The organism is Micromonospora sp. WMMB482, from assembly GCF_019038635.1.
GTDB classification, from domain to species: domain Bacteria; phylum Actinomycetota; class Actinomycetes; order Mycobacteriales; family Micromonosporaceae; genus Micromonospora; species Micromonospora marina.
Genome location: NZ_JAHOPD010000020.1, coordinates 2,889,550 through 3,000,163, shown reverse-complemented (window position 1 = coordinate 3,000,163; position 110,614 = coordinate 2,889,550). Strand labels below are relative to the sequence as shown.

The 110,614-nt window shown below is 73.0% G+C and carries 117 protein-coding genes, 3 pseudogenes and 1 riboswitch (2 of these 121 running past the window's edge); of the genes and pseudogenes, 52 read left to right on the top strand and 68 right to left on the bottom strand.

Features of this window, described 5'->3' with window-relative positions; all coding sequences use genetic code 11:
- Nucleotides 1–1,168, bottom strand: partial view of an ABC transporter substrate-binding protein gene (locus KSK32_RS15220; RefSeq protein WP_216931811.1) — the 5' portion only. Its footprint begins 431 nt before the window's first position; 1,168 of the gene's 1,599 nt are visible here — the first part of the coding sequence; it begins with the start codon at nt 1,166–1,168; its stop codon lies beyond the left edge, outside the window.
- A 204-nt stretch (nt 1,169–1,372) separates the two neighbouring features.
- Between KSK32_RS15220 and KSK32_RS15215 the strand changes: the two genes are divergently transcribed.
- Nucleotides 1,373–2,641, top strand: a complete 1,269-nt coding sequence (locus KSK32_RS15215) for a PP2C family protein-serine/threonine phosphatase (protein WP_216931810.1) — start codon at nt 1,373–1,375, stop codon at nt 2,639–2,641.
- Here the strand turns inward: KSK32_RS15215 and KSK32_RS15210 are convergent.
- A complete protein-coding gene (locus tag KSK32_RS15210) occupies nt 2,621–2,962 on the bottom strand; it encodes an STAS domain-containing protein (RefSeq protein WP_289256605.1) in 342 nt (113 codons plus the stop codon). The genes KSK32_RS15215 and KSK32_RS15210 overlap by 21 nt on opposite strands.
- A 163-nt stretch (nt 2,963–3,125) precedes the next feature.
- Between KSK32_RS15210 and KSK32_RS15205 the strand changes: the two genes are divergently transcribed.
- Nucleotides 3,126–4,709 (top strand): DUF4139 domain-containing protein, encoded by a 1,584-nt coding sequence (locus tag KSK32_RS15205; protein ID WP_216931808.1) that lies wholly within the window; start codon nt 3,126–3,128, stop codon nt 4,707–4,709.
- Between the two features lie 67 nt (nt 4,710–4,776).
- Here the strand turns inward: KSK32_RS15205 and KSK32_RS15200 are convergent, their stop codons facing one another.
- From KSK32_RS15200 to KSK32_RS15155, 10 genes are all read right to left on the bottom strand, one after another.
- Entirely contained in the window at nt 4,777–5,046 is a 270-nt protein-coding gene (locus KSK32_RS15200) for a GlsB/YeaQ/YmgE family stress response membrane protein (protein WP_216931807.1), read from the bottom strand.
- A 256-nt stretch (nt 5,047–5,302) separates the two neighbouring features.
- Nucleotides 5,303–6,409 carry a magnesium and cobalt transport protein CorA gene (locus KSK32_RS15195; protein ID WP_216931806.1) on the bottom strand — a complete coding sequence of 369 codons (1,107 nt, stop codon included), beginning with the start codon at nt 6,407–6,409 and terminating at the stop codon, nt 5,303–5,305.
- A 57-nt stretch (nt 6,410–6,466) separates the two neighbouring features.
- Nucleotides 6,467–7,147 carry a response regulator gene (locus KSK32_RS15190; protein ID WP_216931805.1) on the bottom strand — a complete coding sequence of 227 codons (681 nt, stop codon included), beginning with the start codon at nt 7,145–7,147 and terminating at the stop codon, nt 6,467–6,469.
- Complete coding sequence (locus KSK32_RS15185) at nt 7,144–9,690, bottom strand: DUF4118 domain-containing protein (protein ID WP_216931804.1); 2,547 nt, start codon at nt 9,688–9,690, stop codon at nt 7,144–7,146. The genes KSK32_RS15190 and KSK32_RS15185 overlap by 4 nt, the downstream gene beginning before the upstream one ends.
- 81 nt (nt 9,691–9,771) lie before the next feature.
- A complete protein-coding gene (locus KSK32_RS15180) occupies nt 9,772–10,653 on the bottom strand; it encodes a potassium-transporting ATPase subunit C (protein WP_216931803.1) in 882 nt (293 codons plus the stop codon).
- Nucleotides 10,653–12,827, bottom strand: coding sequence for a potassium-transporting ATPase subunit KdpB (gene kdpB / locus KSK32_RS15175; RefSeq protein WP_216931802.1), 2,175 nt, complete (start codon nt 12,825–12,827; stop codon nt 10,653–10,655). Before kdpB ends, KSK32_RS15180 begins: the two co-directional genes overlap by 1 nt.
- 20 nt (nt 12,828–12,847) lie before the next feature.
- Complete coding sequence (kdpA, locus tag KSK32_RS15170) at nt 12,848–14,503, bottom strand: potassium-transporting ATPase subunit KdpA (protein WP_216931801.1); 1,656 nt, start codon at nt 14,501–14,503, stop codon at nt 12,848–12,850.
- Nucleotides 14,503–14,592 (bottom strand): K(+)-transporting ATPase subunit F, encoded by a 90-nt coding sequence (gene kdpF / locus KSK32_RS15165; RefSeq protein WP_036343797.1) that lies wholly within the window; start codon nt 14,590–14,592, stop codon nt 14,503–14,505. The genes kdpA and kdpF overlap by 1 nt, the downstream gene beginning before the upstream one ends.
- A 184-nt stretch (nt 14,593–14,776) precedes the next feature.
- Nucleotides 14,777–14,995: a hypothetical protein gene (locus KSK32_RS15160; protein WP_216931800.1), complete on the bottom strand. Its 219-nt coding sequence runs from the start codon at nt 14,993–14,995 to the stop codon at nt 14,777–14,779.
- 102 nt (nt 14,996–15,097) lie between these two features.
- The gene (locus tag KSK32_RS15155) at nt 15,098–15,802 is read right to left on the bottom strand and encodes a GAF and ANTAR domain-containing protein (protein WP_216931799.1); all 705 of its coding nucleotides are present in this window, start codon (nt 15,800–15,802) and stop codon (nt 15,098–15,100) included.
- A 193-nt stretch (nt 15,803–15,995) separates the two neighbouring features.
- On the opposite strand from KSK32_RS15155, the gene KSK32_RS15150 reads away from it, so the two are divergent.
- Nucleotides 15,996–16,388 carry an STAS domain-containing protein gene (locus KSK32_RS15150; RefSeq protein WP_289256604.1) on the top strand — a complete coding sequence of 131 codons (393 nt, stop codon included), beginning with the start codon at nt 15,996–15,998 and terminating at the stop codon, nt 16,386–16,388.
- Between the two features lie 180 nt (nt 16,389–16,568).
- Entirely contained in the window at nt 16,569–17,279 is a 711-nt protein-coding gene (locus tag KSK32_RS15145) for a GAF and ANTAR domain-containing protein (protein ID WP_216931798.1), read from the top strand.
- Nucleotides 17,280–17,287: 8 nt separating this feature from the next.
- Here the strand turns inward: KSK32_RS15145 and KSK32_RS15140 are convergent, their stop codons facing one another.
- Nucleotides 17,288–17,506 (bottom strand): hypothetical protein, encoded by a 219-nt coding sequence (locus tag KSK32_RS15140; RefSeq protein WP_026267975.1) that lies wholly within the window; start codon nt 17,504–17,506, stop codon nt 17,288–17,290.
- An 85-nt stretch (nt 17,507–17,591) separates the two neighbouring features.
- On the opposite strand from KSK32_RS15140, the gene KSK32_RS15135 reads away from it, so the two are divergent.
- The 5 genes from KSK32_RS15135 (at nt 17,592) to KSK32_RS15115 (ending at nt 21,902) form a co-directional block, all read left to right on the top strand.
- Nucleotides 17,592–18,347: a cyclopropane-fatty-acyl-phospholipid synthase family protein gene (locus KSK32_RS15135; RefSeq protein WP_216931797.1), complete on the top strand. Its 756-nt coding sequence runs from the start codon at nt 17,592–17,594 to the stop codon at nt 18,345–18,347.
- Nucleotides 18,348–18,385: 38 nt separating this feature from the next.
- Nucleotides 18,386–18,811, top strand: coding sequence for an ATP-binding protein (locus KSK32_RS15130; protein ID WP_216931796.1), 426 nt, complete (start codon nt 18,386–18,388; stop codon nt 18,809–18,811).
- Between the two features lie 192 nt (nt 18,812–19,003).
- On the top strand, nt 19,004–20,194 hold the full coding sequence (locus KSK32_RS15125; protein ID WP_216931795.1) for a DUF2786 domain-containing protein: 1,191 nt from the start codon (nt 19,004–19,006) through the stop codon (nt 20,192–20,194).
- 101 nt (nt 20,195–20,295) lie between these two features.
- Complete coding sequence (locus KSK32_RS15120; RefSeq protein ID WP_254187995.1) at nt 20,296–20,658, top strand: YciI family protein; 363 nt, start codon at nt 20,296–20,298, stop codon at nt 20,656–20,658.
- A complete protein-coding gene (locus tag KSK32_RS15115) occupies nt 20,655–21,902 on the top strand; it encodes an RNA polymerase sigma factor (RefSeq protein ID WP_216931793.1) in 1,248 nt (415 codons plus the stop codon). Before KSK32_RS15120 ends, KSK32_RS15115 begins: the two co-directional genes overlap by 4 nt.
- A 62-nt stretch (nt 21,903–21,964) precedes the next feature.
- On the opposite strand, the gene KSK32_RS15110 is transcribed toward KSK32_RS15115, so the two are convergent.
- From KSK32_RS15110 to KSK32_RS15095, 4 genes are all read right to left on the bottom strand, one after another.
- A complete protein-coding gene (locus KSK32_RS15110; protein WP_036345575.1) occupies nt 21,965–22,138 on the bottom strand; it encodes a CsbD family protein in 174 nt (57 codons plus the stop codon).
- A 67-nt stretch (nt 22,139–22,205) separates the two neighbouring features.
- Complete coding sequence (locus tag KSK32_RS15105; RefSeq protein WP_216931792.1) at nt 22,206–24,461, bottom strand: cation-translocating P-type ATPase; 2,256 nt, start codon at nt 24,459–24,461, stop codon at nt 22,206–22,208.
- A gap of 17 nt (nt 24,462–24,478) precedes the next feature.
- Nucleotides 24,479–25,450, bottom strand: a complete 972-nt coding sequence (locus KSK32_RS15100) for a hypothetical protein (RefSeq protein ID WP_216931791.1) — start codon at nt 25,448–25,450, stop codon at nt 24,479–24,481.
- Between the two features lie 36 nt (nt 25,451–25,486).
- Nucleotides 25,487–25,693: a heavy-metal-associated domain-containing protein gene (locus KSK32_RS15095; RefSeq protein WP_216931790.1), complete on the bottom strand. Its 207-nt coding sequence runs from the start codon at nt 25,691–25,693 to the stop codon at nt 25,487–25,489.
- 80 nt (nt 25,694–25,773) lie between these two features.
- On the opposite strand from KSK32_RS15095, the gene KSK32_RS15090 reads away from it, so the two are divergent.
- The 3 genes from KSK32_RS15090 to KSK32_RS15080 all read left to right on the top strand — a co-directional run bounded on the left by KSK32_RS15090 (nt 25,774) and on the right by KSK32_RS15080 (nt 28,847).
- Nucleotides 25,774–26,073, top strand: coding sequence for a metal-sensitive transcriptional regulator (locus KSK32_RS15090; RefSeq protein WP_216931789.1), 300 nt, complete (start codon nt 25,774–25,776; stop codon nt 26,071–26,073).
- Nucleotides 26,074–26,236: 163 nt separating this feature from the next.
- A complete protein-coding gene (locus tag KSK32_RS15085) occupies nt 26,237–27,529 on the top strand; it encodes a YibE/F family protein (RefSeq protein ID WP_216931788.1) in 1,293 nt (430 codons plus the stop codon).
- A 154-nt stretch (nt 27,530–27,683) separates the two neighbouring features.
- Nucleotides 27,684–27,815: riboswitch (cyclic di-AMP (ydaO/yuaA leader) on the top strand.
- Nucleotides 27,816–27,818: 3 nt separating this feature from the next.
- Nucleotides 27,819–28,847 (top strand): hypothetical protein, encoded by a 1,029-nt coding sequence (locus tag KSK32_RS15080; protein WP_216931787.1) that lies wholly within the window; start codon nt 27,819–27,821, stop codon nt 28,845–28,847.
- Between the two features lie 55 nt (nt 28,848–28,902).
- On the opposite strand, the gene KSK32_RS15075 is transcribed toward KSK32_RS15080, so the two are convergent.
- Nucleotides 28,903–29,556, bottom strand: coding sequence for a carbonic anhydrase (locus KSK32_RS15075; protein ID WP_216931786.1), 654 nt, complete (start codon nt 29,554–29,556; stop codon nt 28,903–28,905).
- 156 nt (nt 29,557–29,712) lie between these two features.
- Here KSK32_RS15075 and KSK32_RS15070 point away from each other — a divergent pair, with 156 nt between their 5' ends.
- Both KSK32_RS15070 and mycP read left to right on the top strand, forming a co-directional pair.
- Nucleotides 29,713–30,051: a helix-turn-helix domain-containing protein gene (locus KSK32_RS15070; RefSeq protein WP_216931785.1), complete on the top strand. Its 339-nt coding sequence runs from the start codon at nt 29,713–29,715 to the stop codon at nt 30,049–30,051.
- Nucleotides 30,052–30,107: 56 nt separating this feature from the next.
- Nucleotides 30,108–31,346, top strand: a complete 1,239-nt coding sequence (gene mycP, locus KSK32_RS15065) for a type VII secretion-associated serine protease mycosin (protein WP_289256603.1) — start codon at nt 30,108–30,110, stop codon at nt 31,344–31,346.
- Nucleotides 31,347–31,405: 59 nt separating this feature from the next.
- Here the strand turns inward: mycP and KSK32_RS15060 are convergent, their stop codons facing one another.
- From KSK32_RS15060 to eccCa, 7 genes are all read right to left on the bottom strand, one after another.
- Entirely contained in the window at nt 31,406–31,687 is a 282-nt protein-coding gene (locus KSK32_RS15060) for a WXG100 family type VII secretion target (RefSeq protein WP_018785753.1), read from the bottom strand.
- Nucleotides 31,688–31,715: 28 nt separating this feature from the next.
- Nucleotides 31,716–32,024, bottom strand: coding sequence for a WXG100 family type VII secretion target (locus tag KSK32_RS15055; RefSeq protein WP_216931784.1), 309 nt, complete (start codon nt 32,022–32,024; stop codon nt 31,716–31,718).
- A 214-nt stretch (nt 32,025–32,238) separates the two neighbouring features.
- A complete protein-coding gene (locus KSK32_RS15050; RefSeq protein WP_216931783.1) occupies nt 32,239–32,508 on the bottom strand; it encodes a hypothetical protein in 270 nt (89 codons plus the stop codon).
- Between the two features lie 12 nt (nt 32,509–32,520).
- Nucleotides 32,521–33,249, bottom strand: a complete 729-nt coding sequence (locus KSK32_RS15045) for a hypothetical protein (RefSeq protein WP_216931782.1) — start codon at nt 33,247–33,249, stop codon at nt 32,521–32,523.
- A 31-nt stretch (nt 33,250–33,280) separates the two neighbouring features.
- Entirely contained in the window at nt 33,281–33,574 is a 294-nt protein-coding gene (locus tag KSK32_RS15040; RefSeq protein ID WP_216931781.1) for a hypothetical protein, read from the bottom strand.
- Nucleotides 33,575–33,592: 18 nt separating this feature from the next.
- On the bottom strand, nt 33,593–34,003 hold the full coding sequence (locus KSK32_RS15035; RefSeq protein WP_216931780.1) for a YbaB/EbfC family nucleoid-associated protein: 411 nt from the start codon (nt 34,001–34,003) through the stop codon (nt 33,593–33,595).
- A gap of 76 nt (nt 34,004–34,079) precedes the next feature.
- Nucleotides 34,080–38,045 carry a type VII secretion protein EccCa gene (gene eccCa / locus KSK32_RS15030; protein WP_216931779.1) on the bottom strand — a complete coding sequence of 1,322 codons (3,966 nt, stop codon included), beginning with the start codon at nt 38,043–38,045 and terminating at the stop codon, nt 34,080–34,082.
- Between the two features lie 168 nt (nt 38,046–38,213).
- Here eccCa and eccD point away from each other — a divergent pair, with 168 nt between their 5' ends.
- On the top strand, nt 38,214–39,611 hold the full coding sequence (eccD, locus tag KSK32_RS15025; protein ID WP_216931778.1) for a type VII secretion integral membrane protein EccD: 1,398 nt from the start codon (nt 38,214–38,216) through the stop codon (nt 39,609–39,611).
- Here eccD and KSK32_RS15020 read toward each other — a convergent pair.
- Nucleotides 39,595–40,764 (bottom strand): type VII secretion protein EccE, encoded by a 1,170-nt coding sequence (locus tag KSK32_RS15020; RefSeq protein ID WP_216931777.1) that lies wholly within the window; start codon nt 40,762–40,764, stop codon nt 39,595–39,597. The two genes, eccD and KSK32_RS15020, sit on opposite strands and share 17 nt — an antisense overlap.
- Before the next feature lie 162 nt (nt 40,765–40,926).
- Here KSK32_RS15020 and eccB point away from each other — a divergent pair, with 162 nt between their 5' ends.
- The 8 genes from eccB (at nt 40,927) to KSK32_RS14980 (ending at nt 47,433) form a co-directional block, all read left to right on the top strand.
- Complete coding sequence (gene eccB / locus KSK32_RS15015; RefSeq protein WP_216931776.1) at nt 40,927–42,396, top strand: type VII secretion protein EccB; 1,470 nt, start codon at nt 40,927–40,929, stop codon at nt 42,394–42,396.
- Nucleotides 42,397–42,545: 149 nt separating this feature from the next.
- On the top strand, nt 42,546–42,884 hold the full coding sequence (locus tag KSK32_RS15010; RefSeq protein ID WP_254187061.1) for a hypothetical protein: 339 nt from the start codon (nt 42,546–42,548) through the stop codon (nt 42,882–42,884).
- Complete coding sequence (locus tag KSK32_RS15005; RefSeq protein ID WP_216931774.1) at nt 42,877–44,163, top strand: WXG100 family type VII secretion target; 1,287 nt, start codon at nt 42,877–42,879, stop codon at nt 44,161–44,163. The genes KSK32_RS15010 and KSK32_RS15005 overlap by 8 nt, the downstream gene beginning before the upstream one ends.
- A 107-nt stretch (nt 44,164–44,270) precedes the next feature.
- On the top strand, nt 44,271–44,708 hold the full coding sequence (locus KSK32_RS15000) for a hypothetical protein (RefSeq protein WP_216931773.1): 438 nt from the start codon (nt 44,271–44,273) through the stop codon (nt 44,706–44,708).
- Nucleotides 44,709–44,863: 155 nt separating this feature from the next.
- Nucleotides 44,864–45,694, top strand: a complete 831-nt coding sequence (locus KSK32_RS14995) for a hypothetical protein (protein WP_216931772.1) — start codon at nt 44,864–44,866, stop codon at nt 45,692–45,694.
- 201 nt (nt 45,695–45,895) lie between these two features.
- Complete coding sequence (locus KSK32_RS14990) at nt 45,896–46,231, top strand: YkvA family protein (protein ID WP_216931771.1); 336 nt, start codon at nt 45,896–45,898, stop codon at nt 46,229–46,231.
- A gap of 30 nt (nt 46,232–46,261) precedes the next feature.
- Nucleotides 46,262–46,675 (top strand): pyridoxamine 5'-phosphate oxidase family protein, encoded by a 414-nt coding sequence (locus KSK32_RS14985; protein WP_216931770.1) that lies wholly within the window; start codon nt 46,262–46,264, stop codon nt 46,673–46,675.
- Between the two features lie 146 nt (nt 46,676–46,821).
- Nucleotides 46,822–47,433, top strand: coding sequence for a C39 family peptidase (locus KSK32_RS14980; protein WP_216931769.1), 612 nt, complete (start codon nt 46,822–46,824; stop codon nt 47,431–47,433).
- 120 nt (nt 47,434–47,553) lie between these two features.
- Here KSK32_RS14980 and KSK32_RS14975 read toward each other — a convergent pair whose 3' ends face one another.
- Entirely contained in the window at nt 47,554–47,736 is a 183-nt protein-coding gene (locus KSK32_RS14975) for an antitoxin (protein WP_216931768.1), read from the bottom strand.
- Nucleotides 47,737–47,865: 129 nt separating this feature from the next.
- Here KSK32_RS14975 and KSK32_RS14970 point away from each other — a divergent pair, with 129 nt between their 5' ends.
- Nucleotides 47,866–48,963, top strand: a complete 1,098-nt coding sequence (locus KSK32_RS14970) for an AI-2E family transporter (protein ID WP_216931767.1) — start codon at nt 47,866–47,868, stop codon at nt 48,961–48,963.
- Nucleotides 48,964–48,975: 12 nt separating this feature from the next.
- On the opposite strand, the gene KSK32_RS14965 is transcribed toward KSK32_RS14970, so the two are convergent.
- Nucleotides 48,976–49,629 carry a dienelactone hydrolase family protein gene (locus KSK32_RS14965; RefSeq protein ID WP_216931766.1) on the bottom strand — a complete coding sequence of 218 codons (654 nt, stop codon included), beginning with the start codon at nt 49,627–49,629 and terminating at the stop codon, nt 48,976–48,978.
- A 197-nt stretch (nt 49,630–49,826) separates the two neighbouring features.
- On the opposite strand from KSK32_RS14965, the gene KSK32_RS14960 reads away from it, so the two are divergent.
- From KSK32_RS14960 to KSK32_RS14950, 3 genes are all read left to right on the top strand, one after another.
- The gene (locus KSK32_RS14960) at nt 49,827–50,219 is read left to right on the top strand and encodes a MerR family transcriptional regulator (protein WP_216931765.1); all 393 of its coding nucleotides are present in this window, start codon (nt 49,827–49,829) and stop codon (nt 50,217–50,219) included.
- Nucleotides 50,189–50,536 (top strand): co-chaperone YbbN, encoded by a 348-nt coding sequence (locus KSK32_RS14955; RefSeq protein WP_289256602.1) that lies wholly within the window; start codon nt 50,189–50,191, stop codon nt 50,534–50,536. Before KSK32_RS14960 ends, KSK32_RS14955 begins: the two co-directional genes overlap by 31 nt.
- Before the next feature lie 61 nt (nt 50,537–50,597).
- On the top strand, nt 50,598–50,777 hold the full coding sequence (locus KSK32_RS14950; protein WP_071097001.1) for a hypothetical protein: 180 nt from the start codon (nt 50,598–50,600) through the stop codon (nt 50,775–50,777).
- Between the two features lie 42 nt (nt 50,778–50,819).
- On the opposite strand, the gene KSK32_RS14945 is transcribed toward KSK32_RS14950, so the two are convergent.
- Genes KSK32_RS14945 through KSK32_RS14935 form a run of 3 tightly spaced genes read right to left on the bottom strand, consistent with a single transcriptional unit; the run spans nt 50,820 to nt 54,456 of the window.
- Nucleotides 50,820–53,192, bottom strand: coding sequence for a glycoside hydrolase family 65 protein (locus KSK32_RS14945; RefSeq protein ID WP_216931764.1), 2,373 nt, complete (start codon nt 53,190–53,192; stop codon nt 50,820–50,822).
- On the bottom strand, nt 53,189–53,941 hold the full coding sequence (locus KSK32_RS14940; protein WP_216931763.1) for an HAD family phosphatase: 753 nt from the start codon (nt 53,939–53,941) through the stop codon (nt 53,189–53,191). Before KSK32_RS14940 ends, KSK32_RS14945 begins: the two co-directional genes overlap by 4 nt.
- A 47-nt stretch (nt 53,942–53,988) precedes the next feature.
- The gene (locus KSK32_RS14935) at nt 53,989–54,456 is read right to left on the bottom strand and encodes a DUF4442 domain-containing protein (protein WP_216931762.1); all 468 of its coding nucleotides are present in this window, start codon (nt 54,454–54,456) and stop codon (nt 53,989–53,991) included.
- 160 nt (nt 54,457–54,616) lie between these two features.
- On the opposite strand from KSK32_RS14935, the gene KSK32_RS14930 reads away from it, so the two are divergent.
- On the top strand, nt 54,617–55,141 hold the full coding sequence (locus KSK32_RS14930) for a hypothetical protein (RefSeq protein WP_216931761.1): 525 nt from the start codon (nt 54,617–54,619) through the stop codon (nt 55,139–55,141).
- A 21-nt stretch (nt 55,142–55,162) separates the two neighbouring features.
- Here KSK32_RS14930 and KSK32_RS14925 read toward each other — a convergent pair whose 3' ends face one another.
- Complete coding sequence (locus KSK32_RS14925; RefSeq protein WP_216931760.1) at nt 55,163–56,119, bottom strand: sulfotransferase; 957 nt, start codon at nt 56,117–56,119, stop codon at nt 55,163–55,165.
- On the opposite strand from KSK32_RS14925, the pseudogene KSK32_RS33425 reads away from it, so the two are divergent.
- Together KSK32_RS33425 and KSK32_RS33420 are read left to right on the top strand one after the other, a co-directional pair.
- Nucleotides 56,118–56,822 (top strand): annotated as a pseudogene (locus KSK32_RS33425) (AAA family ATPase); the annotation flags it as partial. The gene KSK32_RS14925 and the pseudogene KSK32_RS33425 overlap by 2 nt on opposite strands.
- A gap of 27 nt (nt 56,823–56,849) precedes the next feature.
- Complete coding sequence (locus tag KSK32_RS33420) at nt 56,850–57,233, top strand: nuclear transport factor 2 family protein (RefSeq protein WP_254187983.1); 384 nt, start codon at nt 56,850–56,852, stop codon at nt 57,231–57,233.
- Between the two features lie 12 nt (nt 57,234–57,245).
- Here the strand turns inward: KSK32_RS33420 and KSK32_RS14915 are convergent, their stop codons facing one another.
- The 4 genes from KSK32_RS14915 to KSK32_RS14900 all read right to left on the bottom strand — a co-directional run bounded on the left by KSK32_RS14915 (nt 57,246) and on the right by KSK32_RS14900 (nt 59,402).
- Entirely contained in the window at nt 57,246–58,157 is a 912-nt protein-coding gene (locus KSK32_RS14915) for an aminoglycoside phosphotransferase family protein (RefSeq protein ID WP_216931758.1), read from the bottom strand.
- A complete protein-coding gene (locus tag KSK32_RS14910) occupies nt 58,154–58,342 on the bottom strand; it encodes a DUF397 domain-containing protein (RefSeq protein WP_216931757.1) in 189 nt (62 codons plus the stop codon). The genes KSK32_RS14915 and KSK32_RS14910 overlap by 4 nt, the downstream gene beginning before the upstream one ends.
- Before the next feature lie 80 nt (nt 58,343–58,422).
- Entirely contained in the window at nt 58,423–58,611 is a 189-nt protein-coding gene (locus KSK32_RS14905; RefSeq protein WP_194798872.1) for a DUF397 domain-containing protein, read from the bottom strand.
- The gene (locus KSK32_RS14900) at nt 58,602–59,402 is read right to left on the bottom strand and encodes a helix-turn-helix transcriptional regulator (protein ID WP_216931756.1); all 801 of its coding nucleotides are present in this window, start codon (nt 59,400–59,402) and stop codon (nt 58,602–58,604) included. The genes KSK32_RS14905 and KSK32_RS14900 overlap by 10 nt, the downstream gene beginning before the upstream one ends.
- A gap of 157 nt (nt 59,403–59,559) precedes the next feature.
- Here KSK32_RS14900 and KSK32_RS14895 point away from each other — a divergent pair, with 157 nt between their 5' ends.
- Together KSK32_RS14895 and KSK32_RS14890 are read left to right on the top strand one after the other, a co-directional pair.
- Nucleotides 59,560–59,829, top strand: a complete 270-nt coding sequence (locus KSK32_RS14895; RefSeq protein ID WP_013473758.1) for a hypothetical protein — start codon at nt 59,560–59,562, stop codon at nt 59,827–59,829.
- On the top strand, nt 59,826–60,173 hold the full coding sequence (locus KSK32_RS14890) for a hypothetical protein (protein ID WP_216931755.1): 348 nt from the start codon (nt 59,826–59,828) through the stop codon (nt 60,171–60,173). The genes KSK32_RS14895 and KSK32_RS14890 overlap by 4 nt, the downstream gene beginning before the upstream one ends.
- A gap of 47 nt (nt 60,174–60,220) precedes the next feature.
- Here the strand turns inward: KSK32_RS14890 and KSK32_RS14885 are convergent, their stop codons facing one another.
- The 6 genes from KSK32_RS14885 to KSK32_RS14860 form a co-directional block, all read right to left on the bottom strand.
- Nucleotides 60,221–61,534, bottom strand: coding sequence for an ABC transporter ATP-binding protein (locus KSK32_RS14885; protein ID WP_216936099.1), 1,314 nt, complete (start codon nt 61,532–61,534; stop codon nt 60,221–60,223).
- Nucleotides 61,535–61,691: 157 nt separating this feature from the next.
- Nucleotides 61,692–63,875 carry a bifunctional glycosyltransferase family 2 protein/CDP-glycerol:glycerophosphate glycerophosphotransferase gene (locus tag KSK32_RS14880; RefSeq protein WP_216931754.1) on the bottom strand — a complete coding sequence of 728 codons (2,184 nt, stop codon included), beginning with the start codon at nt 63,873–63,875 and terminating at the stop codon, nt 61,692–61,694.
- Nucleotides 63,876–63,891: 16 nt separating this feature from the next.
- Nucleotides 63,892–65,874 (bottom strand): DUF5941 domain-containing protein, encoded by a 1,983-nt coding sequence (locus KSK32_RS14875; RefSeq protein ID WP_216936097.1) that lies wholly within the window; start codon nt 65,872–65,874, stop codon nt 63,892–63,894.
- Between the two features lie 185 nt (nt 65,875–66,059).
- The gene (locus KSK32_RS14870) at nt 66,060–66,803 is read right to left on the bottom strand and encodes an ABC transporter ATP-binding protein (protein ID WP_216931753.1); all 744 of its coding nucleotides are present in this window, start codon (nt 66,801–66,803) and stop codon (nt 66,060–66,062) included.
- Nucleotides 66,804–67,631 carry an ABC transporter permease gene (locus KSK32_RS14865; protein ID WP_216931752.1) on the bottom strand — a complete coding sequence of 276 codons (828 nt, stop codon included), beginning with the start codon at nt 67,629–67,631 and terminating at the stop codon, nt 66,804–66,806.
- 65 nt (nt 67,632–67,696) lie between these two features.
- Nucleotides 67,697–69,067: an L-serine ammonia-lyase gene (locus KSK32_RS14860; protein WP_216931751.1), complete on the bottom strand. Its 1,371-nt coding sequence runs from the start codon at nt 69,065–69,067 to the stop codon at nt 67,697–67,699.
- A gap of 795 nt (nt 69,068–69,862) precedes the next feature.
- Between KSK32_RS14860 and KSK32_RS14855 the strand changes: the two genes are divergently transcribed.
- Nucleotides 69,863–70,066 carry a PspC domain-containing protein gene (locus tag KSK32_RS14855; protein ID WP_026267959.1) on the top strand — a complete coding sequence of 68 codons (204 nt, stop codon included), beginning with the start codon at nt 69,863–69,865 and terminating at the stop codon, nt 70,064–70,066.
- Between the two features lie 81 nt (nt 70,067–70,147).
- Here the strand turns inward: KSK32_RS14855 and KSK32_RS14850 are convergent, their stop codons facing one another.
- The 7 genes from KSK32_RS14850 to pdxH all read right to left on the bottom strand — a co-directional run bounded on the left by KSK32_RS14850 (nt 70,148) and on the right by pdxH (nt 76,057).
- Complete coding sequence (locus tag KSK32_RS14850; protein WP_216931750.1) at nt 70,148–70,924, bottom strand: DUF4230 domain-containing protein; 777 nt, start codon at nt 70,922–70,924, stop codon at nt 70,148–70,150.
- 115 nt (nt 70,925–71,039) lie between these two features.
- Nucleotides 71,040–72,200, bottom strand: coding sequence for an acyl-CoA dehydrogenase family protein (locus KSK32_RS14845; protein ID WP_216931749.1), 1,161 nt, complete (start codon nt 72,198–72,200; stop codon nt 71,040–71,042).
- A gap of 31 nt (nt 72,201–72,231) precedes the next feature.
- Nucleotides 72,232–72,537 (bottom strand): type II toxin-antitoxin system VapB family antitoxin, encoded by a 306-nt coding sequence (locus tag KSK32_RS14840; RefSeq protein ID WP_013283726.1) that lies wholly within the window; start codon nt 72,535–72,537, stop codon nt 72,232–72,234.
- Nucleotides 72,538–72,590: 53 nt separating this feature from the next.
- A complete protein-coding gene (locus tag KSK32_RS14835) occupies nt 72,591–73,193 on the bottom strand; it encodes a nitroreductase family protein (RefSeq protein WP_216931748.1) in 603 nt (200 codons plus the stop codon).
- 2 nt (nt 73,194–73,195) lie between these two features.
- A complete protein-coding gene (locus tag KSK32_RS14830; protein ID WP_216931747.1) occupies nt 73,196–74,122 on the bottom strand; it encodes an aldose 1-epimerase family protein in 927 nt (308 codons plus the stop codon).
- Nucleotides 74,123–74,138: 16 nt separating this feature from the next.
- Nucleotides 74,139–75,431 carry an MFS transporter gene (locus KSK32_RS14825; RefSeq protein ID WP_216931746.1) on the bottom strand — a complete coding sequence of 431 codons (1,293 nt, stop codon included), beginning with the start codon at nt 75,429–75,431 and terminating at the stop codon, nt 74,139–74,141.
- A complete protein-coding gene (gene pdxH, locus KSK32_RS14820) occupies nt 75,428–76,057 on the bottom strand; it encodes a pyridoxamine 5'-phosphate oxidase (RefSeq protein WP_216936095.1) in 630 nt (209 codons plus the stop codon). Before pdxH ends, KSK32_RS14825 begins: the two co-directional genes overlap by 4 nt.
- A 272-nt stretch (nt 76,058–76,329) precedes the next feature.
- Here pdxH and KSK32_RS14815 point away from each other — a divergent pair, with 272 nt between their 5' ends.
- The 4 genes from KSK32_RS14815 (at nt 76,330) to KSK32_RS14800 (ending at nt 81,177) form a co-directional block, all read left to right on the top strand.
- Nucleotides 76,330–77,436 (top strand): citrate synthase 2, encoded by a 1,107-nt coding sequence (locus KSK32_RS14815; protein WP_013283721.1) that lies wholly within the window; start codon nt 76,330–76,332, stop codon nt 77,434–77,436.
- Between the two features lie 283 nt (nt 77,437–77,719).
- Nucleotides 77,720–78,847 carry a phosphoserine transaminase gene (gene serC, locus KSK32_RS14810; protein ID WP_216931745.1) on the top strand — a complete coding sequence of 376 codons (1,128 nt, stop codon included), beginning with the start codon at nt 77,720–77,722 and terminating at the stop codon, nt 78,845–78,847.
- Nucleotides 78,848–79,038: 191 nt separating this feature from the next.
- Entirely contained in the window at nt 79,039–80,127 is a 1,089-nt protein-coding gene (sepH, locus tag KSK32_RS14805) for a septation protein SepH (protein WP_216931744.1), read from the top strand.
- 63 nt (nt 80,128–80,190) lie between these two features.
- Nucleotides 80,191–81,177 carry an aldo/keto reductase gene (locus KSK32_RS14800; protein ID WP_216931743.1) on the top strand — a complete coding sequence of 329 codons (987 nt, stop codon included), beginning with the start codon at nt 80,191–80,193 and terminating at the stop codon, nt 81,175–81,177.
- A gap of 51 nt (nt 81,178–81,228) precedes the next feature.
- Here KSK32_RS14800 and thpR read toward each other — a convergent pair whose 3' ends face one another.
- The 5 genes from thpR to KSK32_RS14775 all read right to left on the bottom strand — a co-directional run bounded on the left by thpR (nt 81,229) and on the right by KSK32_RS14775 (nt 85,756).
- Nucleotides 81,229–81,819 carry an RNA 2',3'-cyclic phosphodiesterase gene (gene thpR, locus KSK32_RS14795; RefSeq protein ID WP_216931742.1) on the bottom strand — a complete coding sequence of 197 codons (591 nt, stop codon included), beginning with the start codon at nt 81,817–81,819 and terminating at the stop codon, nt 81,229–81,231.
- Nucleotides 81,820–81,823: 4 nt separating this feature from the next.
- Nucleotides 81,824–82,333: a hypothetical protein gene (locus KSK32_RS14790; protein WP_216931741.1), complete on the bottom strand. Its 510-nt coding sequence runs from the start codon at nt 82,331–82,333 to the stop codon at nt 81,824–81,826.
- 75 nt (nt 82,334–82,408) lie between these two features.
- Complete coding sequence (locus KSK32_RS14785; RefSeq protein ID WP_216931740.1) at nt 82,409–83,695, bottom strand: MFS transporter; 1,287 nt, start codon at nt 83,693–83,695, stop codon at nt 82,409–82,411.
- 68 nt (nt 83,696–83,763) lie between these two features.
- Nucleotides 83,764–84,213: a MarR family winged helix-turn-helix transcriptional regulator gene (locus KSK32_RS14780; protein ID WP_216931739.1), complete on the bottom strand. Its 450-nt coding sequence runs from the start codon at nt 84,211–84,213 to the stop codon at nt 83,764–83,766.
- A gap of 61 nt (nt 84,214–84,274) precedes the next feature.
- On the bottom strand, nt 84,275–85,756 hold the full coding sequence (locus KSK32_RS14775; RefSeq protein ID WP_216931738.1) for an NCS2 family permease: 1,482 nt from the start codon (nt 85,754–85,756) through the stop codon (nt 84,275–84,277).
- Between the two features lie 138 nt (nt 85,757–85,894).
- Between KSK32_RS14775 and KSK32_RS14770 the strand changes: the two genes are divergently transcribed.
- The gene (locus tag KSK32_RS14770; RefSeq protein ID WP_254187972.1) at nt 85,895–86,113 is read left to right on the top strand and encodes a DUF2530 domain-containing protein; all 219 of its coding nucleotides are present in this window, start codon (nt 85,895–85,897) and stop codon (nt 86,111–86,113) included.
- Between the two features lie 4 nt (nt 86,114–86,117).
- Here KSK32_RS14770 and KSK32_RS14765 read toward each other — a convergent pair whose 3' ends face one another.
- Complete coding sequence (locus KSK32_RS14765; protein WP_216931737.1) at nt 86,118–86,957, bottom strand: DUF3027 domain-containing protein; 840 nt, start codon at nt 86,955–86,957, stop codon at nt 86,118–86,120.
- Between the two features lie 87 nt (nt 86,958–87,044).
- Here KSK32_RS14765 and KSK32_RS14760 point away from each other — a divergent pair, with 87 nt between their 5' ends.
- Both KSK32_RS14760 and KSK32_RS14755 read left to right on the top strand, forming a co-directional pair.
- Nucleotides 87,045–88,661: an MFS transporter gene (locus KSK32_RS14760; RefSeq protein ID WP_216931736.1), complete on the top strand. Its 1,617-nt coding sequence runs from the start codon at nt 87,045–87,047 to the stop codon at nt 88,659–88,661.
- Nucleotides 88,658–89,362 (top strand): futalosine hydrolase, encoded by a 705-nt coding sequence (locus KSK32_RS14755; protein WP_216931735.1) that lies wholly within the window; start codon nt 88,658–88,660, stop codon nt 89,360–89,362. Before KSK32_RS14760 ends, KSK32_RS14755 begins: the two co-directional genes overlap by 4 nt.
- Before the next feature lie 54 nt (nt 89,363–89,416).
- On the opposite strand, the pseudogene KSK32_RS14750 reads toward KSK32_RS14755, so the two are convergent.
- Nucleotides 89,417–90,049, bottom strand: a pseudogene (locus KSK32_RS14750) (NAD(P)-dependent alcohol dehydrogenase); the annotation flags it as partial.
- Here KSK32_RS14750 and KSK32_RS14745 point away from each other — a divergent pair.
- Together KSK32_RS14745 and KSK32_RS14740 are read left to right on the top strand one after the other, a co-directional pair.
- Nucleotides 90,041–90,502: pseudogene (locus KSK32_RS14745) on the top strand (TetR/AcrR family transcriptional regulator C-terminal domain-containing protein); the annotation flags it as partial. The pseudogenes KSK32_RS14750 and KSK32_RS14745 sit on opposite strands and share 9 nt — an antisense overlap.
- A gap of 34 nt (nt 90,503–90,536) precedes the next feature.
- Entirely contained in the window at nt 90,537–91,367 is an 831-nt protein-coding gene (locus KSK32_RS14740; RefSeq protein ID WP_216931734.1) for a 1,4-dihydroxy-6-naphthoate synthase, read from the top strand.
- Here KSK32_RS14740 and KSK32_RS14735 read toward each other — a convergent pair.
- Together KSK32_RS14735 and KSK32_RS14730 are read right to left on the bottom strand one after the other, a co-directional pair.
- Nucleotides 91,328–91,714: a cold-shock protein gene (locus KSK32_RS14735; RefSeq protein WP_026267952.1), complete on the bottom strand. Its 387-nt coding sequence runs from the start codon at nt 91,712–91,714 to the stop codon at nt 91,328–91,330. The two genes, KSK32_RS14740 and KSK32_RS14735, sit on opposite strands and share 40 nt — an antisense overlap.
- Before the next feature lie 28 nt (nt 91,715–91,742).
- Nucleotides 91,743–92,366 (bottom strand): HAD family hydrolase, encoded by a 624-nt coding sequence (locus KSK32_RS14730; protein WP_216931733.1) that lies wholly within the window; start codon nt 92,364–92,366, stop codon nt 91,743–91,745.
- 37 nt (nt 92,367–92,403) lie between these two features.
- Between KSK32_RS14730 and KSK32_RS14725 the strand changes: the two genes are divergently transcribed.
- A complete protein-coding gene (locus KSK32_RS14725) occupies nt 92,404–94,866 on the top strand; it encodes a helicase-associated domain-containing protein (protein WP_216931732.1) in 2,463 nt (820 codons plus the stop codon).
- Between the two features lies 1 nt (nt 94,867).
- Here the strand turns inward: KSK32_RS14725 and KSK32_RS14720 are convergent, their stop codons facing one another.
- Complete coding sequence (locus KSK32_RS14720; RefSeq protein ID WP_216931731.1) at nt 94,868–95,104, bottom strand: hypothetical protein; 237 nt, start codon at nt 95,102–95,104, stop codon at nt 94,868–94,870.
- A gap of 145 nt (nt 95,105–95,249) precedes the next feature.
- Nucleotides 95,250–96,125 (bottom strand): L,D-transpeptidase family protein, encoded by an 876-nt coding sequence (locus KSK32_RS14715; protein WP_216931730.1) that lies wholly within the window; start codon nt 96,123–96,125, stop codon nt 95,250–95,252.
- Between the two features lie 187 nt (nt 96,126–96,312).
- Between KSK32_RS14715 and KSK32_RS14710 the strand changes: the two genes are divergently transcribed.
- The 3 genes from KSK32_RS14710 to KSK32_RS14700 all read left to right on the top strand — a co-directional run bounded on the left by KSK32_RS14710 (nt 96,313) and on the right by KSK32_RS14700 (nt 98,844).
- The gene (locus tag KSK32_RS14710; protein WP_216931729.1) at nt 96,313–97,992 is read left to right on the top strand and encodes a DNA repair helicase XPB; all 1,680 of its coding nucleotides are present in this window, start codon (nt 96,313–96,315) and stop codon (nt 97,990–97,992) included.
- 199 nt (nt 97,993–98,191) lie between these two features.
- Nucleotides 98,192–98,383 carry a type II toxin-antitoxin system HicA family toxin gene (locus tag KSK32_RS14705; RefSeq protein WP_216931728.1) on the top strand — a complete coding sequence of 64 codons (192 nt, stop codon included), beginning with the start codon at nt 98,192–98,194 and terminating at the stop codon, nt 98,381–98,383.
- Between the two features lie 14 nt (nt 98,384–98,397).
- Complete coding sequence (locus KSK32_RS14700; protein WP_216931727.1) at nt 98,398–98,844, top strand: type II toxin-antitoxin system HicB family antitoxin; 447 nt, start codon at nt 98,398–98,400, stop codon at nt 98,842–98,844.
- Nucleotides 98,845–98,966: 122 nt separating this feature from the next.
- Here the strand turns inward: KSK32_RS14700 and KSK32_RS14695 are convergent, their stop codons facing one another.
- The 5 genes from KSK32_RS14695 to KSK32_RS14675 all read right to left on the bottom strand — a co-directional run bounded on the left by KSK32_RS14695 (nt 98,967) and on the right by KSK32_RS14675 (nt 103,178).
- A complete protein-coding gene (locus KSK32_RS14695) occupies nt 98,967–99,911 on the bottom strand; it encodes a zinc metalloprotease (RefSeq protein ID WP_216931726.1) in 945 nt (314 codons plus the stop codon).
- Between the two features lie 94 nt (nt 99,912–100,005).
- Complete coding sequence (locus KSK32_RS14690) at nt 100,006–100,329, bottom strand: hypothetical protein (RefSeq protein WP_216931725.1); 324 nt, start codon at nt 100,327–100,329, stop codon at nt 100,006–100,008.
- Complete coding sequence (locus KSK32_RS14685) at nt 100,322–101,170, bottom strand: GNAT family N-acetyltransferase (RefSeq protein ID WP_216931724.1); 849 nt, start codon at nt 101,168–101,170, stop codon at nt 100,322–100,324. Before KSK32_RS14685 ends, KSK32_RS14690 begins: the two co-directional genes overlap by 8 nt.
- 305 nt (nt 101,171–101,475) lie before the next feature.
- Complete coding sequence (locus tag KSK32_RS14680; protein ID WP_216931723.1) at nt 101,476–102,372, bottom strand: alpha/beta fold hydrolase; 897 nt, start codon at nt 102,370–102,372, stop codon at nt 101,476–101,478.
- Nucleotides 102,373–102,482: 110 nt separating this feature from the next.
- A complete protein-coding gene (locus KSK32_RS14675; protein ID WP_216931722.1) occupies nt 102,483–103,178 on the bottom strand; it encodes a TIGR03089 family protein in 696 nt (231 codons plus the stop codon).
- A gap of 194 nt (nt 103,179–103,372) precedes the next feature.
- Here KSK32_RS14675 and KSK32_RS14670 point away from each other — a divergent pair, with 194 nt between their 5' ends.
- Nucleotides 103,373–104,449, top strand: coding sequence for a hypothetical protein (locus tag KSK32_RS14670; RefSeq protein WP_216931721.1), 1,077 nt, complete (start codon nt 103,373–103,375; stop codon nt 104,447–104,449).
- Here KSK32_RS14670 and ligD (KSK32_RS14665) read toward each other — a convergent pair.
- Together ligD (KSK32_RS14665) and ligD (KSK32_RS14660) are read right to left on the bottom strand one after the other, a co-directional pair.
- Entirely contained in the window at nt 104,376–105,290 is a 915-nt protein-coding gene (gene ligD / locus KSK32_RS14665) for a non-homologous end-joining DNA ligase (RefSeq protein ID WP_216931720.1), read from the bottom strand. The two genes, KSK32_RS14670 and ligD (KSK32_RS14665), sit on opposite strands and share 74 nt — an antisense overlap.
- Nucleotides 105,280–106,218: a non-homologous end-joining DNA ligase gene (gene ligD / locus KSK32_RS14660; RefSeq protein WP_216936093.1), complete on the bottom strand. Its 939-nt coding sequence runs from the start codon at nt 106,216–106,218 to the stop codon at nt 105,280–105,282. The genes ligD (KSK32_RS14665) and ligD (KSK32_RS14660) overlap by 11 nt, the downstream gene beginning before the upstream one ends.
- An 87-nt stretch (nt 106,219–106,305) precedes the next feature.
- Between ligD (KSK32_RS14660) and KSK32_RS14655 the strand changes: the two genes are divergently transcribed.
- The gene (locus tag KSK32_RS14655; protein ID WP_216931719.1) at nt 106,306–107,298 is read left to right on the top strand and encodes a Ku protein; all 993 of its coding nucleotides are present in this window, start codon (nt 106,306–106,308) and stop codon (nt 107,296–107,298) included.
- 49 nt (nt 107,299–107,347) lie between these two features.
- On the opposite strand, the gene KSK32_RS14650 is transcribed toward KSK32_RS14655, so the two are convergent.
- Nucleotides 107,348–107,740, bottom strand: coding sequence for a PPOX class F420-dependent oxidoreductase (locus tag KSK32_RS14650; protein WP_216931718.1), 393 nt, complete (start codon nt 107,738–107,740; stop codon nt 107,348–107,350).
- A gap of 158 nt (nt 107,741–107,898) precedes the next feature.
- On the opposite strand from KSK32_RS14650, the gene KSK32_RS14645 reads away from it, so the two are divergent.
- The 4 genes from KSK32_RS14645 to KSK32_RS14630 form a co-directional block, all read left to right on the top strand.
- Complete coding sequence (locus tag KSK32_RS14645; RefSeq protein WP_289256601.1) at nt 107,899–108,558, top strand: FKBP-type peptidyl-prolyl cis-trans isomerase; 660 nt, start codon at nt 107,899–107,901, stop codon at nt 108,556–108,558.
- Nucleotides 108,559–108,697: 139 nt separating this feature from the next.
- Nucleotides 108,698–109,546, top strand: coding sequence for a hypothetical protein (locus KSK32_RS14640; protein ID WP_216936091.1), 849 nt, complete (start codon nt 108,698–108,700; stop codon nt 109,544–109,546).
- 31 nt (nt 109,547–109,577) lie between these two features.
- Nucleotides 109,578–110,228 (top strand): HAD family phosphatase, encoded by a 651-nt coding sequence (locus KSK32_RS14635; protein WP_216931716.1) that lies wholly within the window; start codon nt 109,578–109,580, stop codon nt 110,226–110,228.
- Between the two features lie 96 nt (nt 110,229–110,324).
- A protein-coding gene (locus KSK32_RS14630) for an NADPH:quinone reductase (RefSeq protein WP_216931715.1) crosses the window boundary here: on the top strand, nt 110,325–110,614 show its 5' end (the start). It continues 724 nt past the right edge of the window; only the first 290 of its 1,014 coding nucleotides appear in the window; its start codon is at nt 110,325–110,327; its stop codon lies off the right edge, out of view.

Below are 110,614 nucleotides of genomic sequence, written 5' to 3'. Positions count from 1 at the left end.
CGTCGGCGGTGACGGCTAGGGCCAGTTCCTTGCGCAGGCTGTCGGTGGCCGGGTACATCAGCGTGAACGCGGCCTGCCGGCCGTCCTTGACCCGGATGCCGTCCGGGCCGGGCTTCCACCCGGCGGCGTCCAGCGCGGCGGTCGCCGCGGCGGTGTCGGCGGCGGGCTCGCCGGCGACGGACGGCTCGGCGTACGGCGACGTGGGCGGCACCGGCCCGAACGCGGGCTCCCCGGCACCGCCGAGCACGCCGGTCACCATGGCCTGCCGGTCCACGGCGGCGTTCAGCGCCTTCCGGATCGCGAGGTCGCCGGTGACCGGGTTGCCCATCGGCAGCATGACGCCCCGGTAGTCGGCGGTCGGCACCTTGTGCACCCGGTAGCCGTTCCGGCTCTCGAACCCGGACGCGAGCTTCGGGGCCAGTTCCGCCGCGTCGAACTCGCCGGCGCGCATCCGCTGGGCCCGTACGTTGTCGTCGGCGACGAACGCCACCACCACGCCGGAGTTCGCCGGCTCGCCGCCCCAGTACTTCTCGTTGGCGGCTAGCACCAGCCGGTCACCCGGTGTCCAGGAGGTCACCCGGTACGGGCCGGTGCCGACCGGCTTGCGGTTGAAGGCGGCCTTGTTGACGTCCTGCCCGGCGAACGCCTTCGCCGGCACGATCCCGAGCGCCAGCCGTTGCAGGAACGGCGCGTACGCGTACTTGAGGGTGAACACCACCGTCGCCGGGTCGGGCGCGGTGACGGAGGCGAGCATGTCCAGATCGGAGCGCAGCGTCGAGTCGACAGCCGGGTCCAGCACCGCCTGGTAGGTGAACACCACGTCCGGCGCGGTCAGCGGGCTGCCGTCGTGGAACAGCACGCCCTCGCGCAGCCTGGCGGTGACCGTCTTCCCGTCCGCCGAGACCGTGGGCAGCTCACGGGCCAGGGCCGGCACCAGTTCGTTGCGGGCGTCCCGGGCGACCAGCCCGTCGAAGATCAGCGAAGCGCCGTCGACGCCGTAGTTGAGCACCGGGTTGAGCGTGTCCGGCTCCCCGGCGGTGGCGACCACCAGCGTTCCGGCGTTGTTCGCGCCGCCGGTCGACGCGGTGGGCGACGAGCACCCCGCGGCGGCGAGCAGGGCGGCGGCGAGTACCGCGGCCACCCGTACGGGCTTGGTTCTGATCGCCACCGGCAACCCCTCGAACACTCGTCTGCGGGTGGCAGCAGGGCGGGCGCTCCGGCGAGGATCGATCATCGCGTGCCCGAGCGCCCGCTACCACCACTATTCTGCAGTTGCCAACTATATGCAATAAGGGCGGGTCGATGGCAGGGCCCCGCCGGCCCCGGCGTCGCTCGCGGGGCGGCCGCCCCGCGCGCTGAATATGCTCACGAGGTGGAGGACAGCGAGCAGGCGGTGCTGGCCGGGATATTGCAGTCGGCCGAGAACGCCGCCCCCGTGGAGGCGGTCGAGGCCGTCACCGGCGTCATCGCCACGGCACTGAACGCGCTCGGCGTCTCGCTGCTGATCGCCGACCTGAGCGGCCGTGCGCTGGTCCGGCTGACGCACCGGCCGACCGGCGGCGGTCCCGGCCGGCGCCACGACGAGGAGGACGCCGAGGTCCTCCCGTTCGACGGCGGCCCCTACGAGCGCGCCCTCCGGCAGCAGGCCCCCGAGGTCGTCCCCGGCGACGGCACGTGGACCGTGCTCGCACCGGTCACCGACCGCGGCGAGGCGATCGGCCTGCTGGAGATCGACCTGCCCGACGAACCGGACGGCGACGTCGTGGCCTGGGTCGCCCGCACCGCACACCCGCTGGCGTTCGTGGTCATCGCCAACCGCAGGCACACCGACCTGTTCGAATGGGGACAGCGCACCACCCCGTTCACCCTCTCCGCCGAGATCCAGCGCCGTCTGCTGCCCGCCTCGTTCACCTGCGAGGCCGGTGCCTTCGCCCTCTCCGGCTGGCTGGAACCCGCCGCGAGCGTCGGCGGCGACACGTTCGACTACAGCCTGGCCCGGGACCTGCTGCACCTCAGCGTCACCGACGCGATGGGCCACGGCGTGGCGAGCGCGCTCACCGCCACCCTCGGCGTGGGCAGCCTGCGCAACACACGCCGGCGGGGCGCCGGCCTGGTCGCCCAGGCCGAGGAGGCCAACCGGGCCGTCGCGGAGCACGCCAACGTGCGCGGCGCCTACATCACCGCCGTGCTGGGCCGGATCGACCTCACCACGGGCCGCTGCGAACTGCTGAACGCCGGGCACGTCCCGCCGATACTGGTCCGGGAGGGCCGCGTCGTACCGGTGGAGCTGCCGGGCAACTTCCCGTTCGGGATGTTCCCCGAGGAGAGCTACCGCAGCGGGGAGCTGCCACTGCTGCCCGGCGACCGGCTGGTGGTGGTCACCGACGGCATGCGCGAGCGCAACGCCGCCGACCTCGACCTGCCCGCCGCCCTGCTCCGCCTCGCGCACCTGCATCCCCGCGAGGCGGTCCGGGCGCTGTCCGACGCGGTGCTGGAGGTCGCCGGGCCGGCGCTGACCGACGACGCCACGCTGCTCGTCGTCGACTGGTACGGCGACCACGGGCCGCGGCGCAGCACCGCCGGCGCCGACACCGCCCGCGTCAGTCCGGACGAGGAGCCCTCAGCGCACGGCCGCCGGTGAGCCGTCCTCGGCCTCCCGCACGGTGCCGAAGAGCGGGATGACGCGGTCCACCGAGGTGATCGAGAAGACGTTGCGGATCGACTGGCGGACGACGGCCAGGCCGAGCCAGCCGTCGCGCTCCCGCAGGTTCTTGTAGACGAGCACCAGCGCGCCCAGGCCGCTGGAGTCCACGAACCCGACCTGGGTCAGGTCGACGACCACCGTCCGGGCACCGGTCTCCACCACGTCGAGCAGCCGGTCGCGCAGCTGCGGCGCGGTGGCCATGTCCAGATCACCGGCGACCTCGATCACCGGGCCGACGCGCCCCTGCCTGGTCGTCACCGAGAACTCCACCACTCCCCCTCAACCGCGCGGCGACGGCATCTCTTGTCCACCGTGCCAGAAATCCGTCCCGATCGCCTCCCGCAAGCGCTCACCCGGCCGCCGGCGAGCGGCTGCAACTGCGGTAGCGCGTCGCGGGCGTGGCTGAACTACCCTCGCCGCCGTGGACACTGTGGAGATCGATGCGCCTGTCGTCGGCGTGACCGTCTACCCGGACCGCGCCCGGGTCACCCGCCGCGGCGGCGTCCGGTTGGCCGCCGGCGACCATCGGGTACGCGTCGCCCCGCTCCCGCTGGGCCTGCACCGGGACTCGATCCGGGTGGCCGGCCGGGGCGCGGTGACGGTGCTCGGGGTGGACGTGACCACGTGGCGGCAGCCCCGCAGCACCGACGCCCAGGTGGTCGAGCTGGAACGGCGGCGCCGAGGCCTGGCGGACGAGCTGGCCGAGGTCGGCGACACCGACGCGATCGAGGAGCAGCGCGGCGATTTCCTCGCCCGGCTGGCCGAGCGCGCCGGTGGCACGTACGCCCGCGCCCTGGCCGCGGGTGACGCGGCCCCGGCCGACGTCGCGACCTTCACCGACTCGGTGTCCGGTCAGCTCGCCGAGTCACGGGCCCGGCGGCGCGGGCTGGCCCGGCGGCGCACCGAGCTGGCCGAGGAACTGGCCGCCGTCGACCGGGAGCTGGACGCGGCGCGCGGCAAGCGGGAGCCGGACCGGCTGGCCGCCGAGGTGTCCGTCTCGGTGGACGCCGACGACACCGAGGTGGAGCTGGAGCTGACGTACCTGGTGGACGGCGCCCGCTGGACGCCCTCCTACGACCTGCGGCTGGTCGAGGACACCATGACTGTCACCTGGTTCGGCCTGGTCAGCCAGGGCACCGGGGAGGACTGGCCGGAGTGCGACCTCCAGCTCTCCACGGCCCGCCCGGCGGCAGCGAGCGGCGTACCCGAATTGTCGCCCTGGTATCTCGACCGGTTCCGCCCGCACCCGCCGGTGGCCGCGTCGGCCGCGTCGTTCGGCGGCATGGTGCCGCCCCCGGCGCCCGGCGCGGCGCCGGCGGGCCGTCCCCGCGCGGCGCGGTCCGCCGCGCCGGCGGTGCGGGAGAGCGTCGCCGAGGTCGAGCAGGGCGTGACGGCGGCCACCTACCGGCCCGCCCGGCCGGTGGCGGTGCCGGCCGACGGCAGCGCGCACCGGGTGACGATCGCGGTGCTGGAGCTGCCGGCCCGGCTGGACCACGTCACAGTGCCGGTGCGCGCCGCCGAGGCGCACCTGCGCGCCACGGTACGCAACACGTCGGACCACACGCTGCTGCCCGGCCCGGCGTCGGTCTTCCACGGCGCGGACTTCGTGGCGGCGACGAGGCTGACGACATGGGCGCCGGGCGAGGAGACGGAGCTGGCGCTCGGGGTGGACGACCGGCTGCGGGTGGAGCGGAAGCTGTCCCGGCGTACCGAGAGCAAGGCCGCGCTCGGGTCGACGCGGCGGCGGGAGGTGGAGTACCGGATCACGGTGGCGAACCACACGCCCCGTCCGGCCACTGTCGAGGTGCGGGACCAGCTGCCGGTGTCCCGGGACGAGGCGGTGGCGGTACGCGAGACCGCGCTGACGCCGCCGCCGGCCGAGCGTACGGAGCTGGGTGAGCTGACCTGGCGGCTGTCGCTGCCACCGGGTGAGAGCGGCGAGATCGCCCTCGGCTTCCGGGTGGAGCTGGCCAGGGGCGTCGAGCTGACCGGCTGGCGGGAGTAGCCGCACAGGCGTTAAGAAGGGCCCCTTCTTATGCAGAATGCGTTAAGAAGGGGCCCTTCCTTCAGTCTCAGACTCGACGGCGGCCGTAGAGGCCGGCGAAGACGACGACGCCGATGGCGGCGAAGCCGACCTGGAGCAGCAGCTCGATCCAGTCGATGCCGGCGGTGTCGTCGACGCCGAACGCACCGGCCACGAGCGTGCCGATGAACGCGGCGACCACACCGATGAGCAGGGTCAGCCAGATCGGGATGTTCTGCTTGCCCGGCACCACCAGGCGCCCGAGCGCACCGATGACGAGACCGATGATGAGCGCGGTGAAGAAGCCCGTGATCTCCACGAGAGGCGTCCCTTCCCTCAGATGTGTTGGCGCCTCGCTGGTTGCCCGGATCAACCACTCGGCCAAACGCGGAATCCGTTTTCGTCACACAACTGTCATGACCGACCCTGATCAGTGGTCCGAGGGCTGGCGGCGATCAGCGCTCTCCTCCGGATCCCCGGAGCCGGACCACGCGCGAACAACGGGTGGTAGCCACCCGGGCACCCTAGTGGATCACCACGGACGGCCGGCTCGGGCCGGGGCGCACCCGGCCCGCTCACAGCCAGCCACGGCGCTTGAACAGCAGGTAGAGCGCGCCGCAGACGGCCAGCATCAGGACGACCGCGAACAGGTAGCCGAACCGCCAGTCCAGCTCCGGCATGTGGGTGAAGTTCATCCCGTAGACGGTGCCGATCAGGGTGGGCGCGAACAGGATCGCCGCCCACGCGGAGACCCGTTTGATCTCCTCGTTCTGCTCGAAGCTCGCCGCGGTCAGGCTGCGCATCTCCTCGTTCTGCGCCTGTGAGACCAGAGTGGCGTTGACGGTGAGGATGTTCTGGAGCAGGTGCCGGAACCCGTCCACCCGCTCCACCACCTGGGTCAGGTGGTCGGCCACGTCGCGCAGCCGGCGGCGCAGCTCCTCGTCCGTGCCGTACCTGTCGAAGCCGTCGGTGAGCGCGTCGACCACCTTCAGCAGCGGCCGGGCGGCCCGCTGGAACTGGATCACCTCGCGGCTCAGCTCGTAGATGCGGCGGCTGGCGTTCGGGTCGCCCCCGAACACCTCGGTCTCGATCTCGTCGATGTCGTTCTCCAGCCCGGCGACCACCGGCGCGTAGCCGTCCACCACCCGGTCGAGCACGGCGTAGAGCACGGCTTCCGGGCCGAGCGCGAGCACCTCCGGTTCGGCCTCCAGCCGCCGCCGTACCCCGGCCAGGTCCGGGGTGCCGCCGTGCCGCACGGTGATGACGAATCCGGGGCCGAGGAACAGGTGCAGCTCGGCGAACTCGACCGCGTCCCGCGCGTCCAGGTAGCGGGCGGCGCGCAGCACCACGAACAGTGTGTCGCCGTAGCGTTCCAGCTTGGGGCGCTGATGGGCGTTGATCGCGTCCTCGACGGCCAGGTCGGGAAGCTGGAACTCGGCGGCCAGCGAGGCGACCTGCTCGCGGCCCGGCCGGCGCAGCCCGATCCAGGCCATCGCGTCGTCGAGCTGTTGCAGGCAGCGGAACGTGTCGGCGAGACCGGCCGGCGACGCCCGGCGTACGCCGTCGACGTAGACGCCGCTGTCGACCAGCCCGTCGGGGCGCTCGGGTTCGGCCGCGCCGGCGTCGATGGCGTGCTCGTCCAGGCGCCGGCCGAACCCCTCCGAGGACCGGTTGTCCGCCATGCCCCTCCCCGCTGCTCGGCCGGGTCGCCGAGTCCCCCGCCGGCGCACGCGCAAACGTCAGGGGCGGTAGCGGTAGCCCATGCCCGGCTCGGTGATCAGGTGGCGCGGCCGGGCCGGGTCGTCCTCCAGCTTGCGCCGCAACTGGGCCATGTACTGCCGCAGGTAGTTCGTCTCGTGGTGGTACTCCGGTCCCCACACGTCGTGCAGCAACTGGCGCTGGCTGACCAGCTTGCCCGGGTTGCGCAGCAGCTTCTCCAGCATGGCCCACTGGGTGGGGGTCAGCTTGACCTCGACGCCGTCGTCCCGGGTGACGGTCCGGTCGGCCAGGTCGACGGTGTTGCGGCCGATCCGCAGCGCGGGCACGGCGGGCGTGGCCGGGGCCAGCCGCCGGGTCACCGCCCGGATGCGGGCCAGCAACTCGTCCACCCCGAAGGGCTTGGTGACGTAGTCGTCCGCGCCCGCGTCGAGCGCGGCCACCTTGTCCTCGCTGCCGGCCCGCCCGGAGAGCACGATGATCGGCACGGCGGTCCAGCCGCGCAGGCCCCGGATGACCTCGGTGCCGTCCAGGTCGGGCAGGCCGAGGTCGAGCACCACCAGGTCCGGCGGGTGCCCGGCGGCGGCCTTGAGCGCCGCGGCGCCGCTGTCGGCCACCTCGACGTCGTAGCCCCGGGCGCGCAGGTTGATCCGCAGCGCGCGGAGGATCTGCGGCTCGTCGTCGACGACCAGGATCCGGGTCATTCCGGCGGCCCCTCCGGCTGCGTGGCGGCCGGCAGCCGCAGCACCATGGTGAGCCCGCCGCCGGGTGTGGTCTCGGGGGTGATGCTGCCACCCATCGCCTCGGCCAGTCCCCGGGACAGCGCCAGCCCCAGGCCCACCCCGGTCTGGTTGTCCCGGTCGCCGAGGCGCTGGAACGGCAGGAAGACATGCTCCCACTGGTCCTCCGGGATGCCCGGACCGGTGTCGATCACCCGAAGCTCGACCTGCCCGGCGTGTGCGCTGCCGGTGATCGCCGGCGGCCGGCCGGGCGGGCTGTGCCGCAGCGCGTTCGCCACGATGTTGACCAGCACCCGCTCCAGCAGGCCCGGGTCGGCCAGCGCCGCCGGCAGGTCGGCCGGGATGTCGGTGGTCACCTCGGCCGCCGCCGCGCCCAGTTCGTCGAGGGCCCGGGGTACGGCGTCCTCCAGCCCGATCGCGGTGGCGCTCACGCCCAGCGCGCCGGCCTGCAACCGGCTCATGTCGAGCAGGTTCGCCACCAGCCGGCCCAGCCGGTCCAGCGACTCGTCGGCGGTGGCGAGCAGCTCCTCCCGGTCGTCCGCGTCGAACTCGACGTCATGGCTGCGCAGGCTGCTCACCGCGGCCTTGGCCGACGCCAGCGGCGTACGCAGGTCGTGGCTGACGGCCGCGAGCAGCGCGGTCCGCATCCGGTCGGCGGCTGCCAGCGGGCGCGCGGTGGCGGCCTCCGCGGCCAGCCGCTCCTGGCGCAGCGCGACGGCGGCCTGAGCGGCGAACGCCTCGACCACCCGCCGGTCGGCCGCCTCCAGCCGCCGGCCGGCGAGCACCACGCTGAGCCGGTCGTCCACCGGCACCACCGTCTCGCCCGCGCTCGGGCTGCCCGGCGGCCGCTCGCCGACGCTCGCCGCCACCCGCCAGGCGTCCGCCTGCCGGGCGCGCGCCGGGCGTCCCCCGGCCTCGTCGGTCAGTTCCAGCACACTGACCGCGCGCAGCCCGAACGTCTCCCGCAACCGGTCCAGCAGCGCGGGCAACGGCCGCTCGCCGCGCAGCACGCTGCCCGCGACGGTGGCGAGGGTCTGCGCGTCGGCGGAGGCCCGGGCCGCCTCCCGGGTGCGCCGGGCCGCCACGTCGACCACCCAGCTCACCGCGATGGCGACGCCGACGAACACGCCCAGGGCGAGCAGGTTGTCCGCCTCGGCGATGGTCAGCGTCCGGTACGGCGGGGTGAAGAACCAGTTGAGCAGCAGCGAGCCGCCGAGCGCGGCGACCAGCGCGGGCCACAGGCCGCCGACCAGCGCCACGCCCACCACACCGGCGAGGAACAGCAGGATGTCGTTGGTGAGGGTGAGGTCGGGCAGCGTCCGCAGCACGAGCGTGAGCAGGGGCATGCCGAGCACCGCGAGCGCGTACCCGATCAGTCGCCGGCGCCGCGACAGGGCGGCGGGCACCGACGCGCCCCGGCGTCCGCGCCCCGCCTCGGGGTGGGTGACCAGGTGTACGTCGATCGGGCCGGACAGCGCGGTGGTGGTCACCCCGACGCCCCGGGCGAACACCTGCGCGAACCGGCCCCGGCGGCTCGCGCCGAGCACGAGCTGGGTGGCGTTGACGCCCCGGGCCAAGTCGAGCAGCGCCGCCGGGATGTCGGTGCCGAGCACCTGGTGGTACGTGCCGCCGAGGCTCTCCACCAGCACCCGCTGCCGGGCGAGTTGGGCCGGGTCGGCGCCGGCGAGCCCGTCGCTGCGGGCCACGTGCACGGCGAGCAGGTCGGCGCCCTTGCTGCGGGCGGCGATCCGGGCGGCGCGGCGGATCAGCGTCTCGCCCTCGGGGCCGCCGGTCAGGGCGACGACGACCCGTTCCCGCGCCTCCCAGGTGTCGGAGATGCCCTGCTGGGCCCGGTACGCGTCGAGCTGCTCGTCGACCTTGCCGGCCAGCCAGAGCAGCGCCAGCTCGCGCAACGCGGTGAGGTTGCCGACCCGGAAGTAGTTGCCGAGCGCGGCGTCGATCTTGTCGGGCCGGTAGATGTTGCCGTGCGCCATCCGGCGGCGCAGCGCCTCCGGCGTCATGTCCACCAGCTCGACCTGCTCGGCGGCCCGGACCACCTGGTCCGGCACGGTCTCCCGCTGGGTGGTGCCGGTGATCTGCGCGACCACGTCGTTGAGCGACTCCAGGTGCTGCACGTTGACGGTGGAGAGCACGCTGATCCCGGCGTCGAGCAGCTCCTGCACGTCCTGCCAGCGCTTGTCGTGACGGGAGCCGGGCACGTTGGTGTGGGCCAGCTCGTCCACCACGACCACCTCGGGCCGCCGGGCCAGCACCGCGTCCAGGCCCATCTCGGTGAAGTCGACGCCCCGGTAGGTCATCGACCGGCGCGGCACCACCTCCAGGTCGCCGATCATCCCGGCGGTGTGCCGGCGCCCGTGCGTCTCGACCAGGCCGATCACCACGTCGGTGCCGCGCTCGGCCCGGCGCTGGGCCTCCTCGAGCATGGCGTACGTCTTGCCGACGCCCGGAGCTGCCCCGAGATAGATCCGCAGTTCACCCCTGCCCACGACCCCCATCCTCCCCCAGTGCAAGGAAGGGCCCCCTGTTAACGCCTCGCGAGGTGGAGGGGGCCCTTCTTAACGCCTCCGTCAGCGCGCCGGGAACGCCTCGTCCAACGCGAGGTTGAGTTCCAGCACGTTCACGCCGGGCCCGCCCATGAAGCCCAGCGCCCGGCCGGTGGTGTGCTCCGCGACCAGCCGCCGCACCGCCGCCGGGTCCGCGCCACGCTCCCGCGCCACGCGGGCCACCTGGATCCGGGCGTACTCCGGGGAGATGTGCGGGTCGAGGCCGCTGCCGCTGGCGGTGACCGCGTCGGCCGGCACCGCCGGTTCGGCGGGGGCGTCGCCACGGATCGGAGTGACCAGTCCGCCGGCGGCGACGTAGTCCTCACCCGGCTTCGCCAGTTCCACCGGCACGCCCTGGTAGCTGGTGACGAACGGCGTCGCGGGAGCGACCTGGTTGACGCTCACCACGCGGGTGATCCGGCCGGTGAGACCGTCGGCGCGGAACACGGCGAGCACCGCGCCCACCCCGTCCGAGGTGCAGTACGGGAGCCGCCCGTCCACGCCGTCCAGCTCACCGACCGCCTTGCTGCGCGCGCAGACCTGGGTGAGCAGGCTCTGCGCCGAGGTCTCCTCGTCGCCGGTGAGCGTGTCCACCACGCTCTCCGGGCCGAGGTTGCTCGCCGCGGTGGAGGTCGGGTCGTAGCCGTCCCCGGCGGCCGACGGGCGGGACTGGAAGTAGCGCGGGACGGGGTTGCCGTCCGCGTCGGTGAAGGACTGGCCGAGCAGCGAGCTGCCGACGGTCTTCCCGCCGGCTGTGACGAGTGAGCCGTCCGCCTTGCCGTCGAGGCCGGGGAGCCGGCCCACGGCGACCAGGGCGAGCGGGTAGACCAGGCCGAGCAGCACGGTGAAGACGAGCACCGCGCGCAGGGCGGCCAGGTGCTGGGAGAGCCAACTGGGAAGGCGCATCACGAGATCCCTGGGACGAACTGGACGAGCAGGTCGATGAGCTTGATGCCGACGAACGGCACCACGATGCCGCCGAGGCCGTAGAGCCACAGGTTGCGGCGCAGCAGCGTCGAGGCGCTGGCCGGCCGGTAGCGCACGCCGCGCAGGGCCAGCGGGATCAACGCCACGATGACTATCGCGTTGAAGACGACGGCGGAGAGGATCGCCGACTCGGGGCTGGCCAGGCGCATGATGTTGAGCCGGTCCAGCGCGGGGTAGATGCCGGCGAACATGGCCGGGATGATCGCGAAGTACTTCGCGATGTCGTTGGCGATGCTGAACGTCGTCAGCGCGCCCCGGGTGATCAGCAACTGCTTGCCGATCTCCACGATCTCGATCAGCTTGGTCGGGTCGGAGTCGAGGTCGACCATGTTGCCGGCCTCCTTCGCGGCCGACGTGCCGGTGTTCATGGCGACGCCGACGTCCGCCTGGGCCAGCGCGGGCGCGTCGTTGGTGCCGTCGCCGGTCATGGCGACGAGCCGGCCGCCCTCCTGCTCCTTCTTGATCAGCGCGAGCTTGTCCTCCGGCGTGGCCTCGGCGAGGAAGTCGTCCACGCCCGCCTCGTCGGCGATCGCCTTCGCGGTACGCGGGTTGTCGCCGGTGATCATCACGGTCCGGATGCCCATCCGGCGCATCTCGTCGAAGCGCTCCCGCATCCCGGCCTTGACCACGTCCTTGAGGTGGATGACGCCGAGCGCCCGAGCCGGTTCACCGGCCACGTGCTCGGCCACCACGAGCGGCGTGCCGCCGGTGCCGCTGATCGCGTCGACCAGCTCACCGACCTGCTCGGTCGGGTGGCCGCCGTTCTCGCGTACCCACTTCATCACCGCGGCGGCGGCGCCCTTGCGGATGTGCCGGACGTCGCCGTCGGTGTCGAGGTCGACGCCGCTCATCCGCGTCTGCGCGGTGAACGGCACGAACGTGGCGTGCGGGATGAGGCCGGGCTCGCGCTCGCGCAGCCCGAACTCGTTCTTGGCGAGCACCACCACCGAGCGGCCCTCGGGGGTCTCGTCGGCCAGGCTGGACAGTTGCGCCGCGTCGGCGAGCGTGGCCGCGTCCACGCCGGTCACCGGCAGGAACTCGGCGGCCTGCCGGTTGCCGAGCGTGATCGTGCCGGTCTTGTCCAGCAGCAGCGTGTTGACGTCGCCCGCCGCCTCGACCGCCCGGCCGCTCATGGCGAGGACGTTGCGCTGCACGAGCCGGTCCATGCCGGCGATGCCGATCGCGGACAGCAGCGCGCCGATGGTGGTCGGGATGAGGCAGACCAGCAGCGAGACCAGGACGACGCCGGTGACGCCGGAGTCGGTGATCGCCGCGGTGTCCGGCGCGGCGGCCTGGTAGCCCTTGGCGAAGATCGCCATGGGCTGGAGCGTGACGACGGCGAGCAGGAAGATGACCGTCAGCGCGGCCAGCAGGATGTTGAGCGCGATCTCGTTCGGCGTCTTCTGCCGGTTGGCGCCCTCGACCAGCGCGATCATCCGGTCGATGAAGCTCTCGCCCGGCTTCTGCGTGATCCGGACGACGATCCGGTCGGAGAGCACCCTCGTGCCGCCGGTGACCGCGCTGCGGTCGCCGCCGGACTCCCGGATCACCGGGGCGGACTCGCCGGTGATCGCCGACTCGTCGACGCTGGCGATGCCCTCCACCACGTCGCCGTCGCCGGGGATGACCTGCCCCGCCTCGACCAGGACGACGTCGCCCTGCCGCAGTTGCGGCGCGGGCACCGCCTCGTCCCGGTACGCGTTCGCGGCGGCACCCGGCGTCCAGCCGACCAGGCGGGTGGCGATGGTGTCCTGCTTGGCCCGGCGCAGCGTGTCGGCCTGCGCCTTGCCGCGCCCCTCGGCGACCGCCTCGGCCAGGTTCGCGAAGATCACGGTGAGCCAGAGCCAGACGGTGATCGCGACCGCGAAGACCGACGGGTCGGCCACCGCGAGCACGGTGGTGAACAGCGCCCCGATCTCCACGATCAGCATCACCGGGTTACGCCAGAGCGTGCGCGGGTCGAGCTTGCGCAGCGCGTCCGGCAGCGACCGGAGCAACTGGCGAGGATCGAGCAGCCCGCCGCCGACCCGGTTGTCCCGGCGGTCGGGTGTGCCGGGTACCGGCGCGTCGGCGGTCTGAACAGGTGCGGTCATGTCCTTGTCTCTCATGGTGGTCACAGCCCTTCGGCCAGCGGGCCGAGCGCGAGTGCGGGGAGGAAGGTGAGCGCGACGAGGACCACCGTGACGCCGACGACCATGCCGACGAACAGCGGCCGGTGGGTCGGCAGGGTGCCCTCGGAGGCGGGTGTGGGTTGCTGGCGGGCCAGCGAGCCGGCCAGCGCGAGCACGAAGATGATCGGCAGGAACCGGCCGAGCAGCATGCAGAGCCCGAGCGCGATGTTCCACCACGGCGTGCTCACCGTGATGCCGGCGAACGCGGAGCCGTTGTTGTTGCTCGCCGAGGTGAACGCGTAGAGCACTTCGGACAGCCCGTGCGGCCCGACGTTGAGCGCTGTCGAGGCGTTGCCGGTGGCGAACGCGGCGGCGGTGCCGGTGAGCACCAGCGCCGGGGTGATCAGGAAGTACATCGAGGCGAACTTGATCTCGCGCGAGCCGATCTTCTTGCCCAGGTACTCCGGGGTGCGCCCGACCATCAGGCCGGCCACGAACACCGTGATCACCGCGAGGATCAGCAGCCCGTACAGGCCGGCGCCGACCCCGCCGGGGGCGACCTCGCCGAGCATCATGTTGCCGAGCACCGTCATGCCGCCCAGCGCGGTGTACGAGTCGTGGAACGAGTTGACGGCGCCGGTCGAGGTGAGCGTGGTGGCCGCCGCGAACGTGGCCGAGTTCGACACGTCGAAGCGCACCTCCTTGCCCTCCAGCGCCGCGCCGACCGCCTGCGGCACCGTGCCGTTGCCGGTCAGTTCGAAGACGTTGGTGAGGGTGATGCTGGCGAGCGCCAGGATCGCCATCACGGCGACGATCGCGTAGCCCTGCCGCTTCTGCCCCACCATCCGGCCGAAGACCCGGGGCAGGCTGAACGGGATCAGCAGGATCAGGAAGATCTCCAGCCAGTTCGTCCACGTGGTCGGGTTCTCGAACGGGTGGGCACTGTTGACGTTGTAGAAGCCGCCGCCGTTGGTGCCCAGCTCCTTGATGACCTCCTGGCTCGCCACCGGCCCGCCGGTGACGGTCTGGGTGCCTCCGGTCAGCGTGGTCACGTCGGTCCCGCCGGACAGGTTCTGCACCACGCCGCCGAGCATCAGCGCGAGCGCGCCGAGCACCGCGATCGGAAGCAGGATCCGCAGCGTGACCCGGGTCAGGTCGACCCAGAAGTTGCCCAGCTCGCCGGTGCGGCTGCGGGCGAAGCCCCGGACCAGCGCCACCGCCACGGCGATGCCGACCGCGGCCGAGACGAAGTTCTGCACCGCCAGACCGGCCATCTGCACCAGGTGGCCCATCGTCGACTCACCCGAGTACCACTGCCAGTTCGTGTTGGTCACGAACGACACAGCGGTGTTCCAGGCGCCGTGCGACACCACCGGGTCGAGTCCCAGCGAGAGCCACAGGTGGTTCTGCAGGCGCTGGAACGCGTACAGGAACAGCACGGAGACGGCCGAGAAGGCCAGCACCGAGCGGGCGTACACGCCCCAGGTCTGCTCGGCGGCCGGGTTGACCCCGACCAGGCGGTAGATCCCCCGCTCGGGGAGGGACGACCGGGTTCCGGCGACCACGCGGTGCATGTAGTCGCCGAACGGCCGGTGCACGGCGACGAGCGCCGCCACCAGCGACAGGACGAAGAGCACGCCGGCTGTCGTCATGCTCATCAGAAGCGCTCCGGGAACAGCAGGGCGACGACCAGGAACACGCCCAGGCCGATCGCCAGCACCAGGCCGACGGCGTTGACGGCGCTCACAGCTTCTCCACACCCCTCACCACGAGGGCGAGAGCCGCGAACAGCCCCACCGTCAGCAACACGAACAGCACGTCAGACACGGCTGATCTCTCCTAGCGGAAGATGTCCTCGCGACCGCTTCCCGGCCGCGCCGAGCAATCACAACGCCGTGTCAGCCGGACGGACAGGGGCTTTGACGCGACCATCACGCGGGGCCGCGGTTTCTTGACGCGCTTTTCACGCCGTCTCCGTGGCCGGTGATCCGGGTCACCGGATCGGCCGCGCAGCCGATCGACCGCAGGTGGCGGTACCCGGCGCCGAGCACGCCCGGGCCGGTCAGCTGGCCGTAGCGGTGCGCGAGGAACCCGACGAAGACCGCCGCACCCAGCGCGGCCACCGCTGCGACCGCGCGCAGGTCGGCCACCACAGCGGCGTACGCCCCGGACGGCGCCCGCCGTCACCAGGACGCGCCCCGGCCGCTCGCGGTTTCAGCGCGGTTTCACGCCCGGCGGTCCAGCCGTGGACCTCAGCGGGTGGCGGCGCGGGAGACGAGCGCCTCGGCCACCTCGCGCAGCTTGCGGTTCGAGTCCTGGGAGAGCTTGGCCAGCAGCGTGAACGCCTCCTCGGCCGAGCAACGCCGCTGTCCCATGATGATGCCCTTGGCCTGTTCGATCACGGCCCTGCTGCGCATCGCCTCCTGCATCTGCCGGGCCAGCGTCGCGGTGCTCTCGTAGAGGTGCGCGTTGGCGAGCGCCACCGCCGCGTACGCGGCGAACTCCTCCGCCACCTCGATCGACGACGCGTCGAACGCATGGGTCGTGCCCCCGTAGACGTTGAGTGCCCCGGTGACCGCCTCCTGGATCGGCAAACCGATCGACAGCGAACTCTGCACGCCCTCCGCCCGGGCCCGCGCCGCCCAGTCCGGCCAGCGCGGCTCGTCGGCCAGGTCGGGCAGCGAGAGGCTCACCCCGCTCACCGAGGCGTCCAGGCATGGGCCGTCGTCGTGCTCGTACTGCCACTCGTCGAGGCTGCGGGCCAGGGCGCTGGTGTAGGCGATCGCGCGGTTCGCGCCCGCCTGCACCAGGGAGACGGACACGTGTGCGCTGCCCGGCACCGCCCGGTTCGCCAGTTCGGCGACGCGTGCCAGGACGTCGTCGAGCGCCACCTCGTCGAGCCGGATCCGGCTCAGCTCCGCGAGGGCGTCGGCGGGGTCCATGCGGGCGGATTCCATCCTCGTGTCCTGTCCTGGCGGGCTCATCGGCGCCTGTCGTTCCGCTGACGGTACCCGGCACGGGCGGATCCGAACGCGTCCCACGCTGCGATGTCCACCCGGCCGACGTATGTTGGGTGCGGGTCAAGACATGCGCCCTCCTGCTCGCGGCGAGTCCCGCCACGAGCTCCTCAAATGCTGAGGTGGGGGTGCCGTGTCCGACGAACAGCCGATCATGTGGCTGAGCTGCCACCTAGGCACCGACGTGACCCGGATCTCGGTGGCCGGCGAGGTGGACCTCAGCAACGCGCACCTGCTCACGGAACTCGTGGAGACCACCGTCGCGGCGTCCGCCCCACTCGTGGTGGTCGACCTGTCGGACGTCAGCTTCTTCGGCGCGTACGGCACCAGCGCGCTGGTGCTGGCGCAGCGGATGCTCGTCCGGCACGGGCGGCGGCTGATCCTGCACCGGCCCTCTCCGGTGGTACGGCGCGTCCTCGGCGTCACCGGCACACTCACCGCGTTCGAGGTCGTCGATCGCCCCGCGCTGCCGGCCGCCGACGACGGGTCGGCACGTCCCGTCGTACCCACCCGGTTCGGGTCGTAGAGTTGTCCCGGTAGTCGACGTCCCGTCCGGGACGTCACGAACGAGCGTCAAGAAGCGGCGCCGGTCCCGATCCATGCCGGAATCGGGACGCTGGTCCGTCACCACGGGCCGACCCCCGCCACCAGCCGTCGCGCCCGGACCGGGCCGGCGGCGTCGCTTCGCACAAGGACGTCACAGCTCATGCCGCAGGCCCATCCCGACCTCGCCGCAGCCTTGATCAGACTCGGTCGGATCAAGTACGACGAAGTCGACCTCGACGTGGTGTTGTCGACCATCGCCCAGGTCGCCAAGGACACCCTGCCCGGGACCGCCGAGGTCTCGGTCACCCTGGTCCAGGGCACGCAGGCGCACACCGCCGCGTATACCGGTGAGCTGGCGCTGACCCTCGACGAGTGGCAGTACGCGCACGGCCGCGGCCCGTGCCTGGACGCCGCCACCACCGGCACCGCCATGCTGGTGCCGGACATGGCGGCGGAGAGTCGCTGGCCGGAGTGGGCGGCCCGGGCGCACGAGGCGGGCGCCGCCAGTTCGCTGTCGATCGGGCTGCCCATCCAGGAGGCGGTGGTCGGCGCGCTGAACATCTACGGCGCGTCGCCGGGCGTCCTCGACCGGCAGGTCGAGCTGGCACAGACACTGGCCGGGTACGCCGCCATCGCGCTGGCGAACGTCCACCTCTACGAGAGCACCGCCACGCTGGCGCAGCAGATGCAGGAGGCGATGCAGAGCCGGGCCGTGATCGAGCAGGCGAAGGGCATCATCATGGGGCAGCGACGCTGCTCGGCCGACGAGGCGTTCGCCATCCTGGCCCGGGTGTCGCAGGACTCCAACCGCAAACTGCGGGAGGTCGCCGAATCACTCGTCGATCGCGCGGTGCACGGACCTCGTGACTGAGCGTGAGATCAGCGCGGCATCGCCCGCCAGCCGGAGCCGCTCGCGCGCCACGCCCCGGCGAGGATGCTCGCCGAGCCACGGCTCGGACACTGCTGAATCTTGGACCGGCCGGACGCCCCGCCGATCTGCGCCTGCACCTGCCACTGGCTTCCGTCGGTGCGGATGTAGACGTCACGCCGTCCACGAGGGTTGCTGACGCCGTTCCACCAGTGTTCCTCGACCACCATGCGGTGACCGTACCGCAGGAGACCCGGACCGGCCCAGACCGGAATTCCGTTGCTCCGCGTCACGGGGCGGCGGCACCCTCCACGGATGACCTCACCGGACCTGCCGCGCCAGTTCACCATCCGCGAGGGCGAGCTGCGCATCCTCAATCCGATCGACGACGTCAAGCTGGCCACGCTGGGCCGGGCGATCCGGTTGCGCCCCGGCGACGAGCTGCTCGACCTGTGCAGCGGGAAGGGCGAACTGCTCTGCACCTGGGCCCGCGACCACGGGATCGCCGGCACCGGGGTCGACATCAGCACCGCCTTCACCACCGCCGCTCGCGAGCGCGCCACCGCACTCGGCGTGGCCGACCGGGTACGTTTCGTGCACGGCGACGCCGCGGCGTACACACCGGAACGGCCGGTCGACGTGGCCGCCTGCGTCGGCGCGACCTGGATCGGCGGCGGGGTGCCCGGGACGCTCGACCTGCTCGGCCGGGCGTTGCGGCCGGGCGGCATGGCGCTCGTCGGCGAGCCCTACTGGCGGCGTGACCCGCCGGACGACGAGGCGGTCGCCGGCTCCCACGCCCGGTCCCGCGACGAGTTCAAGGATCTGCCCGGCCTGGTCGAGTCGTTCGGCGAGTGCGGTTGGGACCTGGTCGAGATGGTCCTCGCCGACCAGGACAGTTGGGACCGGTACGCCGCCGCGCACTGGCTGAACCTGCGCCGCTGGCTGGACGCCCACCCGGACGACGAACTGGCCCCGGAGCTGCGGCGGGAGCTGACCGAGGATCCGCTGCGGTATGTCCGCTTCCAGCGCGAGTACCTGGGCTGGGGCGTGTTCGCGCTGCTGCGGCGCTGACCTGCTTAGCGAACGGCTACGCAGGGTAAGGACAGATCATGGGACAGTTGCGCACCTCGCCGCCGCCGCCACAGGCCACCGAGCTGGAGCAGTGGGTGCTGGACAGTCCCGAGGATCTGCGCGAGCTGCGCGCCTCGCTCCGTGACGCGCTGAACCGGCACGGGCTGGTGCAGGGCGAGGATCTGGACGAGGTGCCGCACCTGGTCGTGCTCGTGGCCACCGAATTGGCCAGCAACGCGCTGCGGCACGGCCGGCCGCCGACCATCGTCACGCTGCTCGCCACCGACGACCGGTTCCTGCTCGACGTGGCCGACCACGACGTGCGGACCGTGCCGGAGTTGAGCGACGTCCGCCCGATGGACTCGGGCGGCCGGGGCCTGTTCCTGGCCCAGTCGGTCTCGCTCGACGTGGGCTGGTACGCCACCGAGAAGACCAAGAACATCTGGGCCTCGTTCTCCCGCTGACTGCCCGGCCGGCCGCCAGTCCGCCGATGCAGCCCCCTGTCGCGCCCACCCACGTCGATCTCCGTCCGTCGCGCCGCCCCGCTCCGGGCAGGAGTACGGACGGCAGGCCCGGACGGTTGAACGGGCGGGCCGGGTACCGTCGGTGCCGGGGTGGACGACCTGCCGCCTGTCGGAGTCCAGGGAGAGCCACCCGTGTCACCAGCCGAGCGACTGCTCGACGCCGCCGTCGCGAGCGCACGCGGCACCGACGTACGCGCTGCCGAGCGAGCCCTCGACGGGCTCGTCGTGGCCGACGGCGCGGCGGTGGACGCGGCGCTGCTCGCCCGGCTCACCCGCGACGTGGGCCGGCTCTGGCCGCGTGGCTGGCAGCCCACCGACCTGGACCGGCTCGCCACCCGGCGGCTCACCTCGCGCGGCGCGCGGCTGCTGCGCGACGTCATGGCCGCGCAGCGGCGCACCCTGCCCGCGCCGGTCCCCGCCTGGTTCGACGACCAGCTCACCGAGACCGGCGCCCGCTGGGACGACGACGCGGGCTGGCTGGACCGGCGGGCCGACGGCGACCGGATCACCGCACTGCGGGACGCCGTGGAAGCGGTCGTCCTGGTGGCGGGGCTGCCGCCGATCGCAGCGCTCCGACCGCCACCCGGCTCGGCGGGCACCGCACTCGCCGCCGCGACGCCGAGCGGTTCGCGGATGCTCGACCGGGTACGCGCACTGCTCGCCAAGGCCGAGTCGACCGGCTACCCGGCCGAGGCGGAGGCGTTCACCGCGAAGGCGCAGGAGCTGATGGCCCGGCACAGCATCGACGCGGCGCTGCTCGACGCCGGGGCCGAGCGCTCCGGCGGCCCGGGCGGCGTGCGGATCGGCGTCGACGCCCCGTACGCGGCCGCGAAGGCGCTGCTGATCCAGGAGGTGGCGGCGGCGAACCGGTGCGAGTCGGTCTGGTCCGACGACCTGGGCTTCGCCACGGTCCTCGGCTTCCCGGCCGATCTGGCGGCGGTCGAGCTGTTGCACACGTCGCTGCTCGTGCAGGCCACCGCCGCGATGTTGCGCGGCCGGGGCGAGCGCGGCCGGGCCGGCGGGCGGCGCACCAAGGGCTTCGACGAGTCGTTCCTCAACGCGTTCGCGCTGCGTATCGGCGACCGGCTGCGGGCGGCGAGCGCGGCGGCGGCCGAGGAACTGGCCGACGACCGGCTGCTGCCGGTGCTCGCGGCCCGCTCGGACGCCGTCCGGGAACGCGTCGACCAGCTCTTTCCCGGCACCACCCGGCACCGGCTGCAGGTGCGCGACGAGCAGGGCTGGGTCTCCGGCACCAGCGCGGCCGACCGGGCCTCACTCGACCCGGGCCGCCCGGCACGCCGTCCGCTCCGCGGGGGCAGCTGACCTTTCCCGGGGGATGATGTCGGATCGGGCGGACCGGCTCCGACCCGTCTGCGAGGCGCCACCGCCGGTGGCCCGCATCCGAGGAGTGCACAGTGAAGTACATGCTGCTGATCTGGAACCGGCCCGGCTTCGTGGAGGAGCTGTCCGAAGCGGAACGCACCGCGATCTTCGGTGAGGTCGACGAGATCATGAAGGAGCTGACCGAGTCCGGCGAGCTGGTCGGCGGGGAGGCGCTGGCGCACCCGTCGCAGGCCCGCACCGCCCGTCCGGCAGCCGGCGGCGGCGCCGAGATCACCGACGGGCCGTTCATGGAGAGCAAGGAGCAGTTCGCCGGCTACCTGACCGTCGACTGCGAGACCCCGGAACGGGCCGCCGAGATCGCCGCGCGCTGGCCGGACGTACGGCACGGTTTCGGGGTGCTGGAGGTGCGCGCGGTGATGGAGCAGGCCGGGACGGAGATGTGACACCTGCGATCGAGGATCTGCTGCGTACGCTCGCGCCGCAGGTCCTCGGCGTGCTCGTCCGCCGCCACGGCCAGTTCTCCGCCTGCGAGGACGCGGTGCAGGAGGCGCTGCTCGCCGCCGCCGTGCAGTGGCCGGCACAGGGCGTGCCCGACCATCCCCGCTCCTGGCTGGTCACCGTCGCCACCCGGCGGCTCACCGACGAGTGGCGCAGCGAGCACGCCCGCCGGGAACGCGAGGTGGCGGTGGCGGTCCGGCAGCCCGCGTACGCGACGGTCGCCCCGCCCGCCGACGAGGAGCCGCCGAGCGGGGACGACACGTTGCGGCTGCTGTTTCTCTGCTGCCATCCGGCGTTGCCGGTGAGCGGACAGGTGGCGCTGACGCTGCGTGCCGTGGGCGGGTTGAGCACGGCCGAGATCGCCCGTGCTTACCTGGTGCCGGAGGCGACGATGAGCCAGCGGATCCGCCGCGCGAAGCAGCGGATCGAGGCGGCCCGCGCGCGCTTCACACTGCCGTCGCCGGCCGACCGGGACGAACGGCTCGCCTCCGTGCTGCGGGTGCTCTATCTGACCTTCAACGAGGGCTACACCGCGTCCAGCGGCGAGGCGCTGCACCGGGCCGAGCTGACCGCCGACGCGATCCGGCTGACCCGGGAGCTGCGCCGGCTGCTCCCGGACGACGGCGAGGTGGCCGGGTTGCTGGCGCTGATGCTGCTCACCGACGCGCACCGGTCCGCCCGTACCGGGCCGGACGGTGAGCTGGTGCCGCTGGCCGAGCAGGACCGCAGCCGATGGGACCGGGACGCCGTCGCCGAGGGGGTGGCGCTGGTGACCGAGGCGCTCACCTGGTCGGCGCCGGGGCCGTACCAGGTGCAGGCGGCGATCGCCGCGGTGCACGCGGAGGCGCCCACCGCCGAGGACACCGACTGGCGGCAGATCGTCGCGCTCTACCGGGTGCTGGCGCGGGTCGCGCCGAACCCGATGGTCACGCTCAACCAGGCCGTCGCGGTGGCCATGGTGGACGGGCCGCGTGCCGGGCTGGCGCTGCTGGCCACGCTCGACACCGACGACCGGACGGCGGGTCACCACCGGCTCGCCGCCGTCCGCGCGCACCTGCTCGACATGGCCGGTGACCGTACGGGGGCCCGCGCCGCGTACCTGGCCGCCGCGCGGGCCACCACGAGCATGCCGGAGCGGCGTCATCTGGAGGTACGCGCGGCACGGCTGGCCGGTGACCGGCCGCGCTGACCCGCGCCTGGACAGCACTCCGGGCCGGCCCGTGGGCCGACCCGGTGGTGTGCGTCGCGTACTCAGCTCTTGAAGGCGTCCTTGACCTTCTCGGCGGCCTGCTTGAGCTTGGCGCCGGCCTGGTCGTTGCGGCCCTCGGCCTCGAGGCGCTCGTTGTCGGTCGCCCGGCCGATGCCCTCCTTGACCTTGCCCGCGGTGTCCTGCGACGTGTTGTCGATCTTGTCGTCGAGACCCATGATGACCTCCACTGGTGCGATTGCCTGACGACAACTGGTTACCCCGGCGGCCGTCCGCTCAATCCCCTCACCCGATCGGGCGGAAGCGCCGCAGCCGGAGGCTGTTACCCACCACGAACACCGACGAGAACGCCATCGCCGCCCCGGCGAGCATCGGGTTGAGCAGCCCGGCCGCCGCCAGCGGCAGCGCCGCGACGTTGTAGGCGAACGCCCAGAACAGGTTGCCCTTGATGATCGCCAGCGTCCGCCGGGAGAGCCGGATCGCGTCCGCGGCGGCCATCAGGTCGCCCCGCACCAGCGTCAGGTCGGCCGCCTCGATGGCCGCGTCCGTGCCGGTGCCCGTGGCCAGCCCGAGGTCGGCCCGGGCCAGCGCGGCGGCGTCGTTGACCCCGTCACCGACCATGGCGACCACCCGGCCCTCGCGCTGGAGCCGCTCGACCACGCCGACCTTGTCGGCGGGCAGCACCTCCGCGATCACCTCGTCGATGCCGACCTCGGCGGCCACCGCCGTCGCCACTGTGATGTTGTCGCCGGTGAGCAGCACCGGCCTCAGGCCCAGCTCACGCAGCCGAGCGACCGCCGCCCGGCTGGTCGGCTTCACCGCGTCGGCCACCGCGAGCACGCCCCGGGCCCGCCCGTCCCAGCCGGCCAGGATCGCCGTCCGCCCGGCGGCCTCCGCGCCGGTCGCGGCCCGCTCGACCTCCTCGGGTACGTCGAGACCCCGCTCCCGCAGCAGCCGGGCCCGGCCGACCACCACGCTCCGGCCGTCGACGGTGCCGGTCACGCCCAGCCCTTCGGCGTTGGCGAACTCGCCGACCGCGGGCAGCGGCCCGGCTTCGGCCGCGGCCTCGGCGACGGCCCGCGCGATCGGGTGCTCGGAGGCCGCCTCCAGCGCGCCGGCCACCCGGAGCAGTTCGTCGGCGTCCTCGCCGCCGGCGGGCAGCACCTCGGCCAGCGCCATCCGGCCGGTGGTGACGGTGCCGGTCTTGTCCAGCACCACGGTGTCGGCCCGGCGGGTGGACTCCAGCACCTCCGGCCCCTTGATCAGCATGCCGAGCTGCGCGCCGCGCCCGGTGCCGACGAGCAGCGCGGTCGGGGTGGCCAGGCCGAGCGCGCACGGGCAGGCGATGATCAGGACGGCCACCGCGGCGGTGAACGCGGCGGTCGGCCCGGAACCGGTGCCGAGCCACCAGCCGAGCGTGCCGGCGGCCAGCGCGATCACGATCGGCACGAAGACGCCGGAGATCCGGTCGGCGAGCCGCTGCACCGCCGCCTTGCCGGTCTGTGCCTGCTCCACCAGCCGCGCCATCTGGGCGAGCTGGGTGTCTCCGCCGACCCGGGTGGCGCGGACCACCAGCCGGCCGCCGGCGTTCACCGTCGCGCCGACCACGGCGTCGCCCGGCCCGACCTCGACCGGCACCGACTCGCCGGTGAGCATGCCGGCGTCGACAGCCGACGTGCCCTCCTCGACCACGCCGTCGGTGGCGATCTTCTCGCCGGGCCGGATCACGAACCGGTCACCGACCGCGAGCCGGCCGACCGGGATCCAGGTCTCCTGCCCGTCGCGCAGCACCGTCACGTCCTTGGCGCCGAGTTCGAGCAGGGCGCGCAGCGCCGACCCGGCGGTGCGCTTGGAGCGGGCCTCGAAGTACCGCCCGGCCAGGATGAACACGGTCACCCCGGCGGCGGCCTCCAGGTAGATGTTGCCGGCGCCGTCGCCGCGGGTGATGTCGAAGCTGAACGCGTGTTTCATCCCGGGCATGCCGGCGTCGCCGAGGAACAGCGCCCAGAGCGACCAGCCGAACGCGGCCAGCGTGCCGAGCGAGACGAGCGTGTCCATGGTCGCCGCGCCGTGTCGCAGGTTGACCAGCGCGGCGCGGTGGAACGGCAGCCCGCCCCAGACCACCGCCGGGGCGGCGAGCGTCAGCGAGGCCCACTGCCAGTAGTCGAACTGCCAGGCGGGCACCATGGCGAGCACGATCACCGGCAGGGTGAGCACCGCGGAGACCCAGAGGCGGGTACGCGCGGTGCGCAGCTCGTCCACCGGCTCCCCGGCCGCTGCCGTCTCCGCCTGCTCGGGCGGCGGCGGCACCACGGCGGTGTAGCCGGTCTTCTCGACGGTGGCGATCAGGTCGGCCGGCGCGATGTCGTCGGCATACCGGACGGTGGCCTTCTCGGTGGCGTAGTTCACAGTCGCCTCGACGCCGTCCATCCGGTTGAGCTTCTTCTCGATCCGGGCGGCACAGGACGCGCAGGTCATCCCGCCGATCGCCAGTTCGATCAGGTTCGGCGCGGTGGGCAGCGCCTTTCCCGTGGCAGTCATCGCGGCACCTCCGGCGCTCAACTGTGCCCGTGCCCCGGGGTGCCGTGTCCGGCGTCCGGGGTCGGTGCGGTGGTGGGTGCCGGCGCGGTGGGCACCGGCGCGGTCCGGTCGCCGGCGAGGACGGTGAACTCGGCGGTGTGCACCGCGTCGCCGTGCCGGAAGTCCAGGTAGAGACGGTACGCCCCGGCCGAGGGCACCTCGGCGGCGAACGTGATCGCCGGACCGGCCGGTGTGCGCCCGTCGCCGGGCGTGCCCTCCGGGTGCACGTGCAGGTACGCCAGGTCGCCCTGCCGCAGCGCCACCAGGTGCCCGTACGCGCCGAGGTAGGGCGCGAGGTCGGTGACCGGCCGCCCGTCGCGGCTGACGGAGAGCGTGAGCCGGCTGGTGCGGCCCGGTTCCGGAGTGCCGGTCAGGGTGACCGTGTAGCCGTCGACTGTGGTGCTGGTCGCCGGCGTCGGCAGCGGCCGGGCGGTCAGCTCGCCGGGGACCGTGACATCCAGGCCGAGGGTCAGCGGGTCGCCGCCTTCGGGGGTGAAGTCGGCGAACGCCCGCCAGACGCCGGGGCCGCCGAGCGGCGAGGCGACCTGCCAGGTGCCGTCGCCGGTCATCTCCGGGTGGACGTGCCGGAACCCGGACAGGTCCCGGCGGGCGACGATCAGGTGCATGCGCTTGTCGTGGGCCACCTCGAAGCGGGTGACCGGCGCGCCGTCCGGGCCGGTGATCCGGAAGGCGAACTGCCCGGCCGGGGCGGTGGCGGGCTGGAACGTGTAGCCGCGTTCGGAGACGAGCAGCCCGCCGGGCAGGTGTGCGGAGGCCCCGCCCTCGTCACCGTGGCCGGCGCCGCCGGCCCCGTGGTCGCTGCCGCTGTCGTCGTGGCGGTTCTCGGCGGCCGGTGTGACGGGATCGGCCAGGGTGCCGATCCCGTACGCCGCGCCGAACACCGCCACGAGGCCGAGGGCGAAGCCGCTGAGCTTCGTCGCCGTGTTCATGGTGTCTCCTCGGTTTCTGCGGGTCCGCCGGACCCGTCACGCACCGACGAGGTCGTAACCGGCCTCGTCGACCGCCGCGCGGACCGCGTCCGCGTCCAGCGGCTTCTGACTGGTGACGGTGACCCGGCCGCCGGCCAGGTCGACCTGGACGTCGGTGACGCCCGGTAGCGCGCTCAGCTCGGTGCTCACCGAGTTGACGCAGTGCCCGCAGGTCATGCCGCTCACCTGGTAGGTGGTCTCCATCTCGCCCTCCGATCTGATACCCCCTAGGGGTACGGATCGAACGTTAACATACCCCCGAGGGGTACGCTATCCTCGGTGTCATGACCGCGCCGTCCAGCCCGACCCGGGGCTACACCGCCAGCAAGGACCAACTCCTCGCCCGGCTCCGCCGGATCGAGGGCCAGGTCCGTGGCATCGAGAAGATGGTCGAGGAGGACCGCTACTGCATCGACGTGCTGACGCAGATCTCGGCCATCCAGGCGGCGCTGGACAAGGTCGGCCTGGGCCTGCTCGACGGCCACGCCCGGCACTGCATGCACGAGGGCGCCGCCGAGGGCCGGGCCGACGAGATGGCGACCGAGATGATGGCGGCCGTCGGCCGCCTGATGAAGCGCGGCTGAGCGGCCACCCGCCGCGTCCCGGGCCCGTCCTGCCGGAGCGGGCGAGCCGGGCTGCCTACCATGGCCGGGCGACGCCCCGGACGTGGTCGACACGTCCGCGCCGGCCGGCTGACCAGGCCGGTCCGGCGGACCAGGCGTCGCCGCGACCGTTGGGAGAGACGCCATGGGTGCCGACCACACCCGCCCCGCACCCGCCGCGCCGCCGGGCGTACGACGGCTGCTCGTCGCCGTGGTGGTGCCGCTGTTCGCGCTCACCGTGATCGCGGCGCTGGTCCTCTGGCCCCGGCAGGACCGGGAGCCGTTCGGCGGCGCGGACGTCCCCCGCTACCACGGCACCGTGACCCGGGTGGTCACCGAGCCCTGCCCGCCGACCCCGGAGGCCCCGGAGGCCCCGGAGGCCCCGGACGGTGGAGGTGGCCCCTGCGGCACCGTGACCGTCACCGCCGAGCAGGGCCCGGACGCGGGCCGGCAGGTCGAGATGCCGATCCCGGCCGGGCCGGGCGCGCCCCGGGTCGCGGTCGGCGACGAGGTCGTCCTGGTCGAGCTGACCGACCCGGCCGACCCGACGGTGAAGTCCTACAACATCGCCGAGCACCAGCGCGGTACGCCGCTGATCTGGCTGATGGTGCTGTTCGCCGCCGCGATCGTGGCATTCGGCCGCTGGCGCGGGCTCGCCGCGCTCGGCGGCCTGGTGGCCAGCTTCGCCATCCTGCTCGGCTTCGTGCTGCCGGGCATCGGGTCCGGCCAGCCGCCGCTGCTGGTGGCGATCGTGGGCGCCGCGCTGATCATGTTCGTGGTGCTCTACCTGACCCACGGGATCACCGCGCAGACGTCGGTGGCGGTGCTCGGCACGCTCGGCAGCCTGGTGGTCACCGGCGTGCTCGGCCTGCTCGCCACGTCCGCCACCCACCTGACCGGCTTCGGCAGCGAGGACGCCACCACGCTGTCCATGTTCCGGGCCGACGTGGACCTGCACGGGCTGCTGCTGGCCGGCATCATCATCGGCTCGCTGGGCGTGCTGGACGACGTCACAGTCACCCAGGCGGCCACCGTCACCGAACTGGCACACGCCAACCCGGGCCTGTCCCGGCGGCAGCTCTACCGGGCCGCGACCCGGGTCGGCCGGGCCCACATCGCGTCCACCGTCAACACCATCGTGCTGGCGTACGCGGGCGCGTCGCTGCCGCTGCTGCTCCTGCTGGTCGCCGACTCCCGCCCGGTCAGCCAGATCCTCACCAGCGAGTTCCTCGCCCAGGAGATCGTCCGCAGCGCGGTGGCCACGCTCGGCCTGATCGCCGCCGTACCGCTGACGACCGGACTGGCCGCGATCGTGACCACCGCCGGACGACGCTCGCGCGGCGCGGAACCGGCGCCACCCGCGCCCCGGCCGCCGACCCGACGGGAGGACGCGCTGGAGGCGCTCGGCGGCGGGAAGAGCACGGAGGCCGCATGGTGACACTCCGCAGCGTGACCATCGATTTCAAACGCGACGCTGGTCACGGTGCGCCACGGCGAAATCTCGCTATTGGTCGGCTTCCGGACGTAGATCCTCAGGAGTGCTGTCAGGTAACCTCGCTGCCGGTCACCGCCGAAGGCGCGCACCGGCGCCAGCGGTGCCGCCGCCCAATCGCCCGCGGGCGAGCCGGGGAACCAGGTACATGGGGTGAATCCGCGACAGCGGTAGGGGCCACTTCCGTCCCGAACCCGTCAGCTAACCCGGTCGGCGGCCGACGGAAGGGAACATTGTGACGGCACCCCTGCGCCGCTGGCTGACACCCGTGGTGGCCGTGCTGGCCTCGCTGGCCGTGCTGGCCGGGCCGACCCCGGCGACCGCGGCCCCCACCGCGGCGGCCCCCGGCACCCCCTCGGGCCACGAGGAGGACGGCGAACCGCCGCTCATCACCGAGGCGATCGACGCCGCCAACCGCAACTTCCTCCAGGCCAAGGCGAAGCTGGCCAAGTCGCAGGACCGCCAGCGGCGGCTGGCGGCCGAGGTGAAGACGGCACAGGCCGAACTCGACGCGCTCAGCCCGCAGGTCAACCAGCTCGCCGCCCAGTCCTACCGGACCGGCCGGATGGGCGCGATGGCCATGCTCCTGGAGAGCAACTCGCCCGATTCGTTCGTCCGCCGGGTCAACGCCCTGGACGAGCTGAACCTCCTCAACGCGCAGCGCCTGGCCGCGATCAACGCGGTCAAGACCCGCGCCGAGCAGGCCAAGATCGCGCTCGACGCCGAGGTACGCGAGCAGGAGAAGCAGAAGAACGCGATGGAGCGCGAGAAGGTGCAGGCCGAGCGCGCGCTGAAGCTCGTCGGCGGTCTCGGCTTCACCGGCGGCCTGGTCTCCGCCACCTCACCGGTCGCCAAGATCGCCCCCGGCCGCACCGCCGACGGCGGCTGGAAGGCCGAGTCGTGCAGCGAGGACGACCCGACCACCTCGGGCTGCGTCACCCCGCGCACGCTGCACGCGTACAAGGAGGTACGCCGCGCGGGCTTCAAGCGCTTCGTGGGCTGCTACCGGCCCGGCGGGCCGTGGGAGCACCCCAAGGGCAAGGCGTGCGACTGGTCGCTCCAGAACAGCGGCTTCGCGCCATGGCACAACAACGACACCCGCCGGTACGGCAACGAGGTCGCCGCCTTCCTCATCCGCAACGCCGACCGGCTGGGCATCTACTACGTCATCTGGAACCGGCAGATCTGGTTCCCGGCCACCGGCTGGAGTTCGTACAGCGGACCGTCGAACCACACCGACCACGTTCACATGTCGCTGCTCTGATTCGGACACAGCGAAGGGGCCGCCCTCGGGCGGCCCCTTCTCGTCGCCCTAGGGGTCAGCCGGCCAGCGCCGGATCGGCGGGCGCCGCCGGAGCGGGCAGCGGGGCCGGGGACTGCGCCACGGTCCGCACCTCGCCGCCGGCGAGCCGGTACGACATGCCCACCACCGTGCACCGCCCGGCCGCCACCCGCTCGGCCAGTACGGCGGACCGGGCCAGCAGCGTCTCCACGGTCTGCGCGATGTGCACGTCGATGATGCCGTCGAGGTCGTCGACGCCATGGCGGGCGGCGCGCAGCAGGCTGGGCGAGACCGCGTCCACCACCGCGCCCAGGTGCCCGACCGGGGCGGCACCCGTCCGGACCCCCTCCCGGGCGGCCTGGACCGCGCCGCACGAGTCGTGCCCGAGCACCACCACGAGCGGCGTGCCGAGCACGGTGACCGCGTACTCGACGCTGCCGAGCACCTCCGGCCCGGCGGTGTGCCCGGCCGTCCGCACCACGAAGAGGTCACCGAGACCACGATCGAAGATGATCTCGGCGGCGAGCCGCGAGTCGGAGCAGCCGACGATCACCGCGAAGGGATGCTGACCGTCGGCGACCGCCGCCCGGTGCCCGGCGTCCTGATTCGGATGCTGCGGGGCGCCGCTGACGAACCGGTGATTACCGGCACGCAGCTCGGTCAGTGCCTGCTCCGGGGTGCTCGGCGTCATGTCCCTCACCTCGTCTACCTGGGGAACCACCAGGCCGAACGGCCTCGCGACCCACGGTCACACGCACCTCGGGGCCCGTCAAGATTCGTGATACGCATTTCATACTTTCCCGTGCCGGCCCGCGTCGGGTCGGGGCTACCGAGCAGGAGGCCTAGCATGACCACCATGGCGACCACACCAGCTGAGGACGGGAGCCGCCGTAACTGGACCTTCCTCACCAATCACGGCCACGTGCTGCTCGCGATCGCACGCAATCCCACCGCCCGGCTGCGGGACGTGGCCGACGAGGTCGGCGTGACCGAACGGGCGGCCCAGGCCATCGTCGCCGACCTGGAGGCAGGGGGTTACCTGCGGCGTACGCGGGTGGGACGGCGCAACGAGTACACGATCAACCCGAAGGGCCGCTTCCGGCACCCGGCCGAGGCCGACCAGCAGGTCGGCGCCCTGCTGGCCCTCTTCGCCGAGCCGGCCGGGGACGCCACCGCCGGCAGGTGACCCGGGCCGGCACCACGTGTGCCCGCGCGGGCGGGCCCGGCAGGTAATCTCACCGCGTGCGCGACAGCTTGCGGCCGGGCGCGACCACGGGACGCGTCCGGGCCGGACACCGGATCAGGTCCGTCCTCTCCGGAGCGACGGTGACCGCCCTGCTCTGCGGCGCGCTGGCGCTGCCCGCCCCCGCGGTGGCCGCCCCGAAGTGCGGCCCACCCGGCGGCCCCGCTCCCACCGAGGTGCCGTGGGCGCTGAGCCGCCTCGACCCGGCCGCCGCGTGGCGGATCGGCAAGGGCGCGGGGATCACCGTCGCGGTGATCGACTCCGGGGTCTCGCCGGCCCATCCCCTGCTACGCGGGCGCGTGCTGCCGGGTGAGGACTTCAACCAGCTCGTCCGCCTGAAGGGGCAGTGCGACCTGGTCGGCCACGGCACCATGGTCGCGGGCATCATCGCCGGCCGGGAGGGCACCGGCTCGCCGTACACCGGCATCGCGCCCGAGGCGAAGATCCTGCCGCTGCGGGTGCTGGCCGAGAACAAGGAGAACTTCGACCCGGACGTACCGGCCGAGATCGGCAAGGCGATCCGCTGGGCGGTCGACCACGACGCCGACGTGATCAACCTGTCCCTGGTCACGCTCGACGACCCGGCGCTGAAGTCCGCGGTGCAGTACGCGCTCGGCAAGGACGTGGTGGTCGTCGCCTCCGCCGGGAACCGGCAGGAGAACCGGGAGGACCGGCCTGCCTATCCGGCGGCGTACGACGGTGTCGTCGCCGTCGCCGGGATCGACGAGCAGGGCGGGCACGTCGGCAGCTCGGTCAGCGGGGACTATGTGGACATCGCCGGCCCTGGGCTGAACATCGTCGGGCCCGCGCCGCAGGGATCGGGCTACCGGGCCGAGCCGCAGGGCGGGACGAGCTTCGCCACCGCGTACGTCTCGGGGGCGGCCGCGCTGGTGCGGGCCGCGCACCCGGACATCAGCGCCGACGAGGTCGCCTACCGGCTGACCCGTACCGCCGACAACCCGCCCGACGGGCACAACGCCGAGGTCGGCTTCGGGATGGTCAACCCGTACCGGGCGGTCACCAGCCTGCTGGGCACCCGGGAGGATCCGCCGCTGGGTGCGATGCCGCCGCCTGCGCCGCCCGCCGACCCGCTGGCCTGGCAACGCACCGTCGCGATCTGGGTCGCCGTCGTCGGCGCGCTGCTGGCCGGCGTCCTGCTGACGCTGCGCCCCATCGTGGTACGCGGACGCCGGCGCGGGTGGCGCCCCGGACGGCGCGACGTCCCGCAGGACGCCTGACAACGCACGACGGCTCCGCCCGGCACGAGCCGGAGCGGAGCCGCTGTGGACCGTCGGGGTCAGTTGCCCCAGACCTTGGAGTTGCTCATCTCCGTGGTCATGTAGTTCTCGCGCGCGATACCCACCGCGCCGCCGATCTCGTTCAGAACCTTGTTGATGTCCCGCACGGCGGCGTCCCACTGGGCCTGGTGCTGCTCGTAGGCGACCCGGTCCTGGCCCTCCCACTCGAGCTTGCTCAGCATCGCCCGAAGCGTGTCCAGCTTCTCGTCGATGGTCCGCGAGATGGCCTGCATCTGCTGGTTGCTGCTCTCCAGAACAGCGTAGTCAACCTTGATGCTCATCGATTCCTCCTCTGCCTGTCTTCGCGGATCACGGGTTGAGCGCGGCGTGGAACTTGTCCAGCATCTGCTGCTGCTCTTCGTCGTTGACCTGGTGCGTGGTGCCCGACTTGTCGAGCAGGTCCGCGATGTTGTCCATCGCGGTCAGCAGCTTGTTCGTGTCCTCGTTCCAGCGGTTCATCAGGCCCTGGAAGCCCGTGGACGCCTGGCCCTTCCAGGCCATCGCCAGATCGTCGACCACGTTCCACAGCTTCTTGAGCTCGCCGTCGACGTCGCTGCGCGTGGACCGCACGTCACTCGCGGCGGTGTGCAGAGTCGCTGCACTGACCTCGAACGCCATGCTTCACACCCTTCCGTCATCTTGTGGCGGCGGATCCGCCGCGCCCTCCCCCGCGGCAAGGCGTACACACCCCACCGACGGACACTTCATCCGAACCGTAGCGGACGACGTCCAACCCGCGCAGCCCTGCCGGCTCATCGTCGTATTCCGACACCCCACTGTCGACGGACGTGATCTCAAGCTCTCCGTACGAGTTGGACAGTCGGCTCGGAGGTCAGGGCCGCTCGCGTGACGATTTGACGATCGTCGACACGCCGAAGGCCAGCACCGCGGCCAGCAGCACCACCACGACCCACAGCACCGGCTTCTCGAACGCGCGCTGGAACGCCAGCACCAGCAGCGCCGCACAGGTGCTCAGCGACACCAGCTCGGCGGCCCGCCGCAGCCGCGCCGAGCGCTTCAGCCCGGCGACCAGCATCAGGACCACGAAGACCGGGATGGTCAGCAGGACGTACAGCAGCAGCGAGAAGATCAGGGTGTCCACGCGTCGCTCCCGTCAGCCGTAGAACCTGGAGTCCCGCACCCAGTCGATCCTGATGTCCTTGATGTCCGGGTCGGAGCCGGTCGCCGCCCAACCGGGACGGGAGTCCGCGGTGAAGGCGAACCGGTTGTCGGTGTGGAAGGCGGCCAGCAGCGCGTGCAGCAGCGCACTGATCTCGCCGAAGACCAGGACCAGGATGGCGGCGGTGGCGGCCAGGCCGGCGATGCCGATGGCCTGGGCCAGCGCGGTGGTCGCGGGGAAGAACTGGAGCGCGATCGAAGCGATCACCGCGACCAGGATCGGCATGAGCGCCTGGGCCAGGCCGGAGACCGCGTCGTTGTACGCGTCCCGGGCGGCGGTGAGCGTGTCCCGGTTGGCGGCGAACGCCTCGGCCAGCGAATTGATCTCCGCCCCGAGCTTGCGGAGGAACAGGTCGAACGCGTCCCGGTCGTCGAAGTCCCACTCCGCCGCGTCCGGCGGGACCGCCGCCATGGCCGCCCCGAACTGGTCCGCGCCGAGCAGGCGGGCCGCCTCGTCCCACTTCTTGATGGACTCGTTCACCTGCTGGTTGTCGAACGACTCCAGGTAGAGGATCGTGCCGATCAGCGCCGCCGAGGCGGCGATCCAGACCAGGTTGCCCTTGGCGATGGCCGCCGCCGACCGGACCGGCGCCGTGGTCTGCGCGACCGACACCGAGCCGGTCACCGTCCCGGACGCGTTGGCGATGAGGATCTCCGGTGGCATCAGGCGCTCCTCCCGGGACGGGCCCGGCCGGTCACTTGACCACCCAGGGCTGATCCGACTTCTCCCAGTTCTTCGCGCTCTGTTCGAGCTGCGCGGCGGCCCGGCGCAGATGCTCCACGCCGGTCCGGACGTTGTCCAGGTGCCCGTCCACAGCCGCGTTGTGCCGCTCCACCGCGCCCGCGCCGAACCAGCTCAGCGCGCCGCCGGGCAGCTTGACCTCGGCCAGCAACGTCTCGACGTTGCGCAGGTACTGGATCGGGCCGTCCGGGGCGTCGAGCCGCCGGCCCGCCTTCCGGATCGCCTCGACGTCGACCGTGTTCGGCATCCTCGGCCCTCCTCTCGCTCAGCGCCGCAGGTTGCGGGCCGGGTCGGACAGGTCCACCCCGAACTGGCGGAACCAGTCCTCCGGGGTAAGCGTGCCGTCCTGCGCCCGCCGGACCATCTCGGAGTCGCCGAGCATCTCGCTCAGCATCTCGCGCTGCCGCTCCTCGAAGGCGGCGTAGGCCACGTCGATCGCCGCCTGCATCGCCTCGGCGAGGGAGAAGCTGTCCAGCCGCATCGCCCGCGCGTTCAGCTCGATGTCGCCGACCTTCATGTCGCCGTCGACAGTCACCCGCACCAGCCCGTCCGGGCATTCCCCGGTCACCCGCAGCTCGGCCCGCTGCCGCTGGACCTCGGCCAGCCGGCGCTGCTGCTCCTGCGCCTGCCGCAGCAGGCCCTCCACCGCGGCACCGAAACCCGACGGGCTGCTCACGCCACACGCCCCTCTCTCCACTCGCGACGATCGATCGGGCCGACGCTACCGGACGGGCGGCCCGTCGCGCGTGCCGTCAGGCCGGTTCCGTCCACGCGGTCTGGATCAGCTGCCGGCCGTCGCGGCGGCGCACGAGCGTGCCCCGGCCCGGCGGCTGCGGGGTCGGCCGCAGGTTGCCGAAGACCGCGCCCTCCTCTCGGCTGCCGGACATCAGCAGGCCCGGCGAGTCCAGCTCGCGCAGGCGTTGCAGCACCGGCTCGTACAGCGCCCGGGCCACACCGCCGACCCGGCGCGTGATGATCAGGTGCAGGCCGATGTCCCGCGCCTGCGGCAGCAGCTCGTGCAGCGCGCTCAGCGGGTTGCTGCCACCGGAGGCGACCAGGTCGTAGTCGTCCACCAGGATGTACAGGTCCGGACCCTTCCACCAGCTCCGGTCGCGCAGCTGCGCGGTGGTCACGTCCGGGCCGGGCAGCCGGTTCTGCAACGCGCTGCGGATCGAGCCGAGACCCTGGCTGAACACCTGGTTCGACGGCGCGTAGTCGAGCAGGTGGTCACCCTCGACCGCGCCCAGCAGACCGCGCCGGTAGTCGGCGATGACCAGCCGCGCCTGGGCCGGGGTGTACCGCTCGGCGATCCCCCGCGCGATCAGCCGCAGCAGGTTGGTCTTGCCGCACTCGGCATCGCCGAACACGGTCAGGTGCGGCTCGCCGGCCAGGTCCAGGTAGACCGGGGCGAGCGCCGACTCGTTCACGCCGATCGGGATGCCCGGGGCGGACCTGTCGACCACAGTCGCCAGCTCGGCGACGGCCAGCTTGCGCGGCAGCAGCCGGACCTTCGGCGCCGGCTGTCCCGGCCAGTTCGCCGCGACGTGACCGGCGAGCGCCACCGACGCCTCGGTCAGGTCCTCGATGTCGCGCTTGCCGTCGATCCGCGAGATCGCGGTCAGGAAGTGCAGCTTGTCCCGGGTCAGGCCGCGACCGGGCGCGCCCACCGGCACGTTCTGCGCGGCCCGCCGGTCGATCTCCGACTCCGACGGGTCACCGAGCCGCAGTTCCAGCTTGGTGCCGAGCAGGTCCCGCATGTTGATCCGGATCTCCGCCCAGCGCACCGCAGTGATCACCACGTGGACGCCGAAGCCCAGGCCCCGGTTCGCCAGGTTCGTGATTGTCTGCTCCAGCTCCTCGTACTCCTGGCGCAGCGTGTTCCAGCCGTCCACCACGAGGAAGACGTCACCGAACGGATCGTCGGCGAACTCACCCGCCGCCCGGCGGCGCCGGTAACTGGCCACCGAGTCGATGCCGTGCTGGGTGAACCGGTTCTCCCGCTCGTCGATAACGGCGACCACCTCGGCCACCGTCCGCCGGACCGCCTCGACGTCCCGCCGGCCCGCCACACCCGAGGTGTGCGGCAGCCCGTCCAGACTGCGCAACGCGCCACCGCCGAAGTCGAGGCAGAAGAACTGCACCTCGCGCGGCGTGTGGGTGAGCGCCAGCGACGCCAGCATCGAGCGCAGCATGGTGCTCTTGCCGCTCAGCGACGCCCCGACGATCACCACGTTGCCGCCGGCCCCGGCCAGGTCGACCATCATCGGGTCGCGGCGCTGCTCGTACGGCCGGTCGACGATGCCGACCGGCACGGCGAGCCGGCCCCGGCCCGGCCAGTCGGCGGTGGTCAGGCCGTACGTCGGGTGCACGCTCAGCTTGGGCAGCAGCTCGGCCAGCCCGGACGGCTCGGCCAGCGGTGGCAGCCACACCTGGTGCGCCGGGCGTCCCCGGCCCTTGAGCTGGCCGATCAGCACGTCCAGCATCGCCACGGCCTTGCCGTCGCCGCTCTGCTCCGGCTCCGGGGCGGCCTCCGCCGGGCTCGGCTGAGCCGGCACCGGAACGTAGTCGACGCCGTACGGGACGATCCGGCGCTGCACCTGCGCCCGGGTGGAACGCTGCACCTGCCCCGGCGCGCGGTACGGGCCGGACACGTAGGCGGCGCGGAACCGCAGCATGGTGGCGGTGTCGGTCTTCAGGTAGCCGTGGCCGGGCGCGCTGGGCAGCTCGTACGCATCAGGCACACCGAGCACGATCCGGCTCTCCACCGCCGAGAACGTGCGCAGCCCGATCCGGTACGACAGGTGCGTGTCCAGGCCGCGCAGCTTTCCCTCCTCCAGCCGCTGCGAGGCGAGCAGCAGGTGCACGCCGAGCGACCGGCCGAGGCGGCCGATCATCACGAACAGGTCGATGAAGTCCGGCTTGGCGGCGAGCAGCTCGGAGAACTCGTCACAGATGATCAGCAGGCTGGGCATCGGCTCCAGCGGCTCACCGGCGGCGCGCGCCTTCTCGTAGTCGTACCGGGAAACGTAGTTGCCCGCCGCCCGCAGCACCTCCTGCCGGCGGTTCATCTCACCGGCCAGCGCGTCCCGCATGCGGTCGACCAGTGGCAGCTCGTCGGAGAGGTTGGTGATCACCGCGCTGGTGTGCGGCAACGCGTCCAGCGAGGCGAAGGTGGCGCCGCCCTTGAAGTCGACCAGGACGAAGTTCAGCTCCTCCGACGAGTGCGTCACCGCGAGCGCCCCGACCACCGTCCGCAGCAGCTCGCTCTTGCCGGAGCCGGTCGCGCCGATGACCAGGCCGTGCGGGCCCATGCCCTCGTGCGCGGACTCCTTGAAGTCCAGCTCCACCACGTTGCCGTCCGGTCCCAGGCCGAGCGGGATGCGCAGCCGGTCCCGATGGCTGCGCGGACGCCAGGTCTGCCGGGTGTCCACTGTGGCCGCGTCGCCGACGCCGAGCAGGTCGGGCAGCTCCATGCTGCGGGCCAGCGGCTCCTCGGTGCTGGCACCCTGCTGCTGGGAGAGCCGGAACGGGGCGATCTGCCGGGCCAGCCCATCGGCCGCGCTCAGGGGCAGCCGGTCCGGCCGCCCGAGCCGCGACGTTGCGGTGCCGCGGACCAGGTCGAGGCCGGTGCCGTCCCCGGCGTCCAGGCAGAGCAGCCAGCGCCCGGCGTCGCGCGGGACCGCGCCGGACAGGTCGAACACGGTCGTGCCGAGCAGGCCCGGCCCGGTCAGCGCGCAGGTCGCCGAGACCTCGCCGCCGTCCAGCACCACCACCACGTGCGGCGCGGTCGTCAGCGGCTTCGCCTCCGGCGCGAACCGGGGCCGGCCGCCCAGGTCCTGGGCCAGCGCGGTCTCCGCCTCGTGCAGCGCGGCGAACACCATCCGGCGCGCGCCCGCCGCGTCCGTACGCCCCGGGTGCTGGGCGTGCGGCAGCCACTTCACCCAGTCCCAGGCCGCCTGCCGGTCCGGCGCGGCCACCACGACCACGAGGAGATCCTCCGGGGCGTGGAACGTGACGAGCTGACCCAGCGCGGCCCGGGCCAGGTCGAGCACCGGCTCCCGGTCGCCGCGCAACGCGATCCGGCTGAACGCGCGCAGCGACAGCGCGGTCGGCAGGTCCGGCACGCTGGAGTGGGCCCGGACGAACCGGCGCAGCGCGATGGCGCTCATCGGCTCCAGGTCCTCCACCGGCTTGGTCTCCGGCGGCACGATCTCCACCGCCAGCCGCTGCGGTCCCAGCGCGATCCGCACCTCGCCGAAGTCGTCCTCGGTGATCCGCCGCTCCCACAGCCGGCGGGAGGCGGCGATCGACCAGAGCGCGTCCGGCTCCGGGTGCCGCCAGGTCATCGCGGCGCGCTGCTGCTCGGCGGCGCGCCGGGTGCGCTTGCGCATCTGCGCGAGGTAGCGCATGTAGTCACGCCGCTGGGCGTTCAGCTCGGCCTTGTCCTTGCCGCCGTTGCCGAGTGTGCCGATCGCCATGCCCAGCATGGACACACCGAACAGGCCACCGGCGACGTACGTCATCATGCCGCCGCCCCGGCCGGCGTAGAGGAACGCCATCGCGCCGACGCCACAGAGCATCGGCAGGATCATCAAGACCTGGCCCATGCCCTTGGCCTGCGGCTCCGGCAGCTCGGGCGGGGATTCCAGCAGCACCTCGCCGCGCGGCAGCGCGGGCCCCGGTTGACGCGGAAGTCGGCGGAACACCACCGTACTCACGGCTCTCCCTCCCCAGAAGCGGCCCTGATCGTGGTCTGCCACCGCCGGTGAGCGTCGGGTGGGCAACCTGTGCGACCGCCATCGTAGGTAATCTCCCGGTGGCGTCGTGGACCCGTGTGGGCGATGCCGACGGCCCAGCGGATCGTATGCGAGCACGAGGAGGCCACTGTGGCGACGAAGACGGCGACCGGTGGGCTGAGCCGGATCACCATCGTGGCGCCGCGTACCAGGATGGACCTGGCGCTGCCGTCCGACGTGCCGCTCGCCGACCTGCTGCCCACGCTGCTGCGGTACGCGGGCGAGGACCTGGCCGACGAGGGCGTGCGGCACGGCGGCTGGGCCCTGTCCCGGCTCGGCGGCCAGCCGCTCGACGGCGGCCGGACCGCCGCGCAGCTCGGCGTTCGCGACGGCGAGATCCTCTACTTCAACCCGCGCTCCGCGACCGCCCCCGAGATCGTCTTCGACGACGTGGTGGACGCGGTCGCCACCTCCACCACCCAGCGGGCGGGCGCCTGGCAGGTCGGCACCACCCGGGCGTTCGCGGTCCTGCTGGCCGCCTCCGCGCTCGCCGCGGGCGCGGTGGCGACGCTGCTCACCGGCCCGCCGCAGCTACCCGGCGCGGCGGCCGCGTTCGTGGTCGCGGTGGCGCTGCTGGTCGGCGCCGCGGTGCTCTCCCGCGCCGCCGGCGACAGCCGCACCGGCGCGGTGCTGGCCCTGGTCGGGATCGGGTACGCGGGCGTCGGCGGCCTGCTGGTGCTTGCCGGGGACCGGACGCTCGGCGAGCTGGCCGGCCCGCACGTCCTGCTCGCCGGCACCGCTGTGGTGGTCTTCGGCGCGGTCGCCGCGCTCGCCGTCGGCGACCGCCTGCCGCTGTTCCTCGGCGCGGTGGGCATCGGCGGGGCGGTCGGCCTCGGCGCGGTGCTCAGCCTGGCCTTCGGCATCGGCGCGGCGGCCTCGGCGGCGGTGGTGGCGACAGTCGCATTCGGCGCGCTGCCCGCGCTGCCGATGCTCGCCTACCGCCTGGCCCGGCTGCCGGTGCCGTCCATCCCCACCGGTCCGGACGACCTCAAGACCGACACCGAGTCGGTGGACGGGCCGTCGGTGCTGCGCAACAGCGAGCGCGCCGACGCGTTCCTCACCGGTCTGCTCTGGACCGTCTCGCTGCTGGTGCTCGGCGGCGAGGTGGTGCTGGCCGGGAACGGCCGGCTCCCCGCGGTCCTGCTCTGCCTGGTGCTGGCCCTGCTGTCGCTGCTGCGGGCACGCCCGTTCCTCAGCCGCGCCCAGCGCACGCCGGTGCTGCTGTCCGGCACCGCCGGCCTGGGGCTGGTCGCCGCCGCCACGTTCGCCACCGGCTCGCTGGCGGTACGGCTCGGGCTGATTCTGGGCGGCCTGGCCGTGCTGGCCGTGATCAGCCTGGTCTACGGCCTGACCGTGGCGGGCAAGCGGATCTCCCCGGTCTGGGGCCGGATCCTGGACATCGCCGAGATCCTGCTGATCATCGCGCTGGTGCCGCTGGCAGTCTGGGTCTGCGGCGCGTACGGCTGGATCGTCAACCTTCGACCGTGACGGTCCCCATCGCGGTGCCGACCGGCGCGGTGGCGTAGACGCCGGGGCCGTGCTGGCCGTCCAGCGGGCGGGCCGGCACGCCCGCGCGCCGGGCCATCTCCCGGACCGCCTTCACCAGCGCCTCGGCGTGCCCGTCCATGGCCGCCACCCGCAGCAGCGGCGGCACCCGCCGGCCGCCCGGGAGCACCACCGCGGCGACCGTGTGCGAGGGCGCGGACGTGGCGGTGACCGCGTCCACCAGTGCACCGAGCGAACCGTTGGGGCGTACCCGCAGGGCCAGGCAGCGCTGCGTCCAGCCGCCCCCGCGCAGGTTGGTCCACGTCTCCACCGGGGACTCCGGCGCGAGGTCGAGCCCGGCTCCGGACACCACCGCCGCGTGCAGCTCGTTCCGGTCGAGCACCCGGTGAGCGAGGCCGGCGGCGTTGAGCGCCTTGCCGAGCCGGCCCACCCCGGCCGCCACCGTGCGGTGCACGCCGCGCAGGCCGCCGCCCCGGCTCACCGCCTCGGCCCGCGCGTCGGACACCGACAGGCGCAGCGCCACCCACACGGTCCGGTACGCCGACGGCGGCGCGCCGGGCGCCGGGTACCAGACCAGGGTGTGCGAGACGACCTGGGTCTGGGTGACCGGGCCGGAGAAGTCGGCGAGTACCGCGAGCGCGCGGTCCACCGCCGCCGCCTCGATCGAGCCGGCGGGCGCGCCGGGCCGGCCGGTCAGCGCCAGCGCGGCGAACCAGCCCCGGTCGTCCTGCCCGATGCCGAGCCGGGTGCCGCGCTCGGTCAGCTCCACCACTGTCAGTTCCGGGGCCAGCGCGGCCAGCCTCGGGTCACCACCGGGTGCCGCGCCCCGGGCCCGGTCACGGCGCCGGTGCAGCCGGCGGCGGAGCATCAGATCCTCGTACCACCAGCGGCCGCCCCGGCGGGCGAACGCCGCGGCCACCGCCAGCAGCGCCAGGACGGCGACCACCACGAGCAGCCACGCCGGGCCGGCGGTGGCGAACCAGACGGCGAGCGCGGCGCACTCCACCACCACGAGCTGCCCGACCACGACCGGGCCGAGGCGTCCCCGGCGGCGCTTGTCGGCCGGGGTGACCGGCCGGTCCGGTACGGCGGGAGCGGTGGCGGTACGACCGGGTGGCGCCTGCAGCTGCGTCATCGGTGTGCGTCCCTTCTGGACATCCTGGGCATCCGCCGGGCGGGTGCGGTCGTTCGGGCGGCGGACGGGGTCCGGCGCACCCCCGGCGGCCCCTTATCGTAGGGAAGCCCGCGGCGCTGTTCGGACCTGTCGCCGTGGACCCACCCCCGCCGGAGGTTAGTCATGCGGACCCGCCGCGATCAGGTGCAGGCGTACCGCTTCGTCACCCGCCGCATCGTCTCGGCGCTGCTCTCCGGTGATCCGGAGACGAACGACCTGCCGATGCGCCGCCTCGGCATGGCGGTGTTCGGCAGCGTCATCGCGGCCGCGGTGGTGCTCGGCGGCGTGGGCGCGTACGGGCAGCTCACCAGCAACTCCGCACCGCTGGAGCCGAACACGCTGGTGATCGAGCGGGAGACCGGCGCGACGTACTACTTCGGCGAGGACGGGGTGCTGCGCCCGACGCTCAACTACGCGTCGGCGCGGCTGATCGTCAACGACGCCGCGGCGCAGCCGCGCACCATGTCCCAGGCGTCGATCAAGGATCGTCCACGCGGGCGGCTGGTCGGCATCGTGGGCGCCCCGGACGACCTGCCGGATCGCAGGTCGCTGGCCGGGCTCCCCTGGTCGGTGTGCGACGTGCCGAATCCGAACGACCCGCAGCGCTCCAGCACGCACCTGGTGATCGACCGGGCGCTGCCCGGCGGCACGGCGCTCACCGACCGGGCCGTGGTGGTGCGGACCAGCGACGCGCGTTACCTGCTCACCGGCGGTTCCCGGCTGCGGGTGGCCGGCGACGAGCAGGCGCTGGTGGCGTTGAAGATGGCCGGCGCGACGAACCTGACCGTCGGGCAGCAACTGCTGAACGCGGTGCCGGTCGGCCCGGATCTGCGCAAGCCGGCGATCGCCGGGGACGGCGGCGCGAGCGGGCTGACAGTGGCCGGCCGGCCGGCCCGGATCGGCCAGGTCTACCAGGCCGCCGGCCAGTACTACGTGCTCACCCGGCGGGGCCTCGCGACCGTCCGTGAGGTCACCGCGCTGCTGCTGCTCGGCGGCGGGGGCGAGGTGACGCAGATCACCCCCGACGAGGCGGGCCGGCTCCTCACCGACCAGCGCCTGGACGCGGACGGCCTGCCGGCCCGGTTGCCGGCGCTGCACGAGGTCCGTCCGGGGCGGACGGTGCTCTGCGCCACCTACCGGCCCGGCCCGGCCGGTCAGCCACCGACAACCACGCTGGAGGTCTTCGACTCCCCACCGGCCGAGCTGACCTCGGCGACCGCGATGCCCGCGCGGCAGGGCGCCCGGGACGCGGTTCGCACCGCCGAGAGCGTGCTGCTGCCCGGCGGCAAGGGCGTGCTGGTGCAGGCCACGGCCGGGGAGAGCGGCAAGGCGGCGGCCGGTTCGACGGTCTACCTGATCACCGCGCAGGGCATCCGCTATCCGCTCGGCACCGCCGGGGGCGACGCGAAGAGCGCGCTCGGGTACGGCGACGTGAAGCCGCTCGCCGTACCCGCCTCGCTGCTGGCGCTGGTGCCGACCGGTCCGACACTGTCCCGCGAGGATGCGATGACCTACTTCGATGCGTCGACTCCTCCCGGGGCCACCGAGACGCCCTCGGCCGGAGGCGGGGCGGCGCAGGTCCAGGGCGGTTGACCGGCCCTCGGGCGATCCGAAGTGGAGGATCTCCGTCACGGGTCGCCCGGGTTGGCCCGCTTCGACTAACCTGAGTGCGGCGAACGGTTATCGACGATGACTACGGGGATGCAGCCATGACGGGGCGCACGACAGTAGACGTACTGTCCTTGGAGGACTTTCACCAGCGGCTCGATCGGCGCCTGCACGAGGCGGAGTCGGTGTTGCGCAAGCTCAACACCCAGATGCAGTGCCGCCCGCCGGCCCTCGGCACGTTCACCGACGCGACCGACAACGCCCGTCGCTACTCCGAGACCCACCAGAGCTACGTCAACCACGTCGACCGGCTGCGCCGGGCGATCCTGGCCGCCCGCGAGGCGACCCACAAGATCATGACGAACTACCGGACCGCCGAGGCCCGCAACGCCGCCGCCGCGGCCGACATCGCCGCCGCCCTCTCCGGGCTGAACGAGGCGATGGAGCAGCCGAAGGAGGATCCGCGTGTCTGAGTACACCCAGCGCTACGAGCATGTCCCGCACGAGGAGCTCTACCAGGGCGTCAACGCCGGCGACCCGAAGCAGATCGAGGCGCTCAGCGCCCAGTGGACCTCGCTGAAGGGCACGCTCGACGACCTCGGCCGCGACCTCACCGCCGACCTGGAGGCGCTGGCGAAGACCTGGACCGGCGACGCCGCGCGCGAGTTCCACCGCCGGCTGGACATGGTCGTCCGCTACTCCGGCAACCTCGCCGAGGGCATGACGGGCGTCCGGCAGGGCCTCGACATGATGTCCAGCGAGCTGCGGGCCGCCCAGTCGAAGGCGGAGAGCCCGGAGAAGACCGACGACAACGACAAGCTGCTCTCCGGCGCCGGCAAGGGCTTCCTGCTCGGCGGCGCACCCGGTGCGGTGATCGGCGGGATCGTCGGCCACCAGCAGGACAAGGCCGAGCAGGAGAAGGCGCACCAGCGGATGGTGCAGGTCGTGGCGAAGCTCGCCGAGGGCTACGACTTCTCGGCGTACGGCCGGATCGTCGTGCCGGAACCGCCGGAGATCGAGCTGCCCGGCCACACCGGCAACGGTGACCCGACGCTGCAGAACGGGCCGTCGGTGAAGACGCCGTCGTCCGGCCCGAGCCTGGGCAGCTTCGGTCCGGGCGCGAACGCCACCGCCACCACGTCGGGCGTGCACCACACGGCCCCGACCGGCGGCACGCCGGGCGAGGGCACGCCGGGTGCGGGCACGACGGGTGGCCAGCCGGGCGTCGGCGTTCCGGGTTCGGTGCCGACCGGCGGCACCGTCGACCCGACCGGCACCTCACTGGCCGGCGCCGCTCCGCTGACCAGCACCGCCGGCGGCCCGACGATCGGCGGCGGCCCGGGCTTCGGTCCCGGCGGCGCCGGATCGACGACGATGAGCGCCGGCGGCGCAGGTGGCGGGCTCTACGGCGCCCCCGGCGTGCTGAGCACCGGCTCGCTCGCGGGCACCGGCGCCAACTCGGCGTCCTCGGCCCGCTTCGGCGGCGTGTCCGGCGCGGAGAACCGCTCGGCGGCCGGCACGGGCCGGCTCACCTCCGGGCGGGGCCTCGTGGTCGACGCCGGGAGCAAGTCCGCCGAGCGCACCGGCGGCGCCACCGGGCGGCCCGCGATGGCCGGCCGCAGCGGCGTGCTGGGCGGGCGAGGCGGCCACGGCGACGACGAGTCCGACGGCCGCCTGACCTGGCTCACCGAGGACGAGATGGTCTGGGGCGACGGCGACACCGCCCCGCCGCCGGTGCTCGGCGGCAACTGACACCGCACCCGCGCGAGTGGTCCGTCCACACCGACCCGTGGGGTGGCTCACGTAACGCGCAAGATCCTTGAGCTGCGGGATCCTCCGCTGACCGATAGGTTGAAACGGTGCTGCCCGTAGCGTTCGACCCGTCCACCTGGACGGCGACGCTGCGCCGGATCGCCCGCACGGCGGTGGCCAGTCTGGTGCTGATCGCCGGCCTCCAGGGCATCGCCGCCGCACCCGCCCACGCCGCCGCGTCCTCGCACGCGACAGACGCCCCGCACGCCGTCGCGACTGGGCACGTCGCGGCGATCGAGCGACTCGCCGCCGTCGAGCACGTCACGGCGCGGCAGGCGGCCACGGCCGGCGCCGCACGCACCGCCGATCTCACGGCGGGCGACGCCACGACCGCCACCCCGCGGACGACCGGTCCCGGCACCGGCCCGGCCGTCACCGAGGCCCCTTCCGCCGACTCCGCCGGGCGCGTCCCCGGCGTCGAGGTCGCCGCCGCCGCCGACCCCGGCCGGGCGCACATCGCCCGTCGCGGCCCGCCGCACGCCTGACCGGGCGCCCTTCCGGTACGCCCCGGCGCGGTCCCACAGCCCGCACCCCGGGCGCCCTGCCGCGCGTCCCGTCGCGTCTGAGTCACGACGCGCACCGCCCGGATGTCCGGGCCACAACCGTTGATCATCTTTCGTTCCACCACGAGGTGCTGGTGATGCAGACCGTATTCTCCACCGTCCTGCCCGACATGCCCGCGGCCGCCGTGATCTGGCTGGTCCTGCTCGCCGTGGCCGCGACAGTGGTCGCCGCGCTGATCGTCCGGCCGTCCCGGTTCCGTTCCGAACTGGTCGAACGGATCAGCGACGCAGCCCGGCCGAGCAGCATCGAACGCGCCGAGCGCACCCGCGTACGGGACCGGGAACGGATCCGCTACGCCGACGAGATGGCGGTGGCGGCCTCCCGTGCGACGGCGACCGCCGAGCGGAGCCGCGCCGGATGGCTGAGCGCCCAGGAGGAGGCCGAGGCCACCTGGCAGGCGTACCAGGCGGCCGAGGAGGACGTCCGGCGCCTGACCGCCGCCGCGGCGCTCCCGCTGCCTCGGACCGCCAAGACGCCGGCCGAGTACGCCGACCGGGAGCGCTGGCTGCACCGGGCCGCGATGGACGCCCAGTGGCGCGACGAGATCACGGTGCGGCAGCTCAGCGACATCCTCGGCGGCAACGGCTGGGATCCGAGCCGGCACCCGGTGGAGCAGGAACTGCTGCTGCGCCGGCTGGTCCGGGACAACCTGGCGGCACGGCACCGGGCCGCCACGCAGCGGGAGCAGGCGGCCTGGCAGGCAGCCGAGCGGGCCGCCGCGGCGGCGCAGAGCCTGCGCGACGAGGCGTTCGCGGCACTGCACCCGGTCGCCGAGCCGCAGGCGGAACTGTCCATCGTCGGGTTCGCCGGCCCCGAGGCCACCCGGGAACTGCCGACCGCAGCGGGCGTGGAGACCACTCGCGAGCTGACCCCGGTGGCTCGGGGCCGGGCGGCGGTCGTGGCCTGAGAGCACCGTGACCCGGTCTCCCCGATGGACTACTTCCGAGCAGTATGACTGAGAGGCATAAATATACCTCTCAGTCATACGCGTTTCCGTGAGAGTCGTCTGTCGGCGGCGGCTACCGGAGGTAGCGGACACCACCGAGAACGGAAAGGCTCGGAGCTTCGACACCGGGCAGCCCAGGCCCGGCTCGGCTAGCGTGGTGGCGTGTCCCGTGAAAACTGGGTGCTCGTCGTCGTCGCCGCCGTTCTCGCGGCGGCCATGCTGGCCGGTGCGGTGCTGCTCGCCATCCGGGTGGTTCGCACCCGCCGGATGCTCGGCGCGCTCGGCGCCGGTGGCAAGGTCGCGTTCTACGGCGCGCTGATCTACACGATCCTGCCGGTGGACCTGCTGCCCGACCCGATCTACCTGGACGACATGGGCGTGCTGGCCGGCGCGCTGTTCTACCTGGGCCGGCTGGTCGCCAAGCACCGCGCCGAGCAGCGGGCCGCCGGGGAGTCCCCGGCGGCGACGTTGCCGCCCGGCGCGGCACCCCGCCGCTGAGACGTCACCGGCACGGAACGAGGAGACGACATGGCGGGACGGCACCGTCTGGATCCGCACGACGAGCGGGTGCGGCGCTTCTTCGCGGACCGGCACCTCGCCACGCTCACCACACCGCGTGCCGACGGCACCCCGCACGTCGTACCCGTGGGGGTGACCTTCGACCCGACAGCCGGGCTGGCCCGGGTGATCACCTCCGCCGGGTCGGCCAAGGCGCGGCACGTCGCGGCGGCCGGGCCGGACGGCGTCCCGGTCGCGGTGTGCCAGGTCGACGGCCGCTGGTGGCTGACCGTGGAGGGCCGGGCGGTGCTGCGCCGTGACCCGGAGTCGGTGGCCGAGGCCGAGCGCCGGTACGCCGAGCGGTATCGCACGCCGCGTCCGAATCCGGAGCGGGTGGTCATCGAGATCGCGGTGACGGGGCTCCTGGGAAGTCTCCCCGGCTGAGGCGTCTGTCCGGTGCCGTGGTGGCCCCGGTCACGCAGGGAAATGAGCAGCCGAGGCAGGGCGGTTGAACTCTCCGTACGCCGAGCGCCACTCCTGGTGCCGCGTCTCCCGCACGGAGCCGTCGACCCCCGAATGGAGCCTCGACCATGAATCCGATCATCCGCAAGTGTGTGCTGTCCGTCGCCGGCCTGGCCGCGGCCGGTGGTGCCGTCGCCGGTCCGGCCGCCGCCGCCCACGCCGCCCCGGTCAAGAGCAAGGGTGACCGCGCCGCCGACTACGAGTACCAGGCGCAGCCGAACTTCTTCTACTGCGGTCCCGCCTCGACCCGGATCGCACTGTCGGCCGAGGGCCAGGACGTGAGCCAGGACGAGCTGGCCGCCAAGCTCGGCACCACCGAGAACGGCACCGACTCGGCCATCGACATCACCCGGGTGCTCAACGAGTACACCGGCGGCAAGTACCGGACCACCGAGATCCGCGACGACGTGGCCACCCGGGAGCAGGTCGACCGCCTGCGCGCGGACATCCGTAGCGCGGTCGACGACGACCGGCCGGTGGTGGCGAACATCCTGGGCGGCGCCCTGGACGTCGACGGGGTGGAGCACAGCTATCCCGGCCACTACGTGACCGTCGTGCGGTACGAGGGCGACGGTGACCGGGTGCTGATCGCCGACCCGGCCCGGCCGGACGCGCCGACGTACTGGATGGACGTGACCGAGCTGGCCAACTGGATCGCGGGCCGCGGTTACAGCTCCTGATCCGTACCTTTTGACGGCCGGGGCCGGTCTCCTGTGGAGGCCGGCCCGGCGTCGCGGCGGCCACGCTCCCCACCGGGGGGCGTGGCCGCCGTCGTGTTCCGGCACCGATTCGGGTGTACGTCAGCGGGCGGTGTCGCCTTCGCCGGTGCGCTGCTGCGCCATGTCGACGCCCTTGTCGATCTGGTCGTCGTACTTGCCGCCGCTGCGCTTGTCGGCCGCGTCACCTGCCTTCTCGATGCCCTGGTCGACCTGCTTGTCGTGCTTGTCCGCGAAATCCTTGGCCTTGTCCATGAAGTCGCTCATGCCTGATCTCCCTTCGATACGTTGAATGCCTTCCCTGAGGCGGGGGGCACAAACACCGGGTGGGTGGTTGCTGCCCTGGTGTCGGATCGACCCGCGTCGGGTACCAACGGCCACGATCGAGGAGGCGACGTGGACGACGACGCTGGTACAACCGGGCGGGCACCGGCCACCGGGCCGCGGCAGACCTGGGCGGGACTGCCCTGGCCGGTACGGACGGCGGTCACCTGGAGCGCCTGCCTGCTGGTGGTGACGGCCGGGCTGTGGCTGCTGGGGCAGATCGCCGTGCTGCTGGCGCCGCTCGCGGTGGCGCTGGCCGGCACGCTCTTCCTCACCGCGCTGCTCGACCCGGTCCTGGTACGCCTGCGTCGGCTGCGGGTGCCGGCCGGGCTCGCCGCGCTGCTGAGCATCCTGCTGTTGCTCGGCATCCTGGGCGGCGCCGGCGTCCTGGTCTGGAACCTCACGGCGAGCCAGTTCGGCGAGCTGAGCCAGCAGCTCGGCCAAGGGCTGGAGCGCTCCCGGGACTTCGTCACGTCCAGCCTGCCGGTCAGCGACCAGCAGCTCGACCGGCTCGTGGAGCAGATCCGGCAGGGCCTGAGCAGCGGCGCGCCCGATCCGGTCGCCGGGGCGCGCAAGGTCGCCGAGGTCGTGGGCGCAATCCTGCTCGCGCTGGTCCTGCTGTTCTTCCTGCTCAAGGACGGCCGCTCGATGTGGCACTGGGTGCTGCGCCGGCTGACCGGCCCGCGCCGGCAGCTGACCGCCGAGGCGGGGCGGGCGGGCTGGCGGACGCTCGGCGCGTACAGCCGGGGCACGATGATCATCGCGGCCATCGACGCCGTCGGCATCGGGCTGGCGCTTGTCGTGTTGCGTGTCCCGCTGGCCCTGCCGCTCGCCCTGATCACGTTCATCGGCGGGTTCGTCCCGATCATCGGGGCCACCGTGGCCGGTGCGGTGGCGGTGCTCGTCGCGCTGGCCGCGAACGGTCCCACCACCGCGCTGCTGACCCTGGCCGCCGTGATCGCCGTCCAGCAGATCGAGGGCAACCTGCTGGAACCGCTCGTGATGCGGCGGCAGGTGCAGTTGCACCCGGCGGTCATCCTGGTGGTGGTCACCGCTGGCACGCTGGTCGCCGGGGTGGCCGGTGCCTTCGTGTCGGTGCCGATCGCGGCGGTGCTGTGGCGGGTGCTGGACACCGTGCAGCGGCATCGCGCCGCCGAGGCCGCGGGCTGATTCCGGCGCCGGTCAGGCGGGGTGCGGCTGGCGCAGGTGCGTGGTGAACCACGTACCCGCCTGGTCGGCCACCTGCTCCAGCGTGCCGGGCTCCTCGAACAGGTGCGTGGCACCGGGCACGATTTGCAACTCGGCCACCTCGCCCAGCATGTCCCGGGCCTGCTCGTTGAGCACGATCACCTGCTCGTCCAGGCCGCCGACGAGCAGCAGCGTCGGTGCGCGTACCGCGGTCAGTGAGCTGCCGGCCAGGTCGGGCCGGCCGCCCCGGGAGACCACCGCGCCCACCCGGTCCGGCCGGGTCGCGGCGGCGACCAGGGCGGCGGCCGCGCCGGTGCTGGCCCCGAACAGCCCGATCGGGAGCCGCCCGAGTTCCGGGTCGGCACCCATCCAGTCGACGATCCCGGCCAGGCGCTCGGCCAGCATGCCGATGTCGAAGCGCAGTTCGGCGGTGACCTCGTCCCGGGCCTCCTCGTCGGCGGTCAGGAGGTCGACGAGCATCGTGCCGAGCCCGCGCTCGTTGAGCGCACGCCCGACGGCCATGTTGCGCGGGCTGTGCCGCGAGCTGCCGCTCCCGTGCGCGAACAGCACCACCCCTCGCGCCTCCGCAGGCACCACCACGTCCCCCACGAGTCCGCCCTCAACCACAGGCACCGAAACCTCACGCATCACCCCACCGCCTCTCCCGCTCTCCCCACCGCATACCCCCCACCCCGACGATCATGAGGTCGGCGGCAGATTCCGAGATCCACAACGCCGCTAACTTCATGATCGACGGGAGACCAGGGGAGATCCGACTCGCGGGGTTGCGTTGACGTCGGCGGCAAGGTTTAGCGTCAGCGGCAGAGACGGACGGGGGGCGGCGGATGCGGATCGGGGAGCTGGCGCGGCGGGCCGGTACGAGCACCCGCACCCTGCGCTACTACGAGGCCCACGGGCTGGTCCGGCCGGACCGGTCCGCCAACGGCTACCGGGTCTACGACGAGGCGGAACTACGCGTCGTCCGCGAGATCCGCTCGCTGCTGGCGGTCGGCTTCGGCCTGGACGACATCCGCCCGTTCGTCGCCTGCCTGCGCGCCGGGCACGACTCCGGTGACGTCTGCCCCGACTCGGTGGCGGTGCTGCGGCGCAAGCTCACCGAGGTGGACGACTACCTCGACCGGCTCGGCGACGTCCGCCGCCGGCTGCACGACCAGCTCGCCCGCGCGATCGCCCAACGGGAGGAAACATGCCTCAGGACACGAGGACCGGCCGGTTGAACCCGGTCACCGACGACACCTTCGCGGCCACCGTGCTGGCCGCCGACCGCCCGGTGGTGGTGGACTTCTGGGCCGAGTGGTGCCCGCCGTGCCGGGTGGTGTCGAAGCACCTGGCCGAGCTGGCCGAGGAGTTCGGCGACACGCTGCGTTTCGTCACCGTCAACACCGACGAGAACCCGGTCACCGCCCGCGCCCACCGGATCATGTCCGCGCCGACCATGCTGGTGTTCCGGGGCGGCGAGGTGGTCGGCTCGATCGTCGGCTCCCGCCCGAAGGACCACCTGCGGCGCAGCTTCGCCCGGCACCTGGACGGTTGAGCCGCCGCCGGGCGGGAACGCGCGGGGTGACCACGGACCCCGACCGATCGCGAGGATCGTCATGGCGAAACAGGACAGGTCCCGGGAACAGGAACTCACCGACCAGGAACGCCGCAAGCAGGAGCTGAAGGACTCCCCGGACTGGGCCGACCGCGCCTCGACGGCGCGTACCTCCGACGATCCGCGGGCGACTGCGCCGCGCGACGCCGGCGGGCGTCCGTCAAACGGCCGCCAGTTCTGAGGTACGCGTACCGAGCGGCCCCGCCCCTCGTGGCGGGGCCGCTCAGTCCATGCGTTCCGGCAGGTGCATCAGCGGCGCGCGGCCCTGGGGCTGCTCCGGCTGCGGCCCGCTCGGGTGCGCCGGTGGCACCGCCACGGTGACCGGCTGCGCGGAGGTGACCCGCAGCGGCTCGCCGTGGTGCCGCAGCTCCACGACGGTGTCCGGGCCGCCGTTGCGCAGCGAGTACGTCGTCTGGTGCGGCCGGACGTCGACCCGCAGCCGCATCCCGCGCCACTGGAGTGAGAACTCCAGGCGGCTGAGGCGGCTGGAGAGCCGGGGCGCGAAGGAGAGCGTCCCGTCGTGGTCCCGCAGCCCGCCGAACCCGGCGACCAGCGCGATCCAGGCGCCGGCCAGGGATGCCATGTGCACGCCGTCGCGGGTGTTCTCGTTGAGGTCGTGCAGGTCCATCAGCGCGGCCTCGCGCAGGTAGCGGTGGGCCAGTTCGAGGTAGCCGACCTCGGCCGCCAGCACCGCCTGGGTGCAGGCGCTCAGCGACGAGTCGCGTACGGTGCGCCGCTCGTAGTAGACGAAGTTGCGCAGCTTCTCGGCGGCGCTGAACGCGTCGCCCCGCCAGTGCATGGCCAGCACCAGGTCGGCCTGCTTCACGACCTGCTTGCGGTAGAGGTCGAAGTACGGGTAGTGCAGCAGCAGCGGGTACTTCTCCGGCGGCGTGTGCTCGAAGTCCCACTCCTGGAAGCGGGTGAACCCCTCCACCTGCTCGTGCACCTCGGTCTCCGCGTCGTACGGGACGTGCATGTCGTTCGCGGCGTCCCGCCAGGCGGCTGCCTCCTCCTCCGTGACCCCGAGGTCGAGTGCCTGGTCCCGGTAGTGCATCGCGCAGTCCGCGGCGGTACGCAGGTTCCGCTGCGCCATCAGGTTGGTGTAGACGTTGTCGTTCTTCACCGCCGTGTACTCGTCCGGGCCGGTGACGCCGTCGATGTGGAACCGGCCGGCGCGGTCGTGGTGGCCGAGCGAGCGCCACAGCCGGGCAGTCTCGACCAGCAGTTCCAGGCCGATCTCCCGTTCCAGCGCCTCGTCGCCGGTGACCAGCACGTAGCGGCGCAGCGCGTCGGCGACGTCGGCTGCGATGTGGAACGCGGCGGTTCCGGCGGGCCAGTACGCCGACGACTCCGGCCCTTCGATGGTGCGCCACGGAAAGGCGGCGCCTTCCAGGTTGAGAGTGCGGGCGCGTTCCTGGGCCTGGGCCAGCGTGTCGTACCGCCACTGCAACGCGTCCCGCACCGCGCCGGGCTGCGTGTACGTGAGCACCGGCAGCACGAACATCTCGGTGTCCCAGAACGCGTGGCCGTCGTACCCCGGGCCGGTGAGCCCTTTGGCCGAGATCGGCCGGCGTTCCGCGCGGGCGCCGGCCTGGAGGACGTGGAAGAGGCCGAATCGGACGGCCTGCTGCACCTCGGGGTCACCCTCGACGCGCACGTCGGCGGCGTCCCAGAACGCGTCCAGGTATTCGCGCTGGGCCCGGCGCAGGCCGTCCCAGCCGTCGAGCCGGGCCGCCGCCAGCGCCGCGCCGACCTGGTCGCGCAGCGCCGGGAGCGACCGGCGGCTGGACCAGCCGTACGTGAGGTACTTGACCACGCGGAGCGTCTCGCCGGGCTTGAGCACGCAGCCGATGGTGGTGCGGACCCAGTCCTCGTACCCCTCGCTCTCGATCGTGGTGCGTTCGGGTCCGTCGATGTCGTGGCCCATCGCGGCGGCGACCCGCAGGCCGCTGACCTTGGTGCGGTGGATGAGCTGGCCGCCGTCGTCGGTGGTCAGCTCCTCCTCGGCCTGCAAGGGCGACTCCAGGACGGCGGCGACGCGGGGGTCGCGGCTCTGCGGCGGCAGCGACTCGTTGGCGACCAGCTCGGACTGGAGGATCAGCCGCAGCGGCCCGTCGATCGGCTCGACCTCGTAGTGGATGGCCGCCACCGAACGCTGGGTGAACGACACCAGCCGGGTGGTACGGACCTTGACCTCGCGGCCGGCCGGGGAACGCCAGTGCAGGTCCCGGTGGAGCGTGCCGGCGCGCATGTCGAGAACGCGCTCGTGGGCCAGCAGCTCGCCGTAGCGCACGTCGAGCGGCTCGTCGTCCACAAGGAGCCGGATCAGCTTGCCGTTCGTGACGTTGACGATGGTCTGCCCGGACTCGGGGAAACCGAAGCCCGCCTCCGCGTACGGCAGCGGGCGCAGCTCGTAGAACGAGTTCAGGTAGGTGCCGGGCAGCCCGTGCGGCTCGCCCTCGTCGAGGTTGCCGCGCAGCCCGATGTGCCCGTTGGACAGCGCGAACACCGACTCGGACTGAGCCAGCACGTCCATGTCGAGCTGCATCTCCCGGACGTGCCAGGGCTCGACCGGATACGCCCTTTCCCGGATCACGCGGCCGGCTCCGCCGCGAGCAGGTCGGCGAGGTCCGTGACCACCACGTCGGCGCCGTGCGCGAGCAGCTCGTCGGCCTGGCCGACCCGGTCGACGCCCACCACGTACCCGAATCCGCCGGCCCGACCGGCGGCCACCCCGGCGAGGGCGTCCTCGAAGACGGCGGCTTGCGCGGGCTCGACGCCGAGCAGCCGCGCGCCTTCCAGGAACGTGTCCGGGTACGGTTTGCCGCGCAGCCCGCTCGCGCGGGCGACCACGCCGTCCACCCGCGCCTCCAGCCAGCGCTCCAGCCCGGCGGCGTGCACCACAGCGGCGCAGTTGGCGCTGGCCGAGACGACCGCGCGGCGCAGCCCGGCCGTGGTGGCTGCTTCCAGGTAGCGCACCGAACCCTCGTACACCTCGACGCCGTGCTGCTCGATTTGCTGGAGCAGGACGACGTTCTTGCGGTTGCCGAGGCCGTTGACGGTGTCCGCCTCGGGCGGGTCGTCCGGCGATCCCTCGGGCAGCGTGATGCCGCGCGAGGCCAGGAATGTGCGCACCCCGTCGGCGCGCGGTCTGCCGTCCACGTACCGGTTGTAGTCCGGTCCGCTGTCGAACGGGTGGAACGGCTCGCCGGTTTCCGCCGACCGGCGCCGCAGGTACGCGTCGAACGTCGCGGCCCAGGCGGCGTTGTGCACCTTGGCGGTCTGCGTCAGCACACCGTCCAGATCGAAGAGACAAGCGCTCACGTGCGCGGGGAGGCCCAGCATCGCTTGAATCTATCCAGCCCTCGCGCCGGGCAAACCCCGTTCGGGGTTCAGCGGTTCGGGCGGAGCGTCCAGATCACGGTGAGAGCCGAGGTGACGGTGCCGTCCTCGGTGCCGATCTCCACCTCGACGGGGAACTCGGGCCGCGTCCCCGCGTCCAGCTCGGCCAGCACGTCGGCGGGCGGACGCCCGAGCCGGGCGGTCGCCAGCACCGGCCCCATCGCCACCTTGAGGTAGCGGATGGTCGCGGTCACGGCCAGGGGTACGGCCCGGTCGAGCACATGCCCGAACGCGGCCAGGACCACCGCGCCCGAGGCGGTCTCCCCCAGCGTGAACATGGCCCCGGCGTGCGGGCCGCCCACGTGATTGTGGTGCGCCGGGTCGTCGGGGAGCCGGACCACGGCCCGGACCCCGCCCTCGGCCTCGGGCGCCACCTCGACGAACTCGATTCCGAGCGTGCGGGCGAACGGCACGGCGTCGAGGAGACCGGCCGCCACCTGGCGAGAGTCGATGCTCATGCCCGAACGCTACTCGCCAGTAACTTTTCCGGCAAGACGCCGAGCCGCGCCGGCCTAATGTCACTTACCAAGCGACATCCATGCCGCCCGCCGCTGTCCGGCCCGATGGATCAGCTCAGCGGCGTTTCGGCGGCTGCCGACTCCGGGTAGCGAGTGGCCCATGAACCGCGATCTCGCGCGTGGGCTGATGGTGGCGTGGGCGCTGCCGGAGTTTCGCGACGGGCTGCGTCACCTCGTCGACCTCGACGAGGTGACGATGCTGCTGGCCGCGCTTTCCCTTCGCGACCGCGACCGCGAGGTCGAGCGGAGCGCGCTGGGCCTGCTGCGATCCGGACTCGACAGCGCCGAGGTCCGGGAGGCGGTGTTGCTGTTGCTGGAGCGGGACACCGTACGCCGGCCGCTCGTCACCGCGGCGGTGGAGCCGCTCGCCGACCGGCCCGGCCTGGTCACCGCCGTCACGTCCGCGGCCGAGGATCCCCGGGTACGCCACGAGGTACGGGCAATGCTGGACAGCGCCGGCGTACGCGAGCTGATCTGGCGGGCGGTCGACGACCATGTGAGCGACAACCGGTTCGGGCTGATCCGCCGGGCGGCGGTGCTGTTCGTCAGGCACCCCAGCGCACGGCGCCTGGGGTGGGCGCTCCGCCGGCACGGCGTGCTCCGCGAACTGCGTCACAAGACGTGATCCGGGGGGCCGTCGCGGCCGTCACTCGTATCCCATCGCGGGGATGATCTCGCCCAGTTCCCGCTCGACGTACGCGCGGGTGCCGGCGTCGAACTGGTCGTCGCGATGCGCGAGCTTGTCCGCCTGGAACGTCGACGCGGTGACGGCGTCCTCGACGCCCAGCCGCTCGAACAGGGCCCGCCGCTGCCCGGGCCAGTCGGCCGCCAGATCCTCCGCCTTCACCTCGACGTATCGCCTGCTCGTCAGGTCGGCCGCGTTCTTCCAGGCCAGCCACCTCTGGTAGACCGGCACAAGGTAGGCGAGCGCCCCGTCGACAGTGGACGGCGCCCACGGCTGGGCCAGGTGGGAGGCGAGCACCGCCACCGGATGACGCTTGATGTGCACGATCGTCGCCTCGGGGACCAGCTCCCAGAGAAAGTCCATGGCGAACAGGTTGAACGGCGTCTTCTCGCACCAGGTCGGCTTGCCCGCGTCGGCCGCCGCCCCGCCGAACAGGGTGTCGACCAGGCCCCGCAGGATGCCGACCAGTTCGCCCCGGTCGGGGAAATACCTCGGCACGACCCGCCGTCGGCTGGCCGGCCCGAACGGCCCGGCGGGCCGGTCGCCGTCGCCGAAGCCCTCCGCGGGCGCGGGCTCCTCGAAGGCGTGCGCGATCACCTGCGGCCAGAGCTGGTGTACGGCGTCCCGGTAGCGCCGCTCGCCGACCAGCTCGGGCACGGTCTTGCCACGGTCGTCCCGCCGGCCGGGCACGCGTACGGTGAGGAAGTCGCTCAGCCGGTGCAGGGCGTCCTCACCGACGATGGGGTCGTACCGGTCGGTGAGCGCGTCGGCCAGGTCCCGCAGGCCACCGGGTTCGACGAGGAACTTGGTCTCCATCGGGATCCGGTGGATCAGCGGATGCTGGCCGATGATGTCGGCGATCCGCGACGTGCCCGAGCGGCCGGTACCCGCGACGAAGACCGGTGAGGGAGACGGCATGGACGGCAGTCAAACTCCCGGCCCGGCGCCGGGGCAATCCAATTTCCCCCGCCGAGATCAGCTGATCGCGCACCTGGCCGACGCGGTCGGGTCCGTCGCCGTGCCGCACCCGATCCGGGTCGCCGTCGACGGGCCGCCTGCCGCCGGCAAGACCACGCTCGCCGACGAGCTGGCCGCCGTCCTGCGCGTCCGTGGCCGGTACGTCATCCGCGCGACGGTCGACGACTTCCTCTTCCCCCGGGAGCGGCGCTACCGGCGCGGCGAGTTCTCGGCCGAGGGCTGCTACGTCGACACCCACGACCACGGGGCGCTGAACCGGGTGCTGCTCGATCCGCTCGGGCCGGGCGGCGACCGACGGTTCCGGCACGCGGTCTACGACCACGCGACGGATACGGTGCTGTCCCCGCCGGTCACCACCGCCCCGGCTGACGCCGTGCTGGTGTTCGACGGTGTCTTCCTGCTGCGCCCGGAACTGCTCGACCGGTGGGAGCTGCGGGTCTTCGTGTCGACCGCGCCGGACCGTACCGTGGATCGTGCGGTGGTCCGGGAGAGCCCGCTGTCGTCCCGGGCGGACGTCGAACGGCGCTGGCGGGAGCGGTACCTGCCCGCCCAGCGTCTCTACTTCGCCACGGCCCGCCCGGCCGAGCGCGCCGATGTCGTCGTGCACAACGACGATCCCCGGCGGCCGATCTGGGAGACCCGCACGCACACGGATGGCAGGCTGGCGACCATGGACAGGAATCGGGTGGCCGCCTGGATCGCGGCGTACGAGCAGGCGTGGCGCACACCGGGAACGGCGGCGCTCGGCACGATGTTCACCTCCGACGCGAGCTACCGGCAGGGGCCGTACCGGGATCCGGTCGTCGGCCTGCCCGCCATCACCCGCATGTGGGACAGCGAGCGCGACGGACCCGACGAGGTCTTCGAGATGACGTCGGAGATCGTCGCGGTCGACGGCGACACCGCCGTGGCCCGGGTGCATGTCCGGTACGGCGACCCCGCCGACCAGGAGTGGCGCGATCTCTGGATCATGCGGTTCGCTGAGGACGGCCGGTGCCTGTCGTTCGAGGAGTGGCCGTTCGCGCCGGAGAAGCGGGCCCCCGCCGCCGGGTGAGAGACCAGCCGCCTACTCGGCGAATATCTCGCCGAGGATGCGTTGCGCGTCGGCTGACTCCTCCGCGTCGTCGGGTTCGTCGAAGGTGCGGGAGTAGGTGGACAGCGTCTTCCAGAGGGCCCAGCCACGTCCGCGCGCCCAGGTCGCGTCGTCCACCGACAGCCGCTCGCGGAACGCCGCCCGGCCTTCGGCGGTCAGCACCGTCCAGGCGATCGCCAGGTCGCAGGCCGGGTCACCGACGCCGCATGTCCCGAAGTCGATGACGGCCGCCAGCCGGCCGTCCGCGAGCAGCAGGTTCCCCGGGGCGATGTCGCCGTGGAACCAGCGGTCCACCCCGTCCCATCGGGCGGCCGCCGCCCGCGCCCAGATCTCGCGTACCAGCCCGGCATCGACATGGCCGTCCAGTGCCACGAGCGCCTGCTCGACCTTCCCGTCGTACGTGCGCAGCGTGCCACCCCGGAACCAGTTGTGGACACCCGGCTGCGGACCACCGGCGGCGTCCACGTCCCGCAGGGCCGCGAGGAATCCGGCCAGGTCGAGCGCGAAGCGCACCGGGTCGGCGATGCGGTCCGGCCGCGCGGTCTCGCCGTCGAGCCATCGGTAGATCGACCACGGATAGGGGTAACCCGCACCCGGCTCGCCTCTCGCCACCGGGCCGGGGACGGGTAGCGGCAGCCGGGCGGCGAGGGCCGGGAGCCAGCGATGTTCCTTGTCGACGGCCAGGGCGTACTCGGCAGCGCTGGGCAGGCGCACCAGCAGCTCGGGGCCGAGGTGGAAGGTCCAGTTGTCCCAGCCGCCGTTGGCGACCGGCTCGATCGGGAGGCCGGCCAGGTGTGGGAACTGGTCGGCGACCAGACGACGCACCTGCGCCCCGTCGACAGGGATGCGCCGTGGTGGGGGACCGAGATCCGGTACGTCACTCACAACCGTGCGATGTGCGCGACGAATGCCGCCCAGCTCGACGGCGTGAATGTCAGCGCGGGCCCCTGCCGGTCCTTGCTGTCCCGCACCCCCACCACACCGGGCAGGTTGTCCGCCACCTCGACACAGTCACCCTGGTTGCCGCTGCTGCGGGTGCTCTTGCGCCAGATCGCGCCGGTCAACTCCATCGCTTCGCCGCCTCCGAAATCGCCGCCAGCGTGGCCCCGTGCGGCATCGCCTCCGCGCAGGGAGAGAACTGTAACCAGGGTCAGGCGCGCTTGGTGTGCGCGACGAACGCCGCCCAGCTCGACGGCGTGAATGTCAGCGCGGGCCCCTGCCGGTCCTTGCTGTCCCGCACCCCCACCACACCGGGCAGGTTGTCCGCCACCTCGACGCAGTCGCCGGAATTGCCGCTGCTGCGGGTGCTCTTGCGCCAGATCGCGCCGGTCAACTCCATCGCTTCGCCGCCTCCGAAATCGCCGCCAGAGTCGCCCCGTGCGGCATAGCCTCCGCGCGGACCGACTCCCAGGTCTGCCGCAGTGATTTTACGTCCGCGTGTCGCTCCACGATCGTGCCGTGCAGCTGGTTGTCCAGGTAGCCCACATCGTCGCCGTCGGCGGGGGTGGCAAGCACGAAAGCACCGTTGAGTCCCGGATACGAACCGACTGTTTCCGGAACCAGGTGCAAGTGCACCCGAGGTCGTCGGCCCATCTCCACCAGATGCGCCAACTGCTCCTGCATCACCTTCGGCCCGCCCACCGCGCGGGCCAGCACCGAATGGTCGAGCACCGCCACGAACTGCGGCGGGGCAGGACGGTCCAAGACCGATTGCCGGGCAAGTCGAGCGGCCACCTGCTGCTCCATCGCATCACCTACAAGCGGGCTTGCGCCCTCGTGCAGCGCGCGGGCGTACCCCTCGGTCTGCAACAGACCGGGCACCACCAGCGGTTGGAAGCTGCGCAGCGCCGTCGCCTCCTGCTCGATGCTCACCCACTCGCGGAACCACGGCATCAGCGCCTCCTGCATCAGCGCGTCCCGGATCCGCACCAGCAGGCCGCCGCCGTTCAGCACTTCGTCGCAGCGCTCGGTGAACTCGGCGCGCGGTGCCCGGCGGCACTGCTCGACGGCCGCCACCAGCGACGCCGAGTAGCTCACCCGCTCGCCCAGCGCCTCCTGGGTCAGCCCCGCATCGGTGCGTAACCGGCGCAGCTCACCGGCGAACAGTTCCCACAACGGCACACGGATCATCTGCACACCTCTGCACACGGCTGCACACGGAAATCGGCCGGTCGGACGGCCAGGAAGGTGGGGGTGGAACGCCTTCCGACCCTAGCGGCGCGGTGACGAGACTGTCACGCAGTGGAGCCGAATTCGTCCGGTTCCCGCTACCGAGAGGAGTTGCGCCGTGCGACTGCGCTGGTTCCGCTGCCGGGGTGCGTCGGCACCGACACTGCCCCACCGGGTACGGGGCGACAACCTGCCGGAGTGGATGCGGCAGCCGACGCGTCCACTGCCGACGATGGGCCCCGGCCGGGTCGGCAACCTCACCCCGGCCCAGCAGTGGCGGGCGAACGGCGGCCGATGGTCCGTACCGGAGCAGCGCGGGAACGGCGGCGGCCATCGGTCCGCCCCGGAGCAGCGCCCGGGAGACGGCCACCACGAGGAGCGCCGGTGATCAGCCACCAGCTCGGGCAGCCGCCGGACGGGCCCAGGCCGGACCGCCCCCGGCCGTACCCGTTGCACGCCACCCCGCACACGCCGCTGCGTCCGATGTGGTGCTGCCGGGCCTGCGGGCAGCCGTGGCCGTGCCCGACGGCCCGGCTGCTGCTCCGCAGCGAGTACGAGGACAACCGGATCGGGTTGTCCATCTACCTGTGCGGGCTGCTGTACGAGGCCACGCGCGACATCTACCGGCTGAACCCGGACGACGCGCCGGCCCCGGCCGACATGTTCGCGCGCTTCGTCGGCTGGGGCCCGTACCGCCGTCACCGGCCCGTCCCACCGGGCGGCGACTGTTAATAAGGGGCCCTTCCTCTACCGGAGGCGTTAATAGGGTGCCCCTCCTTTCACCGCCAGCCGACGTCGATGCGGTCGCCTCGCTCGTCGAAGAAGTGCAGCGCGTCCATCCGTACCTGCACCGCGAGCGGGTGCCCGGGCGACACCTGCGGGTACGGCGCGAGCCGCACCGCCAGTTCCGCCGGACGACGGTGGTGGCGGCCCGGGTCGGGCAGCACGCTCGTGCGGTTGCCGCCGCCCCCGCCCACCTCCAGGGCCGGGGCCGACGACTCCGTCGCGCGGCCGGTGAGGCGCTGCATCACCTGGTTGAACCGGCGCAGGCCGCGCTGGCCCGGCGCGGCCTGTTCGACCGGGGTGCCCATCTCGTCCACGACGATCGCGGTGGCGCCGATGTCGAGGAACGCGAGCGACTCGTGGCCGTGGTGCTCCAGGTAGCGGATACGCCCGTGCAGCACGTCCCCGGCGGTGTCCGGGGCGACCGGGGTGAGCGCCTCGGCGCGCATGCCGACCACGATCCGCTCACCGTGGTAGTGCGCCACCGCCCGGCTGCGGATGTCGTCCCAGGGCAGGTAGAGCGCCTGCTCGCCGAGGTTCAGCGCGACGTACCGGTCGAGGTGGACGTAGACCGACGCCTCCAGCAGGTTCATCCGGGGGCTGCCCAGGAACGCGGCGACGTAGAGCGTGGCCGGCCGGCCGTACACCTGGGTGGGAGTGCCCACGTCCTGGAGCACGCCCTTGCGCATGATGGCGACCCGGTCGGCCATGGTCAGCGCCTCGGCCTGGTCGTGGGTCACGTAGATGGTGGTGACGCCCAGCTCGCGGGTGAGGCCGGAGATCTCCGCCCGCAGTTCGGCGCGCAGCCCGCTGTCCAGGTTCGACAGCGGCTCGTCCATCAGGAACAGGCCGGGCCGGCGCACTATCGCCCGCCCCATGGCGACCCGCTGCCGCTGGCCGCCGGAGAGCTGGCTGGGCTTGCGCCCGAGCACGTCGCCGATGCCGAGCGCGCTCGCCACGTCCTGGATCCGCTCGCCGCGCGGGCCGGGCTCGACGCCGCTCAGGCGCAGCGGGAAGCCGATGTTGTCGCCGACCGTCATGTGCGGATAGAGCGCGAAGTCCTGGAAGACCATGGCGATCTTCCGGTCGCGCGGCGGCAGGTCGTTCGCCAGCTCACCGCCGAGCATGATGGCGCCGGAGGACGGGTCCTCCAGCCCGGCGACCATGCGCAGCACCGTCGACTTCCCGCAGCCCGACGGGCCGAGCAGCACCATGAACTCGCCGTCGTTGACGTCCAGATTGATGGTGTCGACCGCGACTGTTCCGTCCGGGAACACCTTGGTGACATCCTTGAGCGCGACGGTCGCCACCGTCACCTCCCCAGTTCCTCGCCCCAAACTCGGGAATGACTGTGACCAGGATCATCTGATTCGCACATCGGGTAAACGTGCCATGTTCAGCTCGTGACAGTCCTATTAAGCGGTTTTCGCCGGTCTCAATCGTCAAGTGACCTGCCGGTAACCCTTTTTACGGCGTTTCGCCGAGGAACACGCGGCGCACCACCCGCTCGGCGGCGTGCCCGTCGTCGAGGGCGCAGAACCGCGACCGGAACGCCGCCCGGGCCCGCTCGGCCACCTCGTCGTCGACCGCGCCGGAACGGAACACGTCGAGCAGGCCGGGGAAGTCCCGCGCCACCGCGCCCGGCGGCTCGGCCGGCAGGTCGAAGTAGACGCCACGGGCCACCCGGTAGGCGTCCCAGTCCGGCGCGTAGACCACAATCGGCCGGTCCAGCACGGCGTAGTCGAACATCGCCGAGGAATAGTCGGTGACCAGCACGTCCGCCGCCAGGTAGAGGTCCTCCACCCGGTCGTACGCGCTCACGTCCAGCACGCCGTCCGACGCCGGTCCCCTGGGATGCCGCTCCCGGTCGTGGAAGTAGTGGCTGCGCATCAGCAGCCGGCCCCGCGGCCCGAGGACGTCGAGCATCCGGTCCGGGTCGAACGGTGGCCGCCACCCGGGCAGGTGCTCCCGGTGCGTCGGCGCGTAGAGCATCACGTACTCGTCGGGTGCGATGCCCAGCGCGGCGCGGACCTGGCCGCGGTCCTCGGCGGTGGCCAGCGCCAGCCGGTCGTTGCGCGGGTAGCCGACCTCCAGCGTGGTGTAGTCCGCCGGGTACGCCCGCTCCCACATCTGCGTGGAGAAGCTGTTCGAGGTGATGCTGTAGTCCCACCGGTCCACCCGGCGCAGCAGGCCGGCGAAGTTCATCCCCATCGCGCCCACCGGGTAGCGCTGCTGGTCCAGGCCCATCACCTTCACCGGCGTGCCGTGGTGGGTCTGCACGTGCACCGAGCCCGGACGCTTGCGGACGAAGTCCGGGAAGTTGACGTTGTTGACCAGCCAGTGGGCGCGGGCCAGGACGCGGTGGTACTCGCGGGTGCCGGCCACCACGTACTCGACGCCCGGCGGCAACGTGGCCACCCGGTCGCGGCGGACGATCCACACGCCGCGCACCTGCGGCGCGAGCCGGCGGGCCGCCTCGTAGATCGCTGCCGGGTTGCACGAGTAGCCCCGGTACCAGTAGGCCGCATACACGGCGAGCGTCGGGTCGATCGGCCGGTGCAGTTCGGCCCGGTAGTACTCGCCGAGCGCCAGGTCACGGGCCCGCCGGGCGGTACGCCGCACCGCCGGCGTCACCCGTCGCCGGGCCCGCCGGGCGGTCCGCCGGGCCGTCTCCCCCACCTGGTGCGCCTCCCGCAACGCGCTGAACGTCCGCCAGCGCCCGGCCGCCACCAGCCGGTGCTTGAGCCCTTCCGGGCCGGGCGGGACGGGGTAGCCCTCGGGCGGCAGGAACCGTACGTAGTCGGCGTGCATCTGGGCGAAGAACGGCGCCCGCAGCTCGGGGGCGATCCGGGCGCCGTTGCCGAGCACCGTGAGGTAGTGCCAGATCATCCGCTCGAAGACCGCCGGCCGCAGCCCGGTCACCTGCCAGCGGTCCATCAGCCCGAACACCCGGTGCCACTGCGCGAAGACCTCGAAGTGCCGGTCCCCCCGCGTCTTCGTGATCGCGCCGGTGCGGCGCTGCCGGTAGTTCAGGCAGATCCGATCGAGTACGCCGATCCGCCCGGCCGCCATCAGCGCCGGGTAGCTGAACGACACGTCCTCGTACCAGCCCGGCTCGAAGCGCAGCCCGCGCTCGTTCAGGAACTCCCGGCGTACCACCCGGTTCCACGCGGTGTGCAGCAGCTTCAGGGTCTCCGGCCGGTCCCGCAGCGCGAACGTCGTCGCGCCCGGCGGGACCGGGAACACGTCGCGCATCGCGCTGCGGGTGCCGATGTTGTTCCAGTGCGCCCGGACGTGGTCCACGATCAGCACGTCCGGCGCGGTGTCACGGAGCCGGTCGGCGACGTGCGGCAGGCAGCCGGGCACCAGCCAGTCGTCCCCGTCGACGAACCACACGTACTCGCCGACGGCCCGGTCCAGCCCGATGTTGCGGGCCGGACCGAGCCCGACGTTCTCGGCGAGGCGCACCGGGCGGACCCGGGGGTCGCGGAGCGCGTACTCGGCCAGGATCTCGCCGCTGTCATCAGGGGAGGCGTCGTCGACGCCGATCACCTCGATGTCGCCGAACGGCTGGTCGAGGATCGAGTCGAGGCATTCCCGCAGGTAGCCCTGCACCTTGAAGGCCGGCACGACGAAGCTGATCAAGGTCACCCCGGCCCGCCCTCCGTCAGCCCGGCGAGCGCACACCCCCACGGGCGCGGGCCGGCAGGACCACCCAGGCGAGGACCACGCTCGCGACAAAAACCACGAAAAGGTACGCAGTCATTGTAGCCAGAGCGAAGCTCACAGTTCCGGCAGTTGCCGCGGCTGCCAGCAGCACGGAGCGCCCCAGCCAGCCCAGCGTGGCGGCGTGCAGCGGCGGCGCCGACTGCCGCTTCTCCAGCCGGGCCGTCAGGTCGTAGTGGTGCAGCGTCAGCACCAGGACGTACCCGAAGATCAGCCAGGCCGGCGCCCGGCCCGCCACCCCGACCGCGATGGCGAACAGGTACTCGGCGGCCCGCAACGCAGCAGGCACCAGCCAGTCCAGCGAACCGCCGTGCGGCGCCCGCGAAGCCGCGCCCGCCAGCAGCACCAGTGCGAGAACCACCCCCCAGCCGGGCACGTCGCGCCCGCCGTGCACCGCCCACAGCGCCCAGCCCAGCAGCGCCGCCGCGCCCAGCACGGCCACCAGCGCCACCGGCAACGGCCTGCGCATCGACTGCAGCGTCCGGGCCAGCAGGCCGTCGTCGCGGTGCAGACCCGCGTCCACTGTGGTCAGCACCGGCACCCGCATCCACCGCGCCCGCAGGGTCCGCAACCCCAGGGTGTACGCGAACGCCAGCGTGCCCCAGACCAGCACCGTGACCAGCGCCACCAGCGGCCCGAACAGCGCGGCGGCGATCGCGATCAGCGCCCACCGCTCACCGATCGGGAACACCACTGTGCGCTTCAGCCAGTACGACACCGAGCCGGTGTCCGCCTGCACCCGCGTCGACGCGGCGTTCAGCTTCCCGCCGATGCCGCCCGCGTCGGCGCTCACCACCTTCGGCCGCCGGGCCGCCTCGTCGTGCAGCGCCCCGTACCAGGTGTCGGTCATGTGCCGCACCGTCTGCAACGTCATCGCGGCCAGCGCCAGCGCCCAGCCGTACCGGAACCCGGCGTGCGTCGCCCCGAAGCCGAGACCGGCGTAGACCACGTACTCCTTGAACCGGTCGGCCATCGTGTCCAGCCAGCCGCCCCAGGCGCTGAAGTGCCGGGTGTAGCGGGCCAGCTGCCCGTCCACGCAGTCCAGCACGAACCCCAGGTAGAGCAGGACCGCGCCGGCCACCAGCGCGGGCCGCCCACCGGCGCCGAACAGCACAGCCGCGGCCACCGCGAACGCCACCGAGACCATGGTGACCCCGGTCGGGCCGATCCCGATCCGGGCTGCCGCCTTCGTGACGTACGGGGACCAGGTGCTGACGAAGAACGTGGTGAAGAAGTCGTCCCGCTCCTTCACCGACAGCTTCAACTCGGCACGGTCCTCGTCCACGGCCGCCACCGCCGCCTCGGCCGCCGCCCGCTGCGCCTCGTCGCCGACCCGGTGCGCCACGAGCAGACGTACCCGATGGGCGAAGATCAGCGTGCCGCGCGCGGCGAGGCCGGCCACGAGCCGGTCCACCGCGCCCAGCGGCCCGCCCCCGGCGTCGCCGGCGCCGGTCTTGGACGGCGCGTCGGCGGCGGCCACGCCCGGCGCGGACGCCACGTCGACGGCGCTGACGCCGGGCGCGGGCACCGGCTCGACCAGGCGCGCGTCCGGCGCACAGGCCCCTCCGGGGGCGCTACCGGCGGCGCGGCGGGCGGCGTCGGCCAGCGCGGGCAGGTCGGCCGCGCCCACCCGCAGCGCGCCACCGAACACGCCGCTCGCGTCGGCGGCGCCGACCTCGACCACCTGCCCGCGTTCCTCGCGCACAGTGGCCTGCCCCGGAGCGGGCGGATCGGTGAGCACCAGCGCCACCGTCGGCCCGACCGGGCTGGTCGCGAGATGCCTGAGTACGGCCGTGTGCGCCACCAGATCCGCGCCGCTGACCAGCACCGGGCCGGTCGCGTCGGCCACCAGGTCGGCCAGCTCGGTCAGGTCGGCGGCGACGCGCACGTCGTCCGCCCCGGCCCGGCGCCACTGCGCGGCCAGGCGTTCGGTGAGCGATTCCCCGTCGAGTCGGCCCGCCGTCGCCCCGGTCGGGCGGCCCGGCTCGGTCGGGCGGCCCGGCTCGGTCGGGCGGCCCGGCTCGGTCGGGCGGCCCGGCTCGGTCGGGCGGCCCGGCGGCTCGGTGAGGTGGCTCGCCGCCGGATCAGCGGCGAGCACGATCGCGAGCGTCACCGCTTCGCCGCGTCGGCGTAGGCGGCCAGCGCCTCGTCGATCGTCCCGTCGACGATCAGCCGTCCGGCGTCGAGGTAGAGCCCCCGACGGCAGAACCGGGTGAGGTCCTTGTCGTTGTGTGACACCAGCACCAGCGTGCGCCCTTCCGCGAGAAGTCGCTCGATGGTCGCATAGCACTTCGCACGGAACTCCGCGTCCCCGACCGCTGTCACCTCGTCCACAAGCAGCACCGGGTGCGGCAGGTGCGCGATCACCGCGAAGCCCAGCCGCACCTTCATCCCCGACGAGTAGTGCCGCACCGACGTGTCGATGGCGCGTTCCACCTGCTCACCGGCGAACGAGACGATCTCGTCGAAGTGTTCCCGCAGGTACGCCGACGAGAGCCCGTGCAGCCCGCCCACCAGGTACAGGTTCTCCCGGCCGGTCAGGTCGCCGGAGAACCCGGCGGACAGTTCGAGCAGCGGCGCCACCCGGCCGCGTACCCGGATCGAGCCCTCGTCCGGGATGAGCACACCGGCGATCAGCCGCAGCAGCGTGCTCTTGCCGGTGCCGTTCCGGCCCACCACGCCGACCGTCTCGCCCGGCTCGACCCGGAACGACAGGTCGCGCAACGGCCAGAACCGGCCCGCGTCCGGGTCGCGGGCGCCCCGGTGCACGATCAGCTCCCGCAGCCGCAGCTGACGGCGCCGGTTACGGACGAACCGGATGCCGAGCCCGTCCGCCTCGATGATCGGGGCCATTCAGAGTTCCTTCAGCACTGCCGGTTCGAGGCGGTGGAACGCCCACCAGCCGAGCGCCAGCACCAGCACGCTGCCGGACACCGTGATCGTGAGCAGCCGGGCGTCAGGGAACTCGTCCGGATACCAGACCGCGTGGTGCAGCTGGAAGATCCCGACCAGCGGGTTCAGCTCGTACCCGATCTTGAGCCAGCCCGGCATGCCCGACTCCCGCACGAGGTCGAGCGGGTAGATGATCGGGGTCGCGTAGAACAGCAGCCGGATGATCAGCCGCATCGTGCGCTCGATGTCGCGCATCAGCACGTTGCCCGCCGACAGCAGCAGTGCCAGACCCACCAGCAGCACGAACTGCACCGCCACCGCGAGCGGCAGGGCGAGCAGGCTCCAGCCGGGGCGGATCTTCCCCTGGCTCGCGTAGAGCGCCGCGACGGCGGCCAGGATCGGCAGCCCGGCCAGGTACTCGGCGAACCGACCGGTGACCCGCCCGATCGGGAAGATCGGCCGGGGCAGGTTCATCGTGGTGATCAGCCGCGACTGCCCGGTGAGCGCGTTCGCCGCCTCGGTCAGCGCCGAACTCGCCCACATCCAGGCGAAGATGCCGGTGATCAGGAACAGCGGGTACGACCCGGCCGCCTCGCCCAGGTGCCGACGGGTCGCGCCGGAGTAGAGCACGCCGAAGACGAACCAGTAGATCAGGCCCATGCCGAGCGGCTCGATCAGCGACCAGAAGTAGCCCAGCACCGACTGCTGGTACTTCACCGCGAGATCCCGGCGGACCAGGATGCGCAGCGAGGTGCGGGCGGACCAGAGCGCCGCGACGCCTGACGTCACCGCACCATCGTCGCCCCGTCCGGCACGGCCCCGGCCCCGGCACGCGCCGGATCACCCCAACGGGGTCAGCACTCGATCACGTTGACGGCGAGCCCGCCGCGCGCGGTCTCCTTGTACTTGACCTTCATGTCCGCGCCGGTCTCCCGCATGGTCTTGATGACCTTGTCCAGCGACACGGCGTGCACCCCGTCGCCCCGCAACGCCAGCCGGGCCGCGGTGATCGCCTTGATGCTCGCCACCGCGTTGCGCTCGATGCACGGGATCTGCACCAGGCCACCCACCGGGTCGCAGGTCAGCCCCAGGTTGTGCTCCATGCCGATCTCGGCGGCGTTCTCCACCTGCTCCGGCGTACCGCCGAGCGCCTCGGCCAGCCCGGCCGCCGCCATCGAGCACGCCGAACCCACCTCGCCCTGGCAGCCCACCTCGGCGCCGGAGATCGACGCGTTCTCCTTGAACAGCACGCCGATCGCACCCGCCGCCAGCAGGAACCGGACCACGCCCTCCTCGGAGGCACCCGGCACGAACCGGGTGTAGTAGTGCAGCACAGCCGGGATGATCCCGGCGGCGCCGTTCGTCGGCGCGGTGACCACCCGCCCGCCGGCCGCGTTCTCCTCGTTGACCGCCAGCGCGAACAGCGTCACCCAGTCCATCGCCCGCAGCGGATCCTGGCTGCCGGTCTCCGCCTCCAGGCTGCGCCGCATCTCGGCCGCGCGCCGCCGGACCTTCAACCCACCCGGGAGTACGCCGTCACGGGTGCAGCCGTTCTCCACGCACTCGCGCATCACCCGCCAGATCTCCAGCAGCCCCGCCCGGACGTCCGTCTCGCTGCGCCAGGACAGCTCGTTGGCGAGCATCACCTCGCTGATCGACAGGCCGGTCCCGGAGGTGACAGTCAGCAGCTCCGCGCCGGTCAGGAACGGGTGCCGCACCCGGGTGGTGTCCGCCTTGATCCGGTCCGCCCCGGCGGCTGCCTCGTCCACCACGAACCCGCCGCCGACCGAGTAGTACGTGCGCGTCCGCACCTCGTTCCCGGCCGCGTCGTACGCCGCGAACGTCATCCCGTTCGGGTGGTACGGCAGCGAGCGCCGGCGATGCAGCACCAGATCGGCGTCCGGGTCGAAGTCGATCCCCTGGCTGCCGAACAGGTCGAGCCGCCGCTGGGTGCGGATCCGCTCCACACGCGGCCCGACCGAGTCGGTGTCGACGGTCTCCGGGACCTCGCCCTCCAGCCCCAGCAGCACCGCCCGGTCACTGCCGTGCCCGTGCCCGGTCGCGCCGAGCGAGCCGAACAGCTCCGCCCGTACCCGCGCCACGTCGGCGAGCTGCCCGTCGGCCTTCAGGCCCGCCACGAACGTACGGGCGGCCCGCATCGGCCCGACGGTGTGCGAGCTGGATGGCCCGATACCGACGCTGAAAAGATCGAAAACACTGATCATTGGCTGCTTTCCTCGCCGTCGTCCCCGTTGTGCGGATCCGAGCCGGTGCGTGGGTGCCGCGCCCGCCGGGCGGGTAGACGGCCGACGCCCGGGGTGGGGGCGCTCGACCGGCGAGCCTACCTCGCCCCCGTGAATACCCGTCCCCGCTCCGCCACATGCCCGCCCCGACCCAGGACCCCGCCCCCGCCCGCCCTCGCCCCACCCCTCCTCGCCCCCGCCACTCCCCGCCCCCGCCCCTCCCCGTCGTCTTGGAGTTATGGCACCCAGGATGTCCGCTTAGCACCATTCGAGAGGCGCCACAACTGCAAGATCGACGCAATGGTCCAGCCGCCAGCCCGCCAGCCCGCCAGCCCGCCAGCCCGCCAGCCCGCCGAGATCTTGGTAGCAAAAGGCCCCCATAGGGGCACTTTCCTACCAAGATCTCCACTGATCCCAGTCGACGGAACACCCTTCCCGCGAGGCGGAAAGCGTTCGACGCAGCAGCCCTCGCCGAGCAGCGCTCCCCTGACGGCCACCCCCACCACTCCCGCGATCTTGCAGTTGCAGCCCCGAGATAAGGGTGCGAATCGGGCACAACGGGGGCCGCAACTGCAAGATCGCGAGGACGGGCGCGAGGACGGGCGCGAGGGCGGGGCGAGGGCGGGGACGGAGTGTGTGGGCGTCGGTGGGGGCGGTCCGGGGTAAGCACCTACGGGTGCCCGGGTCGCCGATCCTCCTCGGGACTGAGGGCGCGGCGCGAACCCCTTTCTACCGTGGAATCAGCGCGGCGGATCGCCGCAGAAGTGGGAGACGACGATGAGTCGCAAACTGGTCCGGCCCCGCCAGGGGCGCATGATCGCCGGTGTCTGCGCCGGCCTGGGGCAGCGGTTCGGCATGTCGGCCGGCATGGTCCGGCTGCTGTTCCTGCTGTCGCTGCTACTGCCCGGCACGCAGGTGATCGTCTACCTGGTCCTGTGGATCCTGATGCCGAACGAGGACCGCTACCTCGCCACCCGCTGACACGACACGAGCCGGGACGCCGGCACACACGCGAACGCGCCCGCCCCGGGCCACCGGGGCGGGCGCGCGACGTACTGGTGGTCAGGGCGCGGTGTAGGTCACAGTCACCTTCTCGTACCCGAGGGAGCGCAGCAGCCCTTCGAGCATCTTGCGGGTGTTCTCCTCGGCGCGGGTGGTGAGGCCGCTGTCCCGGGCGGCGGTGGTGATCCGGTCCTCGGCGAGCTTGTAGATCTGCTGCTGCCGGTTGGGGTCGCCCGCGATCAGGTCGTTGAGCCGGTTGATCAGGCCGCGCTGCTCGGCGAACACGTAGCTCTTGTCCATGTCCAGGTCGGTCTCGCCGAGCTGCGGCGCGGGCAGCTTGATCTCGGCGGACTTGCCGTCCTCGGAGACCACGACGGCGCCGTCGGCGATCTTCGTGAAGTCGACGTACGCCTCGACCCGGCCCGCCCCGACGAACAGCGTGCGCTCGTTGAGCAGGAAGTCGGGCACGTTGCGCCTGTCGTTCTGCACGTCGACCACCACCTGGAAGTTGCCCTCGGCGGCGACGTAACGGCTCAGGTCACGGATCGACTTGAGCAGCGGCGGCTGGCTGCGGTCGGTCTGCTCCTTGGCGAACGGGTTGCGGAAGTCGGGCAGCAGACCGGTGGCCTGCACGCCGAGCAGCACCACCACCGCCAGCGCCGCCGCGCCGAGCACCCAGAGCAGGCCGCGGGCCGGGCCACCGCCCGACGCCGGGGCACCGGGGGCGTACTCGCGGTCGTGCTCGGGCGAGCCCTCCGCCCGGTCGCGAAGGGACTCGCTGGTGGGGTAGCCCGGGAACTCCCGGGTGGGCTCGTTGATGTCACCGTCGCGGGTCATCGCCCTCACCGTCCTCGTCCGACAGAGTCCTCGTCCGACACATCGACTGACAATGACGGTACGGCCATCCTGCGACAGTCGCGCGCCGAGCGACCGGATCGGGTGAAACCGCAGGTCAGGCGAACGCGGAAACGCCGGTCAGCCGCTGGCCGATGACGAGCTGGTGGATCTCGGAGGTGCCCTCGTAGGTGAGTACGCTCTCCAGGTTGTTGGCGTGCCGCATCACCGGGTACTCGCCCGAGACGCCGTTGGCGCCGAGGATCGTGCGGCACTGCCGGGCGATGGCGAGCGCCTCCCGGACGTTGTTCAGCTTGCCCACGCTCACCTGGTCGGGCCGCAGCGTGCCCGCGTCGGCGAGGCGGCCCAGGTGCAGCCCGAGCAGCATCCCCTTGTTCCACTCCACCGCCATGTCGGCGAGCTTGGCCTGGGTGAGCTGGAAACCGGCGAGGGGGCGGCCGAACTGGGTGCGCGTGGTCGCGTACTCCAGGGCCGTCTCCAGGCAGTCGCGGGCCGCGCCGAGCGCGCCCCAGACGATGCCGTGCCGGGCCTCGGTCAGGCACCCCAGCGGCGCCTTGAGCCCGATCGCCTCGGGCAGTCGCGCATCAGCCGGCAGCCGGACGTCGTCGAGCGCGATCTCGCCGGTCACCGACGCGCGCAGCGACATCTTGTGCCGGATCTCGCGCGCCGTCACCCCCGGCGTGTCCATCGGTACGGCGAAGCCGCGCACCCCTTCGTCGGTACGCGCCCAGATCACGCCCACGTCGGCGATCGGCGCGTTGGTGATCCACAGCTTGCTGCCGTTGAGGATCCAGTCGTCGCCGTCGCGACGGGCCCGGGTGGCCATCGAGGCGGGGTCGGAGCCGTGGTCGGGTTCGGTGAGCCCGAAACAGCCGATCGCCTCGCCGGCCGCCATCGCGGGCAGCCAGCGCTGCTTCTGCTCCTCACTGCCGTAGCGCCAGATGGCGTACATGGCGAGCGACCCCTGCACCGACACCAGCGACCGGACGCCGGAGTCGCCGGCTTCCAGTTCGAGGCAGGCCAGCCCGTACGCGACTGCCGACGCGCCGGCGCAGCCGTACCCGGTCAGGTGCATGCCGAGCAGGCCGAGCTTGCCGAACTCGCGGGCCAGGTCGCGGGCCGGCACCTGGCCGTCCTCGTACCAGCCGGCGACGTGCGGGCGTACCCGGTCGGTCACGAGCCGGCGCACGACGGTGCGGATCTGCCGCTCCTCGTCGCTGAGCGACGCATCGATGTCGAGCAGGTCGAGAGGAGTCATGGCGTCACCTTAACCAAGACTCAAGGAGGCGTCACTCGCCCTGGTCACCGAGCACGAGCACCCGCGCGTGGATCTGGTTGCGCTGCTGGAGCGCCGCGCGCAGCGCCCGGTGCAGGCCGTCCTCCAGGTAGAGGCCGCCGTTCCACTGCACCACGTGCGGGAAGAGGTCGCCGTAGAAGGTGGAGTCCTCCGCGAGCAGCTTGTCCAGCGCCAGTTCACGCTTGGTGGTGATGAGCTGGTCGAGCCGCAGCGGGCGCGGCGGGATCTCGGCCCACTGCTTCAGCGTGAGGTTGTGCTCCGGGTAGGGACGCCCGTCCCGGACCGCCCTGAAGATCACGGCGTGCTCTCCTCCCCAGGCCAGGCTGACAATGTGGATGTCAGCCTAACCGCTCAGGTCCACCGTCCCCGCCGCACCACATCCTGCACCGGACGCCGCCCTCGGCGCAGCGACGGTGACCGGTGGTCGACAGCTCGGTAACCTACTGTGATCGCGCCGATCGGGTGCAGTTCGGGCGGTACCCCGAACGCCTCCCGGTACGCCCCGATGCGCTGCGGCGGAACGCCGAAGAAGCAGGCACCCAACCCTTCGTCGACGGCGGTGAGCAGCATCAGCAGCGCCGCGAAACCGGTGTCCACGTACCAGTAGGGCACCGGCCAGCGGTCCTCGGCGCGGTCCGACCAGCCCTTGTCCGCCTCGGCGTAGCGGTCCAGGTAGGCGTCGCGGTTGGCGTGCGGCACCACGATCAGCGGCGCCCGGCGCATCCCGGTCAGCCAGCGCTCCCGGCCGCCGCCGTCAGGCGTGGTCGCGGCCCAGAACCGTTCCCGGTCCTCGGGCTCCTCCAGCACCAGGAAGCCCCAGCCCTGCGAGAACCCGGCCGACGGGGCCCGGACGGCGTGGTCCAGCAGCCGATCCACCACCTCCGGCGGCACCGGCCGGTCGGGGTCGTAGTTGCGCACCATCCGGCGACGCCGGACGACCTCGGCGAACTCCACGCTCAGACCTCCGGGTGGACGCCCCAGGCGCCCCGCCACGTCTGCCCCGGCTCCAGCACGATCAGGTCCTTGCCGGAGCGGAACGCGTCGGGCGGGCAGGTCATCGGCTCCACCGCCACGGACCGGCGGTGCCGTTCCCCGCCGAGGGTGTCGCCGGTGAACACCTGCCACCAGCCGAACTCGCGGTCCGCCCAGATCCGCAGCCCGGACGAGCCGTCCGGCGCGCTCAGCACCACCGCCGAGCCGCCGTCGGCGTCCCGCTCGACGTCACCGAACGCGGTGTCGAGCACCAGGTCGCCGATCGGCCGGGGGCTGGTGAAGTCGAACTCGGAGCCGGTCACCTCGGCGGCGGCGACCGGCAGCATGCGGCTGTCCACCAGCACCCGCCGCCGGGCCGGTACGTGCAGCCGCAGCTCGTCCACGCCGACCTTGGGCAGTTGCAGGTAGGGGTGCACGGAGAAGCCGAACGGCGCGGGCTCGCCGGAGACGTTCGTCGCCTCGTGCTCGGCCCGCAGGCCGTCCGGGCCGACGCTCCACCGGGCCCGCAGCCGCAGCGCCCACGGGTAGCCGGGGCTCGGCGGCAGGTCGTAGCCGATGGTCACGCTGTCCGCCGACTGCTCGACCGGCTGCCACCGCACCCAGTTCACCAGGCCGTGCAGGGCGTTGCGCCGCTCCGGCTCGGTGAGGTCGAGCTGCAACGACCGCTCCCCGACCGTGTAGACGCCGTCCCGGATGCGGTTCGGCCAGGGCGCGAGCACCTGCCCGGCCGAGCCGGGGCAGACCTCGTCCTCGGCGTACCCGTCGAGGTGGTCCACGCCGTCGTGGCGGTAGGCCCGCAGCCCGCCGCCCACCTCGACCACGACGGCCTCGTGGCCGTCGGCCGCGATGGTCCACTGTGTCCCGGACGGTGGCTGCGCGTCGATCCCCATGTCGGCGACCCTACCGTCAGCGGCGCTCCTCGGCGGGAGTGGTCGAGCGATAACGCAGCAGCGCCGGGAACGCCACCACCAGCAGCACCGCGAGTACGGCGGCGGCCAGACCGCCACCGACCATGGCGAAGCCGGTGCCGAAACCGGCGGCCATCGCACCGGCGCGCAGATCGCCCAGACGCGGGCCACCGGCGACCACCACCGTGTTCACACCCTGGAGGCGGCCGCGCATCCGGTCCGGCGCGTAGACGAGCAGCATCGACTGGCGCAGCGTGGCGCTGACCAGGTCCGCCGCACCGGCGACACCCAGCAGCACCACCGCCACCCACAGCTGCCCGGCCAGCCCGGCGAACGCGATCGCCACGCCCCAGCCGACCACCGCCACGGTGAGCGCGAGGCCCTGCCGGCGGACCCGGCCGATCCACCCGGAGGTCAGGCCGCCGAGCATCGCGCCGATGGCGATGGAGCTGTAGAGCCAGCCCACCGCGGAGGCGCCGCCGAAGCGCTCCTGCGCCAGCTCGGGGAAGAGCGCCCGCGGCATGGCCAGGATCATCGCGATCAGGTCGATGGCGAACGAGAGCAGCAGCACCCGCGTGGTGGCCAGGTAGCGGAAGCCGTCGACGATGCTGGCGAACCCGGCCTTGCGGACACCGCCGTCCGGGTCCGGCGCGGGCGGCATCGCGGGCAGGCGCAGCGTGGCCCAGAGCGACGCGGTGAACAGCAGCGCGTCCGCCGCGTACGCGATGGGCAGCGCCACCCCGACCTGCCAGGCCGCGAAGATCAGCCCGGCCGCGAGCGGGCCGAAGACGGCGGCGGCGGTGAACGTGGTGAAGTTCAGCGTGGTGGCCGCCGGGACCAGCTCGGCGGGCACCAGCCGGGGCAGGATCGCGCTGCGGGCCGGCGAGGTGATCGCGAAGGCGGTCGACTGGAGGCCGACGAGCAGCAGGAGCAGCAGCGGGCTGCGCGCGCCGGCCAGCGACTGCACCAGCAGCCCGAGCGTCGAGGCCCAGAGCACGGCGCCGCCGACCAGCAGCACCCGGCGGCGGTCCCGGGCGTCGGCCACCGCGCCGCCCCACAGCCCGAAGATCAGCAGCGGCACGAACCCGGCGATGCCGAGCAGACCGACCCAGAGCGAGCCGCCGGTCAGGTCGAACATCTCCACCGGCACCGCCACGGCGGTGAACTGGAACCCGAACATGGCGATCGCGTTGCCGGTCCAGACCCGCCGGTACGCGGGCACGCGCAGCGGACGCAGGTCGATCGCCCAGCGGCGCGCACCCCGCCGCCGGGCCGACGTGACATCGGTCACGGCGCGAGCCGCTCGACGACGAAGACCCCGTCCCCGGTACGCCGGAAGCGCAGCCGGTCGTGCAGCCGGCTGGCCCGGCCCTGCCAGAACTCGACAGTCTCCGGACGGACCCGGAACCCGCCCCAGTACGGCGGCGCGGGGATCGGGTCCACGTCGGCGAACCGCTCGGCCGCCGCCCGGTACGCCGCGTCGAGCGCGGTCCGGTCCGGCACCACCGTCGACTGGGCGCTGGCCCACGCCCCGAGCTGCGAACCGCGCGGCCGGCTCGCGAAGTACGCCTCGGTCTCGGCCCGGTCCACCTGCTCGACCCGGCCGGTCACGATCACCTGCCGCTGCATCGGGAACCAGGGGAAGACCAGGCTGGCCCACGGGTTCCCGGTCACCTCGGTGCCCTTGCGCGAGCCGTGGTTGGTGAAGAAGACGAAGCCCTCCGGGTCGTACCCCTTGAGCAGCACCGTGCGCCCGCTGGGCCGGCCCCGGGCGTCGGCCGTGCCGAGCACCATCGCGTTCGGTTCCGGCAGCGGATGAGCCACCGCGTCGGCGAACCAGCGGGCGAACTGGGTGTGCCAGTCCGCTGCCAGGTCCGTCTCGGTCAGGCCCAGGTCGGCCGCGTACTCGTTACGCATGCCGGCCGGGGCGGGTGTGTCGCCTGTCACTGTGGTAGTCCCTCTCCCGGGCGTGCCGGCGTCCCCCGACGCTGGCCAGGCCCCGGTACCCAGTCTTCTCCTCCCCGAACGGGCGTCCACCGGCGGGGATGTCGCGTGGCGCACAGTGGCTGTGGGTCGCGCAGCTCGTTACCCACCGGGCAAGATGTCACGAACCATTCCCTGAAGGGTCGCCTGAGCTGCGGGGCTCGATCAGCCCGCCCGGGCGCGCCGAGCCGAAGCCAGGAGACGACATGTCCGATTTCAAACCGGGGCTGGAGGGCGTCGTAGCCTTCGAGACCGAGATCGCCGAACCCGACCGCGCGGGGGGATCACTGCGCTACCGGGGCGTGGACATCGAGGACCTGATCGGCCAGGTCTCGTTCGGCAACGTCTGGGCGCTGCTGGTGGACGGCCGGTTCGGCCCGGGTCTGCCGCCGGCCGAGCCGTTCCCGGTGCCGGTGCACTCCGGTGACATCCGCGTCGACGTGCAGTCCGCGGTCGCCATGCTCGCCCCGTACTGGGGGCTCAACCAGCTTCTCGACATCTCCGACGAGCAGGCCCGCGAGGACCTGGCCCGGGTGTCGGTCACCGCGCTGTCCTTCGTCGCCCAGTCGGCGCGCGGCCTCGGCCTGCCGGCCGTGCCGCAGAAGGAGATCGACAAGGCGGAGACCATCGTCGAGCGGTTCATGAAGCGCTGGCGCGGTGAGCCCGACCCGCGGCACGTCAAGGCCGTCGACGCGTACTTCATCTCGGCCGCCGAGCACGGCCTGAACGCCTCCACCTTCACCGCCCGGATCGTCGCCTCCACCGGCGCGGACGCCGCGGCCTGCATCTCCTCCGGCATCGGTGCGCTCTCCGGCCCGCTGCACGGCGGCGCCCCGTCCCGCGTGCTCAGCATGCTGGAGGCGGTCGAGCGCAGCGGCGACGCCGACGGGTACGTCAAGGGCGTCCTGGACCGGGGCGAGCGCCTGATGGGCTTCGGCCACCGGGTCTACCGGGCCGAGGATCCGCGCGCCCGCGTGCTGCGGCGTACCGCCAAGGAGCTGGGCGCGCCCCGCTTCGAGGTCGCCGAGGCGCTGGAGAAGGCCGCGCTGGCCGAGCTCCAGGCCCGCCGCCCGGACCGCGTCCTCGCCACGAACGTCGAGTTCTGGTCGGCCGTGGTGCTGGACTTCGCCGAGGTGCCGGCGCACATGTTCACCTCGATGTTCACCTGCGCCCGGATGGGCGGCTGGTCGGCGCACATCCTGGAGCAGAAGAAGCTCCAGCGGCTGGTCCGGCCGTCGGCCACGTACGTCGGCCACGGTCCGCGCAAGCCGCAGCAGGTCGAGGGCTGGGACGCCATCCCGCACGGCGTCTGAGGTGTAAGGAAGGGGCCCCGCTTAACGCCTCCGGTAGAGGCGGGGCCCCTTCTTAACGCCCGCCTCCGTGCCCACGAGGTGCTGCGCCGCTGTGGCGTACGACTCAGCGCCCACCGTGGGACCAGCCGCCGGCCCGGCCCGCCCGGGTGCGAGGATGAAGGCCGGCAGCGCTGCCGGCCGGGCTCGGACCCCGGCCGCCTCGTGCGCCCGGCGCACGCCCGGCCATCGGTCCGAACCCGCACGAAGGGCCCGCCCTCGCCCATGCGGAAGGATCTTGAAGACCGTGGCTGACGCACCGACCATCCGGATTCCCGACGATCTCAAGCCCGCCGACGGACGTTTCGGCTGCGGCCCGTCCAAGGTCCGTCCGGCCGCGGTCTCCGCCCTCTCCGACGTCGCCACCAGCTACCTGGGCACGTCGCACCGGCAGAAGACGGTCCGCGACCAGGTGGCCCGGCTGCGCCGCGGCCTGGCCGAGTTCTTCTCCCTGCCCGAGGGGTACGAGGTGGTGCTCGGCAACGGCGGCACCACCGCGTTCTGGGAGGTCGCCACGTTCGGCCTGATCCGCGACCGGGCCCAGTTCGCCAGCTTCGGCGAGTTCGGCGCCAAGTTCGCCAAGTCGGTCTCCGACGCGCCGTTCCTCGGTGAGCCGACAGTGCGCAAGTCCGACGCGGGCAGCGCCCCGACGCTCGTGGCCGAGGCCGGCGTGGACGTCTACGCCACCCCGCACAACGAGACCTCGACCGGCGTCGCGGTGCCGATCAGCCGGGTGGCGGGCGCCGACGAGGGCTCGCTGCTGCTGGTCGACGCCACCTCCGGCGCGGGCGGCCTGGACGTGGACGTCGCCCAGACCGACGTCTACTACTTCGCCCCGCAGAAGTGCTTCGGCTCCGACGGCGGGCTCTGGCTGGCCCTGATGTCGCCGGCCGCGCTGGCCCGGGCCACCGAGGTCAAGGAGTCGGGCCGCTACATCCCGGCCTTCCTCGACCTGGTCACCGCGATCGACAACTCGCGGCTGGAGCAGACGTACAACACCCCGGCGCTGGCGACCATCTTCCTGGCCGCCGAGCAGACCGACTGGATGAACTCCCAGGGCGGGCTGGCCTGGGCGGCCAAGCGCACCGCCGAGAGCGCCGGCATCGTGTACGGCTGGGCCGAGCGCTCGTCGTTCGCCACGCCGTTCGTGCCGGACCCGGCGCTGCGGTCCAACGTGGTCGCCACCATCGACTTCGCCGACGGGGTGGACGCCACGGCGATCGCCAAGGCGCTGCGCGCCAACGGCATCGTCGACACCGAGCCGTACCGCAAGCTGGGCCGCAACCAGCTGCGGATGGCGCTGTTCCCGGCCGTCGAGCCGGCCGACGTCGAGGCGCTCACCGCGTCCATCGACTACGTGGTCGAGCGACTCTGATCACGTGGTCACGGTGCGTGGCCGTCGGGGCTCCGGCGGCCACCCACCGTGATCATTACCGCAGCTCAGTCACGACATGCCGGGGTGTCGCAGTCCCCATCGGCGGGTAGATGAGCGTACGGTGGTGCGAGACGCCCGGGTGGCCGGCTCCCGTGGCGTGACGGCCAGCGAAGCGGGACGGAGGCAAGCCCATGCGCCCAGTACGCTTCGTCGCCCTCTCCGAGGACGGCCAGGCCCTGGTGCTCGCCGACGAGGTGGGGCGCCTGCTGGCGCTGCCCATCGACGAGCGGATCGCGTCGGCGCTGCACGCCGAGCCGGGCGCCCCGCCGCTCGCGGTGGTGCCGAGCGCCACCGACCCGACCCCGTCGCTGTCCCCACGGGACATCCAGGCCCGGATCCGCTCCGGCGAGTCCGCGGAGGACGTCGCCCGCATCGCCGGTGTACCAGTCGACCGGGTGCTGCGCTACGCCGGCCCGGTGCTCCAGGAGCGGGCCATGCTCGCCCAGCACGCCCGCCGCACCCGGCTCAAGGGCGCGGAGAAGCCGACCCCGCTGGCCGAGGTCGTCAACGGCCGGCTCGCCCAGCACGGCATCGACACCGAGAAGATCTCGTGGGACGCCTACCGCCGCGACGACGGCACCTGGCGGATCATCGCGACCTGGCCGTCCGGCAAGGCCACCGCCCAGGCGGTGTGGGATCTGGACAAGACCCGGCAGAACGTCGCCCCGCACGACGACATGGCGCAATACCTGTGCGCCGAGCGGCCCACGCCGATCCTCGGCCAGGAGCCGGCGCCGGAGCGGGGCGGTCACGCGCTGCCCGGTCCGTCGCGCGGCGAGCCGAGCCGGGGTGGGCACGGCCTGCCGGCCGCCTCCGAGCACGCCCGTCCGGGGCGTGACCCGATCCGCGCCGGCCGGGACGCGCTGCTCGCCTCGCTGGACCGTCCGCTCGGCGGCACGTCCGGGCGTGGTCTCGACACCCGTTCCCCGGCCGCGCTGGCCGGGCCGGAGGCGCCCCGTCAGCGGGCCGTCGCCGGTGGTGCCGCCGCGCTGCTCGGTGGTGGGCAGGGTTCGGCCTTCGACGACGACTCGGACGCGCCGAAGGAGATCCCGGCCGTACCCTCGCTGGCCGTGCTGCGGCCCCGCCGCACCGGCCCCGCGGCGGCGACCGGCGGTGCGGCCGCCGAGTCCGCCGAGGCCGGTGGCAAGCCGCGCAAGCGGCTGCCGAGCTGGGACGACGTGCTGTTCGGCACCGGCCCGGCGGCCCGCGAATCATCCTGATCCATCGCTCCACCCTGGCTCGTCGACAAGGCACTCGAAGTGCCGGCGTGCCAGGGTGGAGGCATGGAGTACACGAACCTGGGACGCACCGGCCTGTCCGTGAGCCGACTCTGCCTCGGCACGATGAACTTCGGTCCGCAGACCGACGAGCCGGACAGCTTCGCCATCATGGACCGGGCGCTCGAACACGGGATCAACTTCTTCGACACCGCGAACGTCTACGGCTGGAAGCTCGGTGAGGGTGTCACCGAGCAGATCGTCGGCCGCTGGTTCGCGCAGGGCGGCGGGCGCCGCGACAAGGTCGTCCTCGCCACCAAGGTGTACGGCAAGATGGGCGAGTGGCCCAACGAGCAGGGCCTGAGCGCCCGGCACATCATCCGGGCCTGCGAGGACTCGTTGCGCCGCCTCCAGACCGACACGATCGACCTCTACCAGATGCACCACATCTCCCGGACCACGCCGTGGGAGGAGATCTGGCAGGCGATGGAGACGCTCGTCGCCCAGGGCAAGGTGATCTACGTCGGCTCGTCCAACTTCGCCGGCTGGCACATCGCGCAGGCGCAGGCCGCAGCCGGAAAGCCCAACTTCCTCGGCCTCGTCTCCGAGCAGTGCATCTACAACCTGCTGACCCGGTACGTCGAACTGGAGGTCGTGCCGGCCGCCCAGCACTACGGGCTGGGCATCATCCCCTGGTCGCCGCTGCACGGCGGGCTGCTCTCCGGCATCATCCGCAAGATGGCCGAGGGCAGCGCGGCGCGCGGCACCACCGGCCGCTCGGCCGACGCGCTGGCCGAGCACCGGAACACCATCGAGGCGTACGAGAAGCTCTGTGCCGACCTCGGCCACGACCCGGCCGACGTGGCGCTGGCGTGGCTGCTGTCCCGGCCGGGCGTGACCGCCCCGATCGTCGGCCCGCGCACGATGGACCAGCTCGACCGGAACCTGGGTGCCCTCGACGTCCACCTGGACGAGTCGACGCTGACCCGGCTCGACGAGCTGTTCCCGCCGGTGGGCAACGGTGGCCCGGGCCCCGAGGCCTGGGCCTGGTAGGTGTAAGGAAGGGCCCCTTCTTAACGCCTCCGGTAGAGGAGGGGCCCCTTCTTAACGCCCCGCCAGCCCGCCAGCTCCCAGCCCTCCAGCGCCCAGCCGCCAGGCGGCGACGCGGGTGTGGCGCGGGGTTCGGCCCGGGTGGCTGCGGATCAGGAGCAGCTCGGTGGCCGTCCACTGCGGCCCGGCATAGTCGTCCAGCGTGTGCACGTCCGCGCGGATGTCGGCCTCGGGCACCCGGTCGCCGGGGCGGGCGATGGTCAGGTGCGCGCGGAACGGCTTGTCGTCGCAGGGCAGCCCGGCCTCGCGCAGCCCGCCGCGGATCGACCGGGCGAGCGCGTCGAGTGCCTCGACCTCGCCGTACACGTCGACCCAGAGCACTGTGGACCGCCCCGGACCGAAGCTGCCGCCACCGGCGAGGCGCAGCAGCGGGGAACGAGCCGCCCGGGCGGCCGAGGCGAGCGCGTGCTCCACATCGGGGAGCCGGCCGTCCGGCACCTCGCCGAGGAACGCGAGCGTGAGGTGCAGGTTCGCCGGATCGGTGAGCCGGGCGTGGCGCGCGGACGCGACCCGCAGGCCCTTGATCCGGGCGGTCAGGTCCGCGACGGCCACGGCGGGCGGGTAGATCGCCGCGAAGAGACGCACCCGGTCAGCGGTGCCGCTGGTGGTGCGCGGCGCGGGCGGCCGGCAGGGTCAGCCCGGCGGCGTGCAGCAGCCCTTCGACTCGTACCCGTTCGATCTCCCGGTCGACGCCGTCCAGCTCGGCCAGGTGTTCGGCGATGCCGAGCGCGTGGCAGGCGGCGCGCAGCCGTTCGTCGTACGCCTCGATGACCGCGCCGTGCCACACCACGCTGCGGTCGGCGGCGGCGAGCCGGTGGCCGCCGAGCCGGCGCAGGTCGGTGGCGAGCTGTTCCAGCGGGCGGCGGCCGTCCTTGTCGAACTCGGTGAGGTCGATGTCGCGGGTCAGCGCCTCGGCCTCGATGGCCCGGTCGAGCCGCGCGATGGTACGGCGTTCCCGGCGCTGCTCCCGCCACTCGGCCCATCCGCAGGCGACCCGATCAATGATCTCGTCGGCACAGAACAGCAGCGCCAACAGGGCAGGCAGGCAGCAGACGGCGAGGATCGCCAGCGCCAGCAGCAGCCCTTGCCCCACTTCCACACATCGACGCTAAGCCCTGCCGCACCGGCCCGCCACCCGTTTGGGTAATCGGACCGGTACGACCTGCTGTCGGAGTTACTCGGCGCCGGGCGACACCACGTAGAAGCGGGGCATCGGCAGCACCCGCATCCGCAGCCGGGCGCCGGAGCGGCGCAGCTGCCAGGCGAGCGCCAGCAGCGCGGCGGTCAGCGAGATCAGGCCGCCGGCCCAGATGCTCGCGCCGGCGCCGTACGTCTCGGCGACCCAGCCGATCAGCGGCGCGCCGACCGGGTTGGTGCCCAGGAACACCAGCACCCACAGGGCCATCACCCGTCCCCGGAAGGACGCGTCGACGCCGAGCTGCACCCGCTGGTTGGCCGCCTGGGCGAAGTAGATCATGAAGAACCCGGCGGGCAGCAGCAGCGTCACGACCAGCCAGTACGCCGGGGCGAGCCCGACCAGCGTGCCGAAGACCGCACAGCCGATCGCGGCGCCGAGCACGAGCCAGACCGAGGGCCGGCTGCGCCGTCCGGTGCCGGCCAGCGCACCGACCAGCGCACCGACCGCGAGCGCGGTGCTGAACAGGCCGAACGAGGCGGCGCCGGTGTTGAACACGGTCTTCGCGAGCGCGGCGAGGGTGAGCTGGAAGTTGAACAGGCTCATCCCGATCACCGACATGAGGACCATCGGCAGCAGGATGTCCGGCCGCCGTGCCACGTACCGCAGGCCGTCGACCACCCGGGCCTGGTCCCGCTCGCCAACCGGCGGCAGGTCCTTGCGGTGCAGTTCGTCGGTACGCATCCGGACCACGTTGACCAGCGGGGCGATCGAGCTGAGCGCGGTGACCAGGAAGACCGGGCCGACGTCGACGGCGGCGATGGCCAGGCCGGCGACGGCGGGGCCGACGATCCGGGCGGAGTTGAACACGGCCGCGTTGAGCGAGAGCGCGTTCGGCAGCAGCGGCATGCCGACCAGCTCGGAGACGAACGCCTGGCGGACGGGCGTCTCGACCGCGTTGGCGACACCGAGCAGGGCGGCGAAGGTGAAGACGTGCCAGAGCTGCACCAGGCCGGTGAGGACCAGGACGCTCATGGCGAGCGCCAGCACGGTCCAGAACGCGTTGGCGACGAAGAGCAGCATCCGCTTGTCGTAGCGGTCGGCGAGCCGGCCGGACAGCAGCGTGAGCAGGAGTACGGGGGTGAACTGCAACGCGGTGACCACGCCGAGCGCGGTCGCGGAGTTGTCGCTGAGCTCGAGGACGAGCCAGTCCTGGGCGATGAACATCATCCAGACGCCGATCAGTTTGATCAGCTGTCCGGTGGCGAAGAGTCGGTAGTTACGGACTCGTAGGGACTGGAACATCGTGCTCAGCTTGGCCTGCACTCTAGGTGCGCCTCCTTGCGTCGGTACGCTTCATCCACAGATGACGAGGCGAACCGCGGGCGGCGGTGTCAGGCGCGAGCGATGCCCTGGAGGATGTCCGCGGCTCGCCGTAGCGTTTCGCGTTCGTCCTCGGTCAGCGCGGCCAGCCGGGTGGCCAGCCACTCGTCACGGACCCGCTCGAACTGGTCGAGTACGGCCCGTCCCCCTTCGGTCGCCGCCAGGATGACCTGCCGTCCGTCGGTCGGATGGGGGGTCCGCTGCACGAGGCCGCGTTCCTCCAACTTCGCGACGATCTTCGTCATCGTGGGCGGCTGCACCCGTTCGACGTCGGCCAGCTCCCGTGGCGTGAGGGCGCCCGCCAGTTTGAGGCTGGTGAGCGCCGACAGCTGGGTGACCGTGAGGTCGCCGACCGGCCGGGCCTGTCGGACCCGCCGGTTGAGCCGGGTGATCGCATCCCGCAGCTGAGGAGCCAGCTGCGCCGGTGGCACGCGTTTCGCCGTCACCGTCCGCTCCGTCACACTAGTTAGCTTAACTAATGAGCCTGGCTAACGACATGCGTTATGACCAGGCTCACCAGCGTCAGAGCAACACGGACTCGACCGGCCCGCGCAGGAAGTACACGATGAACAACGCGGCGACCCCGTACAGGAGCGGGTGGACCTCCCGGGCCTTACCCTTCGCCACCTTCAGCAGCACGAAACTGATCACGCCGGCCCCGATGCCGTTCGAGATCGAGTAGGTGAACGGCATCAGCGCGATGGTGAGGAACGCCGGGATGGCGATCTCGTAGTCGGTCCAGTCGATCGTGCGGACCGCCGTCATCATCAGGAAGCCGACCACCACCAGCGCCGTCGAGGCGGCCTCGAACGGCACGATCAGCGACAGCGGCGCCAGGAACATGGCGAGCAGGAACAACGCGCCGGTGACCAGGTTCGCCACGCCGGTCCGGGCGCCCTCCGCGACACCTGCGGCACTCTCGATGTACGACGTGTTGCTGGACACCGAGGCCGCGCCACCCGCGGCGGCGGCGATCGAGTCGACGAGCAGGATCTCCTTGGCCTTCGGCGGGGTGCCCGTCTCGTCGAGCATGTCCCCTTCCTGGCCGATCGCGACCATCGTGCCCATGGTGTCGAAGAAGTCCGTGATCAGCAGCGTGAAGATGAACATCAGCGGGACCAGCCAGCCGACCCGGCTCCACGAGTTCAGCACGTTGAACTGGCCCAGCAGCGACAGGTCGGGCAGGTCGACGATCTGCTTGGGCAGCTCGGGCACGTTCAGCGCCCAGCCCTTCGGGTTCGGCTTGCCGTCGACGAAGGACGGGCCGACGTTGGCGATCGCCTCGACCACGATGGCCAGCACGGTGGAGGCCAGGATGCCGATCAGGATCGCGCCTCGGACCCGGCGCACCACCAGGACCAGGGTGATCAGCAGGCCGACCACGAAGACGAGCATCGGCCAGCTGACGATCTTGCCGTTGATGCCCAGCCCGACCGGCACCGTGGAGTTCGCGGCGTCCGGCACGCGCCGCACGAAACCGGCGTCGACCAGGCCGATGATGGTCAGGAACAGACCGATGCCGACGCCGATCGCGGTCTTGAGCTGCGTCGGCACCGAGCGGAACACCGCGGTACGCAGACCGGTGAGCACCAGGATGCCGATCAGCACACCCTCGATGACCACCAGGCCCATCGCGTCCGCCCAGGTCATCTGCGGCGCGATCTCGTAGGCGACGAGCGCGTTCACGCCCAGGCCGGCCGCGAGCGCGATCGGGAACCGGGCCACCACGCCCATCAGGATGGTCATCAGGCCGGCGACGAGCGCGGTCGCCGCGGCGAGCGCCGGAATGGCCAGCGAACGGCCGTCGCCGTCCTCCCCGCTGCCCAGGATCAGCGGGTTCAACACCACGATGTACGCCATCGTGAAGAACGTGGCGAAGCCGCCTCGCAGCTCCCGGCTCAGCGTCGACCCGCGCGCCGAGATCAGGAAGAAGCGGTCGAAGGCGTTTCGTGGATGCGCGGGATCGGGCGGTGTGCCGTGATCCGGCGGCGGAGCAATGGACATCGGTTCCTCATCTAGGTCATCGGCCGGGTTTGTCGCGCGCATCGTCCCAGATCACCTGGCAGGCAGGGAAGAACGATCACGTACGCTGGGCCGGTGCCACAGGAGCAGCAGCCGCGGCCGGAGCCGCTCGACCCGCCGATGGTGCCGTTCGCCGTCGCCGGGCTGATCGCCTGGGCGGTGGCGGGCCTGGTGCTGCTGATCTTCTTCCGGGACTGGCTCACCGAGTCCGGGCGGCAGAACTGGCTCTGGACCTGCCTGGCCGGTTTCCTGTGGGGCTTCCCCGGCCTGGCGGTGATGATGCGGCACGACGCCAACCGGCGTCGTCGGCGCGCGACCGCCGCGCAGCGAGCGCGCTGACCCGTCAGGGGTGGCCGTACGGCTCCGCCGGCTCGGCCGCCTCCACGGAGCCCGGGGCCCGGCTGACGGTCATGGCCTCGACCGCACTGTCGTCGTAGACGGTCGGCAGTTCGTCGACGGGCGTCTCGGCCGACTCGACCAGCGTCTCCGAGTGCGCGCCGCACCCGTGGTCGGCGCTCACCACCCGGCCGTCGTCCGGGGCGTAGAAGTTGCCGCAGGCGCCGAACGCCAGGCGCAGCGAACCGGCGAGCGGCAGGTAGAAACCGCAGGTGCCGCAGCGGGCGGCGGCCGGCGCGGCGGCCGAGATCGCGGCGTCCGGGCCGTGGTCGCCGTCGTACCAGCGCTGGGCGGCCTCGGCGCGGCCCTCCCGGGACAGCACCCGGGCCCGGCCCAGGCCCAGCTCCCAGGCGGTCTCCTCCACGGCCGGGTCGTCGGAGAGCAGGTAGCCGGGGGCGAGCCGCTCGTCGTCGGCCGGGGTGGGCAGCAGGTCGCCCGGGCCCAGGTCGCCCGGCTTGAGCCGTTCCTGCCAGGGCAGCCAGCCCGGAGCGAGCAGCGCGTCCGGGCCGGGCAGCAGCACCGTCTCGCAGACGGTGACGTGCCGGCTGCGCGGCACCCGGGTCACCGTGACGGCCCAGCGCCAGCCGCGGTAACCGGACATCCGGCATTCGAAGTAGTGGGTGACGACCCGGTCGCCCTCGGCGACCGCCTGGAGATGATCGCCGATGTCGGTGGGCTCCACCTCGGTGATCGCGTCGCGGGCCACCTCGACGGCGGCGGCGCAGACCTGGTCGAGCCGGGGAGCGCGGGCGGAGGCGGGCCTGGTCACCTGACCATTGTTCCCCATGCCCGTCCACGGGCGACAGGCACTCCCCGGAGTCATTCTCTCCGGGTGATGCGGCACACGCCGAGCGGATGGGCGAGGATGGGACGCATGGCGCTGTCCTCCCGCTCCGGCCGCTCCTTCCTCGGGCGGACCGTCGGCACCGGCATCCGCGCCACCCGGCTGCTGCTGCGGGGCTCGGTGCACGGCGGACGCTGGATGACCCGCCGTGCCGGCACCGCCCGGGCCCGCAGCGCCGGCAACGAGGTGGGCATGGTCCGCCTGTTCGACCTGCACGCGCTCTCCTGCGCCGGTGACACGCTCATCGCGATCGGCCTGGCCGGGACGATCTTCTTCGACGTGCCGCTGGGCGAGGCGCGCAACAAGGTCGCCCTCTACCTGCTGGTGACCATGGTCCCGTTCGCCATGCTCGCCCCGGTGGTCGGCCCGCTGCTCGACCACTTCCGCCACGGCCGGCGGTACGCGCTGGCCACCACCATGCTCGGCCGGGCGTTCCTGGCCTGGATGATCTCCGACTACATCGGCGGGTTCGGGCTCTACCCGGCGGCGTTCGGGGTGCTCGCGCTCTCCCGGGCGTACGGGGTGGCCCGCTCGGCGGCGGTCCCCCGGCTGCTCCCCGAAGGGCTGGGGCTGTCCCAGGTCGGAGCACGGGCCAGCGTCTACGGCACGGTGGCCGGCGCGCTCGTCGCGCCGATCGGGCTGGCCGCGTTCTGGTTCGGGCCGCAGTGGCCGCTGCGGGTCGCCTCGGTGATCTTCCTGATCGGCATGGTGATCTCGCTCCGGCTGCCACCGAAGGCCGACTCCGAGCCGCCGGAGCGGATGCCGCACCCGTGGCGCGCGATGCGCCGCCGCGACGGCGAGCGCCCGCTGGGCCGGGGCCGTCCCAGCGGCCGGCTGGTGATCGCCACGCTGATCGGCGCGGCGGCGCTGCGCGGGCTCTACGGCTTCCTGCTGCTGTTCCTGGCCTTCGCGATCAAGGCCGGTGACCTGACCACCGACTTCTTCGGCCGCGACCTCGGCGCCCAGGGCGCGCTGGGCCTGGTCGGCGGCGCGCTGGCGGTCGGCACGTTCCTGGCCACCGCGCTGGGCACCCGTCTGCGCATCCACCGGCCGACAGCGCTCCAGTCCAGCGGCACGATCGTGGTGGCCGGTGTGGCAGTGCTCGCCGCGCTGAAGTTCTCACTGCCCATGGTGGCGCTGCTCTGCCTGGTGGCCGCGATGATGAGCGGGATCGCGAAGCTGGCGGTGGACGCCTCGATCCAGGAACGCATCCCGGAGCGGCTGCGCGCCAGCTCGTTCGCGCACTCGGAGACCGCGCTGATGCTCGCGTTCGTGGCCGGGGGCGGGCTGGGGCTGGTGCCGTTCACCGGCCTGATCGGCGTGACGGTCGCCGCCGCGGTGGCCGCGCTGGTGGCCGTACGCGGCGTGCTGGTCGCCGGCAAGCTGCGCGGTGAGCATCTGGTCGGCCGGCCGCTCGGCGACGAGGAGCTGGTGGCGGAGCAGGCCACCCGCGCCGAGGAGCCGGCCGCCACCTCGTTCGACGATCCGGCGCCCACGTCACCGGCACCCCGGCGCTCGGGCACCCCGGAGGACGACGACGGGCTGGCGCCGCCCGGCTTCCACATCTACCGGCCGTCGTCCTCGGTGGGCGGCCCCGGCGGCGTCGAGGACACCGAGCGGCGCGATCCCCGGGGGCCGGTGGCGTGACCGGGCTGCTCGTGGTCACGGCGGTGCCCGCCGAGGCCGAGGCGATCCGTGCCGGCCTCACCGCATCAGCCGCACCGGCGCCGCCGGACGTGACAGTGCCGCCGGACGTGACGGTGCCGCCGGACGTGACGGTGCTGCCGGTCGGGGTCGGCCCGGCCGTCGCCGGGGCCGCCACGGCACGGCTGCTGGCGCTGGCCGAGGCGGCCGGGCGGCCGTACCGGGCCGTGGTCAGCGCCGGCATCGCCGGAGGTTTCGTCGGCCGGGTGACGGTGGGCGGCACGGTGCTCGCCGACCGCAGCGTCGCCGCCGATCTCGGTGCCGAGTCACCGGCTGGTTTCATCCCGGTCGAGGATCTGGGCATGCCTCCCGAGCTGCTGGGCGGCGGAAGGACCATGCGCGCCGATCCGGGCCTGCTGGCCCGTCTGCGCGCCGCGCTGCCGGGGGCAACCGTCGGCACGGTGCTCACCGTCAGCACGGTGACCGGCACCGCCGCGAGCACCGCAGCGCTGGCCGAACGGCACCCGGACGCGGTGGCCGAGGCCATGGAGGGGTACGGCGTGGCGGTCGCCGCCGCCCAGGCCGGTGTGCCCTTCGCCGAGCTGCGGACGGTCTCCAACCCGATCGGCCCGCGCGACCGGGGCGCGTGGCGGATGCGGGAGGCGTTCGCCGCGCTCACCGCCGCGGCGGCCGCCTTCCACTGATGCGTCCACCTGTGGACAACCCTGTGGAGAAGTCGTACGGCTGGGGACGACGGGTCAGATCGTGATGACGACCTTGGCCCGCGCGTGCTCGGTTTCGAGGTAGCGGACGGCCTCGGGCACCTCGTGCAGCGCATACGTCCGGTCGACGACCGGGTTGAGACGGCCGGCCTCGGCGTGCTCACGCAGCACGTCGAGGTGTGCCCGGCCGGGTGACGTGGCGAGGACGACGACGCGCTGCCTGATGACCGGCGCGAGCAGCCGTCCCCGCGCCAGCAGCCCGATCGGGCCGAGCAGGCTGCCGCCACGGTAGACGCCGCCGCCGGAGAGCACGAGCGTCCCGTCCGGCGTCAGCGCCCGCCGCAACGCGGTGAGGGAGCGGTTGCCGACCAGGTCGAACACCACGTCGTGGCGGCGACCGTCGCGGGTGAAGTCGTCGCGGGTGTAGTCGACCACGTGATCGGCGCCGAGCGAGCGGACCAGCGCGACGTTGCGGGTGCTGCACACGCCGGTCACCGTCGCGCCGAACGCCTTGGCCAACGCGACGGCGAGCGTGCCGACGCCGCCGGAGGCCCCGTTGACCAGGACGCGGTCGCCGGGCCGGACCTGCCCGGCGTCGCGCAGCCCCTGGAGCGCGGTGACGCCTGCGAGCGGCAGGGCCGCCGCCTGCTCCGGTGTCAGGTTCGCCGGCGCGCCCTGTCGGCGCGGCGGATGCTGCTCCGCCACCCCTGGGCGTCGCTGGCGATCGAGTCCCGGACCACCGCCACACCGGCCGTCCTCGCGTACCTCGACTCCACAGTCGGCGCGTTGCGGGCGAGCGGGTTCTCCACCGACCTGGCCCACCACGTGATGCACGCGCTGGGCAGCCGGGTGCTGGGCTTCAGCCAGGAACTGTTCGACGCCTCCCGGCAGGCCGGGCGGTCCGGCGCGACAGTGCCCGAGGCACCGGCCGACCTGCCGCCGGAGGCGGCCGCCCGGTTCCCGCACCTCGCGGCGATCGCCGCCGCCGCGTCCCACGACGGCGACCCGGTGGTCGGGCCGGGCTGCGACGACCAGTTCGAGTTCGAATTCGCGCTGGACCTGCTGCTGGACGGCATCGATCGGCTGCACCGGAACGGCTGGACGTCACACCGGACGGGATGACGGACGGGCCGGACACCGGGGTTACGGTGGGACCGTGGCGCTCTCCCTGGCGATCTCCCCCTGCCCCAACGACACGTTCGTCTTCGACGCCCTGGTGCACGGCCGGGTGCCGGGCGCGCCGCCGGTCGAGGTGACCTACGCGGACGTCGACGTCACGAACACCGCCGCCGAGCGGGGGGCGTTCGACCTGGTGAAGGTCAGTTACGCGGCGCTGCCCTGGCTGCTCGGCGACTACCACCTGCTGCCCTGCGGCGGCGCGCTCGGCCGGGGCTGCGGCCCGCTGGTGCTGACCCGTGGTGACCGGACCGACCTGTCCGGCGCGACGGTGGCGGTGCCCGGCGAGCGGACCACGGCGTACCTGCTGTTCCGTCTCTGGGCGGCCGGCCAGGCCCCGGCGCGCATCGAGGTGGTGCCGTTCCACGAGATCATGCCGGGCGTGGCCGCCGGCCGGTACGACGCCGGCCTGGTCATCCACGAGGCGCGCTTCACCTACCCGCGGCACGGCCTGACCGCGCTGGTCGACCTGGGCGAGTGGTGGGAGGGCGACACCGGGCTGCCGATCCCGCTCGGCGCGATCCTGGCCCGCCGGGGCGCTGTCGACCCGGTCGAGGCCACCGCCTGGATCCGCGAGTCGGTACGCCAGGCGTGGGCCGACCCGGAGGCCAGCCGCGAGTACGTCCTCGCGCACGCGCAGGAGATGGAGCCCGACGTGGTGGACCGGCACATCGGCCTCTACGTCAACGAGTTCACCGCCGACCTGGGAGAGGCCGGCTTCGCCGCCGTGGAGGCGCTGCTGGGCCGGGCCGCCGACGCCGGGCTCGTCCCTCAGACCTCCAGCTCGCGCGCCACCGCGTGGACCAGCTGAGCGATCTTCTGGGCGGTCTTCCGATCCGGGAAGCGACCGCGGCGCAGGTCCGGCTGGACCTTCGCCTCCAGCACCTTGATCATGTCTTCCACCAGGCCGTGGAGTTCCTCGGCCGGCCGGCGGCGCAGCTCCGCCACCGACGGCGGCGCCTCCAGCAGCTTGACCCCCATCGCCTGGGCGCCCCGCCGACTGTCGACCACGCTGAAATCGACCCGCTGGCCACCCTTCAGGTCGGCGACACCCGCCGGTAGCGCGCCCTTCGGCAGGAACACGTCGCCACCCTCGTCACTGGTGACGAACCCGTACCCCTTGGCGGCGTCGTACCACTTCACTCGACCCGTCGGCACCTGTTGAACCCCGCTCCACTCGAACCGTCTACCCGGTAAAGGCTAGCCCGATGATCCGGTCCAGCGCCGCCGGGAATTCGACGAGATCATCGAGCACCACACGGGCACCGGCCCCGGTCAGTTCGTCGGCCGGGCACGGGCCGGTCGCCACTGCCACGCCCGGGATTCCCGCGGCCCGCGCGGCGGCCATGTCGGCCACGTGGTCGCCCACGTAGAGCGTCGCGCCGTGCTCCCGCAGCGCGGTCGCCTTCTGCTCGGCGAACAGATCCCCGGCCAGCTCGTCGACGGCCAGCCCCAGGTGGTCCAGGTGCAGCTTCGCCAACCGCCCGATCTTGGAGGTCACCACCATCACCCGTCCGCCGCGCTCGTGCACCGCGCGCACTGCGGCCTCCGCGCCCGGCATCGGCACGGTCGGGGTGATCGCGTACGCCGGATACAGCTCCCGGTAGAGCGTCACCGCCTCCTCCACGCGCTCCGGCGGGAACCAGTGCGCCAGCTCGGTCCGCAGCGGCGGGCCCAGCCGGGACACGGCCAGTTCCGCGTCCACCGGTACGCCCGTGCGCTCGGTCAACGCCCGGTAGGCGGCGGCGATCCCGGGACGGGAGTCGACCAGGGTCATGTCGAGGTCGAAGCCGACCATCAGCGGAGACATGCCGAGAACCTACCCAGCGGGCTAGCGTGGTACGACGATGACCACCTCACTCGCCGACCACCTGCGGGCCCTCCCCGACGAGTCGCTTGCCGCCCTGCTCCAGCTGCGGCCGGACCTCGTCGTGCCGGTGCCGGCCGACGTGTCCGCCCTCGCCCTGCGCGCCCAGTCCCGGGTCTCCGTGGCCCGGGCGCTCGACGGGCTGGACCAGTTCACCCTCCAGATCCTCGACGCCGCCCGGCTCACCCGCGGCCCCGAGGGCACCACCTCCACCGACCAGATCCTGGCCATGGCCACCGCCGCGCCGCACCCGCCCGCACCCACAGCGGTCCGCGCCGCCGTCGACCGGCTCCGGGCCCGGTTCCTGCTGTACGGCCCCGAGCACGACCTGTGCGTGGCCGGCGGCATCGACGAGGTGTCCCCGTACCCGGCAGGGCTGGGCCGGCCGGCGGCGGAGCTGGACCCGCGCGCGGCGGCGCTCTGCGCGGACCCGGCGAAGCTGCGGCGGACGCTGCTGTCCGCGCCACCCTCGGCCCGCGCGGTCCTGGACCGGCTCGCCGCCGGGCCGCCGGTCGGGACCGTGGCGCCCGGTGCGCTGGAGGCCCCCGCCACCGGCGCCGAGGACGTGCTCCCGCCCGACCTGGTCAACGGCGGCGCGCCGACCGGCTCGCCGATCCGCTGGCTGGTCGAGCACCGGTTGCTGGTACGGATGTCCGGCGGCCGCAACGGCACCGTCGAGCTGCCCCGCGAGGTGGGGCTGGTGCTGCGCCGCGACACCGGTCCGCTCGGCCCGCTGCGCACCAGCCCGCCGGTGGTGTCCGGGCCGCCGCGCGAGGTCAAGTCCGTCGACTCGGCCGGGGCCGGACAGACCATGGAGGTGGTCCGGTACACCGAGGCGATGCTGGAGGCGCTGACCGCGGAACCCGCACCCGTCCTGCGCTCCGGGGGCGTCGGCGTCCGTGACCTGCGGCGGCTCGCCCGTGGCCTCGGGCTGGACGAGCCGGCCACCGCGCTGCTGTTCGAGGTGGCGTACGCGGCCGGGCTGGTCGGGGAGATGGAGCTGACCGGCGCGGTCACCACCCGGTACGGCGGCGACCAGCAGATCCTGCCCACCGGCGGGTACGAGGTGTGGCGCGCGGTGTCGCTGGCCCAGCGCTGGGAGCAGCTCGCCCGCGCCTGGATGTCGATGCCCCGCCAGTCCGGCCTGATCGGGCAGCGCGACGACCGGGACCGGCCCATCTCGGTACTCTCCGCCGAGGCGGAACGGGCCGGCGCGCCGGCCGCCCGGCGTGCGGTGCTCGCCGTGCTGGCCGACGTGCCGCCCGGCACCGCGCCGACCACCGAGGAGGTGCTGGAGCTGCTGGACTGGCGTGCGCCGCGGCGGGCCCGGGGGCGGGAGGCGGCGCACCGGGAGGTGCTCGCCGAGGCCGCCACGCTGGGCGTGACCGGGCTCGGCGCGCTCACCTCGTACGGGCGGCTGCTGCTCGCCGAGCTGACCGAGGCCGACGAGCGCGGCGACGACCCGCTCGGGCTGCGCTCCGACGCCGAGTCGGGCGACGCGTCGACGACGGTACGGGCGCTGGACGGGCTGCTGCCCGCCCCGGTCGACCACGTGCTGGTGCAGGCCGACCTGACGGTGGTGGTGCCCGGCCCGCCCGACCCGGCGCTCGCCGCCGAGCTGGACGTGGTGGCCGAGCACGAGTCGGCGGGCGGAGCCAGCGTGCACCGGGTCACCCCGGCGAGCGTCAGGCGGGCGCTCGACGCCGGCTACACCGCCGACGACCTGCACGCGCTGTTCCGCCGCCGGTCGCGTACCCCGGTGCCGCAGGGCCTGACCTATCTGGTCGACGACGTGGCCCGCAAGCACGGCGGCCTGCGCGTCGGCTCGGCCGGGGCGTACGTGCGCAGCGACGACGAGGCGCTGCTCACCGAGGTGCAGGCGGACCGGCGACTGGAGCCGCTCGCGTTCCGCCGGCTCGCGCCCACGGTGCTGGTCACCCCGTACCAGGTCAACCGCATGCTCACCGCGTTGCGGGACGCCGGGTACGCCCCGGTGCCCGAGGACGCCGGCGGCGCGATGGTCCTGGCGCGGCCGAAGACCCGGCGGGCGCCGGCCCGTACCGCGATCGGTCGTGCTGTCGACCCGCTCGCCACGCCGAAGCTGCCGATGCCCCGCCTGCTCGGCGTGGTCGAGCAGATCCGCCGGGGCGAGGCGGCGGCCCGGGCGGCCCGGCGGGCCCCGGCGGTGGTCCGCGGCGCCCCGGCGGCGGCCGGGCCGGCGCCGGTGTCCGGGCACGGTGACGCGCTGGCGGTGCTCCAGCAGGCGGTACGGGACAAGGCGCTGGTCTGGGTGGGCTACGTCGACGCGCACGGCGCGACCGCGTCCCGGCTGGTCCGGCCGGTGTCGATCGGCGCCGGCTACCTGCGCGCCGAGGACGACCGGACGGAGATGCTGCACACGTTCGCGCTGCACCGGATCACCGCCGCCGTGCTGGAGGAGTGAGCTACTCCCCGTTGCGGCGCAGCGTGCCGATCACCGACACGGCCAGCAGCAACGCGAACGCGGCACCGGCCGACTCGCCCACCGAGTCGACGAAGCCCTGCTGCTGCACCAGCAGCCCGAACAGGAACCAGCCGAACACCCCGGCGGCGGCGGCCGCGTAGGCGAGCACCACCCCGGTGGGCACCTCCTGCTGCCGCGTCCGTTCGTCCTCGGGAAGCACGTCCTGGTCAACGGTCATGGCAGTCCCTCCCCGTCCCGGCATGGACCCGGCTTCCAGGGTTGCACCAACCGGACCGCGCGGACAGGGGTTAAAACCCTGATCCGGGCGGTCCGGTCACGGGTGCAGCGGGTTGCGGTTCGGTTCCGGCGCGCAGGCGGCGTGCTCAGGTGCCGGGGCGGCGGCCGATCACGACGACGCGGGTGCCGACCGAGCCCAGCTCCCACAGGCGTACCGCGTCACGGTGCAACAGGTTGACGCACCCGTGCGAGCCGATCGCGCCGTGGTGCAGGTACGTGGTGGTCTCGTGGAAGCCGATCCCGCCGTTGAACTGCTGCCAGTACGGCAGCCACACCTCGTACGGGTTGGACCACTCGCGCGGGTTCTTCCGGCCCACCGAGTACGTGCCGGCCGGGGTGGCGAAGCCGGACATGCCGGTGCGGGTGACGGTCGGGCCCATCACCACCTTCCCGCCGCGCATCGCCCAGACCGTCTGCCGGGTCAGGTCGACGCAGAAGGTGAGCCGGGAACCGGCCCCGCACCGCGCGGTGTCGGTGGCGGCGAGCCGCTTCGCCACGTCGTACGTGGTGGGGCCGGCGCGGCCGGCGGACGGGCTGATCCCGTACCGGATCTGGAACTTCCTGATCGCGGCGCAGTCGGCGGCGGACTGCTCGCCGTCCACGGTCAGCGTCCCGAAGCCGCCCAGCCGGGTCAGGTAGGTCTCCACGGCCCGCTGGTGCTCCCCCTGCGGGCACCCGGCGGACGCGCTCGGCTTCGGCTTGGGCTTCGTCGTCTTCGTCGCCACGGGCGACCGGGAGGGTTTCGGCGAGGCCGTCCGGCTCGGCTGCGCCGACGGGGACGTGACCGGCTGTTCCGGCGTGGGCGACGCGCTCGCCCCCGATGCTCCCTCCGTCAGCCCGGCCGGGCCGGGGGTGCTCCCCCCGGCGCCTTCCGCCTGCGGATCGAGCGCACAGGCGCCGACACCGACCAGCACGACCACCGCCAGGGCGGCGACCCGGGCGAGAAACCGGACACGCTGCATGGGCCCTCCCTGGACAGTCGTCCCGCTTGCTAGACGTGTGGGACGAGTATGACGTTGCCTGTCCAGCGAGACTTTTTTGCGGCGCCCGCCGGCGTGCAACACTGGATGGTCGGCCTGCGGCAGGTCAGCCGGGGTGACGACGGGGGTTCCGGGCAGCGGGTTCCGGGCGATGCGAGAGGACGCTGGCGTGAGCGGTGGACCACTGATCGTGCAGTCGGACAAGACGCTGCTGCTGGAGGTGGATCACCCCGACGCGCAGGCGTGCCGGATGGCGATCGCGCCGTTCGCCGAGCTGGAACGCTCCCCCGAGCACGTGCACACCTACCGGCTCACGCCGCTGGGCCTGTGGAACGCGCGGGCCGCCGGCCACGACGCCGAGGGCGTGGTCGACTCGCTGATCAAGTACTCGCGCTATCCGGTGCCGCACGGGCTGCTCGTCGACGTGGCCGAGACGATGGACCGGTACGGCCGGCTCCAGCTCGCCAACGACCCGGTGCACGGCCTGGTGCTGCGCGCGCTCGACCGGGTGGTGCTGATCGAGGTCGCCAAGAGCAAGAAGCTCGCCGGCATGCTCGGCGCCAAGATCGACGACGACACCGTCGCGGTGCACCCGTCCGAGCGGGGGCGGCTCAAGCAGGCGCTGCTCAAGCTGGGCTGGCCGGCCGAGGATCTCGCCGGGTACGTGGACGGCGAGGCACACCCGATCGACCTGGCCGAGTCCGGCAAGGACGGCGGGAAGCCGTGGACGCTGCGGTCGTACCAGCGGGAGGCCGTCGAGGCGTTCTGGGCCGGCGGGTCCGGCGTGGTGGTGCTGCCCTGCGGCGCCGGCAAGACGCTCGTCGGCGCGGCGGCGATGGCCGAGGCGAAGGCGACCACGCTGATCCTGGTCACCAACACGGTGGCCGGACGGCAGTGGAAGCGGGAGCTGATCGCCCGCACGTCGCTGACCGAGGAGGAGATCGGCGAGTACTCGGGTGAGCGCAAGGAGATCCGCCCGGTCACCATCGCCACGTACCAGGTGCTCACCTCGCGGCGCGGCGGCGCGTTCACCCACCTGGACCTGTTCGGCGCCCGCGACTGGGGCCTGGTCGTCTACGACGAGGTGCACCTGCTGCCCGCGCCGATCTTCCGCTTCACGGCGGACCTCCAGGCCCGCCGCCGGCTCGGCCTCACCGCGACTCTGGTACGCGAGGACGGCCGCGAGGGCGACGTGTTCAGCCTGATCGGCCCGAAGCGGTACGACGCGCCGTGGAAGGACATCGAGCAGCAGGGCTGGATCGCCCCGGCGGAGTGCACCGAGGTACGGGTGACGCTCACCGACGCCGAGCGGCTGACTTACGCGACGGCGGAGGCCGAGGAGCGCTACCGGATGGCGGCCACCGCCCGCACGAAGCTGCCCGTGGTGCGGGCGCTGGTGGAACGGCACCCGAACGAGCAGGTCCTCGTCATCGGCGGGTTCCTCGACCAGCTGCACCAGCTCGGCGAATACCTGGACGCGCCGATCGTGCAGGGCTCCACCACGAACAAGGAGCGCGAGCGGCTGTTCGACGCGTTCCGCTCCGGCTCGTTGCGCACGTTGGTGATTTCAAAGGTAGGAAATTTTTCCATCGACCTGCCGGAGGCGGCGGTGGCGATCCAGGTGTCCGGCACGTTCGGCTCCCGGCAGGAGGAGGCACAGCGGCTCGGCCGGGTGCTGCGCCCGAAGGCCGACGGCCGGCAGGCGCACTTCTACACGGTGGTCTCCCGCGACACCATCGACACCGAGTACGCCGCGCACCGGCAGCGGTTCCTGGCCGAGCAGGGGTACGCGTACACCATCGTGGACGCCGACGACGTGCTCGGACCGTCGCTGCCGACTGTCGACTGACCGGGCCGGCGGGTGTGCTGGCGGGTGTCTCTTCGTCTCGCTGGCGACTCGATGTCGTAGATGAATCGCGGCGCTCGATCACCACAATCCACCACCGCGGCAGCAGTGTTGGTAGCACTGACTTGCCTTGAGACGCAGCAGCGGCGACACGCTGTCTAGTCCGCTCTACTTGCCATGTCTAGTATCCTAGACTTAGTACGTGAAGCGAGTTGACCTGCTCAACAGGATCAGCAAGGCGGCGGCCGACGCGGGCGTGACCTTTGAGAAGGTCCGCGAAGGTGGCAGCCACACGATCTACCGGTACGACTCGCAGCACGTCGTCATACCTCGTCACAAGGAGATCAACGAACTGACCGCGCGGGGTATCCTGCGCAGCCTGGGCCTGAGGTAGGAGGGCGATCGCCGATGAAGTACACCGCGAAGTGCGTACGCTCGGGCGACTGGTGGGCGATCACCGTGCCGGAAATCAAGGGCGTGTTCTCCCAGGCGCGTCGCCTCAACCAGGTCGAAGCGATGGCGCGTGAGGCCATCGCGCTCCTGCTCGACGTCGACCCGCAGAGCTTCGATGTCGACGTGCGGCCCGACTTGCCGCAGGAGGTGACCCGCGCCCGCAAGGCCCGCAGCGCCTTACGCAAGGCCGAAGAGACTGCGGAAGAGGCAACTGTCACCGCCGCACGCGCACTTCTTGAGAAGGGCTACACGGTCCGCGACACGGGCGCGCTCCTGGGTCTCTCCCCGCAGCGTGTATCGCAACTGGCTCCGAAGAAGGCCAGAGCCGACCACGTCGGCAAGACCAACGAAAAAGCCGGCACCGAGGGCGGCAGCGGGTTCAAGCGGCAGAGCGCCGCCTGACGAAAAACTGCGGCGCACTACGCGCCCGCTCGGGAATGATCAAGAGGTTGGCGTCGCCAGGGTGCTGATCGGCGACGCCAACCTCTTGATCGAACCCGGTAGGGCGAGCTTGCGGGGCCGGGTCAGCCGGCGCCGCCCGCGCGGAACGCGACCCAGGCGTCGCTCATCCGGTCGGCCTGGCCCGGGGTGAACATGTTCATGCAGGAGTCCTGCGTGTAGTCCATGAAGTTGTGGATCGGGTCGAGGCCAGGCGCGGTGCAGGTGTCGGCCCCGATCGGGCAGTTGAACTGCGGCGCCGCCTCACGCGGCGTGTCGGCCACGAAGTCGCCGGACGCGGAGCAGCCGTGCGCGAACGTGTGCTCCAGCATCAGCCAGTGACCGACCTCGTGCGTCAGCGTGTCGCCGAGCGCGTACTTGCCGGCCGTGCCGCCCGGCATCGACTCGTCGAGCATCACCACGCCGTCGATGTAGTCGCGGCCGTTGTTGTAGCCCTTCGGGAAGTACGCCCAGCCGAGCAGCCCGTCACCGATGTTCGCCGCGTAGACGTTCAGGGTGCGGGAGTCACCGGTGTAGAGCGCCTTCTTCATGTCCCGCTCGTTCTTGCCCGGCACCACCGTGTACCAGGCACTGTTCACGGTCCAGGTGGTGTCGACGAGCGAGAAGCGGAACGGCGTGTCCGACGCGTCCGCCGCGGTACGACCCGCGAACGAGTCGTTGAGCACCGTCATCTGCGCCGAGATGAGCGTGTTCCAGCGGGCCTTCTCGGCCGCGCTCAGTTCGTGGTCGGAGATCATGTGGAAGATCGTCGGCACGGTGACGCTGCCGTCGGCCAGGCGCGGCGCGTCCTTGATCACGCCGTACGCGTTCGCCTCGTTCTTCGAGTAGAGCTCGGGTTCCTTGACGGTGGCGCCCTCGCGTACCCGTGCGGCGCTGTGGTTGTCGGCCCCGGGCTCGCACTCGGCGGCGGGAGCGGCGGCAGTGGCCGCGACTGGGGCTCCGCCGGCGGTCAGGAAGGTGGCGGCGGCAGCGACGAGCACTGCCAGGTGGATCGTCGGTTTCCCGTGCATCGTTGCACCTTTCGAGAGGCGCGTGAAAGGAGTACCGACGCGGGGTTGTCAAAGCTGCGGATCGATGACGTCGTCGTCCCGCCATAAGAGCACGTCAACGGTCGTCCGCAACAGACCCCGGTGGGTCCGTCGACGTCATGACGCCGGCGATGGCACGCGCCACGCACTCGTAGTCGCGAATCAACGGCCCGACCAGCGCACGGTCCGGCTCGAACGCGGCGACCAGTCCGCGTACCAGATCTCTGAACCTGTCGTCCGGGCCGAGCCGCCGCCCCCGGTGCCGGCGCGCGACGCTGCGCCAGCGGCGCAGGCCGACGTCGGCGAGCCGTTCCTGGTGCTCGGGCGCGGGCACCGGGCAGCCGTTCGCCCACAGGTCGGCGAGTGCCCGCACGATGGCCGCTCGGGTCGGGTCAGTCATGCCGGTAGCGGGCGCGGCGGCCGAAGTCGCGGAAGCCGAGCCGCCGGTACAGCCCGGCGGCCGGGTTGTCGTCGTTGACGCAGAGCCACGCGGCGTCCGCGCCCGCGTCGGCGAGACCACGCAGCACGCGTGCCACCAGGTACGCGCCGATCCGTCGCCCGCGCCACCCGGGCACGACGCCGACCTGGTCGATCCAGTCGTCCAGCACTGTGACGAACCCGGCCGCCTCCCTCTCCGGGCCCCGCGCCAGCAGCGTCAGTTCGGGGCGGAAGTCCTCGTCGTCGCGCAGGTCGCCCAGCCACTCCTCGGCCTCCGGCTCCACGAAGCCGGGCCGGTCGGCGAACGACGCGCGGTAGGTGGCGAACAGCTCCGGCCCCAGCGTCGCCTGCTCCACGGTCACGCCGGCCGGCGCGGCGACGTCGGGCAGCGCGTCGAGGTCGTGCCGCAGCACCCATTCCAGGAACGTCCGCGTGTAGCCGCGTTCGGTGAGCAACTCCTCCGCGCCCGCGTTCCACGTCTCGTTGGTGACCAGCAGACCGGCGTCGCCCGCCTGCTTCTCCGCCCAGTCCAGCAGCGCGCCGCCGAGGCCGCGCCCGCGCCACGCCGGGTGCACCAGGCCGGTGGCGGTGGCCGGCGTCCGCCCGGCGCCGACCCCGACGGCCGCGACCAGGTCGCCGCCGGACCAGGCGCCGTGGGTACGCGTCTGGAGCAGCCGCGCCCGCGCCAACGGGGTACGCCCGAACAGCGGCAACCCGCCGTCGGCGGCGAGGCACGCCTGCGCCAGCCCGGTCAACGCGGGCAGGTCGTCCTCGCCGAACTCCCGCCAGAACACCCCGTACACGGTCCACCCCTGTCGCCCGCCGCCGTCAGGGCCCGACCGCCATGGTCCGGCCCTCCGGCAGTAGGCCCCACTCCTCCCCCGGTGGTCAACCCGATTCCCCGCCCACCCCGCCGCCGTCCACCATCCCGGCCACCGCCGTCGATCTTGGAGTTATGGCTCCTCGATCGGTGGAGATCTTGGTAGGAAAGGGCCCCTATGGGGGCCGTTTGGTACCAAGATCTCTCGGAGCCGGGAGTCCTTGACAACCCCACTCACAGATCGGCGGCACATGCGGCGCATGCGGGGCGGGAGGCGAGGGCGGGCGGTCAGGGCAGGTCGAGGATGGCCCGGGCGAAGTCCCGGGGCGCCTCCTGGGGGAGGTTGTGGCCGATGCCGCCGGTCACGGTCCGGTGCTCGTACCTGCCGGTGAACCGTCCCGCGTAGACGGACGGGTCGAGGTGGGGCGCGCCGTTGGCGTCGCCTTCGAGCGTGATCGTGGGCACCGAGATACCGGGGTCGGCGGCCAGCCGCCGTTCCCACTCGTCGTACCTCGCCTCGCCCTCGGCGAGCCCGAGCCGCCAGCGATAGTTGTGGATCACCACGTCGACGTGGTCCGGGTTGTCGAACGCCGACGCGCTCCGGTCGAACGTCGCGTCGTCGAAGCGCCACTGCGGCGAGGCGGTACGCCAGATCAGCTCGGCGAAGTCGCGCCGGTTCCGGTCGTACCCGTCGCGCCCCCGGTCGGTGGCGAAGTAGAACTGGTACCACCAGGACAGCTCGGCCGCCGGTGGCAGCGGCGCGCGGCCCGCCTCCTGCCCGGCGATCAGGTAACCGCTCACCGAGACCAGCCCTGTGCAGCGCTCGGGAAGCAACGCGGCGATCACGTCGGCGGTACGCGCCCCCCAGTCGAACCCGGCGAGCGTGGCCCGTTCCACGCCGAGCGCGTCCATCAGGGCCACCGTGTCCGCGGCCAGGGCGGCGGGCTGGCCGTTGCGCGGGATGTCGTCCGAGCGGAACCGGGTGGCGCCGAACCCCCGTAGGTAGGGCACCACGACCCGCCGTCCCGCGCCCGCCAGCAGCGGCACCACCTCGGCGAAGCTGTGGATGTCGTAGGGCCACCCGTGCAGCAGCACCACCACCGGCCCGTCCTCCGGCCCCGAGTCCAGGTACCCGACGCTCACGTCCCCCGCGTCGACCCGGCGCAGCTCTCCCAGCCCTTTCATCCAGCCCGGATCCCCACCCCGCCGTTGATCATGCAGGCGCCGACGCGGCGGAAGCCGCGAACCCTGCGCCCGAGGGGCCGTAACCGCAAGATCGGCGAGGTGGAGGACTGTCAGGGGGTGGGACGCGGGTTGGCGTGGATCAGGACCGTGGCGCCGGCGGAGAGGGGGGCGAGCAGCCACTTCAGGGGCTGCTCCTCCTTGGTCGCTTCCACCACGAGGCGGTCGCCGGGGCGCAGCTCCTGCCGGGTGGCGATCTCGGCGGCCAGGCGGCGCCACGCGCCGAAGCTGGTGCCGTCGGGCGTGGCCGGGCCGGACGGGTCGACGGCGGTGTAGTCCGGCGGGTCGGTGGGGTGCCGCAGCACCTCGGCCGACCAGTCCAGCCAGCCCGGCGGCACCTCGGCCAGCGGCCCCGGCCCGGTGCCCACCAGGTAGCGGTGCGTCCCCTCGGGCACGTCCTCCAGCCAGTCGTCGAGGCGTTCCGGGGTCACGAACACCGCGTCGTACGGCCGGTCCGCGCCGGGTTCCAGGACCGGCAGTCCGGCCAGCGCACGGGGACGGAACGACACCGTCAGCCCGATCGACCAGGCGCCGATCAGCACCGCCGCGGTACGCCAGTGCGGCGGCAGCAGCACCGCCACCCGGTCGCCGGGGCGCAGCCCGCATCCGTCGCGCAGCAGCCCGGCGCTGCGGGCCGCCCACTGACCCAGCTGCGGCCCGGTCAGCTCGGTGCGCTCGCCGGTGGCGTCGTCGAGGTACGTCAGCATCGGCTCGTCGGCCGCGACGGTGGCGGGTGCGCGAGTGGCCATCGGATGTGCTCCTCCCTGACGGTCAGCTCACCCTAGCCGGGCGAACCGGTCGACCATGAGGGTGAATCGCCGCCGTCGCCGCGCGTGAGCAGGCCGGGCAGAGCACGGAAGGGCATCGACCATCGACTTTGGTCGCTGGTTCGATGGTCCGACGGCGGTATCGAGGAGCCGCGTGGATGCGGGACGGTGCGGTCATGGCGAATGAACCCTGGCATGTGCGGCTGGTCCCGGCGGTCGCGCTGCTGCTGCTCGCCCCCTGGACCGCCGAGTGCGTCTGGGGCGGCTTCACCCTCACCGGCATGCCGTTCGTGGTGCTGGTGCTCGCCCCGATGTACGGCGGGGCCGCGCTGCTGATTCGGGAGACGGCCCGACGGCTCGGGCTCGGCTGGCCGAGGATCGCGCTGCTCGCAGCCGCGTTCGGCGTCGTTCAGGCCGGCCTGGTCGACCAGTCGTTGTTCAACCCCGGGTTCCTGGACGACACCGAGTTCGCTGACACCCGGGCCGCCGCGGAGGCCACGTTGGTGCCCGGTCTCGGGTTCAGCGCGCGGCAGGCGGTCGACTACGTCGGCAACCACGTGGTGCTGACCATCTGCGCGCCGATCGCGCTCGTCGAGTCGTACCTGGGAAGGGCTCGCCGGGCGCGGCCGTGGCTGGGCCGCCCGGGGCTGGTCGTGGCGGCGCTGCTCTGGCTCGGCGGCAGCCTGCTGGTGTTCGCCGACGACGAGGGCCGTAAGGGCTTCCTGGCTCCGCCGGTCCAGCTGGCGTTCGCCACGGGCGTGGCGCTGGCCCTGGTCGCCGCCGCCCTGCTCGGCCGCCGGCACGCCGAGCCACCGCACGCGAGCCCACCGTACGCCGGGCAACCGCACGCCGACTCGGCGACCGCGCCCCGGCCGGTCCGGCCCGCGCTGGTCGTGGCTGTCGCATACGTGGGGTCCACCATCGCCCCGGGGTGGCCGGGGGTCGTGCTCGCCCTCGCGCTCGCCTCGGTCACCGCCGTCGCGCTGGTGCGCTGGTCGCGGCGGGCCGGCTGGGGGCAGCGGCACGTGCTCGCCGCGGCTTCGGCGAGCCCGCTCGTCGCGGCCGCCTTCGCGTACGGCGTGCCGACCTACGCCCCGGCGAGTCCGGCGGCGGCCCTGGTGGGTGACGTGGCGATCAGCGTGATCGTGTTGCTGCTGGTCGGCGGCGCCTGGTGGCGGGTCAGCGGGTCGGCAGGGCGGGACCGCCGTCGAGCAGCGGAGCCAGCAGGTCGCCCTGCTTCTCCACCCGCTTGAGCACCTCGCCCGCGGTGTACGGCTTCGTCGACGGCCGCTTGCCGGACGCGCCGGCCTCCACCTCGTCCCAGGTCAGCGGCGTGGACACCGAGGGCACCGACTGGGCCCGCAGCGAGTACGGCGCCACTGTCGTCTTCGCCGCGTTGTTCTGACTCCAGTCGATGAAGACCTTGCCGGGTCGCAGGTTCTTCGCCATCTTCGACACGATCAGCTTCGGGTGCGCCTGCTCCAGCTCCTGCGCGATCCGCTTGGCGTAGTCGGAGACGATCTCGGCGTCCTGCGTACCGGCGATCGGGCAGCAGAGCTGCATGCCCTTCTTGCCCGACGTCTTCGGGTACGCCTCGACACCGTCGGAAGCCAGCCGGTCGCGCATCACCAGGGCCACCTGGGAGCACTGCTTGAGCGCGGCCGGGGCGCCCGGGTCCAGGTCGACGACCATCATGTCCGGGTGTGCGCCGATCTTCCACTGCGGAGTGTGCAGCTCCAGCGCGGCCAGGTTGGCCAGCCACACGAGCGTGGGCAGCTCGTCGCAGACCACGTAGTCGATGGTCTCCCGCCCCTTCGTCGACCCGGGGGCGGGCAGGTTCTCCGTCCGTACCCAACCGGGGGTCGCGGCGGGTGCGTTCTTCTCGAAGAACGAGCCGCCGTCGACGCCGTTGGGGAACCGGATCCGGGTCAGCGCGCGGTCGCGCAGGTGCGGCAGCAGTACGGGGGCGATCCGGGTGTAGTAGTCGATGACCTCGCCCTTGGTGAAACCGGCCTTCGGGAACAGCACCTTGTCCAGGTTGGACAGCTCCAGTGAGCGCCCCTCGACCTCGACCTTGAACCGGTCAGACGGCATCGTCGACCTCCTCGGGCGGCTTGTCCGGGCGCAGGCGCAGGATGCGCGGGAAGCGCAGCCGGCCGTCCGGCGTGCGCTGGCCGTACTTGACCTCCACCACGACCCGGGGAGTTACCCAGATCGCGCCGCGGGCATCCTCGCGTGGCACGCCGGCGGCGAACGGCGAGTCGGTGGTGCGCAGTGGTTCCAGCTCGCGGAGCAGTTCCCGTTCGATCGCGGCGCCGATCCCGCCGCCGACCCGCCCCCGGTAGACCAGCCGCCCGTCCGGGCCGGGCACGCCGACCAGCAGGCCGCCGACGCGCCGCGCGCCCGGTCGCCAGCCGCCGACCACGAAATCGGCGGTGACCTCCAGCTTGACCTTCACCCAGTCCGGCGAGCGCACGCCGGGCCGGTAGAGCGAGTCGGCCCGCTTGGCCATCACCCCCTCCAGCCCGTGCTCGCCCGCCGCCGCGTAGGTGGCCGGGCCGTCGGCGAAAACCGGCGGCACCGCCCACCGGGCGGCGCCGAGCCCGAGCGACTCCAGCGCCGCCCGCCGCTCCCGCCACGGCCGGGCGGTCAGGTCGACGCCGTCGAGCCGCAACAAGTCGAAGATCATGTACGTGACGGGTACGGTCGCCGCCAGCCGCGCCGCCTTGGCCGGGTTGCGGACGTGCATCCGCTCGGCGAGCGCGGTGAACGAGGGCTGCCCGTCGGTGAAGAGGACCACCTCGCCGTCGAGCAGCGCGTCGTCGACCTGCTCGGCCAGGTTGAGCAGTTCCGGGTACGCGGTGGTGATCTCGACGCCGGAGCGGGCGTAGAAGTGCCTGTCGCCACGGGAGATGTCGGCGAGCGCGCGGACGCCGTCCCACTTGAACTCGTACGACCAGGCGGCGCCGGCCGGGAGCTGCCCGGTCGTCGCGAGCATCGGCTTCAACGGCGCGCCGGGCACCTCCTGACTGTAGTTGCGCACGGAAGCGCGTGCGTCCCGTTCGATCGTTTGCGATTCTGGTGGTCAACCGGGGAGAGGAGCGCGGGTATGCGGGCGATCTGGAAAGGAGCGGTGTCGTTCGGCCTGGTGTCGATCGGGGTGAAGGTCTACTCGGCCACCGAGGAGAAGGACATCCGTTTCCACCAGGTGCACCGTGAGGACGGCGGCCGGATCCGCTACAAGCGCACCTGCTCGGTCTGCGGCGAGGAGGTCACCTACGACGACATCGCCAAGGGGTACGACATCGGCGGCGGTGAAATGGTGATCCTCACCGACGAGGACTTCGCCGACCTGCCGTTGAGCACCTCGCACGCGATCGACGTGCTGGAGTTCGTACCGGCCGAGCAGGTCGACCCGATCCTCTACAACAAGGCGTACTTCCTGGAGCCGGAGGGCTCGGCGACCAAGCCGTACGTGCTGCTGCGCGACGCACTGTCCGACTCGGAACGGGTGGCGATCGTCAAGGTGGCGCTGCGCCAGCGCGAGCAGCTCGCCACGCTGCGGGTCCGCGAGGGCGTGCTGCTGCTCAACACCATGCTGTGGCCGGACGAGATCCGCCGGCCCGACTTCGGTTTCCTGGACGAGGACCTGAAGGTGCGCCCGCCGGAGCTGGCGATGGCCAGTTCGCTGATCGACTCGATGGCCGGTGAGTTCGAGCCGGATGCGTTCACCGACGACTACCGGGCGGCGTTGCAGGAGGTCATCGACGCCAAGGTCGAGGGCCGCGAGGTGGTGCAGCCGGAGGAGGAAGAGGCGGCGCCGGCCGCCGCGGTGGACCTGATGGCCGCGCTCAAGGCGTCCGTGGAGCGGGCCCGCGCGGCCCGGGGCGAGGCGCCGTCCGGCGGCGGTGCGGAGCCGACGCCGATCTCGTCGGCCCGCTCCGCGAAGAAGGCCGCGAAGAAGGCGCCGGCGAAGAAGGCCGAACCGGCCAAGAAGACCGCCGCAAAGAAGACCCCCGCGAAGAAGACGGCGGCGAAGAAGGCCGAACCGGCCAAGAAGACCGCCGCAAAGAAGGCGCCCGCGAAGAAGAAGACCGCCTGACGCGTACGGCGAAGGCCCCGCCCCGGGTGGAGGGCGGGGCCTTCGCCGCTCAGCCGCGGCCGAGCTTCTCGGTCGGGGTGATGCGGACGATGACGCGCTCCTCGCCCGGGCGGCGCCAAGGGTAGGTGTCCTGGCCGAGGTACTTCTTCGCCAGCCGGTCGATGTGCTCGTCGGCGCCTTCGGTGACGAACTCGACGGTGCCCTTCACCCAGAGGGTGCGGAAGTCGTCGGCCTTGTCCGCCACCGACACCGCGACCACCGGGTTCCGGGACATGTTCAGGTACTTCTGCCGGCCCTTGGCCGTGTTGAACACGATGTGCTCGCCGTCGGTGTCCACCCAGACCGGGGTGACGTGCGGGGTGCCGTCGGCCTCGATCGTCGCCACGTGCGCGAGCTGCGGTTCGCCGAGCAGGGCCAGGTCTTCTTCGCTGAGGATCGCCATGGTCCGGAACGTACCCCTGCACGGCGCCCCCGTATCGGGCTTCGTGTCCGGATCGTGGCGGGCGCAGGGGCACGCTGGGGGTCCGGGCGGGTACCGTGTGCGCTGGCCTCGGCGGCGGCCCGCCGGGGGCGCACCCACCCACCCTGCAGGGAGTCGACGTGAGCGAGCGTGTGGAGAACCGGTCGGCGGGCCAGGCCCCGGCCACCAAGGCACAGCGGCGGCTGGCCGCCCAGCTGGCCGAGAAGAAGGCGGCCGAGGCGCGCCGCCGCCGGCAGTCGATCCTCGGCGCGGCCGTCGGTGTGCTCGCCGTGGTGGCCCTGGTAGGCGGCCTGGTCTGGCTGAACAGCGGGGACGACGACAAGGCGTCCACCGCCGGCTCCTCGGCCAGCCCCACCGCCCCGGCCGAGCCCAGCGCGCCGCCCGCTCCGGAGCTGCCCGCCGGCATGGACCCGGCGCTGAAGACCAAGCCGACGGTGCAGGCCGGGACCGGTGAGCTGAAGAAGCTCACCGTCACCACGCTCGTCAAGGGCACCGGCCCGGCGGTGAAGGCCGGGCAGAACATCACCACGAACTACGTGGGTGTCTTCTACTCCGACGGCAAGCAGTTCGACGCGTCCTGGGACAGCGGCCAGCCGGCCACCTTCCAGATCGGCGTGGGCCAGGTCATCAAGGGCTGGGACCAGGGCCTGGTCGGCGTGCCGGTGGGCAGCCGGGTCCAGCTGGACCTCCCGGCCGAGCTGGCGTACGGCAACGACGCCGCGGGCGGCCGTCCGGCCGGGCCGCTGCGCTTCGTCGTCGACGTGCTGGCTGCGCAGTAGCTCACTCCGGGCTTCCGTCCGGTCACCCAGCGGCAGTAGGTTCATGGTCACCACGGGCGGCACGTCCGCCCGTGGTGACCTGCCCACCGACGCGGAGGTGCACGTGGCGGCGCTGGACGAGACCGGGGTGGCCCGGCAGATGTGGACGCTCTACGAGCCGGTCCACGCGGTTACCTACTTCCATCCGCGCGCTCGCGCCGCGTTCGAGGCGGTCGGGCTGCGGGGTTACTGGCGCGGCTACTTCGCCGGCCGGGCCGCGCCGCTCGGAGCGGTCGACGCGCCCGCGGTGACTGCCGCGTTCTTCAGCTTCGCGCCGGCCATGGTGGCTCGTGCGCTGCCGTCGGTGTGGCGCCTGGCCACCCCGGAGGAGGCGCTGCGGGCCCGGCTCACCGGTGGCGTCCAGGCGCTCGCCGAGTTCACCTACGAGCTGCCCGAGTCACACCTGGTCGAGGCCGCCGATCTGCTGGAGGAGGCGGCCGGCCGGGTGGACGTCGCCGGGCGGGTGCTCGGCGCGGTGAACGCCGCGCTGCCCCGGGGTGAGTACCCGCTCGCCCGGCTCTGGCAGGCCGCCGCCACGCTGCGCGAGCACCGCGGTGACGGCCACGTCGCGGCGCTGGTGACGACCGGGCTGGAACCGGTCGAGGTGGTGGCCTGGCGGTGCCGGGTCGACCAGTCCCGCGAGTTCCACCAGCCGGCCCGGGGCTGGACCGACGAGCAGTGGACCACCGCCGAGCAGCGCCTGGTGGACAAGGGCTGGCTGACCGCCGCCCTGACTCCCACGCCGTACGCCACGGAGACGTTCCGCGTGGTCGAGGAGGCCACCGACCGGGCCGCGGCGGGTCCGTGGCGGGCGCTGGGCGCGGAGCGTACCGCCCGGCTGCGGGAGCTGCTGGAACCGATCGCGACGCGCTGCCGCACGATCATCCCGTCCCAGGCCCCGATCGGTCTTCCGGCGCAGCGTTCGGCCCCAGCGGCGCTGCCGCGGTGAGTCCGGCCGCCGGCTGGGGCAGGATGGCGGAATGGTGGACGCGGTGCTCTTCGACCTGGACGGCGTGATCGTGGACTCCGAGCCGGTCTGGGAGGAGGTCCGGCGGGCGTACGTGGCCGAGCACGGGGGCACCTGGCAGCCGGACACGCAGCGCCGGCTGATGGGGATGAGCACCGGCGAGTGGGCCGCGTACCTGAGCGGTGAACTGGGCGTCGACAGGCCGGCCGAACAGGTCGCCACCGAGGTGGTGACCGAGATGGCCCGGCGGTACGCGCAGCGCGTACCGCTGATCGACGGCGCCGACGCGGTCGTGCGCGAAATGGCCGCGCGGTGGCCGCTGGGGCTGGCCAGCTCCTCACCGACCCGGCTGATCGCGGCGGCGCTGGACGCGACGGGCCTGGCCGGCGCGTTCGGCGCGACGCTGTCGACCGAGGAGACCGCCCGGGGCAAGCCCGCGCCCGACGTGTGGCTCGCGGTGGCGCAGCGGCTGGGCGTCGACCCGGCCCGGTGCGTGGCGGTGGAGGACTCGTCGAACGGGGTCCGCTCGGCGGCCGCCGCCGGGTGCCGGGTGGTGGCGGTGCCGCACTCGTCCTATCCGCTCGACCCGGACGCGGAGGCGCTCGCGGCTGTGCTGCTCCCGTCCATCGGCGCGCTCACGCCCGAGGTGGTCGAGGGGTGTTAAAAGGGGGCCCTTCCTCTACCTGAGGCGTTAACAGGGGGCCCTTCCTTCGAATGATCGGTAGGCGGAGGGGTAGCGCAGGTGGGAAGGGGAGGGCGGATGAAGGCGATCGTGTACGAGCGCAGCGGGGACGCCTCGGTGCTCCAGGTGACCGAGCGGCCGGTGCCGGAACCCGGACCGGGCGAGGTGCTGGTCCGGATGGCCGTGTCGGGGGTGAACCCGACCGACTGGAAGGCCCGCCAGGCGTGGCCGCTGCCGGCCGGCTGGCAGATCCCGCACCAGGACGGCGCCGGGGTCGTCGAGGCGGTCGGCGAGGGCGTGGACCGGACGCTCATCGGTGAGCGGGTCTGGGTGTGGGAGGCGGCGTGGCAGCGCCCGTGGGGCACCGC

Coding starts and splice junctions, on each gene's coding strand:
- KSK32_RS15195 (WP_216931806.1), bottom strand. CDS start 6,409: ATGGCGGACAACCGGTCCTCGGAGGGGTTCGGCCGGCGCCTGGACGAG.
- KSK32_RS15190 (WP_216931805.1), bottom strand. CDS start 7,147: ATGACCCGGATCCTGGTCGTCGACGACGAGCCGCAGATCCTCCGCGCG.
- KSK32_RS15180 (WP_216931803.1), bottom strand. CDS start 10,653: ATGCGCCTTCCCAGTTGGCTCTCCCAGCACCTGGCCGCCCTGCGCGCG.
- kdpB (WP_216931802.1), bottom strand. CDS start 12,827: ATGACCGCACCTGTTCAGACCGCCGACGCGCCGGTACCCGGCACACCC.
- kdpA (WP_216931801.1), bottom strand. CDS start 14,503: ATGAGCATGACGACAGCCGGCGTGCTCTTCGTCCTGTCGCTGGTGGCG.
- KSK32_RS15155 (WP_216931799.1), bottom strand. CDS start 15,802: ATGGAATCCGCCCGCATGGACCCCGCCGACGCCCTCGCGGAGCTGAGC.
- KSK32_RS15145 (WP_216931798.1), top strand. CDS start 16,569: ATGCCGCAGGCCCATCCCGACCTCGCCGCAGCCTTGATCAGACTCGGT.
- KSK32_RS15140 (WP_026267975.1), bottom strand. CDS start 17,506: ATGGTGGTCGAGGAACACTGGTGGAACGGCGTCAGCAACCCTCGTGGA.
- KSK32_RS15135 (WP_216931797.1), top strand. CDS start 17,592: ATGACCTCACCGGACCTGCCGCGCCAGTTCACCATCCGCGAGGGCGAG.
- KSK32_RS15130 (WP_216931796.1), top strand. CDS start 18,386: ATGGGACAGTTGCGCACCTCGCCGCCGCCGCCACAGGCCACCGAGCTG.
- KSK32_RS15120 (WP_254187995.1), top strand. CDS start 20,296: ATGCTGCTGATCTGGAACCGGCCCGGCTTCGTGGAGGAGCTGTCCGAA.
- KSK32_RS15110 (WP_036345575.1), bottom strand. CDS start 22,138: ATGGGTCTCGACGACAAGATCGACAACACGTCGCAGGACACCGCGGGC.
- KSK32_RS15105 (WP_216931792.1), bottom strand. CDS start 24,461: ATGACTGCCACGGGAAAGGCGCTGCCCACCGCGCCGAACCTGATCGAA.
- KSK32_RS15100 (WP_216931791.1), bottom strand. CDS start 25,450: ATGAACACGGCGACGAAGCTCAGCGGCTTCGCCCTCGGCCTCGTGGCG.
- KSK32_RS15095 (WP_216931790.1), bottom strand. CDS start 25,693: ATGGAGACCACCTACCAGGTGAGCGGCATGACCTGCGGGCACTGCGTC.
- KSK32_RS15090 (WP_216931789.1), top strand. CDS start 25,774: ATGACCGCGCCGTCCAGCCCGACCCGGGGCTACACCGCCAGCAAGGAC.
- KSK32_RS15085 (WP_216931788.1), top strand. CDS start 26,237: ATGGGTGCCGACCACACCCGCCCCGCACCCGCCGCGCCGCCGGGCGTA.
- KSK32_RS15075 (WP_216931786.1), bottom strand. CDS start 29,556: ATGACGCCGAGCACCCCGGAGCAGGCACTGACCGAGCTGCGTGCCGGT.
- KSK32_RS15070 (WP_216931785.1), top strand. CDS start 29,713: ATGACCACCATGGCGACCACACCAGCTGAGGACGGGAGCCGCCGTAAC.
- KSK32_RS15060 (WP_018785753.1), bottom strand. CDS start 31,687: ATGAGCATCAAGGTTGACTACGCTGTTCTGGAGAGCAGCAACCAGCAG.
- KSK32_RS15055 (WP_216931784.1), bottom strand. CDS start 32,024: ATGGCGTTCGAGGTCAGTGCAGCGACTCTGCACACCGCCGCGAGTGAC.
- KSK32_RS15045 (WP_216931782.1), bottom strand. CDS start 33,249: ATGCCACCGGAGATCCTCATCGCCAACGCGTCCGGGACGGTGACCGGC.
- KSK32_RS15040 (WP_216931781.1), bottom strand. CDS start 33,574: ATGCCGAACACGGTCGACGTCGAGGCGATCCGGAAGGCGGGCCGGCGG.
- KSK32_RS15020 (WP_216931777.1), bottom strand. CDS start 40,764: ATGACGCAGCTGCAGGCGCCACCCGGTCGTACCGCCACCGCTCCCGCC.
- eccB (WP_216931776.1), top strand. CDS start 40,927: ATGCGGACCCGCCGCGATCAGGTGCAGGCGTACCGCTTCGTCACCCGC.
- KSK32_RS14995 (WP_216931772.1), top strand. CDS start 44,864: ATGCAGACCGTATTCTCCACCGTCCTGCCCGACATGCCCGCGGCCGCC.
- KSK32_RS14985 (WP_216931770.1), top strand. CDS start 46,262: ATGGCGGGACGGCACCGTCTGGATCCGCACGACGAGCGGGTGCGGCGC.
- KSK32_RS14980 (WP_216931769.1), top strand. CDS start 46,822: ATGAATCCGATCATCCGCAAGTGTGTGCTGTCCGTCGCCGGCCTGGCC.
- KSK32_RS14975 (WP_216931768.1), bottom strand. CDS start 47,736: ATGAGCGACTTCATGGACAAGGCCAAGGATTTCGCGGACAAGCACGAC.
- KSK32_RS14965 (WP_216931766.1), bottom strand. CDS start 49,629: ATGCGTGAGGTTTCGGTGCCTGTGGTTGAGGGCGGACTCGTGGGGGAC.
- KSK32_RS14960 (WP_216931765.1), top strand. CDS start 49,827: ATGCGGATCGGGGAGCTGGCGCGGCGGGCCGGTACGAGCACCCGCACC.
- KSK32_RS14955 (WP_289256602.1), top strand. CDS start 50,189: ATGCCTCAGGACACGAGGACCGGCCGGTTGAACCCGGTCACCGACGAC.
- KSK32_RS14950 (WP_071097001.1), top strand. CDS start 50,598: ATGGCGAAACAGGACAGGTCCCGGGAACAGGAACTCACCGACCAGGAA.
- KSK32_RS14940 (WP_216931763.1), bottom strand. CDS start 53,941: ATGCTGGGCCTCCCCGCGCACGTGAGCGCTTGTCTCTTCGATCTGGAC.
- KSK32_RS14935 (WP_216931762.1), bottom strand. CDS start 54,456: ATGAGCATCGACTCTCGCCAGGTGGCGGCCGGTCTCCTCGACGCCGTG.
- KSK32_RS14930 (WP_216931761.1), top strand. CDS start 54,617: ATGAACCGCGATCTCGCGCGTGGGCTGATGGTGGCGTGGGCGCTGCCG.
- KSK32_RS14925 (WP_216931760.1), bottom strand. CDS start 56,119: ATGCCGTCTCCCTCACCGGTCTTCGTCGCGGGTACCGGCCGCTCGGGC.
- KSK32_RS33420 (WP_254187983.1), top strand. CDS start 56,850: ATGGACAGGAATCGGGTGGCCGCCTGGATCGCGGCGTACGAGCAGGCG.
- KSK32_RS14910 (WP_216931757.1), bottom strand. CDS start 58,342: ATGGAGTTGACCGGCGCGATCTGGCGCAAGAGCACCCGCAGCAGCGGC.
- KSK32_RS14905 (WP_194798872.1), bottom strand. CDS start 58,611: ATGGAGTTGACCGGCGCGATCTGGCGCAAGAGCACCCGCAGCAGCGGC.
- KSK32_RS14900 (WP_216931756.1), bottom strand. CDS start 59,402: ATGATCCGTGTGCCGTTGTGGGAACTGTTCGCCGGTGAGCTGCGCCGG.
- KSK32_RS14870 (WP_216931753.1), bottom strand. CDS start 66,803: ATGGCCCCGATCATCGAGGCGGACGGGCTCGGCATCCGGTTCGTCCGT.
- KSK32_RS14860 (WP_216931751.1), bottom strand. CDS start 69,067: ATGATCAGTGTTTTCGATCTTTTCAGCGTCGGTATCGGGCCATCCAGC.
- KSK32_RS14855 (WP_026267959.1), top strand. CDS start 69,863: ATGAGTCGCAAACTGGTCCGGCCCCGCCAGGGGCGCATGATCGCCGGT.
- KSK32_RS14850 (WP_216931750.1), bottom strand. CDS start 70,924: ATGACCCGCGACGGTGACATCAACGAGCCCACCCGGGAGTTCCCGGGC.
- KSK32_RS14845 (WP_216931749.1), bottom strand. CDS start 72,200: ATGACTCCTCTCGACCTGCTCGACATCGATGCGTCGCTCAGCGACGAG.
- KSK32_RS14830 (WP_216931747.1), bottom strand. CDS start 74,122: ATGGGGATCGACGCGCAGCCACCGTCCGGGACACAGTGGACCATCGCG.
- pdxH (WP_216936095.1), bottom strand. CDS start 76,057: ATGCGTAACGAGTACGCGGCCGACCTGGGCCTGACCGAGACGGACCTG.
- KSK32_RS14815 (WP_013283721.1), top strand. CDS start 76,330: ATGTCCGATTTCAAACCGGGGCTGGAGGGCGTCGTAGCCTTCGAGACC.
- sepH (WP_216931744.1), top strand. CDS start 79,039: ATGCGCCCAGTACGCTTCGTCGCCCTCTCCGAGGACGGCCAGGCCCTG.
- KSK32_RS14800 (WP_216931743.1), top strand. CDS start 80,191: ATGGAGTACACGAACCTGGGACGCACCGGCCTGTCCGTGAGCCGACTC.
- KSK32_RS14775 (WP_216931738.1), bottom strand. CDS start 85,756: ATGTCCATTGCTCCGCCGCCGGATCACGGCACACCGCCCGATCCCGCG.
- KSK32_RS14770 (WP_254187972.1), top strand. CDS start 85,895: ATGGTGCCGTTCGCCGTCGCCGGGCTGATCGCCTGGGCGGTGGCGGGC.
- KSK32_RS14765 (WP_216931737.1), bottom strand. CDS start 86,957: ATGGGGAACAATGGTCAGGTGACCAGGCCCGCCTCCGCCCGCGCTCCC.
- KSK32_RS14760 (WP_216931736.1), top strand. CDS start 87,045: ATGGCGCTGTCCTCCCGCTCCGGCCGCTCCTTCCTCGGGCGGACCGTC.
- KSK32_RS14730 (WP_216931733.1), bottom strand. CDS start 92,366: ATGTCTCCGCTGATGGTCGGCTTCGACCTCGACATGACCCTGGTCGAC.
- KSK32_RS14725 (WP_216931732.1), top strand. CDS start 92,404: ATGACCACCTCACTCGCCGACCACCTGCGGGCCCTCCCCGACGAGTCG.
- KSK32_RS14720 (WP_216931731.1), bottom strand. CDS start 95,104: ATGACCGTTGACCAGGACGTGCTTCCCGAGGACGAACGGACGCGGCAG.
- KSK32_RS14715 (WP_216931730.1), bottom strand. CDS start 96,125: ATGCAGCGTGTCCGGTTTCTCGCCCGGGTCGCCGCCCTGGCGGTGGTC.
- KSK32_RS14700 (WP_216931727.1), top strand. CDS start 98,398: ATGAAGTACACCGCGAAGTGCGTACGCTCGGGCGACTGGTGGGCGATC.
- KSK32_RS14695 (WP_216931726.1), bottom strand. CDS start 99,911: ATGCACGGGAAACCGACGATCCACCTGGCAGTGCTCGTCGCTGCCGCC.
- KSK32_RS14690 (WP_216931725.1), bottom strand. CDS start 100,329: ATGACTGACCCGACCCGAGCGGCCATCGTGCGGGCACTCGCCGACCTG.
- KSK32_RS14680 (WP_216931723.1), bottom strand. CDS start 102,372: ATGAAAGGGCTGGGAGAGCTGCGCCGGGTCGACGCGGGGGACGTGAGC.
- KSK32_RS14675 (WP_216931722.1), bottom strand. CDS start 103,178: ATGGCCACTCGCGCACCCGCCACCGTCGCGGCCGACGAGCCGATGCTG.
- KSK32_RS14670 (WP_216931721.1), top strand. CDS start 103,373: ATGGCGAATGAACCCTGGCATGTGCGGCTGGTCCCGGCGGTCGCGCTG.
- ligD (WP_216931720.1), bottom strand. CDS start 105,290: ATGCCGTCTGACCGGTTCAAGGTCGAGGTCGAGGGGCGCTCACTGGAG.
- KSK32_RS14655 (WP_216931719.1), top strand. CDS start 106,306: ATGCGGGCGATCTGGAAAGGAGCGGTGTCGTTCGGCCTGGTGTCGATC.
- KSK32_RS14650 (WP_216931718.1), bottom strand. CDS start 107,740: ATGGCGATCCTCAGCGAAGAAGACCTGGCCCTGCTCGGCGAACCGCAG.
- KSK32_RS14640 (WP_216936091.1), top strand. CDS start 108,698: ATGTGGACGCTCTACGAGCCGGTCCACGCGGTTACCTACTTCCATCCG.
- KSK32_RS14635 (WP_216931716.1), top strand. CDS start 109,578: ATGGTGGACGCGGTGCTCTTCGACCTGGACGGCGTGATCGTGGACTCC.